Origin of the sequence: Dietzia sp. ANT_WB102, from assembly GCF_008369165.1 — a bacterium.
Classification (GTDB): Bacteria; Actinomycetota; Actinomycetes; order Mycobacteriales; family Mycobacteriaceae; genus Dietzia.
The window spans coordinates 914524-1025604 of record NZ_VOBA01000001.1 but is presented as its reverse complement, the minus strand read 5'-3'; the positions used below and the strand labels follow the sequence as shown (position 1 = coordinate 1025604).

113 protein-coding genes and 1 riboswitch (2 of these 114 cut by a window edge) are annotated in these 111081 nt (G+C 69.0%); of the genes, 54 read left to right on the top strand and 59 right to left on the bottom strand.

Annotation, left to right across the window (positions count from 1 at the left end; all coding sequences use genetic code 11):
• Together FQ137_RS04705 and FQ137_RS04700 are read right to left on the bottom strand one after the other, a co-directional pair.
• Positions 1-2941: the 5' portion of an alpha-(1->3)-arabinofuranosyltransferase gene (locus tag FQ137_RS04705; protein ID WP_149291359.1), read on the bottom strand. Its footprint begins 1592 nt before the window's first position; 2941 of the gene's 4533 nt are visible here — the first part of the coding sequence; its start codon is at positions 2939-2941; the stop codon falls past the left edge of the window.
• A gap of 35 nt (positions 2942-2976) precedes the next feature.
• The gene (locus FQ137_RS04700) at positions 2977-3165 is read right to left on the bottom strand and encodes a DUF2613 domain-containing protein (RefSeq protein ID WP_255583629.1); all 189 of its coding nucleotides are present in this window, start codon (positions 3163-3165) and stop codon (positions 2977-2979) included.
• A 153-nt stretch (positions 3166-3318) separates the two neighbouring features.
• Between FQ137_RS04700 and FQ137_RS04695 the strand changes: the two genes are divergently transcribed.
• From FQ137_RS04695 to FQ137_RS04685, 3 genes are read left to right on the top strand one after another with little or no spacing between them, the layout of a single operon-like run.
• Entirely contained in the window at positions 3319-3945 is a 627-nt protein-coding gene (locus tag FQ137_RS04695; RefSeq protein ID WP_149291358.1) for a TetR/AcrR family transcriptional regulator, read from the top strand.
• Positions 3942-5825, top strand: coding sequence for a long-chain-acyl-CoA synthetase (locus FQ137_RS04690; protein ID WP_149291357.1), 1884 nt, complete (start codon positions 3942-3944; stop codon positions 5823-5825). Before FQ137_RS04695 ends, FQ137_RS04690 begins: the two co-directional genes overlap by 4 nt.
• Before the next feature lie 45 nt (positions 5826-5870).
• Positions 5871-6884 (top strand): alpha/beta hydrolase, encoded by a 1014-nt coding sequence (locus FQ137_RS04685; protein WP_149291356.1) that lies wholly within the window; start codon positions 5871-5873, stop codon positions 6882-6884.
• A gap of 505 nt (positions 6885-7389) precedes the next feature.
• Here FQ137_RS04685 and argJ read toward each other — a convergent pair.
• Entirely contained in the window at positions 7390-8601 is a 1212-nt protein-coding gene (gene argJ / locus FQ137_RS04680) for a bifunctional glutamate N-acetyltransferase/amino-acid acetyltransferase ArgJ (protein ID WP_149291355.1), read from the bottom strand.
• A 310-nt stretch (positions 8602-8911) separates the two neighbouring features.
• Between argJ and FQ137_RS15325 the strand changes: the two genes are divergently transcribed.
• The 3 genes from FQ137_RS15325 to FQ137_RS04675 all read left to right on the top strand — a co-directional run bounded on the left by FQ137_RS15325 (position 8912) and on the right by FQ137_RS04675 (position 10191).
• Positions 8912-9067, top strand: a complete 156-nt coding sequence (locus FQ137_RS15325) for a hypothetical protein (protein WP_188064774.1) — start codon at positions 8912-8914, stop codon at positions 9065-9067.
• 357 nt (positions 9068-9424) lie between these two features.
• Positions 9425-9583: a hypothetical protein gene (locus FQ137_RS15320; RefSeq protein ID WP_188064772.1), complete on the top strand. Its 159-nt coding sequence runs from the start codon at positions 9425-9427 to the stop codon at positions 9581-9583.
• 140 nt (positions 9584-9723) lie between these two features.
• Positions 9724-10191: an SRPBCC family protein gene (locus FQ137_RS04675; RefSeq protein WP_149291354.1), complete on the top strand. Its 468-nt coding sequence runs from the start codon at positions 9724-9726 to the stop codon at positions 10189-10191.
• Positions 10192-10209: 18 nt separating this feature from the next.
• On the opposite strand, the gene FQ137_RS04670 is transcribed toward FQ137_RS04675, so the two are convergent.
• Positions 10210-11313 (bottom strand): nitronate monooxygenase family protein, encoded by a 1104-nt coding sequence (locus tag FQ137_RS04670; RefSeq protein ID WP_149291353.1) that lies wholly within the window; start codon positions 11311-11313, stop codon positions 10210-10212.
• Entirely contained in the window at positions 11310-12608 is a 1299-nt protein-coding gene (locus FQ137_RS04665; RefSeq protein ID WP_149291352.1) for an APC family permease, read from the bottom strand. Before FQ137_RS04665 ends, FQ137_RS04670 begins: the two co-directional genes overlap by 4 nt.
• A gap of 549 nt (positions 12609-13157) precedes the next feature.
• On the opposite strand from FQ137_RS04665, the gene FQ137_RS04660 reads away from it, so the two are divergent.
• Positions 13158-14480: a glycoside hydrolase family 3 N-terminal domain-containing protein gene (locus tag FQ137_RS04660; RefSeq protein ID WP_149291351.1), complete on the top strand. Its 1323-nt coding sequence runs from the start codon at positions 13158-13160 to the stop codon at positions 14478-14480.
• A gap of 10 nt (positions 14481-14490) precedes the next feature.
• On the opposite strand, the gene FQ137_RS04655 is transcribed toward FQ137_RS04660, so the two are convergent.
• From FQ137_RS04655 to FQ137_RS04635, 5 genes are read right to left on the bottom strand one after another with little or no spacing between them, the layout of a single operon-like run.
• A complete protein-coding gene (locus FQ137_RS04655; protein WP_149291350.1) occupies positions 14491-15213 on the bottom strand; it encodes a DNA-3-methyladenine glycosylase I in 723 nt (240 codons plus the stop codon).
• Positions 15214-15272: 59 nt separating this feature from the next.
• On the bottom strand, positions 15273-15968 hold the full coding sequence (locus tag FQ137_RS04650; protein ID WP_149291349.1) for a hypothetical protein: 696 nt from the start codon (positions 15966-15968) through the stop codon (positions 15273-15275).
• 9 nt (positions 15969-15977) lie between these two features.
• A complete protein-coding gene (locus FQ137_RS04645; RefSeq protein WP_149291348.1) occupies positions 15978-16751 on the bottom strand; it encodes a trimeric intracellular cation channel family protein in 774 nt (257 codons plus the stop codon).
• Positions 16752-16759: 8 nt separating this feature from the next.
• Positions 16760-17326 carry a GtrA family protein gene (locus tag FQ137_RS04640; RefSeq protein WP_149291347.1) on the bottom strand — a complete coding sequence of 189 codons (567 nt, stop codon included), beginning with the start codon at positions 17324-17326 and terminating at the stop codon, positions 16760-16762.
• Between the two features lie 30 nt (positions 17327-17356).
• Positions 17357-18427: a glutathione S-transferase family protein gene (locus FQ137_RS04635; RefSeq protein ID WP_149291346.1), complete on the bottom strand. Its 1071-nt coding sequence runs from the start codon at positions 18425-18427 to the stop codon at positions 17357-17359.
• 229 nt (positions 18428-18656) lie between these two features.
• Between FQ137_RS04635 and FQ137_RS04630 the strand changes: the two genes are divergently transcribed.
• Positions 18657-19664 carry a DUF2332 domain-containing protein gene (locus FQ137_RS04630; protein ID WP_149291345.1) on the top strand — a complete coding sequence of 336 codons (1008 nt, stop codon included), beginning with the start codon at positions 18657-18659 and terminating at the stop codon, positions 19662-19664.
• A gap of 32 nt (positions 19665-19696) precedes the next feature.
• Here the strand turns inward: FQ137_RS04630 and FQ137_RS04625 are convergent, their stop codons facing one another.
• The 4 genes from FQ137_RS04625 to ectA all read right to left on the bottom strand — a co-directional run bounded on the left by FQ137_RS04625 (position 19697) and on the right by ectA (position 23085).
• Positions 19697-20530, bottom strand: a complete 834-nt coding sequence (locus tag FQ137_RS04625) for a PIG-L family deacetylase (protein WP_149291344.1) — start codon at positions 20528-20530, stop codon at positions 19697-19699.
• A 187-nt stretch (positions 20531-20717) separates the two neighbouring features.
• Positions 20718-21140 (bottom strand): ectoine synthase, encoded by a 423-nt coding sequence (locus tag FQ137_RS04620; protein WP_149291343.1) that lies wholly within the window; start codon positions 21138-21140, stop codon positions 20718-20720.
• A gap of 37 nt (positions 21141-21177) precedes the next feature.
• Entirely contained in the window at positions 21178-22473 is a 1296-nt protein-coding gene (gene ectB, locus FQ137_RS04615; protein WP_149291342.1) for a diaminobutyrate--2-oxoglutarate transaminase, read from the bottom strand.
• Between the two features lie 69 nt (positions 22474-22542).
• Complete coding sequence (ectA, locus tag FQ137_RS04610; RefSeq protein WP_255584102.1) at positions 22543-23085, bottom strand: diaminobutyrate acetyltransferase; 543 nt, start codon at positions 23083-23085, stop codon at positions 22543-22545.
• Positions 23086-23222: 137 nt separating this feature from the next.
• Here ectA and FQ137_RS04605 point away from each other — a divergent pair, with 137 nt between their 5' ends.
• Positions 23223-23651 (top strand): pyridoxamine 5'-phosphate oxidase family protein, encoded by a 429-nt coding sequence (locus FQ137_RS04605; RefSeq protein ID WP_149291340.1) that lies wholly within the window; start codon positions 23223-23225, stop codon positions 23649-23651.
• A gap of 89 nt (positions 23652-23740) precedes the next feature.
• Here the strand turns inward: FQ137_RS04605 and FQ137_RS04600 are convergent, their stop codons facing one another.
• Complete coding sequence (locus FQ137_RS04600) at positions 23741-25255, bottom strand: SulP family inorganic anion transporter (protein WP_149291339.1); 1515 nt, start codon at positions 25253-25255, stop codon at positions 23741-23743.
• A 98-nt stretch (positions 25256-25353) separates the two neighbouring features.
• Between FQ137_RS04600 and FQ137_RS04595 the strand changes: the two genes are divergently transcribed.
• Positions 25354-25719 carry a MerR family transcriptional regulator gene (locus FQ137_RS04595; protein WP_149292652.1) on the top strand — a complete coding sequence of 122 codons (366 nt, stop codon included), beginning with the start codon at positions 25354-25356 and terminating at the stop codon, positions 25717-25719.
• An 8-nt stretch (positions 25720-25727) separates the two neighbouring features.
• Here the strand turns inward: FQ137_RS04595 and FQ137_RS04590 are convergent, their stop codons facing one another.
• Positions 25728-26906, bottom strand: a complete 1179-nt coding sequence (locus tag FQ137_RS04590) for an ArsO family NAD(P)H-dependent flavin-containing monooxygenase (protein WP_255583618.1) — start codon at positions 26904-26906, stop codon at positions 25728-25730.
• On the bottom strand, positions 26903-28060 hold the full coding sequence (locus FQ137_RS04585; protein WP_149291338.1) for an acyl-CoA dehydrogenase family protein: 1158 nt from the start codon (positions 28058-28060) through the stop codon (positions 26903-26905). The genes FQ137_RS04590 and FQ137_RS04585 overlap by 4 nt, the downstream gene beginning before the upstream one ends.
• A gap of 102 nt (positions 28061-28162) precedes the next feature.
• On the opposite strand from FQ137_RS04585, the gene FQ137_RS04580 reads away from it, so the two are divergent.
• On the top strand, positions 28163-28918 hold the full coding sequence (locus FQ137_RS04580) for a PIG-L deacetylase family protein (protein WP_149291337.1): 756 nt from the start codon (positions 28163-28165) through the stop codon (positions 28916-28918).
• A 7-nt stretch (positions 28919-28925) separates the two neighbouring features.
• Here the strand turns inward: FQ137_RS04580 and FQ137_RS04575 are convergent, their stop codons facing one another.
• The 3 genes from FQ137_RS04575 to FQ137_RS04565 are packed head-to-tail and all read right to left on the bottom strand — an operon-like array spanning position 28926 to position 31857.
• Positions 28926-29651: an alanine and proline-rich secreted protein Apa gene (locus FQ137_RS04575; protein WP_255583616.1), complete on the bottom strand. Its 726-nt coding sequence runs from the start codon at positions 29649-29651 to the stop codon at positions 28926-28928.
• Entirely contained in the window at positions 29648-30328 is a 681-nt protein-coding gene (locus FQ137_RS04570) for an alpha-ketoglutarate-dependent dioxygenase AlkB (RefSeq protein ID WP_149291336.1), read from the bottom strand. The genes FQ137_RS04575 and FQ137_RS04570 overlap by 4 nt, the downstream gene beginning before the upstream one ends.
• Positions 30325-31857 carry an MFS transporter gene (locus FQ137_RS04565; RefSeq protein ID WP_370452309.1) on the bottom strand — a complete coding sequence of 511 codons (1533 nt, stop codon included), beginning with the start codon at positions 31855-31857 and terminating at the stop codon, positions 30325-30327. The genes FQ137_RS04570 and FQ137_RS04565 overlap by 4 nt, the downstream gene beginning before the upstream one ends.
• A 98-nt stretch (positions 31858-31955) precedes the next feature.
• On the opposite strand from FQ137_RS04565, the gene FQ137_RS04560 reads away from it, so the two are divergent.
• Complete coding sequence (locus FQ137_RS04560; RefSeq protein WP_149291335.1) at positions 31956-32543, top strand: GNAT family N-acetyltransferase; 588 nt, start codon at positions 31956-31958, stop codon at positions 32541-32543.
• Here the strand turns inward: FQ137_RS04560 and FQ137_RS04555 are convergent.
• Entirely contained in the window at positions 32540-33373 is an 834-nt protein-coding gene (locus FQ137_RS04555) for an inositol monophosphatase family protein (RefSeq protein ID WP_149291334.1), read from the bottom strand. The two genes, FQ137_RS04560 and FQ137_RS04555, sit on opposite strands and share 4 nt — an antisense overlap.
• A 115-nt stretch (positions 33374-33488) precedes the next feature.
• Here FQ137_RS04555 and FQ137_RS04550 point away from each other — a divergent pair, with 115 nt between their 5' ends.
• The 5 genes from FQ137_RS04550 (at position 33489) to FQ137_RS04530 (ending at position 38083) form a co-directional block, all read left to right on the top strand.
• Complete coding sequence (locus tag FQ137_RS04550; protein ID WP_149291333.1) at positions 33489-34133, top strand: ABC transporter permease; 645 nt, start codon at positions 33489-33491, stop codon at positions 34131-34133.
• Positions 34130-35323, top strand: a complete 1194-nt coding sequence (locus FQ137_RS04545) for an ABC transporter ATP-binding protein (protein ID WP_149291332.1) — start codon at positions 34130-34132, stop codon at positions 35321-35323. Before FQ137_RS04550 ends, FQ137_RS04545 begins: the two co-directional genes overlap by 4 nt.
• Positions 35320-36123, top strand: coding sequence for an ABC transporter permease (locus FQ137_RS04540; RefSeq protein ID WP_370452308.1), 804 nt, complete (start codon positions 35320-35322; stop codon positions 36121-36123). The genes FQ137_RS04545 and FQ137_RS04540 overlap by 4 nt, the downstream gene beginning before the upstream one ends.
• Entirely contained in the window at positions 36120-37097 is a 978-nt protein-coding gene (locus FQ137_RS04535; protein ID WP_149291331.1) for a glycine betaine ABC transporter substrate-binding protein, read from the top strand. The genes FQ137_RS04540 and FQ137_RS04535 overlap by 4 nt, the downstream gene beginning before the upstream one ends.
• Positions 37098-37210: 113 nt before the next feature.
• Positions 37211-38083: an alpha/beta fold hydrolase gene (locus FQ137_RS04530; RefSeq protein ID WP_149291330.1), complete on the top strand. Its 873-nt coding sequence runs from the start codon at positions 37211-37213 to the stop codon at positions 38081-38083.
• On the opposite strand, the gene FQ137_RS04525 is transcribed toward FQ137_RS04530, so the two are convergent.
• From FQ137_RS04525 to FQ137_RS04515, 3 genes are all read right to left on the bottom strand, one after another.
• On the bottom strand, positions 38080-38385 hold the full coding sequence (locus tag FQ137_RS04525) for a hypothetical protein (protein WP_149291329.1): 306 nt from the start codon (positions 38383-38385) through the stop codon (positions 38080-38082). The genes FQ137_RS04530 and FQ137_RS04525 overlap by 4 nt on opposite strands.
• A 9-nt stretch (positions 38386-38394) precedes the next feature.
• Positions 38395-38826: an MmcQ/YjbR family DNA-binding protein gene (locus FQ137_RS04520; protein WP_149291328.1), complete on the bottom strand. Its 432-nt coding sequence runs from the start codon at positions 38824-38826 to the stop codon at positions 38395-38397.
• 69 nt (positions 38827-38895) lie between these two features.
• Positions 38896-39360, bottom strand: a complete 465-nt coding sequence (locus FQ137_RS04515; RefSeq protein WP_149291327.1) for a hypothetical protein — start codon at positions 39358-39360, stop codon at positions 38896-38898.
• Between the two features lie 143 nt (positions 39361-39503).
• Between FQ137_RS04515 and FQ137_RS04510 the strand changes: the two genes are divergently transcribed.
• Positions 39504-40499 carry a carbon-nitrogen hydrolase family protein gene (locus tag FQ137_RS04510; RefSeq protein ID WP_255583610.1) on the top strand — a complete coding sequence of 332 codons (996 nt, stop codon included), beginning with the start codon at positions 39504-39506 and terminating at the stop codon, positions 40497-40499.
• A 53-nt stretch (positions 40500-40552) separates the two neighbouring features.
• Here FQ137_RS04510 and FQ137_RS04505 read toward each other — a convergent pair whose 3' ends face one another.
• Complete coding sequence (locus FQ137_RS04505; RefSeq protein ID WP_149291326.1) at positions 40553-41443, bottom strand: cation diffusion facilitator family transporter; 891 nt, start codon at positions 41441-41443, stop codon at positions 40553-40555.
• A gap of 68 nt (positions 41444-41511) precedes the next feature.
• Between FQ137_RS04505 and FQ137_RS04500 the strand changes: the two genes are divergently transcribed.
• Genes FQ137_RS04500 through FQ137_RS04490 form a run of 3 tightly spaced genes read left to right on the top strand, consistent with a single transcriptional unit; the run spans position 41512 to position 44027 of the window.
• Positions 41512-41946, top strand: a complete 435-nt coding sequence (locus FQ137_RS04500; RefSeq protein ID WP_149291325.1) for an NfeD family protein — start codon at positions 41512-41514, stop codon at positions 41944-41946.
• Between the two features lie 52 nt (positions 41947-41998).
• Positions 41999-43324, top strand: coding sequence for an SPFH domain-containing protein (locus tag FQ137_RS04495; RefSeq protein WP_149291324.1), 1326 nt, complete (start codon positions 41999-42001; stop codon positions 43322-43324).
• A 58-nt stretch (positions 43325-43382) separates the two neighbouring features.
• Complete coding sequence (locus FQ137_RS04490) at positions 43383-44027, top strand: TetR/AcrR family transcriptional regulator (protein WP_149291323.1); 645 nt, start codon at positions 43383-43385, stop codon at positions 44025-44027.
• Positions 44028-44052: 25 nt separating this feature from the next.
• Here FQ137_RS04490 and FQ137_RS04485 read toward each other — a convergent pair whose 3' ends face one another.
• The 7 genes from FQ137_RS04485 to FQ137_RS04455 all read right to left on the bottom strand — a co-directional run bounded on the left by FQ137_RS04485 (position 44053) and on the right by FQ137_RS04455 (position 52616).
• Positions 44053-45426 (bottom strand): TIGR01777 family oxidoreductase, encoded by a 1374-nt coding sequence (locus FQ137_RS04485; protein WP_149291322.1) that lies wholly within the window; start codon positions 45424-45426, stop codon positions 44053-44055.
• 10 nt (positions 45427-45436) lie between these two features.
• Entirely contained in the window at positions 45437-46177 is a 741-nt protein-coding gene (locus tag FQ137_RS04480; RefSeq protein ID WP_149291321.1) for a lipocalin family protein, read from the bottom strand.
• Complete coding sequence (locus tag FQ137_RS04475) at positions 46174-48369, bottom strand: MMPL family transporter (protein WP_149291320.1); 2196 nt, start codon at positions 48367-48369, stop codon at positions 46174-46176. Before FQ137_RS04475 ends, FQ137_RS04480 begins: the two co-directional genes overlap by 4 nt.
• A gap of 14 nt (positions 48370-48383) precedes the next feature.
• Positions 48384-49193 carry an alpha/beta fold hydrolase gene (locus FQ137_RS04470; protein ID WP_149291319.1) on the bottom strand — a complete coding sequence of 270 codons (810 nt, stop codon included), beginning with the start codon at positions 49191-49193 and terminating at the stop codon, positions 48384-48386.
• Between the two features lie 110 nt (positions 49194-49303).
• Positions 49304-50014: a histidine phosphatase family protein gene (locus FQ137_RS04465; protein WP_149291318.1), complete on the bottom strand. Its 711-nt coding sequence runs from the start codon at positions 50012-50014 to the stop codon at positions 49304-49306.
• Positions 50014-51354 (bottom strand): phosphotransferase family protein, encoded by a 1341-nt coding sequence (locus FQ137_RS04460; protein ID WP_149291317.1) that lies wholly within the window; start codon positions 51352-51354, stop codon positions 50014-50016. Before FQ137_RS04460 ends, FQ137_RS04465 begins: the two co-directional genes overlap by 1 nt.
• Entirely contained in the window at positions 51351-52616 is a 1266-nt protein-coding gene (locus tag FQ137_RS04455; RefSeq protein ID WP_149291316.1) for an acyl-CoA dehydrogenase family protein, read from the bottom strand. Before FQ137_RS04455 ends, FQ137_RS04460 begins: the two co-directional genes overlap by 4 nt.
• A gap of 78 nt (positions 52617-52694) precedes the next feature.
• On the opposite strand from FQ137_RS04455, the gene FQ137_RS04450 reads away from it, so the two are divergent.
• On the top strand, positions 52695-53687 hold the full coding sequence (locus FQ137_RS04450) for a glucosyl-3-phosphoglycerate synthase (RefSeq protein WP_149291315.1): 993 nt from the start codon (positions 52695-52697) through the stop codon (positions 53685-53687).
• A gap of 71 nt (positions 53688-53758) precedes the next feature.
• Here FQ137_RS04450 and FQ137_RS04445 read toward each other — a convergent pair whose 3' ends face one another.
• Positions 53759-54376, bottom strand: coding sequence for a class I SAM-dependent methyltransferase (locus FQ137_RS04445; RefSeq protein ID WP_188064770.1), 618 nt, complete (start codon positions 54374-54376; stop codon positions 53759-53761).
• A gap of 66 nt (positions 54377-54442) precedes the next feature.
• Here FQ137_RS04445 and FQ137_RS04440 point away from each other — a divergent pair, with 66 nt between their 5' ends.
• Genes FQ137_RS04440 through FQ137_RS04430 form a run of 3 tightly spaced genes read left to right on the top strand, consistent with a single transcriptional unit; the run spans position 54443 to position 57176 of the window.
• Positions 54443-55126, top strand: a complete 684-nt coding sequence (locus FQ137_RS04440) for a PIG-L family deacetylase (RefSeq protein WP_149291314.1) — start codon at positions 54443-54445, stop codon at positions 55124-55126.
• A gap of 50 nt (positions 55127-55176) precedes the next feature.
• Positions 55177-55788 (top strand): bifunctional 2-polyprenyl-6-hydroxyphenol methylase/3-demethylubiquinol 3-O-methyltransferase UbiG, encoded by a 612-nt coding sequence (locus FQ137_RS04435; protein WP_149291313.1) that lies wholly within the window; start codon positions 55177-55179, stop codon positions 55786-55788.
• Complete coding sequence (locus tag FQ137_RS04430) at positions 55785-57176, top strand: MFS transporter (protein ID WP_255583600.1); 1392 nt, start codon at positions 55785-55787, stop codon at positions 57174-57176. The genes FQ137_RS04435 and FQ137_RS04430 overlap by 4 nt, the downstream gene beginning before the upstream one ends.
• On the opposite strand, the gene FQ137_RS04425 is transcribed toward FQ137_RS04430, so the two are convergent.
• Both FQ137_RS04425 and FQ137_RS04420 read right to left on the bottom strand, forming a co-directional pair.
• Positions 57136-57861 carry a nicotinamide mononucleotide transporter family protein gene (locus tag FQ137_RS04425; RefSeq protein ID WP_149291312.1) on the bottom strand — a complete coding sequence of 242 codons (726 nt, stop codon included), beginning with the start codon at positions 57859-57861 and terminating at the stop codon, positions 57136-57138. The genes FQ137_RS04430 and FQ137_RS04425 overlap by 41 nt on opposite strands.
• A gap of 100 nt (positions 57862-57961) precedes the next feature.
• Positions 57962-58156: riboswitch (FMN riboswitch) on the bottom strand.
• A 223-nt stretch (positions 58157-58379) separates the two neighbouring features.
• Positions 58380-58877 carry a Rieske (2Fe-2S) protein gene (locus tag FQ137_RS04420; protein ID WP_255583598.1) on the bottom strand — a complete coding sequence of 166 codons (498 nt, stop codon included), beginning with the start codon at positions 58875-58877 and terminating at the stop codon, positions 58380-58382.
• Positions 58878-58955: 78 nt separating this feature from the next.
• Between FQ137_RS04420 and FQ137_RS04415 the strand changes: the two genes are divergently transcribed.
• On the top strand, positions 58956-60116 hold the full coding sequence (locus tag FQ137_RS04415) for a pyridoxal phosphate-dependent aminotransferase (RefSeq protein WP_149291310.1): 1161 nt from the start codon (positions 58956-58958) through the stop codon (positions 60114-60116).
• A 7-nt stretch (positions 60117-60123) separates the two neighbouring features.
• Here FQ137_RS04415 and FQ137_RS04410 read toward each other — a convergent pair whose 3' ends face one another.
• From FQ137_RS04410 to FQ137_RS04400, 3 genes are read right to left on the bottom strand one after another with little or no spacing between them, the layout of a single operon-like run.
• Positions 60124-61089, bottom strand: a complete 966-nt coding sequence (locus tag FQ137_RS04410) for an NADPH:quinone oxidoreductase family protein (RefSeq protein WP_149291309.1) — start codon at positions 61087-61089, stop codon at positions 60124-60126.
• 40 nt (positions 61090-61129) lie between these two features.
• Positions 61130-61567, bottom strand: a complete 438-nt coding sequence (locus FQ137_RS04405) for a hypothetical protein (protein ID WP_149291308.1) — start codon at positions 61565-61567, stop codon at positions 61130-61132.
• A 22-nt stretch (positions 61568-61589) separates the two neighbouring features.
• On the bottom strand, positions 61590-62252 hold the full coding sequence (locus tag FQ137_RS04400) for an NAD(P)H-binding protein (protein WP_149291307.1): 663 nt from the start codon (positions 62250-62252) through the stop codon (positions 61590-61592).
• 233 nt (positions 62253-62485) lie between these two features.
• Here FQ137_RS04400 and FQ137_RS04395 point away from each other — a divergent pair, with 233 nt between their 5' ends.
• Entirely contained in the window at positions 62486-63748 is a 1263-nt protein-coding gene (locus FQ137_RS04395; RefSeq protein WP_149291306.1) for an Ig-like domain-containing protein, read from the top strand.
• Positions 63749-63867: 119 nt separating this feature from the next.
• Here FQ137_RS04395 and FQ137_RS04390 read toward each other — a convergent pair whose 3' ends face one another.
• Positions 63868-65343: a peptide MFS transporter gene (locus tag FQ137_RS04390; RefSeq protein WP_149291305.1), complete on the bottom strand. Its 1476-nt coding sequence runs from the start codon at positions 65341-65343 to the stop codon at positions 63868-63870.
• A gap of 227 nt (positions 65344-65570) precedes the next feature.
• On the opposite strand from FQ137_RS04390, the gene FQ137_RS04385 reads away from it, so the two are divergent.
• On the top strand, positions 65571-66932 hold the full coding sequence (locus tag FQ137_RS04385; RefSeq protein ID WP_149291304.1) for a hemolysin family protein: 1362 nt from the start codon (positions 65571-65573) through the stop codon (positions 66930-66932).
• Positions 66929-68023, top strand: coding sequence for a hemolysin family protein (locus tag FQ137_RS04380; protein ID WP_255583593.1), 1095 nt, complete (start codon positions 66929-66931; stop codon positions 68021-68023). The genes FQ137_RS04385 and FQ137_RS04380 overlap by 4 nt, the downstream gene beginning before the upstream one ends.
• Positions 68024-68072: 49 nt before the next feature.
• Here the strand turns inward: FQ137_RS04380 and FQ137_RS04375 are convergent, their stop codons facing one another.
• The gene (locus tag FQ137_RS04375; protein WP_149291303.1) at positions 68073-68570 is read right to left on the bottom strand and encodes a DUF4112 domain-containing protein; all 498 of its coding nucleotides are present in this window, start codon (positions 68568-68570) and stop codon (positions 68073-68075) included.
• Positions 68571-68631: 61 nt separating this feature from the next.
• On the opposite strand from FQ137_RS04375, the gene FQ137_RS04370 reads away from it, so the two are divergent.
• From FQ137_RS04370 to FQ137_RS04360, 3 genes are read left to right on the top strand one after another with little or no spacing between them, the layout of a single operon-like run.
• Complete coding sequence (locus FQ137_RS04370; RefSeq protein ID WP_149291302.1) at positions 68632-70536, top strand: penicillin-binding transpeptidase domain-containing protein; 1905 nt, start codon at positions 68632-68634, stop codon at positions 70534-70536.
• 17 nt (positions 70537-70553) lie between these two features.
• Positions 70554-71474, top strand: a complete 921-nt coding sequence (locus FQ137_RS04365) for an SDR family NAD(P)-dependent oxidoreductase (protein ID WP_149291301.1) — start codon at positions 70554-70556, stop codon at positions 71472-71474.
• A gap of 13 nt (positions 71475-71487) precedes the next feature.
• The gene (locus tag FQ137_RS04360) at positions 71488-73299 is read left to right on the top strand and encodes an acyl-CoA dehydrogenase (protein ID WP_149291300.1); all 1812 of its coding nucleotides are present in this window, start codon (positions 71488-71490) and stop codon (positions 73297-73299) included.
• A gap of 92 nt (positions 73300-73391) precedes the next feature.
• Here the strand turns inward: FQ137_RS04360 and FQ137_RS04355 are convergent, their stop codons facing one another.
• The gene (locus tag FQ137_RS04355) at positions 73392-74075 is read right to left on the bottom strand and encodes a fasciclin domain-containing protein (RefSeq protein WP_149291299.1); all 684 of its coding nucleotides are present in this window, start codon (positions 74073-74075) and stop codon (positions 73392-73394) included.
• Positions 74076-74205: 130 nt separating this feature from the next.
• Here FQ137_RS04355 and FQ137_RS04350 point away from each other — a divergent pair, with 130 nt between their 5' ends.
• The 3 genes from FQ137_RS04350 (at position 74206) to FQ137_RS04340 (ending at position 77314) form a co-directional block, all read left to right on the top strand.
• Positions 74206-75792 carry a molybdopterin-dependent oxidoreductase gene (locus tag FQ137_RS04350; RefSeq protein ID WP_149291298.1) on the top strand — a complete coding sequence of 529 codons (1587 nt, stop codon included), beginning with the start codon at positions 74206-74208 and terminating at the stop codon, positions 75790-75792.
• Positions 75793-75875: 83 nt separating this feature from the next.
• Complete coding sequence (sigK, locus tag FQ137_RS04345; protein WP_188064768.1) at positions 75876-76463, top strand: ECF RNA polymerase sigma factor SigK; 588 nt, start codon at positions 75876-75878, stop codon at positions 76461-76463.
• Positions 76460-77314 carry an anti-sigma factor gene (locus FQ137_RS04340; protein WP_149291296.1) on the top strand — a complete coding sequence of 285 codons (855 nt, stop codon included), beginning with the start codon at positions 76460-76462 and terminating at the stop codon, positions 77312-77314. Before sigK ends, FQ137_RS04340 begins: the two co-directional genes overlap by 4 nt.
• A gap of 109 nt (positions 77315-77423) precedes the next feature.
• Here the strand turns inward: FQ137_RS04340 and FQ137_RS04335 are convergent, their stop codons facing one another.
• The 3 genes from FQ137_RS04335 to FQ137_RS04325 all read right to left on the bottom strand — a co-directional run bounded on the left by FQ137_RS04335 (position 77424) and on the right by FQ137_RS04325 (position 81373).
• Positions 77424-78698 carry a class I SAM-dependent methyltransferase gene (locus tag FQ137_RS04335; protein ID WP_149292643.1) on the bottom strand — a complete coding sequence of 425 codons (1275 nt, stop codon included), beginning with the start codon at positions 78696-78698 and terminating at the stop codon, positions 77424-77426.
• Positions 78699-78727: 29 nt separating this feature from the next.
• A complete protein-coding gene (locus tag FQ137_RS04330; RefSeq protein WP_149291295.1) occupies positions 78728-80200 on the bottom strand; it encodes an FAD-binding protein in 1473 nt (490 codons plus the stop codon).
• 93 nt (positions 80201-80293) lie between these two features.
• Positions 80294-81373: a patatin-like phospholipase family protein gene (locus tag FQ137_RS04325; RefSeq protein WP_149291294.1), complete on the bottom strand. Its 1080-nt coding sequence runs from the start codon at positions 81371-81373 to the stop codon at positions 80294-80296.
• Between the two features lie 188 nt (positions 81374-81561).
• On the opposite strand from FQ137_RS04325, the gene FQ137_RS04320 reads away from it, so the two are divergent.
• Together FQ137_RS04320 and aroD are read left to right on the top strand one after the other, a co-directional pair.
• The gene (locus tag FQ137_RS04320) at positions 81562-82044 is read left to right on the top strand and encodes a DUF4262 domain-containing protein (protein WP_149291293.1); all 483 of its coding nucleotides are present in this window, start codon (positions 81562-81564) and stop codon (positions 82042-82044) included.
• Between the two features lie 38 nt (positions 82045-82082).
• Positions 82083-82901: a type I 3-dehydroquinate dehydratase gene (gene aroD, locus FQ137_RS04315; RefSeq protein ID WP_149291292.1), complete on the top strand. Its 819-nt coding sequence runs from the start codon at positions 82083-82085 to the stop codon at positions 82899-82901.
• Here the strand turns inward: aroD and FQ137_RS04310 are convergent.
• A complete protein-coding gene (locus FQ137_RS04310) occupies positions 82898-83338 on the bottom strand; it encodes an SRPBCC family protein (protein ID WP_149291291.1) in 441 nt (146 codons plus the stop codon). The genes aroD and FQ137_RS04310 overlap by 4 nt on opposite strands.
• A 49-nt stretch (positions 83339-83387) precedes the next feature.
• On the opposite strand from FQ137_RS04310, the gene FQ137_RS04305 reads away from it, so the two are divergent.
• From FQ137_RS04305 to FQ137_RS15520, 3 genes are all read left to right on the top strand, one after another.
• Positions 83388-83957 (top strand): DUF1697 domain-containing protein, encoded by a 570-nt coding sequence (locus FQ137_RS04305; protein ID WP_149291290.1) that lies wholly within the window; start codon positions 83388-83390, stop codon positions 83955-83957.
• A gap of 343 nt (positions 83958-84300) precedes the next feature.
• Complete coding sequence (locus tag FQ137_RS04300; RefSeq protein ID WP_149291289.1) at positions 84301-84768, top strand: DUF2599 domain-containing protein; 468 nt, start codon at positions 84301-84303, stop codon at positions 84766-84768.
• A gap of 64 nt (positions 84769-84832) precedes the next feature.
• Positions 84833-84961: a hypothetical protein gene (locus FQ137_RS15520; RefSeq protein WP_255583584.1), complete on the top strand. Its 129-nt coding sequence runs from the start codon at positions 84833-84835 to the stop codon at positions 84959-84961.
• Here the strand turns inward: FQ137_RS15520 and FQ137_RS04295 are convergent.
• Entirely contained in the window at positions 84936-85568 is a 633-nt protein-coding gene (locus FQ137_RS04295; RefSeq protein WP_149291288.1) for a YdcF family protein, read from the bottom strand. The two genes, FQ137_RS15520 and FQ137_RS04295, sit on opposite strands and share 26 nt — an antisense overlap.
• Positions 85569-85682: 114 nt before the next feature.
• Here FQ137_RS04295 and FQ137_RS04290 point away from each other — a divergent pair, with 114 nt between their 5' ends.
• The 3 genes from FQ137_RS04290 to tpx are packed head-to-tail and all read left to right on the top strand — an operon-like array spanning position 85683 to position 87706.
• A complete protein-coding gene (locus FQ137_RS04290) occupies positions 85683-86351 on the top strand; it encodes a DNA-3-methyladenine glycosylase (RefSeq protein ID WP_149291287.1) in 669 nt (222 codons plus the stop codon).
• Positions 86352-86363: 12 nt separating this feature from the next.
• Positions 86364-87167: an adenylate/guanylate cyclase domain-containing protein gene (locus FQ137_RS04285; RefSeq protein ID WP_149291286.1), complete on the top strand. Its 804-nt coding sequence runs from the start codon at positions 86364-86366 to the stop codon at positions 87165-87167.
• 41 nt (positions 87168-87208) lie between these two features.
• The gene (gene tpx, locus FQ137_RS04280; protein ID WP_149291285.1) at positions 87209-87706 is read left to right on the top strand and encodes a thiol peroxidase; all 498 of its coding nucleotides are present in this window, start codon (positions 87209-87211) and stop codon (positions 87704-87706) included.
• 101 nt (positions 87707-87807) lie between these two features.
• Here tpx and FQ137_RS04275 read toward each other — a convergent pair whose 3' ends face one another.
• A complete protein-coding gene (locus FQ137_RS04275) occupies positions 87808-88371 on the bottom strand; it encodes an NADPH-dependent FMN reductase (RefSeq protein WP_149291284.1) in 564 nt (187 codons plus the stop codon).
• 149 nt (positions 88372-88520) lie between these two features.
• Between FQ137_RS04275 and FQ137_RS04270 the strand changes: the two genes are divergently transcribed.
• On the top strand, positions 88521-89999 hold the full coding sequence (locus tag FQ137_RS04270) for a cell wall metabolism sensor histidine kinase WalK (protein ID WP_255583581.1): 1479 nt from the start codon (positions 88521-88523) through the stop codon (positions 89997-89999).
• Here FQ137_RS04270 and FQ137_RS04265 read toward each other — a convergent pair.
• Positions 89996-90685: a response regulator transcription factor gene (locus tag FQ137_RS04265; protein WP_149291282.1), complete on the bottom strand. Its 690-nt coding sequence runs from the start codon at positions 90683-90685 to the stop codon at positions 89996-89998. The two genes, FQ137_RS04270 and FQ137_RS04265, sit on opposite strands and share 4 nt — an antisense overlap.
• A 12-nt stretch (positions 90686-90697) precedes the next feature.
• Positions 90698-91537 (bottom strand): serine O-acetyltransferase EpsC, encoded by an 840-nt coding sequence (gene epsC, locus FQ137_RS04260; protein WP_149291281.1) that lies wholly within the window; start codon positions 91535-91537, stop codon positions 90698-90700.
• Positions 91538-91677: 140 nt separating this feature from the next.
• On the opposite strand from epsC, the gene FQ137_RS04255 reads away from it, so the two are divergent.
• Positions 91678-92001 (top strand): putative quinol monooxygenase, encoded by a 324-nt coding sequence (locus FQ137_RS04255; RefSeq protein ID WP_149292642.1) that lies wholly within the window; start codon positions 91678-91680, stop codon positions 91999-92001.
• A 111-nt stretch (positions 92002-92112) separates the two neighbouring features.
• On the opposite strand, the gene FQ137_RS04250 is transcribed toward FQ137_RS04255, so the two are convergent.
• Positions 92113-92931: a DUF1906 domain-containing protein gene (locus FQ137_RS04250; RefSeq protein WP_149291280.1), complete on the bottom strand. Its 819-nt coding sequence runs from the start codon at positions 92929-92931 to the stop codon at positions 92113-92115.
• Positions 92932-93084: 153 nt separating this feature from the next.
• Between FQ137_RS04250 and FQ137_RS04245 the strand changes: the two genes are divergently transcribed.
• Positions 93085-93999 carry an SDR family NAD(P)-dependent oxidoreductase gene (locus FQ137_RS04245; protein ID WP_149291279.1) on the top strand — a complete coding sequence of 305 codons (915 nt, stop codon included), beginning with the start codon at positions 93085-93087 and terminating at the stop codon, positions 93997-93999.
• 10 nt (positions 94000-94009) lie between these two features.
• On the opposite strand, the gene dapA is transcribed toward FQ137_RS04245, so the two are convergent.
• Positions 94010-94897 carry a 4-hydroxy-tetrahydrodipicolinate synthase gene (dapA, locus tag FQ137_RS04240; RefSeq protein WP_149291278.1) on the bottom strand — a complete coding sequence of 296 codons (888 nt, stop codon included), beginning with the start codon at positions 94895-94897 and terminating at the stop codon, positions 94010-94012.
• 151 nt (positions 94898-95048) lie between these two features.
• Here dapA and FQ137_RS04235 point away from each other — a divergent pair, with 151 nt between their 5' ends.
• Entirely contained in the window at positions 95049-95327 is a 279-nt protein-coding gene (locus FQ137_RS04235) for a hypothetical protein (protein WP_149291277.1), read from the top strand.
• 45 nt (positions 95328-95372) lie between these two features.
• On the opposite strand, the gene FQ137_RS15515 is transcribed toward FQ137_RS04235, so the two are convergent.
• The 5 genes from FQ137_RS15515 to FQ137_RS04215 all read right to left on the bottom strand — a co-directional run bounded on the left by FQ137_RS15515 (position 95373) and on the right by FQ137_RS04215 (position 101017).
• On the bottom strand, positions 95373-95498 hold the full coding sequence (locus FQ137_RS15515) for a hypothetical protein (protein ID WP_255583577.1): 126 nt from the start codon (positions 95496-95498) through the stop codon (positions 95373-95375).
• 395 nt (positions 95499-95893) lie between these two features.
• The gene (locus FQ137_RS04230; RefSeq protein ID WP_149291276.1) at positions 95894-97696 is read right to left on the bottom strand and encodes a BCCT family transporter; all 1803 of its coding nucleotides are present in this window, start codon (positions 97694-97696) and stop codon (positions 95894-95896) included.
• A 72-nt stretch (positions 97697-97768) separates the two neighbouring features.
• The gene (locus FQ137_RS04225) at positions 97769-98377 is read right to left on the bottom strand and encodes a CAP domain-containing protein (RefSeq protein ID WP_149291275.1); all 609 of its coding nucleotides are present in this window, start codon (positions 98375-98377) and stop codon (positions 97769-97771) included.
• A 94-nt stretch (positions 98378-98471) separates the two neighbouring features.
• Positions 98472-99425 (bottom strand): diacylglycerol kinase, encoded by a 954-nt coding sequence (locus FQ137_RS04220; RefSeq protein WP_149291274.1) that lies wholly within the window; start codon positions 99423-99425, stop codon positions 98472-98474.
• On the bottom strand, positions 99422-101017 hold the full coding sequence (locus tag FQ137_RS04215; RefSeq protein ID WP_149292641.1) for an FAD-binding oxidoreductase: 1596 nt from the start codon (positions 101015-101017) through the stop codon (positions 99422-99424). The genes FQ137_RS04220 and FQ137_RS04215 overlap by 4 nt, the downstream gene beginning before the upstream one ends.
• 150 nt (positions 101018-101167) lie before the next feature.
• Between FQ137_RS04215 and FQ137_RS04210 the strand changes: the two genes are divergently transcribed.
• On the top strand, positions 101168-101797 hold the full coding sequence (locus tag FQ137_RS04210; RefSeq protein ID WP_149291273.1) for a TetR/AcrR family transcriptional regulator: 630 nt from the start codon (positions 101168-101170) through the stop codon (positions 101795-101797).
• Positions 101794-103410: a glycerol-3-phosphate dehydrogenase/oxidase gene (locus FQ137_RS04205; protein ID WP_149291272.1), complete on the top strand. Its 1617-nt coding sequence runs from the start codon at positions 101794-101796 to the stop codon at positions 103408-103410. Before FQ137_RS04210 ends, FQ137_RS04205 begins: the two co-directional genes overlap by 4 nt.
• Before the next feature lie 19 nt (positions 103411-103429).
• Here the strand turns inward: FQ137_RS04205 and FQ137_RS04200 are convergent, their stop codons facing one another.
• The gene (locus tag FQ137_RS04200; RefSeq protein ID WP_149291271.1) at positions 103430-104206 is read right to left on the bottom strand and encodes an acetoacetate decarboxylase family protein; all 777 of its coding nucleotides are present in this window, start codon (positions 104204-104206) and stop codon (positions 103430-103432) included.
• A 23-nt stretch (positions 104207-104229) separates the two neighbouring features.
• A complete protein-coding gene (gene aspA / locus FQ137_RS04195; RefSeq protein WP_149291270.1) occupies positions 104230-105693 on the bottom strand; it encodes an aspartate ammonia-lyase in 1464 nt (487 codons plus the stop codon).
• Between the two features lie 106 nt (positions 105694-105799).
• Between aspA and FQ137_RS04190 the strand changes: the two genes are divergently transcribed.
• The 3 genes from FQ137_RS04190 (at position 105800) to FQ137_RS04180 (ending at position 107833) form a co-directional block, all read left to right on the top strand.
• On the top strand, positions 105800-106588 hold the full coding sequence (locus FQ137_RS04190) for a phosphatase PAP2 family protein (protein ID WP_149291269.1): 789 nt from the start codon (positions 105800-105802) through the stop codon (positions 106586-106588).
• The gene (locus FQ137_RS04185) at positions 106585-107127 is read left to right on the top strand and encodes an O-acetyl-ADP-ribose deacetylase (RefSeq protein WP_149291268.1); all 543 of its coding nucleotides are present in this window, start codon (positions 106585-106587) and stop codon (positions 107125-107127) included. The genes FQ137_RS04190 and FQ137_RS04185 overlap by 4 nt, the downstream gene beginning before the upstream one ends.
• A gap of 136 nt (positions 107128-107263) precedes the next feature.
• Positions 107264-107833 carry a hypothetical protein gene (locus FQ137_RS04180; RefSeq protein WP_255583572.1) on the top strand — a complete coding sequence of 190 codons (570 nt, stop codon included), beginning with the start codon at positions 107264-107266 and terminating at the stop codon, positions 107831-107833.
• Positions 107834-107923: 90 nt separating this feature from the next.
• On the opposite strand, the gene htpG is transcribed toward FQ137_RS04180, so the two are convergent.
• Positions 107924-109939 (bottom strand): molecular chaperone HtpG, encoded by a 2016-nt coding sequence (htpG, locus tag FQ137_RS04175; RefSeq protein WP_149291266.1) that lies wholly within the window; start codon positions 109937-109939, stop codon positions 107924-107926.
• A gap of 134 nt (positions 109940-110073) precedes the next feature.
• Here htpG and FQ137_RS04170 point away from each other — a divergent pair, with 134 nt between their 5' ends.
• Together FQ137_RS04170 and FQ137_RS04165 are read left to right on the top strand one after the other, a co-directional pair.
• The gene (locus FQ137_RS04170; RefSeq protein WP_149291265.1) at positions 110074-110646 is read left to right on the top strand and encodes a maleylpyruvate isomerase N-terminal domain-containing protein; all 573 of its coding nucleotides are present in this window, start codon (positions 110074-110076) and stop codon (positions 110644-110646) included.
• Positions 110647-110758: 112 nt separating this feature from the next.
• Positions 110759-111081: the 5' portion of a VOC family protein gene (locus FQ137_RS04165; RefSeq protein ID WP_149291264.1), read on the top strand. It continues 106 nt past the right edge of the window; 323 of the gene's 429 nt are visible here — the first part of the coding sequence; it begins with the start codon at positions 110759-110761; the stop codon falls past the right edge of the window.

Here is a 111081-nt window from a genome sequence, read left to right as displayed (position 1 = left end):
CCAGGTCGGGGGCGCAACGTGCAGCGCCGGTCGACTCCTCGGCCCCGGCCAGCCCCTCGACCGGGTTCCCGACGTGCACACAGTCCGAACGGCCGGCCAGTTCCTGACGCAGGAGCCAGCCTGACGGCGCGCGGTCGTCCTCGGGCCGGTCGGGAAGCGCGATGGTCCGTAGCAGCGGGATGTCCCGACCTCTGGCGGTCAACCCGATCTGGGAGATTTCGAAGTAGGTGCCGCGGCCCCCGTCGGCGAACCCGGTCGCTGTCACCCGGACCCGCTTTGTGGGGCCGGGCGGCAGCGCCACCGTCGTCTCTTCTCCGACCGTCGGGAACACCGTGGCGGTGCCGGTGTCGGTGCGCACCTGCAGGGTGCTGACCTGTGGTCCGGCCTCGGGGGGCGGGACGGTCAGCTGCAGGACTGCGCGGTCGACGGGTTCGGGCAGTTCGATCTCGATCCATTCGCCGAACGCCGAACCGTATCCGCCGGAGCGCCAGGCGGTGTCGGGGTCGCCGTCGACCGCGGCCGCGACGGAGTGCGATGGCCGCACCACGCCGGGCTGCGCCGAATCGGCGGCCGAGGACGATACCTCCACGCTGGCGTCCCACCACCGCGCCTGCGCGAGCGGCGGGTCCTCCGGCGCGACGGTGGCGGCGTAGTCGGGGACCGTGCCGCGGCTGCGCCGGGGGTTGCCCTCTGCGCGGACGGCCGACGAGTTGTGGTCGAGGCGGCCGAAGTCGGTTTCGCGGTCGGTCGGCGAGTCGGTGAGGACCGGGGCGGTGGAGTTCAGTGGCCGCGGTCGCGGGAACGGGTCTGATGCCGGGTCGACGCCGGCAGTGAGCGCGTCGGCCTCGAGCAGTCGGGTGACCCGGGGCGGTGAGCCGATCGTGTCTCGCGCCGCGAGTAGATCGTCCAGCCGGGAGAGTGCTTCGGGTCCGCCGGCGACCACCGGCAAGTCGCGGACCTCCACGGTGTACGGGGCCGTGGCCGACCGTGCCGGTCCGGGCGGCGCCGCGTCCGATCCCAGTCGGGAGTCGACCCGGTAGATCTCGATGGCCGGATAGGCCGGCCGCAGCCCGGAGTCCGGCACCACGACCACCTCGTCGTCGTCGCCGTCGACCCGGGAGCCACCCACCGGCTCGCCGAACTCCGCGACCTTCACCAGTCCGGGCGAGCCGTCGATCGACTGGTGCACCAGTGCCGGGCGCGGCGCGGCCGAGTCCTCCGACAGGTCGTTGCGTACCACGAGAAAGCCGACGCCGAGCGACGCCAGCGTCGCCGACATCCCGGGTGCGGCGCGGCCGTCGGCGAGCCGGCGCTGCACCGCGTCGAGGGCGCGGATGGCCGGGGCGGGTTGGAGCGGCACCGAGTCACGGACCGCCCACGGCGTCTCCGCCAGCGGCTGCAGGGGCTCGTCGCGGGTGACGCCCCACACCTGACGGCCGAACGACGCGCCGGGGACCACGAGGGCGCGGGTGGTCGCGGCCGGGTCGGGCTCTGCGTCCTCGCCGGGGCGGTCCACCGGCGCGTTCTCCGACAGCCACGCTGCGGCTTCTGTCCAGTGGTCGGGCAGTGACTCGTGGGCGCCGACCGGCGCGAGCCGACCCAGCCACGCCGGGGCCACCGATACCCCCCCGGCCAACATGATGATCATCGCGACCGCGACCGCGCGGTGGCGTTCGGGGTGCGCGAGCGCACTGACGAGGCCGACGCGGGTGGGCTGCCCTCCGGACCGGTCGAGGCTGCCGTCGTCGCAGGCTGCGGCGCCGTCGTCGTCGCGGTCCTCGGCGCCGACGAGAGTCGCGAGCAACTGTGACAGCAGATGCGCGGCGCCCAGCACCAGTGGCAGCCGCAGGAGCGGCTCGAACTTGTGCACGTTGCGCAGCGGCGCGGCCGGGCCGTCGAGTAGGGCGCGGAGAGTCTCGGCGAGCCCGCCACCGGCGGGTCCGACCCACGGTGCTGCCATCAACACCAGGCCGAGGGCTGCGATCGCCAGAAGCCGGCCACGAGCGGGCATCCCGCGCCACAACAACCCCACGACACCGACCGCCGCGATCACCCCGGTGGCCAGGACGAACACCGGCTCGCTTGTCAGGTCCGCGCCAGCGGTCCGGTCGGTCGACACGAACGGTACCCACGTTGCGGCGCCGCGCAGCACCTCGGTCACCGAGGACCAGCGGGTGGTGACCTCGGCCGATTCGATGTAGTCGAGGAACGGCGGCGAGACCCGCCCGAGAAGGACCAACGGCACGGCCCACCACAGGCACACCGCCGCGGACAGCGGCAGCCACCACGCGGCCAGCCGCGCCCACGTGCGGTTCGGCCGGTGCAGCGCCCACCACAGGATCGCGGGTAGGCAGGCGGCTGCGGTGGCGACGGCGTTGACCGCACCCATCAGCGCCAGTGCGAACGCGGCACCGGCCGCACCCCGGCGCGGCGACATCCGCCCCTGCAGCACCCGGATGACCGGCAGCAGCACCCAGGGTGCGAGGGCGACCGGCCAGATCTCCGACGAGATCGAACCCAGGTCGCCGAGCATGCGCGGCGCGAGTGCGTATCCGACCCCGGCGATGGCGCGGGTCCCGCGGGTGCCGATGCGCAGCGCGGCGGCGACCCGGACCACGCCCATGTAGGCCACGGTGAGCACGATCGCCCACCACAGGCGCTGGGTCACCCAGGCCGGCACCCCGACGAGGTCGAACAGCGCGAAGAAGGAGCCCTGCGGGAACAGGTAGCCGTACGCCTGGTTCTGGACCTGACCGCTGAAGGACAGTCCGGTCCACAGGTGAGTGGCCTGGGCGAGGAAACGCCCGGGGTCCACCACGAGGTCGTACTTGGTGTCCGGGACGACCAGTCCCGGGGCCTGCAGGCAGGCCAACAGGAGAAATGCAAGAAACGCGACGACCGCGTCACGCGCGCCGGCGCCGAGACGGACCCCGCGGATCACCTACGCCGGCGTAAGAGCTTGTCGGCAGCGCGGGGTCAGCGCGCGCCGTATTCGACCTGGCCGAGCAGGGCCTGGTCGGCGGGCGGCTGCGCTACCTCGGGGATGGAGTTCTCCGCCATGGCGGTGTTGAGCCCGAAGGCGACGATGCCGCCGAGGACGATTCCGCCGACTGCGCTGGCGAGCGCTCCGGTACCGAAGCTCATCGGGTTCTCCCTGCGGGTCACGTAACAGTGTCGAGCGGTAGTGCTGTGGAGCACACCGACGCCGGAAGACTAGCACCCGGCGACCGGACGGTTCGGTAGAGCGTCTCCCACAAGTCCTTACCGACGGGTAAGTTGGGTGTGGTCCATGACACCACGCCAGCCGGGAGGAGACCTGTGACGACGGGGACAAAACGCATCCCACGTGCGATCCGTGAGCAGCAGATGCTCGACTCCGCGATCAGCGTGTTCTCCGATCTCGGCTATCGGTCGGCCTCGATGGACACGATCGCCCGCCACGCGAGCATCTCCAAGCCGATGCTCTATCTCTACTACGGCTCCAAAGAGGAACTGTTCGCCGCGTGTGTGGTCCGCGAGTCCGGTCGACTCATCGACCACCTCACGGCCGCCGCGACCGGCAGTGCCGGTCCGCGGAGGCGTCTCCAGAGCGTGGTCCAGGCGTTCCTTGAATTCGTCGACGCGCATACCGATTCGTGGAACGTCGTCTACCGTCAGGCCTTCGCCGAACCCCAGTTCCGAGACGAGGTCGAGAAGACCCGGTCGGTGCTGGTGGACCTCACCGCCGACCTGCTCGCGCAGAACTCGGTTGACGAGCGCAGTCGCGAGGTGCTCGAGGTGGTCGCCACCGCCCTCGTCGGAGCGGGTGAGGCGGTCGCTGATCGTGTGGCCCACCGCTCGATCCCCACGTCGGTGGCCGCCGAAGTCGTCGTGGAGCTCGCCTGGCGTGGCCTCGCCGGCGATCCTGCCAAGTCAGTGTCCACCGCCCCAGAGGAGAAGTCGTGACCGACTCGCCCACCGCCACCGCCGCCGCCCGCCGGTCGGAAGCCGCCCGCCCCCTCACCCCGCTTGACCTTGCCAAGGGCCTGCCCTCCCTGGCCGCCGACCTGCCGTCCGTTCTCAACGGCCTCCGCATCGTCCGCACCTCGCGCAGCAGCGACAAGGTGTCCATCGGACGCCGCTTCCAGAAGCTCGCGGCGGCCCGTCCCGACGCGCCGTTCCTCAAATTCCTCGGGTCCGAGATCTCCTACGGCGAGGCGAACCGGCGCGCCAACCGCTTCGCCGAGGTACTCAGAGCGCGCGGGGTGAAGCGGGGCGACACCATCGGCATCTGCATGGTCAACCGCCCCGAGGTGCTGTTGGCGATCATGGGCGCGCTCAAGGTCGGCGCCTCGGTGGGACTGCTCAATCACCACCAGCGAGGCGAGGTGATGGACCACTCGCAGCGGATCCTCGAATCCACGGTCGTGCTGGTGGGCGCCGAGTGCGCGGAGGCCGTCCTGTCGGTGCCCCGCGAGAACTGGATGGGCGAACTCCTCGCGGTGAGCTCGCCGGTGGATCTGCCCTTCCGCGATTTCCGCGCGAACCACCGCCCAGAGGAGCTGTCCGACCTGACGTGGCTGGAGGACGAGCTCGAGGCCCTGAGCGAGGACGTCGGCGAGGTGAACCCGCCGGACGCCGACGAAACCGTCGGCGACGAGACCGCCTACTACGTCTTCACGTCGGGCACGACGGGCCTGCCCAAGGCCTCGACGATGTCCCACTACCGCTGGAACAAGGCGATGGCCGGGTTCGGACTGTCGGGCGTGCGGCTGAAGAAGGACGATGTCCTCCTCTGCCCCCTGCCGATGTACCACAACAACGCGCTCACGGTCGCCCTCGGCTGCGTGCTCGCGTCCGGGGCATGCCTGGCGATCGAGGAGCACTTCTCGGCGACCAAGTTCTGGGACCAGGCCCGCACGGCCGGGGCGACGGCGGCCATCTACATCGGCGAGATCTGCCGCTACCTGCTCAACCAGGAGCCCAGCCCGGGCGACCGCGACCACTCCATCCGCGTGATGACCGGCAACGGCCTGCGCCCTGAGATCTGGGACGAGTTCCAGGAACGCTTCGGCGTGGACCGTATCTGCGAGTTCTACGCGGCCAGCGAGTGCAACATCGCGTTCGTCAACGCTTTCAGTGTTGCCCGGACCACCGGTTACTGCCCGATGGACTTCGCGATCGTCGACTACGACCCCGAGACGGGCGAGCCCCGCCGGGGCGACGACGGCAGACTGTCCAAGGTCGGGAGGGGCGAGACCGGGCTACTCATCAGCGGAATTTCCGACTCGCAGCCCTTCGACGGGTACACCGACGCCGAGGCCACGGAGAAGAAGATCGTCCGCGACGCCTTCCGCGACGGCGACGCCTGGTTCGTTTCCGGTGACCTCATGCTCGACCAGGGGCTGGGGCACGCGTCCTTTGTCGACCGATTGGGCGACACGTTCCGCTGGAAGGGCGAGAACGTCGCCACGACCGAGGTCGAGGCCGCGATCAACTCACGCCCCGAGGTGGACCAGGCCGTCGTCTTCGGCGTGGCCGTGCCGGACGCCGACGGCAAGGCCGGCATGGCTGCAGTCCGTCTACACGACAAGTCGGATTTCGATGGCGAAGCGCTGGCCGAGCACCTACGCGGATGGCTGCCGTCGTACGCGGTTCCGCTGTTCATCCGGTTGTCCACGGAGCTCGAGCACACCTCCACCTACAAGAGCCGCAAGACCGAACTGCGCGAGCAAGCCTTCGACACCTCGAGGTTCGACGACCCCCTTTACGTGTTGTCCAAGAAGAAAGGGTACGTCCCGTTCTACGATGGGGCGGAGAACGACGTCGTCGCCGGCACCGCCTGACCCCTCGGCCGGCCGGCACCCCCCACCAGGAGGTTCAGCCGCCGCATGTCCAGCCGTCGCACGTCCGGCCGCCGCGCCCGGCCGGACTTGTCCCGCCGCGCGCTGCTGGTCGGCATGTCGGCTGGCCTAGGTGGGGCGGCGGGCTGGGCGCTGACCTGCGCGCTCAGGGTGGACGACGACGACCAGGGCGATGCGGGCCAGCGTGCAGACTCGGTAGCTTCACGCCCGTATTCCCCGCCGGAGGGCGCGGTCCCGGTGCGGGAACCCCGTCGCTTCGACTACGCCGATCCTGGCGACACCGACGGTCAGACGTTCGGCGACCTGTACCTGCCCGACTCCGCCAACCCGGCACTACCGGTGGTCGTGCTCATCCACGGCGGGGGCTGGAAGGATTCGCTCGGCCGGACCTACATGGATAACCAGGCCCGCGACCTAGCATCTTTCGATGTCGCGGTGTGGAACATCGAGTACCGGCGGGTGGACTCGGGTGGGGGGTGGCCTACCACCGTGGCAGACGCCTGCGATGCCGTGGACTATCTCGCGGAGATTTCGCCGCAGGTCGAAAACCGCCTCGACCTGCGGCGCGTGGTGGTGGCCGGGCACTCCGCCGGCGGGCACCTGGCACTGTGGGTCGCGGGGCGGGCGCGGCTGCCGTCCTCGCTTCCCGGTTCGCGACCCGCCGTGCCCGTTTCCGGCTGCGTCTCCTTGGCCGGGGTGGCGGACCTGCTCATGGCCGAGCGCGCCGGCGACCGCTATGTCCCCAGTCTTCTCGGCGGTCGACCGGATTCGCGGCGGCAGCGCTACGTCGACGCCTCTCCGGTGACGCACCTGCCCGCCGGCGTACCGGTGGTGTGCATCCACGGCCGCGATGACAAGGTGGTGCGTCCCGAGCAGTCCGAGTCGTACGTCAGGGCGGCCCGCCGCGCCGGAGACCCGGCCCGCGTCTCGCTTGTCCCCGGCGGGCACGATCCGTGGGGCGACATCACCGGCACCGTGTGGCACGACACCCGTGACACCCTGCTGACCATGGCCCGCCGCGGCCCGAGCCCCGTGGGCTAGCTCCGTCCGGGACACCGGGCCCAGCGAGTCGCGGCTCTGGGCGGTGCGCGCCCCGAGGCCCGAGCCACGCTGACCGCCGAAATCGACTGCCGCCGTGGACGGGTGGTGAAATACCATTTGCATGTGACTGTTTGTCACAGCCTATTGAACCCTTTGCTATGCCCCATTACCATATCCATACGGGCACGGAGCGATTAAGTGACCAAATTCACCTCGAACCCGTAACGAGGGCGGCGCAACCGGTGCCGCCTCTGGGGGAAGGAAAGCTCATGCTCTCAAGTTTGCTGTGGGCAATTGGCAACTCTGTCGGCGCCTTAGGTTCGTCCGGATTCGAGTGGGCAATGCATAATTTGGCGAACTACTTCTTGGCGATGGGTTCCTGAGTCGGCGAAGGCCCAGCATGCGTAACCAGACGCAACCTGGGCCCTCTCGAATGACGACAGAACCGGCTCCCGCAGTGCGGGGGCCGGTTTCCAGTGCCCAGGTCGGGCCCAAGGTCAGAGGCTCACGTCGTGTAGTCGGCGTTGATGGCGATGTACTCGCGGGTGAGGTCGCAGCCATAGACGGTGCAGGTCCCGTCGCCCATCCCGCCCCCGACACCGAGGTCGACCGAGATGGTGACCTCCTCAGCCTGCATGATCTCGGTGAGCCGTTCGAGTTCGGCCTCGCCGGGGAACGCGGGATAGGTTTCGAGGTCGCCGAACACGATGCGCACCCGCTCGGGGTCGATGTCGGTGTCGTCGTGGCACTTGCCGATCGCCATCGCGACCCGACCCCAGTTGGGATCGGCGCCGTGCACGGCAGTCTTGACCAGCGGCGAGTTGAGGATCGCCTTGGCCACGCGCTTGGCCTGGTCGCGGTCGCGCCCCCCGGTCACCTCGACGGTCAGGAGCTTGGTGGCACCCTCGCCGTCGCGGGCCAGCTGGCGGGTCAGGTCCAGACAGACCGCCTCGAACGCCTCACGGAGTTCCGCCTCTCCCACTGGGTCGCCGGACCCGCTGGCCAGGGCGATCGCGGTGTCCGAGGTCGAGGTGTCGGTGTCGACGGACAGGCAATTGAAGGTCTCGTCCACCGCGGCCCTGAACGCGGTGTCCAGCATGGTTGGCTCCACTGCAGCATCGGTGAAAAGCACGGCGATCATTGTGGCCATGTCTGGCTCGATCATTCCGACGCCCTTGGCGATGCCCACCACCTCGGCGGTGCCGCCCGTCGTCGTCGTCACCTCCATGCGCGCCGTCTTGGGATGGGTGTCGGTGGTCATCATGGCGGTGGCCAGGGCGACCGCGTCAGCGTTGAACTCCGCGCCGGCCAGCCCGTCGAGGTGCGAGCGCAGTAGATCCATCGGGTAGCGCCGACCGATGACGCCGGTGGAGGCGATGAGCATCTCCTCCGGCGTCGCCCCGACCGCATCGGCGGCGTGCTCGAGCACCTCGCGCGCATCGGCCATGCCCTGCTCCCCAGTAGCGACGTTGGCGTTCTTCGCAACCACCACGACGCCGCGGGCCCGGCCACTGGCGGCGTTGGCGCGACTGAGCACGACCGAGGGTCCGGCGAACAGGGAGCGGGTGAACACCGCCGATGAGGCGGGCGCGGGACCGTCGTTGACGACGACAAAGACGTCGTCACCCTCCCCGCGGAGCCCTGCAGCTCCGGCGTGGGCGCGAAAGCCCGGCGGCAGCGGAATCGACTCGGGAGCGTGGGTGGCGTGCGGCGTCATGCGCCCCATTCTCCCCCGACACACCCCGTCGGGGAATCCCGTCGCCGAAATCACTCGCACTGCGGTGGCCGAGCCGGCACGCTACACGAATGTGATGGGGATAACACCATAAGGGTATGGGGCACACTTAGCTGCGACAATAAGTTGTTATCCATCCGACATTGCGGGCAAAAATGCTTCTCCAAGTGACGATGTGGACCCCGTTAGTAACGTTCGGTGACGAGTTCGAGATGAACTTCACGAGTCCGTAAGCAGGACTGCACCACGCAGCGACGCACAAGGCGTCGCCACTAACGAAAGGGGTTCCCAAATGGGTTCCGTCTCCGATATCATCGCCAACATCTTCAGCATCTTCGACGGCTTCGTCTCCGCTGGCTCGACCGCCGCCGAGGGCTTCCTTACCACCGGCTCGGACGCCGCCAACAACGTCTACGACGTCATCTCGGGCTCCATCATCGGTGAGTGATTTGAGCTTCTGACCAACTAGCGGGCTAGCCCGCTGACCGGTTCTCATTGCGCCGGCATCCACCCTTCGGGGCGGGTGCCGGCGCAATGCATTTCAAGTAAACAGCCATAGCTAACGACCACCGCCAGGACCCTTGCGACGTGAGGCGTATCTCACATGAATATCATTCCTCGCTCTCAAGTGCCCAGATAAAGATTTCCGTGCCCGGTTTCTGCTTTCTTTCCGTACCTATGGATGACGTTGTCGGAACTCACCCGTAACGTCCTGTCTGGAGTTCTCGGCTGGCCCTATGGCGTGCCGAGAATTTCACTGCACCGAGCGGCGCACCCGCGCCGCCCATGACGAAAGGACCATCACATGGGTTCCATCGAAACTTTCCTCCCCGGTCTCGCCACCGGTTCCGACGCTGTTAACACCGGCTCCGACATCGTCGACGGTGGCGCGGGCCTGTTCGCCGACGTCCTCGGCTTCATCGGCGGCCTTGTCTCGAAGGTCACCGAGACCCTCGGTTCCTGAGCTGACGCGCCTGACGGCGCATCGCTCGGGTTGACCTCTGGTTGACCCGCGCACCACGCGAAACCGGCTTCCGATTCAGCGGGGGCCGGTTTCCGCATTTCCCGGGGCCGCGACATCAGCGCTGGCGGTACTCTCGGGCCATGCACCTCGACCTGTCCCTCCATGTCGCCGCCAGCCCCGACGACGTCTGGGCCGTGCTCACCGACATCCCGGAGGCGCATCGCACGCTCAGCGGGGTGCAGGCGGTCGAGATACTCACGCCCGGCCCGTACCAGCCCGGCTTGCGCTGGCGCGAAACCCGCAAGATGTTCGGGATGAAGGCCACAGAGGACATGATGGTGCTGACCTCCGAGCCGCCGCATTCCACCACTATCGTCGCCGAAAACGGCGGGACCGAGTACAAGACCGTCTTCACCATCACCCCGGACGCGGACGGTGGCTCGACCCTGCGGATGCAATTCGGCGCCGAAACCACGCACGCTCCCGCAGTGTCCCGAGTCGTAATGGCACTCTTCGGTCGCTTGGCTGAGAAGGCGACACGCAAGACGATGGAGCAGGACCTCGCGGACATCGCCACCGAGGCCGAACGGCGGGCCAGCGCCACCTGACCGCAGCCAGTTGATAACTCAGGTTGTCGTCGTCGCCGAATCCCACAACTCCGCGACGACCTCTGCCGCCGGACGATCCGCGTAGGCGTCGGCGGCCCGCCACTGCGAGCCTGCCCACAGCGGCGGAACCTCCACGTCCCCGGCCTGCGCGGCCGCCTTGCGCATCGGCCCGGTGAGCAGATGCAGGTGCGGGTAGGCCGCCGGTGCGACCGCATCGAACTCGGCGACGAACTCGTTGACCAGCGCCCGGGCATAGCGGCCGGTGTAGCACCGGGTCGGCCGGGACTCGGTGAACCGGGGGTCGGCAAGCGCGGCCCGGTGCAGAGCGCTCGTGCCCGCCTCCGGGGTGCGCAGCAGCACGGTGCCCAGTTGCACGCCGTCCGCCCCGGCGACCAGCGCCGCGGCTACGTCGTCCGGCGTCGCGATCCCGCCAGCGGCGACGAACGGCACCTGCGGCAGTGCCTCGCGGACTGCCCGCACCAACGCCACTGTGGTGATGTTGTCGGGCTCCTCCCCGACCGTCGTCGTCGACCGGTGCCCGCCCGCCTCGGCGCTCTGCACCGACAGCCAGTCCGCACCCACCTCGACCGCCCGGCGGGCGTCGGCGACACTCGCGACGGTGACGACCACCGCCGACCCCACCTCCTGCAGCGCCCGCACGACGTCGGCCCCCGGGATTCCGAAGGTGAACGAGACCACCGCGACAGGATCGGCGACCAGGGCGGCCAGTGTGGCGTCCTGATCGAAGTCGGTGAACTGCGGGTCCCGCGAGAGGTCGACCCTCAACCGCTGCGCGACCGGCCCGATCGCGGCCGCGTAGCGGGCGACCGCGTCCGGCCCACCTGCCGCAGCAAGGGCGGCATCGGAGTCGGCGCGGTCCAGCAGGAAGACGTTGACGCCGAACAGCGCGTCGGTCAACTCACGAACGCGCGCGATCTCCGCCCGGGTGCCGGCGGCGTCGAGGTAACCGGAGCCGATCATCGCGAGCCCACCCGCCTCACCGACCGCGGCAATGAGCTCCGGCGTCGTGGGCCCGCCGGCCATCGGCGCCCCGATCACGGCGCGGCGCAAGTGGGCCGGGAGCAGGCGGGGCTGGTCGGACTGGGTCTGGTGTTCGTTCATGCCTGCGACGCTACGCCCGGCTTCACCGCCCGGCGACGAGTCACGGCGTACACCGCGCCCCCAACGGCAAAGACGACGACACCATCGAACACCGACCGCCAGGGCAGGCTCCCCGCGACCACCACGCATCCGATCGCCCCGAGCACCGGCACCCACGCCGGCAGTCTCCGACGCTGACGGTCAAGGCGCAGCGCCGCGACGTTCGCGACGAGGTAGTAGATCAACACGGCGAACGAGGAGAACCCGATCGCCTGTCGCACGTCTGCGACCAGGACGATCACAGTCACCAGCACGCCCACGCAGATCTCGGCAACGACCGGCGTCCGAGTGGAGGGGTGCACGGCCGCCATTGGCTCGGGCAGGTGCCGGTCGCGGGCCATCGCCAGGGTCGTGCGCGAGACTCCGAGAACTCCGCCGAGCAACGCGCCGAGTGCGGCGATCCCGGCTGCGATCCGGACCAGTGCGGCGAGTACCCCACCGTCACCCCGCCCATCATCGATCCGTTCGGCCGCGTGGAGCACCGGTGCGGCGCTCTCGGCCACACCACCCACCCCGAGCACGTGCACCGTGGTGGCCAGCACCAAGGCGTAGACCACGATCACTACGCTGAGCGCCACGACGACCGCCCGGGGGATCGTGCGGGCGGGTTCACGCACCTCCTCGCCGAGAGTGGCAATGCGGGCGTACCCGGCAAAGGCGAAGAAGCAGAACCCGGCACCCCCGAGGATGCCGAGGAGCCGGGCGGGCACCGACTTGCCGTCGACGGGAGGCGCTACCGCCCCCGGCCCCGAGGTGACGGGCCCCGCCACCAACGCCACCACGACGAACACTGCCAGGACCGCCAAAACGATTCCGACCATCACCTTCGATGCGGTGGCGGTCCGCTGCACCCCGAGCACAGAAAGAATCGTCAGCGTGAGCACCGCCGCGGCCGCCACGAGGTTGGCGTGGTGCGGCCAGATGTAAAGGCCGGCGGTCAGCGCCATCGCGGCGCAGGATGCGGTCTTGCCCACCACGAAGCCCCACCCGGCGAGGAATCCAGGCAACGGCCCGAGGAGTTCGCGCCCGTAAACGTACGTCCCTCCCGCTGAGGGGAACTGGGCCGCCAACCGGGCCGACGACAGCGCATTGCACAAGGCCACCACCGCGGCCACCGCCAACGAGACCCACACGAGCGAGCCTGCCCGGGCCGCAGCCGGCGCGAACGCGGTGAACACACCGGCGCCGATCATCGCGCCGAGTCCCACGACGACGGCGTCGGACAGCCCCAGCCTGCGATCGAGAGTCGACGTCACTGCGTCACCATCGCAGGCCAGGATGGCCAGCAGGTGAATTGGACACCTCACCCGGTCGAAGCCCCACAACCCGTGGACACGCCCCGGCCATGAATGCACCTTGAGGACTTATGTATGACTTGGCACACCAAATTCGGCGCGAGGGGAGGAATGACCTGGCTGGATTCGGCAGCGAGATGACCGGCCGCTGACCCGCCTGGCGCTGCGGCGAACGCGCCCTCGGTAATGGAGCGGTTTCCCAGCGTCGCCTGACAGCTCGCTACGCCTTCGGTATAAAGGCCGACAGATGTTTGCACCAACACCATCAGTCCGCCATTCGAGAGGAGTTACCCGACTGTGGAGTCGCGCTGGACCGACGAAGAGTTGCTCAGTAACTACGGCTACGATCCTGAGGCTCTGATGCGAGAGGTGTACGGGTCGGTCCTCGACGCCAGTCAGACACACGTCGCCACGTAATCCACTTCCAGCCCGAGCGCGAACCGCACCGCCTACCCGCAGTTGGGACTAGCCAGAACGCTAGGGCCCACTCGGGCGGATACATTGGAGTCCGTGTCCTTCGCCCATCGATTCCGCGTGGCGGCCACCGTCCTGATCACCGGAATGGCATTGGCCGGGTGCTCGGGCGGCGAGCCAGCGGAGCAAGCCTCCTCCGCCAGCTCGGACATCATCTCCGACACCGCGGCCGGCGCACCGTCCGTAGCCGCCGCACCGGAGCCGCCACCGGCGCCGCCGTGCGAGTCGCCGCTCGATCGGCTCACCCAACGGGAGCGGATCGCGCAGCTGTTCACAGTCGGCGTGAGCTCCGTGGCCGATGCTCGCAGCGCGGTGGAGCAGTTCAAGATCGGTGGCATCTTCCTCGGCGGCGATGTCGTAGGCGAGGTCGTCTCGGGCGACGGGCTCGCACAACTTCAGCGCGACTCGCCGCTGCCGCTCCTGGTGGCGATTGATGAGGAGGGCGGGCGCGTGTCCCGCATCTCCCCCTTCGCCGGCCCGCTGCCGTCCGCGCGGGTCATGGCGGCCACGATGAGTCCCGAGGAGGTGCGGGCAGCGGCCCGCGCCCGCGGCGAGTTCCTGCGGGGGATGGGCGTGACCGTGGACTTCGCGCCGTCCCTCGACGTCTCCGAACAACCGGACAACGCGGTGATCGGTGACCGCTCCTTCTCCCCTGACCCCGCACGCGTCGTCAGTTACGCTCGCGCATTCTCGAACGGCCTGCAGGACGCAGGCATCACCCCGGTCTTCAAACACTTCCCCGGCCACGGCCGATCCTCCGGCGACAGCCATCTCCAGACGGTGACCGTGCCGCCCCTGGACCAGCTCGTGCCCTACGACCTACACCCCTTCGCGGAGCTCGCCGTGACCCCTGGCGCCGGGATGATGCTGGGCCACCAGCAGGTGCCCGGCCTCACCGGGCTGGACCGACCCGCCTCGCTCTCCCCCGCCGCGTACCGTCTGCTCCGCGACGGACGAGGCTACGGCGCGCCACCCTTCGACGGCCCGATCTTCACCGACGACCTGTCCGGCATGCGCGCGGTCACCGACGCCTTCCCGCTGCCCCAGGCTGTTGCCGAGTCGCTAGTCGCGGGGGCCGACTCGCCGCTGTGGATCACGACGGCCGGGATCAATGAGGCATTGGACGCGGTCGAGCATGCCCTGGGCGTCGGCGCACTGAGCCGGGTCGACCTCGACCGCTCGCTCGCCCGCATGGCCGCAGTGCGCGGGATCCCCGGGTGCCTGGGCGGACCCGTCACCGGGCAGGTCGACGAAGCCGGTCCCCTGGCCGCCGACCTGCCCACTCTGCCGCCCCGCGCCGATCTGCCATTTCTTCCAGCGCCGCCAGGGCTGACTGAGCTGGCCCCTGCGCCGCGCTAGCTGCCCGGGTTCAGGTCGTGCCCGTGCCCGTCCACACGCCCGAGGTCCCGCGGCGGTGCGAGTCCACCAGGTGAGTATCGATCACCCCGATGGCCTCCATCAGCGCGAAGATCGTCACCGGCCCCACAAAGCTGAAGCCCCGCCGCTTGAGCTCCTTGGCGAGCGCCTCCGACTCCGGCGATCGCGTGGGCACCTCGTCCATTATCCGCGGCTCCGGCGTGGTCTCCGGCCGGTATGACCAGATCAGCTCCGCCAGCCCGCCGTCGGAGCGCAGCGCGACCACGGCCCGGGCGTTGGTGATGGCGGCGTCGATCTTGCGGCGGTTTCGCACGATCCGCTCGTCTGCCATAAGCCGGGCGACGTCGGCTTCTGTGAAAGCGGCGACGGCGTCCGGGGAGAACCCGGCGAACACCTCCCGGAAGGCCGGGCGCTTGCGCAAAATCGTCACCCAGCTGAGCCCGGATTGGAATCCCTCGAGGACCAGCCGCTCGAACAGGCCGGCCTCGTCGTAGACGGGCATACCCCACTCGGTGTCGTAGTACTCCCGCAGTAGTGGGTCGCGAGCCGCCCACGAGGGCCGAATCAACCCGTCCTCGCACAAAACGGCGCCGCTGGGCGCGGTAGCGGTGGGTGTGGTGGCGGTGGGTGTGGTGGCGGTGGGTGTGGTGGCGGTGGGTGTGGTGGCGGTGGGCGCGGTGTCGGTGGGCGCGGTGTCGGAATTGTGAGTCTGCATGGTGTCTCCCGAGTTCGTCGGACCACCCGAGTGGTGGTCGTCGTCACCCTAAAAGCGCGCTACGACAGCACGCCGGTGAGCTGGACGACCCGCACCACTGCCAGAACCACCAGCGCCACGCCCACCACCAGCGTGAGCACCCGCCCGGCCACGCGGCCGTAGGACAGGAACCGGTCGATCCGGCGGGTGGCCGCGCCGATCCCACCCGAGCGGACCCGCGACAGCGCCACGATCAACGCGGCGCTGGGCAGGACCGCGATGATCGCGAAGAACAGGATCTGCAGCAGCTGGGACCACCACGGGGATTCGGCGAAGGATATGAGCACCATCCCGGCCGCGAACGGCGCCGACGTCCCGGACTGGATGACGCCCAGCGCGACGCCCGTGGCCATGATCCCGAACTTCTGCAGAACGTTCTGGGTGAGTGGCGCCTCGACACTGTCCTCCTTGGCCTCGGCCGGGCGGCGCAGCCCGAGGACGGTGATAACGAGGCCGACCACTCCCAGCGCGACCATCGCCCACAGGTTGTAGAACAGCCCGCGGACGAACTCCTGGTTGTTGCCGATCACCCACACGGAGATCAGCGAGAGCAGCACGATGCCGCAGAATGCGCCGCCGGTGAACCGGGCGGCCCGGGGAGCGAACGGAACACCGCGGCCGGCCGAGGTCAGCCACAGCCCCGCGATGACGGCGAAGGCCAGGAGGTTGACCGAGTCGATCGCCGCGAAGCCCAGCAGGCTGAGGTAGTACTGCACCGGGCAACCCTACCGACGCCGGTCCGGCCGGAAGCCTCGGCTGCCGCCGGGGTCGACCTCGTCTCCGGGGCCGCGGTCCTCGTCGTCGTCGAAGCCCTGCTCCCGGCGTGGACGGCCGAACACCGACCGATCCCGGCGCCGGAGCACGTCGAGGTCCCGCACCGTCCAACTGCGCACAGGAGCCGGGACACTCCACTGTCTGCTCCAGGCGACCATGCGGAAGGCGAACACGAGGCAGGGCAGCACGGTCGCCGTGACCGGCCCCCACGTGTCCGTCCCGACGGCGACGGCGGTCAACGCGGCACCGGTCGCCGCTGGGACGACGTACAGGTTGGAGCCGCTGAACACCGCGGGGATCTCGTTGGCCACCACGTCGCGCATCAACCCGCCACCGACCGCCGTGACCACCCCGAGCAGCAGCGCCGACGCGACCGGCATCCCGTGGTCCAGCGCCCGCGCCGTGCCGAAGGTGCAGAACAGCCCGAGGCCGGCGGCGTCGAGGGCCACGATCAGCGTCTGCACGCGGTGGATATGCGACCCGATCAGGTACACGACCACCGCCGCGGCCACCGGCGGGACGAGATAGACGGGCTGCGCCAGCGCCAGTGGTGTGACCCCCAGCAGGGCGTCGCGGATGATGCCGCCGCCGAGACCGGCGAGCAGCCCCAGCACCAAGCCGCCGGTGATGTCGATGTCCTTGCGCGCCGCCAGCAGATTGCCGGACAGTGCGAAGAAGAACACGCCCAACAGGTCGAACACCAGGAGCAGCGGTGAGGTCTCCACGGTTTTGCCTAGATCACTGCGTCGGCCATGGAACGTGCGTGGTGACGGTTACGCACCGCGCGGAACGTCCAGAGCTTGTTGACGACGAAGTTGATCGGCATCGTGATGAGGATCGTCAGCAGCTGGCTCCAGTACTCCCGGGAGTGGATCCCCGCGTCTTCATGCCAGAACGGTTCCTGCAGATAGAGGGGGCTGGTGGGGTTGGTGAACGCGAGCTTGATGAAGATGCCCGCGGCTGCGGCCACCGATCCCACCACGAGGAACGGCCAGAATTCCTGCCAGGCCGGCGCCTTGTGCCCCTTGCCGAACGTCCAGTGCCGGTTGAGTAGGAAGTTGTAGACGTTCGCCACGAAGAACGCCACCACCCACACGAGCGTGGTGAACCGGAAGTTGAACTCCGTCCCCGCGAGGGGAAACAGGATGTCCTGGGCGTTCTGCGTCCCGCCGTTGGCCTTGTTCATCAGGACCGTGACGATCATGTTGACGACCATGCCGGAGCCGCCGACGATGCCGAACATGATGAATTGCCGGGCACCACGACGGTAGCGGCCGAGTTCGACGGGGGCTGGGTTCACAGGCGATGAGTCTAGGCGTTAACTCGTCTGTCAGACCGCGCCATGCCCCTCGGGGACGCGTTCCGCCGGGTTGGCGATGGGCCCGGGTGCGGTTCCGTCCCCGAACGGGCAGCCGCCCAGCTCCTCGCGGTGGTGTGGCGTGAGCAGCCCGGACAGGTCCGGACCCTTGGGGACCACGCCGGTGGGGTTAACGTCCCGGTGGACGTTGTAGTAGTGCTCCTTGATCTGCGGGAAGTCGCAGGTGTCGCCGAAACCGGGGGTTTGGAACAGGTCACGCAGGTAACCCCACAGCGCCGGCATCTCGCTGATCTTGCTGCGGTTGGCCTTGAAGTGGCCGTGGTAGACCGCATCGAAGCGGACCAGCGTGGTGAACAGGCGAATGTCCGCGACAGTGATCGTGTCACCGACGAGGTAGCGGCGCGTGGACAGCCTCTCCTCGAGACGGTCCAGGGAGGCCCACAGTTCGTCGTAGGCCGTTTCGTACGCACCCTGCTCGGCGGCGAAGCCACTGCGGTAGACGCCGTTGTTGACCGTGGGGTAGACCCACGAGTCCAGCTCGTCGATCTCGTCGCGATGCTTCTCCGGGTACAGGTCCGGGGCGCCGTCGCGATGGAAGGCCGTCCACTCGTTGAGGAGGTCGAAGTTCAGCTTCTCGAAGGCGTTGGTGACAACGGACTTCGTCGGCAGGTCGACAAGCGCTGGCACCGTGATGCCGCGCGGGTAATCAGGGATCCGGTTGAAGTAGGCCTCCTGCAGGCGGTGCAGGCCGGTGACCGGGTCCTTCTCATCCGGGTCGAGGTCAAACACCCAGGAATTGACGTCGTGGGTAGGGCCCGCGAGGCCCATCGAGATGGCGTCCTCGAGCCCCATCAAGCGGCGCACGATGATCGTGCGACTAGCCCACGGGCAGGCACGGGCCGCCATGAGCCGATAACGACCGGCCTCCACCGGCCAGCGCATCTCACCTATCGTGTCCCCCACCGGGTCTGACCCGGCCGGCACCTCCGCCACCACGCGGTCGTTGATGTAGGTGGCGTCGCGGACGAATTCACCGTCGGTCGAGGCGTTCTTGGCGGGCGTGAAGTCGGAGTCGGTAGAAATGGGGGCCTCCAGGATTCGGCGTCATTTTATTGATACGTCACCAATATACCCGCTCGGGTCTGTCTCGGCCAGCCTTCAGGACGATCAGCGGCGAGAGGCAGAAACCGCGGGGTGGTGCCGTTCCCCCGTGGAGTCACTGCGGTCAGCATTGCGCCAGGTGATTTCCCCCGCCCCGATGACTGAGTGACTCCACCTACCTGCGGCCCCCGGGGTGTGCCACGCTGGGGACATGGACTCCGCGCACGTCGACGACGTCCCGACCCGCTACTCGGATTTCGCCGAGTTCGAGGTCCGTCAACGCACCCCGGTCTATCTCGCCTGGGCCCGCGGCATCGCCGACGACCCCGACACCAGCGCACTCATCGCGTCGCTGCCACGGATCAAGCGCCAACCGGCCCTGTTCTTCGCCTCCGCCAGGCACGCCGGCGCACCAGAGACCGAGGACTACACGGCCTTCCGCGAGTTCGTCCACGCCCACTGGTTGGACATCGAGCAGATCGTGCTCACCCACTCCACCCAGACCAACGAGGCCAAGCGCTGCGCAGTGCTCCTGCCGTTCCTGTCCCTACTCCCCGGGCCGCTCTCGCTGGTGGAGATGGGGGCCTCTGCCGGGCTGTGCCTGTACCCGGACCGCTACGCCTACCAGTACACGCTCGACGGCGGGAACCCCCGCGAACTACGCCCCACCGGCGCCGGTGGACTTCCCCCCGTGCTGGACTGCGACCTGCGCGACGGCGTGCCCCTGCCCCGTTCGCTTCCGGAGGTCGTCCACCGGGGTGGCGTCGACCTGTCCCCCATCGACCCCGCCGACACCAGCTCACGCGCCTGGCTGCAGAGCCTCATCTGGCCCGGGCAGCACGCCGAGCGCGGACCGCGCCTGGAGGCCGCCCTCGATATTGCCGCCGCCGACCCGCCCCAGATCATCGCCGGCGATCTGGTCGAGAACCTGGAAACTTCCGTCGCCGCCTGTCCCGCGGGATCCACGCCGGTGGTCTTCCACACCGCGGTGCTCGGCTACCTCGAGCCCCCGGCCCGCACAGAGTTCGTCCGCCGGGTCACCGAGCTGGATTGTGTGTGGATCTCGGTCGAGGGAGTGACACTCCTGCCCGACGTCGCCGAGCAGGTCCCGGCATCGATCCGTCGACACAAGGGCATCTTCGTCGTCGCCGTCAACGGTCGCCCCCTCGCCACGGCGCACGGCCACGGCGACTGGGTCCGCGCCCTCGACATGCCCTGACCTTCCGGCCTGATCGTCCTGTCCAACCGCGCTTAGCCGAACGGCCACCCACGGCGCATCGGCTCGTCCGTACCGGGGTCGATGAGGTACTCGGTGCCGAAGGACAGCGCGTACACCTCCGGCGGGAGGGCGAGCATCATGCCGATGTCGCTGGTCTGACTGGCGTGGCACTGCATCGCACTGCGCTTGAGGTCGATCACGTCCCCCGGCAGGTCGATCGCCCACGCGATCTCCGATTCCGCGACCCCGACCGGCAGGCCGTCATCGCCCGTGAGGATCATCGTGCGCAGCTGCTCGACGTCCATCGTCATCCCGCCGGCCGCGAGAGTTTCCAAGAACGCCACCGCCTCGGGGCTGTCGATCATCTCGAGTTGGGCGTCCCGGTTAGTCGTCGCCTCGAGCAGGCGGGGGCGGTGCGCGGCCAGTTCCACCGCGCGGCGCGCGATCCGATGCACCGCGATGTGGTCGGGGTGCCCGTAGTTTCCGTGGTAGTCATAACCCACGAGGACATCGGCGTTCTCGCGGTCGAGGATCCGCGCCACCCGGGCCGCGGCCTCGTCGACGTCGGCGCCGTGGAGGCACCGCGGATCATCATTTTGTTCCCACCCGGTCATCCCCGAGTCGCGGTATCCCAGCCAGTCGATCCGGGCGGCACCCAACACTGCCGCCGCTGCCCGGGCCTCCCCGCGCCGGTGCTCGACCAGGTCGCCATCCGGCCCGAGGTGATCGGGACGCTCGCCGTGATCACCGTCCGTGGCGAACACCGTCACCACACGATGGCCCTCGCGGGAGGCCAGCGCCATCATCCCCGCGGTCTGAGAAGTCTCGTCATCGGGGTGGGCGTGGAGAAACACGATCGTAGACACCTGGACATTCTGCCCCTCCCGGCGCCCGGACGCTCGTCGCAACCAAATCGGCACGACTGTCGACGCTGCCGGACAACGCACGACGCACGACTCCCCGGACGGTTTCGCTCGCACTGAACGAATCCGACCGGGGAGTGAGTGGGGATGCCCCCTTGTGCCCGCATGTGCCCGTCGGGGCACCCGGGTGTTACTTCTCGCGAACGACCGTGCCGTCGTCCTGCAGACGCAGGAGCGGGTAGATGCCGTTCTCGTCATGGTTCTCGTCGCCGACGACCGGGGGGTTGAAAACGCAGAGCATCTGCATCTCCTCCTCCACGATGACCTGGTGCTTCTCGTGCCCGTCGAGCAGATACATGGAGCCCGCCTCGAGCGGGTACTCCTTGTTGTTGGTGAGGTCACGGAGCGTGCCCTTACCGCGGGTCAGCCAGACGGCCTCGATGTGGTTGGCGTAGTGGAAGTCGTTGGTCGTGCCGGCGGCGATGGTGGTCTCGTGGAACGAGAACCCGACGCGGTCGTCGGCCAGGACGATCCGCTTGGACTCCCAGTTGCCGTTGTTGCCCTTGATGTGGCGGTCGGTGTCGGTGATCTCTGCGGTGGTGCGAACGATCATGCGGTGCCTCCTCGTCGAGGGTGTGGTGGTCTGTGGCTCAGGCGTACTGCTGGGCGAGGACGTAGTCGACGGCCTCGTAACAGATCTCGATGCCGCGGTCACGCTCGTCGTCGGTCAGGGTGAGCGGGGCGAGGAACTTGACGACCTCGTCGCTCGGCCCGGCGGTCTCGACCAGCATCTTGTTGTCGAAGCAGCGGGCCATCACCTGTCCGGCCAGCTCCGGCTTCTCGAGGAAGGCGATGCCGAACGCCATACCGCGGCCACGGAGCTCGAGCTTGTCCTCGTACTTGTAGACCAGCGGGGAGAAGCGCTCGCGCAGGATGCGGCCGTTCTCCAGGGTCCTGTTCTGCAACTCGTCGTCCGACCAGTACTTGCGCAGCGCCAGCTCGGCGGTGACGAACGCCATGTTGTTGCCGCGGAAGGTGCCGTTGTGCTCGCCCGGCGTCCACTCGTCGAGCTCACGGTTGAACAGGGTGACCGCCAGCGGCAAGCCGTAGCCGCCGATCGACTTGGACAGGGTGACGATATCCGGCTTGATACCCGCGAACTCGAACGAGAAGAACTCGCCCGTGCGGCCGCAGCCCATCTGGACGTCGTCAACGATCAACAGAATCTCGTGGCGCTTGCACAGCTCGTCGAGAGCCTGGAGCCACTCGGCGCGAGCAGCGTTGATGCCGCCCTCACCCTGGACGCACTCGACGATGACGGCCGCGGGGCGGTTCATGCCCGAGCCGGAGTCCACGAGCACGCGCTCCATCCACTGGAAGTCCTCGGTGACGCCGCCGAAGTAGTTGTCGTACGGCATCGGCGTGGCGTGGACGAGCGGGATTCCGGCGCCGGCGCGCTTCATCGAGTTACCCGTCACCGAGAGCGACCCCAGGGTCATGCCGTGGAACGAGTTGGTGAAGTTGATGATCGCCTCGCGGCCGGTGACCTTGCGGGCCAGCTTGAGCGCGGACTCGACAGCGTTGGTACCGGTCGGCCCGGGGAACATCACCTTGTAGTCCAGTCCGCGCGGCTCGAGGATCGTCGAACTGAAGGTCTCCAGGAAGGCGCGCTTGGCGACCGTGTACTTGTCGAGCGAATGGGTGACGCCGTCGCGCTGGATGTACTCCAGCAGGGCGGCCTTCATGTCATCGTCGTTGTGGCCGTAGTTCAGCGCGCCCGCGCCGCCGAAGAAGTCGAGGTACTCGTCCCCATCGACGGTCTTGAGCGTCGTGCCCTTGGCGGTGTCGAATACCACCGGCCAGTTTCGCGAGTAGCTACGCACCTCCGACTCGCGGTCGGAAAAGATGTCCGTGTTGGTGCTGGTGTCGTGCGTGGACTCGGTCATGGTCTCAGATCACTCCATTTGTAAAGAGGCGGGCGTCGGTGGCGGGCCGGGCGGCCCGCGCGCCCTTATCTAGGAAATCGTGTAGAGGTCTTCTTGCTCGTGACCTTCTCCGAGTAGCTCGGAGCTCAGGTAGTCCTCGTTGGACAGTGTCATTCCGCGGTCGCGGGCCACGGCACCGAAGGTGCGCTGCGAGGCCTCATTGTCCGGGCTGATGGTGGTCCGTAGACGCACCACTCCGCGCTCGGCGAGCCTGTCCATGAGGTGGTGCAGCAGTCGCGCCGCCAATCCCTTGCCGCGTTGGTCGGCGTCTACGCCGACCTGCCATACGAAGATCGTGTCCGGCTCGGACGGGCGGATGAATCCGGTGACGAAGCCTACGACGCGGCCCTCGACTTCCACGACGACGGAGCTCTCTGAGAACTCCGCCCCCCACAGCACATAGGCGTAGGAGGAGTTGAGGTCGAGAACGCCACTGTCACGGGCGATCTCCCACATGCGCGTTCCGTCGGCCGCCGTGGGCACCCGGAATACCGCGTCGGACGAATCAGGGTTACGGGGTACTTCTCGTTCTCCTGGGGTCATAGTCGGTGTCCACCGTAGTGACGTCCTCAGATTGTTGCATCCACCTTCTCCACTTCGTTACCTGATTTCCTGATGAGTGTGCAGGTGGCCGATAGGGAGTGAGGTCGGTCACTGAGGATGTCCCGCCATCGGTTCCAAAGGTGGTCGCGCCGTGCCAGTATTGATCCATGGACGCGAACCCGATCACGAGTTTCGACGAGGCTCGCAGCCTTGAGCTTCTCGGAACGGTCTCTTTGGGGCGCCTGGTCACCGTCTCCGACGGCCGGGCAGAGATCTTCCCCGTCAACTACGCCTTGTCCCCGGAAGGCACGCTGTTCTTCCGCACTGCGGAAGGCACCAAGTTGGCCGGGATCACCGTCCATCCGGACGTTGTGTTCCAGGTCGACCACATCGAGAACGACAACGCATGGTCGATCGTCGTCCGCGGCACGGCGCGACGACTCGACAGATTCGACGAGATCAACCGCGCCGAGGAGCTCGATCTCAAGCCCTGGGTCCCGACCTTGAAGTACAACTTCGTCGAGATCACACCGGAGGAGATCTCCGGTCGAGGCTTTACATTCGGAGACGAACCGAAACGCTACACAGGCTACTGATCCACGCCGATCGCCCGCCGCGGAGCGGGCCCTCGGGATCACGCACCCTGTCCGAGCCTCTCGGGATCACACAGCAGACGGCCAGCCGGTCAGAATCCCCCGCCGAGGTTTCCTGACAGTTTGTCGAGCCGCTCTTGGCTCGCGCCGTCCAGTCCAATTACCGACAGGGTCTTGCCCTTGGCCGAGTACTTCTGCTGCACGGCGTCCAACGTCGCGACGGTGGAGGCGTCCCAGATGTCGGCGTCGGTGAGGTCCAGGATCACGTTCTGGGGATCCCCGGAGTAGTCGAATTGGTATACGAGGTCGTTGCTGGAGGCCCAGAAAAGTTCGCCCGTGACCCGGTAGGTGCGGGTGTCCACCTCGCCGTCGTGGTCGGTATCGAGCTCCGCCACCTTCTCCACGGTGGTCATTCGCGCGACACGACGCGCGAACATCACCATCGCGGTGAGCACGCCCGCCACGACGCCGATCGCCAAGTTGCTCGTCCACACGGTCGCCGCGACGGTGACCAGCATGACGAGTGTCTCCGACAGCGGCATGAGGCGCAGTGTGCGTGGGTGGATCGAATGCCAGTCCAGCGTGCCGACGGAGACCATGATCATCACCGCGACCAGCGCGGCCATGGGGATGAGGCCGACGACATCGCCCAGGACGACGACGAGGACGAGCAGGAACACTCCGGCGAGCAAGGTGGACAGCCGCGTCCGCGCGCGGGACTGCTTGACGTTGATCATCGTCTGCCCGATCATCGCGCAGCCGCCCATCCCGCCGAAGAAGCCGGTGACGAGGTTGGCCACACCCTGCCCCAGGCCCTCGCGGGTCTTATCGGAGTGGGTCTCGGTGATGTCGTCGACGAGCTTCGCCGTCATCAGGGACTCCATCAGTCCGACAAGCGCCATCGCCAGCGCGTAGGGGGCGATGATCTGGAGTGTCTCCAGCGTCAGGGGGACGTCGGGGAACAGCAACGACGGCAAGGAGGTCGGTAGCTCGCCCTGTTCGGATACGTCGGGAACTGACCAGCCCACCATCAGGACGACGGCCGTGATCGCGACGATGGCAATGAGCGGCGCCGGGACCACGGTCGTGAGGCGCGGGAAGCCCACCATGATGACGATTCCTGCCGCAACCAGCGGATACACCAGCCATGGCACGCCCACCAGGTGCGGGATCTGCGCCATGAAGATGAGGATGGCCAGAGCGTTGACGAAGCCGATCATGACCGAGCGGGGGATGAAGCGCATCAGCTTGGCGACGCCGAGCAGACTGAGCAGGATCTGCAGCACTCCGCCGAGCAGCACGGTGGCGATGAGGTAGTCGAGACCGTGGTCGGCGACGACCGGTGCGATCACCAGGGCGATGGCGCCCGTGGCGGCAGAGATCATGGCGGGACGACCGCCGGAGAACGCGATGGTCACGGCCATCGTCACCGAGGCGAACAGCCCGACGCGGGGATCGACCCCGGCCAGGATGGAGAACGAGATCGCCTCCGGGATCAACGCGAGCGCGACCACGAGACCGGCCAGCACCTCGGTGCGCAACCTCGCCGGGGAGGAGAACGCGGCCCGGAAGGACTCCAGTACGCCGATCGGGAACTGCTCGCTCATCGTCACCTACAGTCGTCGTCAGACCCTCACGTCGCGTGAGGAACAAAAGCTACCGTAACGGGAGAGTTGTGACCGGGCCAAGCCGGGGCGAGCGGACCATGAAGATCGGCGAGGTCGCCGAGCGCACCGAACTGTCGATCCGCAGCCTGCGGCACTGGGACGAGGTCGGACTGGTGAGTCCGTCCGCCCACTCCCCCGGAGGTTTTCGGCTCTACACCGAGACCGACGTCGAACGGATCCTGCTCATCCGGCGGATGAAACCGCTGGGTTTCAGCCTGGAGCGGATGCGGGAGTTCTGCCGGGCACTCGACGATCGTGCAGCGTCGCGTCCCACCCCGTCAGGTCCCGCCGCGTCCGACGTCATCGCCGAGGTCCGCGCCGAGGCCACCGAGCGTCTCGAGCGGCTCCGCACACATCTGGCGTACGCGGAGGAGTTCGTGGAGATCGTGGAACGGCTGCGCTGAGGCCCCACTCAGGTCGGCGCCGCGGCCAGAGCCGCGGTCACCGCCGCCTTCGCCCACTGCCCCACCCCGACGAGTGTCGCCGACGCCGCACCGCACCAGTTTCCGTAACCGACGAGGAACAGTCCCGGGACATCGGGCACCACGGGGCCACGGGTGACGACCCGCCCACCGCGCCGCGTGAGCAACCCCCGCAGGTGCCCCAACTCCGCGCGGAAACCCGTGCACCAGACCACCGCATCGGCGGTTGCGCACCGGCCGTCGGACCACTCCACCCCGTCGGTGGTGAACCGCTCGAACATCGGCGTCGCCGTCAACAACCCCGCGTCGCGGGCCGCGCGGACCGGCGGCACCGCGACGATGTCCCCCAGGTCAGCAATACCGCCGACGGAGTCACCTACCCCCCGGATAGCGGCGTTGGCGACTCGGAAGAGTTCGCGGCCGTCGACGTCGTCCGGCAGGTAGCGGGGCGGAGCGATGGTGCACCAGGTCAGCTCACCGCCCGAGTATGCGAGAGGCACGGCCAGGTCAGCGGCGATCTGCGCACCCGAGTTCGCCCCGCCCACGACAACGACGCGCTGGCCCTCGAAGTCCGACGGCCCGCGGTAGTCGGCACTGTGCAACTGCCGACCCCGGAAATCGGCGACTCCCGGGTAGGTGGGGACGAACGGGCGCGAGTAGGTGCCGGTCGCGCTGATCACTGCCCGAGCTCGCCACTCACGACCGTCGGTGTCGCGGACGAGAAAGCCCTCGTCGTCGTGATCCTCGCCACCGACCCCACCACCGGCGTCGCCGCCGCCCGCGCGCTCCGACCCCGGGTGCTCCGGTCCCGCGCGCTCCACCGAGACGACCCGCACCCCACGTCGCACGGGCAGCTCGTAGTACTCCTCGTAGCTGCGCAGGTAGTCCACGACGTGTGCGGTGTCCGGGTTGGCGCCGTCCGCGGTCGGAGACATTCGGCGGCCGGGCAGCGACGAGAACTCGGCGGGCGAGAAGAGACGTAGCGACGGCCACGTGTGCGGCCACGCACCGCCGGGGCCGTCGGCCGCGTCGAGAATCTCGAAGTCCGCCCCCGCGCGCCGGAGATAGAAACCGGCGGCGAGGCCGGACTGGCCGCCGCCGATCACCACGACGTCGCGGCGTGTGACGTTGCTGCGGGTCACGTCTCGCTGCGTCACGGGTCTGCTCACAGCGACCGGCCGATGACCTCCTTCATGATCTCGTTGGTGCCGCCGTAGATCCGCATGACGCGGGCGCCGGCGAACTTCTGCGCGATGGGGTACTCCATCATGTAGCCGTAGCCGCCGAACAGCTGGAGGCACCGGTCGACCACGTCGTCGAGCATGTCGGTGGCCTGCAGCTTGGCCATCGATGCGGTGACGGCGTCGAGCTCCCCGGCGATCTCGCGGGAGATGCAGTGGTCGACAAACGTGCGGGTGGCCATGACCTGGGTCTTACAATGCGCCAGCTCGAAACGAGTGTTCTGAAAGTCCAGGATTGGCTTGCCGAACGCCTGCCGCTCCCGGGTGTATTCGAGGGTCTCCACGACGGCGGCCTCGGCCATCGCCAGTGCGTCCACGGCGATGGCGAGGCGCTCGCGCGGCAGCTGGTTCATGAGCTGGTAGAAGCCCTGGCCCTCCTCGCCGCCGAGGAGGTTGGCGGCGGGAACGCGCATGTCGTTGAAGAACAGTTCGGCGGTGTCGGCGCCGTGGCGGCCCATTTTCTCCAGGACGCGGCCACGATTGAAGCCGGGGGTGTCGGCCTCCACGGCGAACAGGGCCATGCCCTTGTGGCCGGCGTCGATGTCGGTCTTGGCCACGACCACCACGAAGTCGGCGGAGCCGCCGTTGGAGATGAAGGTCTTGGAGCCGTTGATGACGTACTCGTCACCGTCACGCTTGGCAGTGGTGCGTACGCCCTGCAGGTCGGAGCCGGCACCGGGCTCGGTCATCGCGATGGCGGAGATCCATTCGCCCGAGCAGAGCTTCGGCAGCCACTCGCGCTTCTGCTCGTCGGCGGCGTAGTTCGCGATGTAGTGCGGGGTGATGGTGGAGCCGACGCCCATGCCGAACGCGGTGTCACCCGAGTAGACCAGTTCCTCAGTGACGAGGTACTCCATGCCAGGGTCGCCACCCTGGCCACCGAACTCCTCGGGCACGTCGAGGCAGATCAGGCCGGCCTCGCCGGTACGCAGCCAGGTCTCGCGGTCGACGTGCTTCTGCGCGGCCCACTTCTCCTGGTTGGGCGTCATCTCCTTGGCGAAGAACGCGCGGGCGTGTTCCCGCAGGAGACGGTGGTCGTCGGTCTCCCAGTCGGGGCGGTAGTCGGGGAACAGTGCGGACACGAGGGGCCTCCAGGGGACGACGACGAGATCGCCGCCAGTTTACGTCCGCAGGTCTCGGGCAAGGCCCCGCGCGCTCGACACCGAAAGGGCCATACTCACGGTATGAGCGAATCCCCGGACCAGCCCGAGAATGCAGCCCTGCCCGACACGCCGGCCCTGCCCGAGTCGTTCCCCACCGACTGGACCCGCTGCCTGGTCCTGGTGGCGCATCCCGATGACCCCGAGTACGGCATGTCCGCGGCAGTGGCCCGCTGGACGGCCGAGGGGCGCAGCGTCGTCTACGTGCTGGCCTCCAGCGGCGAGGCGGGCATCGAGGGGATGGAACCAGCGACCGCCGGGCCGATACGCGAGGAGGAGCAGCGTCGCTCGGCGGCGATAGTCGGAGTGGACACGGTGGAGTTCCTCGGCTTCCCAGACAGTCGGATCGTCAACAACGCCGAACTGCGCGACGCGGTCGCCGACTCGATCCGGCGGCATCGCCCGGACATCGTGGTGTCGTTGTTCTCGGGTCCCGAGTTCGGCCCGGACATGCCCAACCAGAGCGACCACATGGAATTCGGTGAGGCCGTCGGGGTGGCGTACGACGATCTGGTAGCCGCGGTGGGCGTCGACTCGGCCGAGGGACGACCGCAGATGTGGTTCGAGTCAGCGCCCGAGCCCACCCATTACGTGGATGTCGAGGGCTTCGTCGAACCCGCGGTGAAGGCGTTGGCAGAGCACTCCGAGTACTTGTCGGTGCTCGACCCACAGACCCCGGTACTCGACCAATCCCGGGCCCAGGTCGAACGGATGGTCGCCCCCGTCGAGGGACTGGCCGGCGGCCACCCGGTGGTGGGTTTTCGACGAATGCGCCCCTGAGACCGGTTCAGGCCGGCTCGCCCACCGGGTCGAGCGGCGAGGATGAGGCCTCGGACGGCCGCAGACGCGTGACGATCTCGTCCGCCCACTCCGCGTGGGGTGAGTCCATAGCGCCGTCGGCCGGGGAGCCGACATAGGTGAGCCAGAACCGCGCGTCCCCCTCGCCGACCACGGCGGTGTAGACCAGCCCACCGGCCGGAGTCCCTGCGCCCAGCGCCGGGTCCGCCACCACCCGGTACGACAGCGCCCAACCGTCGCCCACGTCGGTGGAGATCTCGTCCATCCGGTGGTCGACCTGCTGGCCGGGGATCGGCAGGAACAACTCCCCCATCCCGATGATCAGGGCGACCGCCGCCCGCTGGTTGTCCGCCTCCTGGGAGGCGACGAAGTCCGGGGTCAGCGCGCCGACGAGCACGATCCCGCCGAGACGGCCCGCGGAGTCGGTCTTGTCCTCGGCGGACTCCGGGACCAGCACGGTGCTGCCGAAGATCACGTCGCCGGACTCGACGCGCCACCCCTCAGGCACCCGCACGATGAGCCCGGCGTCGGGATCGACGTGGTCTACTCCGGCCGCGACCTGGGTCTTGGGCGACAGCGTGCGGATACCCGGGGAGTAGGTCGCCGAGGAGACAATGACCGTCACGACCGCGGCGACCACCGCGAGAACGGCCACCAACGCCACCAGCAGCAGGGCCCGGGTCTTGCCGGCGGACGGGTTCTGGCCTGACATCATCCGTCCAGCGTAGGCGGACGGGACTCGCGCAGCGTGATGTTGACCCTCCCCGGCTCAGCGCCGAGCACCTCGCGACACCACGCCGGAGCGGTGCCGTCGAACACCTTCGGGACACCGTGGAACGCCATCCGCGACGGGCCGCCAAACACCACCAAGTCGCCGGACTCGAGACGCACGTCGGTGTACGGGCGCCCCCGATGCTCGGGCGTGCCGAATCGAAACGTGCACGCATCGCCCAGGCTCAGCGAGACGACGGGCGCCGAACTGGCCTCGTCGCGGTCCTGGTGTAGTCCCATCGTGGATCCACGCCCGTAGAGGTTTACGAGGGCGGTATCCGGGGTATAGGTGATGCCGGGCGTCGCGACCGACGGCTCCACTGCCGCGGCAGCCTCCAGCCCGTTTCGCGCCGCCCGCACCAGCCACTCCGGGACCTGCAGGACCTCCTCGTCGTCGTCGTACCGGTATGGCACCCAGTGCCGCCCCAGGCTGAACGTCCGTACCGACATCCGGCCGCCGCCGGGCAGCACAATCGACCGCGGCGCGCGCACCGCAGCCCAATCCACGCACGCCCGGAGGAGGAATTCTTGCTGCTCTCGGCTCATCCAGTCGGGTACGTGGACGGCACCCGGGCCCAGAACTGTGGGCTCGCGATCGACGCCGAAGAGCGGCTCGGTCACCTCTCGTCGCTCCCCTCTGCAGGCGTCTGGGCGGGGGCCTCCGCCGTCATGGGCGGAGCGATGTCCTCGAGCGACTCGCCCTCCGCATCCACACCGAGGAAGATTTCGGCGATCCCGCCCATCGCCATGATGCCGGCCGCGAGCAGAAAGCCCAGTCCCACCAGGCCGCGGTCGCCACTCTCGATGAAGTTACCGAACAGCAGCGGGCCGATCATGCCACCGACGCCGGTGCCGATCGCGTAGAAGAACGCGATCGCCAGCGCTCGGGTCTCCATGGGAAAGATCTCCGACACCGTGAGGTAGGCGGCCGAGGCCCCCGCGGTGGCGATGAAGAAGGTCAGTGACAGCAGCGCCACGAAGCCCCACAGACCACCGGTCTCACTGATGAATACGAAGTACAGCGGCACGGACACCAGGGCCGCACCCAGGTAGGTACCGGAGATCATCTTCCTGCGTCCGACCTTGTCGAACAGCGGCCCGAGGATCAGTGCACCGAGGAAGTTGACGACCGCGAACAACGCCAGCAGGAGCGGGGCGCGGCCGGCGTCTATCCCGTAGTAACTCTGGTAGAGCGTGCCCAAGTTGAAGGTGATGCCGTTGTAGAGGAATGCCTGGCCGATGAACAGTGCGAGGCACAAGACGGCCCGCTTGGGGTACTTGCCGAAGGCCGTTTTCGCGATTTCGGTAAACGGGATGCTGGCCCGCTGGTGGATGGTGATCTGGTCGTCGCGGCCGACCTCCTCCAACGACTCGTCCTTCTCCTCCTCGACCCCTTCCTCGATGTCGGAGACGATCTCGTCAGCCTCACCCTCGCGGCCGTGAATGAACAGCCACCGGGGACTCTCCGGCACGTGTCGGCGGACAAAGATGATCACCACCCCGAGCACCGCCCCCACGCCCAGCGCGAAGCGCCAGCCCAGGTTCTCGGCGAACATGGCGGAGTTGAGGAAGAAAAGCGAATAGAACGAGCCGAACGTGGCGCCCAGCCAGTAGGTGCCGTTGATGAGGATGTCGACGCGGCCCCGGTAGTTGGCGGGGATCAGTTCGTCGACGGCGGAATTGACCGCGGCGTACTCGCCGCCGATCCCCGCGCCGGTGAAGAATCTGCAGATGAAGAACATCCACGGCGCGATCGACAGCGCGGTGGCGAGCGTGGCGATGCAATACACCACGAGAGTGATGAGGAACAGTTTCTTGCGTCCCCATTTGTCGGTGAGGCGCCCGAAGAACAACGCGCCCAGGCAGGCGCCGAGAATGTAGATCGAGGCGGCCAGACCGATCTGGCTCTCCGTGATGGCCAGGCCACTGCCCGGTTCGACCAGCCGCGCGGCCAGGGACCCGATGAGGGTGACCTCGAGGCCGTCGAGGATCCACACCGTGCCCAGACCGATGATGACCTTCCAGTGGAAACCTGCCCAGGGCAGGCGGTCCATCCGGGCGGGAACTGCCGTGGTGATGGTCCCGAGCTTGCGCTTACCGGACCCGGACGTGGTGTCGGGGGACGCCTCACCCCGGGATCGATGCTCCATGGATCGGTTCTAGCCGAATGTGATACACGTCGCATCCGGTCCGACTCTCGCCAAGTGCGCCCCGCCGGGGCCGATAACGTGCTCGGGGTGATCGACCTATGACCCCCTGTCCCCGTCTCGCGGACGCCGATGCCCTGCCCCTCGCGGCCGACACACTCGCGGCCGCGTTCGCCGACTACCCCTGGACCCGGTACGTCATCCCCGACGACGACTACGCTGAACGCCTACGTGCGCTCCAGTACCTGTACCTGCGGCACGCGCACCAGCACGGGATCGTCGGCGTCACCGATTCCGCAGACGGGGTGATCGCGCTGCTCCCGCCGGACGCCCCCGAGCCCGACGCCGAGACGGTCCGGCAGATCATCGCGCTCCACGGCGACCGGCTGGACCGGCTCGGACAGGGCGAGAGCGGACCACCGGCCGAGGAATCCGAACCCGGGCGGCCCGGGACGTGGCGCCTCGAGACCCTCGGCGTGCACCCGACCCGGCAGGGCAGCGGACTCGGCGGAGCGCTCGTGACGTTCGGGCTCGACACCGCAGCGCAGCGGGGTGCCCGCAACGTCGTGTTGGAGACCTCTGATCCCCGTAACGTACAGCTCTACCAGCGGTACGGGTTCTCGACTGTCGCCTGCTCCGAACGTCCCGACGGACCGAGCGTGTGGAGCATGCGCGCGGTCACCTCTTAGGGCCGCAGCACCGCCCACGCCTGCTCTGCCAACTCCCGGGTCGCGGCCGCCACCACGGTGCCGCCCTCGAGCGGCTGGCCCCCGTCCGTGCCGGTGATCACACCGCCGGCGGCCTCGATGATTGGGATCAGCGCCACGATGTCGTACGAGTTCAGGTCGGCCTCCACGACCAGATCGATGCGCCCCGCGGCGAGCATGCAATAGGCGTAGCAGTCACCGCCGAAGCGCTGCAGTCGAACTCGGCGACCGAGCTCGTCGTAGCGGCGGCGCACCTCGCCGTCGTCCCCGAACATCGACGGGTGCGTGGTGTACAGGATGGCGTCACTCAGCTCCGTGCACCCGGAGGCGTGCAGCTCGATGGCCGCCGGGCCGTCGGCGCGCCGTCGCACGGTGGCGCGCCCGTGGATCGCGGTGAAGGTCTCTCCCAGGATCGGCTGGTCCATCCACCCGGCCACGGCCCGGCCGTTCTCCACCACGCCGATCAGGGTCCCCCACCCCGCCATACCGGTGAGGAACGCCTTGGTGCCGTCGATCGGGTCCAGGTACCAGGTGCGCGCGGCGTCGGCCGGGCCGGTCTCGCCGTTCTCCTCCCCCACCACCCGGTCCCCGGAGGCCATCGACGAGATGCCCGCACGCAGCAGTTCCTCAATGGCGCGGTCGGCCTCGGTGACCGGGTCGTAACCCCTGTCACCGATTCCCTTGTCCGCGGCAGCGAGCGCCTCGAGGTCACCGTAGAAGTGTCGGCGGGCGATGCGGCCAGTGGCGGCCAGAAGCTCGTCGATCCGTTCAGTCAGGTCGGGGTCCAGGGGGCGTTCAGGCCGTGACGTCATACCCCCATGGTGCATCACGGCCCCTCGCTGTCCTGCCGGATCGCGCGTGTCCGCCCTCTACACCCACCGATAAGGTTACGGTGAGCACACCCCACACGGACGGAGCCGAGATGCGATGACCGGTCTGATGGACTTCATATCCACCCGCAGGGTCCAGCTCGCCACGGACTCCTGGCAACACGTCAGCGCCACCGTCCAAGCGGTGCTAATCGCAACACTGCTGTCCGTCGCGCTCGGGGTGGCCGTGTACCGCAGCAGGTCCGGATCCGCGATCGCGACGGGACTGGCCGCCACGGCATTGACCGTGCCCTCGTTCGCCCTGCTCGGTCTCCTCATCCCGATTTTGGGACTGGGCGTACTGCCCACCATGACCGCGCTCGTGATCTACGCGGTGTTGCCGATCCTGCGCAACACCATCGTCGGGCTGGACGCGGTACCCGCCGCCACCGTCGATGCCGCCCGCGGGGTGGGAATGAGCCGGATCGGCGTGCTGGGCCGGGTCGAGATCCCGCTGGCGTGGCCGTCCATCCTCGCCGGGATCCGCATCTCCACCCAGATGTCGATGGGGATCCTCGCGATCGCCGCTTACGCCAAGGGTCCGGGGCTGGGCAACCTCATCTTCGCGGCATTGTCGCGGGTCGGAACGCCCACCGCGCTGCCGATGGCCCTCACCGCGACCGTGCTCATCGTCGTCCTCGCGCTCGTCCTCGACGTACTCCTCATCCTGCTCGGCCGTCTCACCATCAGGGGGAACCAGTGACCACGCCCACCGGACGCAGCAACGGCACGGTCTCCGGAGTGCCGATCGTGCTGGACGACGTCACCAAGGTCTACCCCGGCCAGGAGCGCCCCTCCGTCGATCACGTCTCACTGGAACTGCCCGCGGGCCAGACCACCGTGCTCGTCGGTCCGTCCGGCTGCGGCAAGACCACCACGATGCGGATGATCAACCGACTCATCGAACCCACCTCCGGCACCATCACGATCGACGGCGAGGACAACCGGAAGCTCGACCCCGACACCCTGCGCCGCAGCATCGGATACGCCATCCAGGCCTCCGGGCTGTTCCCGCACATGACGGTCGCGCAGAACGTCGGCACCGTGCCGCGACTGCTCAAGTGGAAGAAGTCAAGGGTCCGTGACCGCGTGGACGAGATGCTCGAACTCGTGGGCCTGGACCCGTCGGACTACCGCGACCGCTACCCCGCGCAACTCTCCGGCGGACAGCAGCAGCGCGTCGGGGTCGCGCGGGCGCTGGCCGCGGACCCGCCGGTGCTGCTCATGGACGAGCCGTTCGGTGCGGTCGACCCCATCACCCGCGCGTCGCTCCAAGACGAGCTGGTGCGGCTGCAGTCCGAGCTGCACAAGACCATCGTCTTTGTCACCCACGACTTCTCCGAGGCGGTCAAGCTCGGGGACCGGATCGCAGTGCTCGGCCCCGGGTCGTCGGTGCTGCAGTTCGACACCCCGGAGGCCATCCTCACCAACCCCGCTGACGAGACGGTGCGCGGGTTCATCGGCGACGACGCCGCACTCAAGACCCTCACCCTGCGGCGCGTGGGGGACGTGAAACTGCACGAGGGGATGACGGCGAGAGCCTCCGAGAGCCCGAGCGATTTCGCGGCCCGGTTGCGTGGGACCAGCGACGAGTGGGCCGTGGTTCTCGATGATGCGGGTCGCCCCCTGCGCTGGGTGCGCGGGGACCGGGTCGCACAGATGCGGGACCTGCACTCGGGCGGACTTCCGGTGTCCGGCACCGTCACCGTCGATTCGTCCCTGCAGGAGGCGCTGGACGGACTGCTGTCCACGGCCAGCGCCACCACCGTGGTCGTGGACCGAGACGGCGGGTACCGGGGCACGATCGGGATCGACGACCTGGTGGACGAATTGCGACGTATCCACCACCGGCACAACGACGACGACGCCTCCGACCGGGAGGTGGCGCCGTGAGCGCTCCCGCAGCCACCACCTCTTCTCCCGGCGTCTCTGCTCGCGAGGGTACGTCCCGCGGGGGTGCCGCCCTCCAGGACTCCGCCCGGCTGTTCGTGCAGCCGCTCCTCATCGTGGCCGCGGCCGTGGGGGTGCTGTGGTGGGCGTTCTCCGGCGACCTGAACGAGACGCAGAAGGCTTCTCTCAACGCCGCCTCCATCACCCAGCGCACGGTCGAGCACGTGCAGATCACCGTGACAGTCGTGGCCATCGTCGTGGCGGTGGGCGTGCCGCTGGGAATCCTGCTCACCCGGCGCCGGACGCGGTTCCTCGCCCCGGTGGCGGTGGGGATCGCCAACATCGGGCAGGCCGCTCCGGCCATCGGTTTGATCGTGCTGCTCTTCCTGGCCACCAATCGGACCGGGTTCTGGATCGGCGTGTTGCCGGTGGCGCTCTACTCCCTGCTGCCGGTGCTGCGGAACACGATCGTGGGGATCCGCAACGTCGACCCAGCACTCATTGACGCCGCGCGCGGGCAGGGGATGTCCGCCGTTCGGGTCCTGCGCAGTATCGAACTACCGTTGGCGGTGCCGTTCATCCTGGCCGGCCTGCGAACCACCCTCGTACTGGCGGTGGGCACGGCCACACTGAGTTTCCTGGTGGACGCCGGCGGGCTCGGTATCTTCATCGACACCGGGTACCGGCTGCAGGACTACACCACGCTCGTGGTCGGCTCGGTCCTGGCAGTCTGCCTGGCCCTGTTCGTGGACTGGCTCGGCGGGGTCGGCGAGGCCCTGTTCAATCCGAAGGGGTTGCGATGACACGCACCAGGCGCCTGATCGCCGCCCTCCTGACCCTCGCGATGGTGGCAACCGGGTGCGGGCTCAACAACGGTGGCTCTGTCCCGTTGTCCGTAGGACCCGGCCCCGAGGGCACCGTCCCAGAACTGAAGGGTGTGAGCATCACGGTCGGAGGCAAGGACTTCACCGAGGGTGTGATCGGCAGCTACCTCGTGGAGTTCCTCCTGGCGGCCGCCGGGATGGACGTGTCCGACATGTCGTCGCTGGCCGGGTCCAACAGTTTCCGCCAGGCGTTGGTGACCGGGCAGGTCGACATCGGTATGGAATACACCGGCACCGCCTGGATGAGCTACCTGGGCAACTCCGAGCCCATCCGCGACCCGCAGGCTCAGTGGGAGGCCGTGCGCGACGCCGACCTCGCCGAGCACGACCTGCGCTGGCTCGCCCCGACCACGGTGGACAACACCTACTCTTTCGCGATGAGCCGCGCCACCGCCGAGGAGACGGGAGTGCGCACCTTCTCCGAGTACGCCGAGTTGACCCGGACCGATCCCCGGTCGGCCACGAGCTGCTTGGAGACCGAGTTCTCGGTCCGTCGCGACGGCTGGCCCGGGCTGGCGGACGCCTACGGGTTCGACGCGGCGGCCGTGCCCACGCCGATCATGCAGCCCGGAATCATCTATCAGGCCACCGCAGTCGGCCGCGAGTGCCGGTTCGGCGAGGTGTACACCACGGACGGCCGCATCAGGGGCCTGGACCTGCTGGTGTTGGAGGACGATCGACGCTTCTTCCCCGTGTACAACCTCGCAACCGTGGTCCGCGGCGACATGCTCGATGCGCATCCGGAGATCGAGGCGGTCCTCGCGCCGCTGGTGGACATCCTCAACAACGACGTGATGGTGGAGATGAACATGCGCGTGGACGTCGATGGCGAGGACCCCGCGCTGGTGGCGAGGGATTTCCTCGTGGATCGCGGGCTGGTGACCGCCGGCTGAGACTGGGGCGGATTCTGCACTGGGCGCCTGTGTGACAGACAATCAGTGACACGCCTCCGGTGACGAGTCGCCGGCGGCCTGTCTCCGGCGAGACTCCTACGAGGAGGAACCCCATGCCCACCAACCCGCTCACCGCGCTACCCCGCGCCGCGTGGCGGTTGCCGCGGATGGCCCCGGACATGTCGAAACTTCCGACCGGCCGGATCGTCACGCTCGACGACGACGTGGTGACCCGGCTGTACGACACCGGCGAGGAGCATCTGCAACCGGTGATCCTGCTGCACGGGATGGTCGCCACCGGGATGCTCAACTGGTATCAGACCTTTCAGCGCCTGCGCGGCGAGTACCGCCTGATCACCTATGACCAGCGTCATCACGGGATGGGCCACACCGGCCCCTTCGGGTTCCAGTCCCTGAGCGAGGACGTGCTCCGGGTCGCCGACCACCTCGAGTTGGAGGCGCCGATCGTGGGCGGCTACTCGATGGGCGGGATCGTCGCCCAGCTCGCCGCACGCCCGGACCCGTCGCGCCTGGGAGGTCTCGTCCTGGCGGCCACGGGCACCGGCGCCGAGCGGAATGCTCTGGAGAAGCTCACCCTGGGAAGCCTCTCGCGGACCAGCCCGCTACTCAACGCCGTGCCGGACAAGGTGGCCCGCGAGATCGGCGAGGAGATTCCGCGTCCGCACGCCTGGGCACTGCGGGAGTTGTCGTCGGTTTCCATGGCCACGCATCGCACCGTCATCAGTGAGGTCGGCCGCTTCAACTCCACCTCATGGCTTCCCGATCTGGACCTGCCCGTGGCGATCGTCAAGACCACTCGCGACATCGCATTCCCGCAGCGGATCCAGGACGAGATGGCCGACCTGCTCCCGCACAGCGCGGTGTTCCCGATCCACGCCGGCCACGCCGTCTGCGCCACTCATCCCGGCGCCTTCGCGCGCCGTATGCGCACGGCGATCGGCTGGGCGGTGTCGAACGCGCGCTAGAGCGCCGAGTACCGCACCGCAGTCACCACGAACACCACCAGCGCTATTGCGCCCAGCACCACGCCCGCCAGTGCGCGACGCGGGTTCGCATCGTCGTTGGTGAGCCAGCCGGTGGGCCAGCGAGCGAGCAGGCCGAACGCGATGGCCATCAGGGCCGCGAGGAACGCGATGATGTTGAGTACCGGCACCCACGAGATCACCAGGGCACCGACGCCCAGCACCAGCGCCCGGGTCCCCAGGTCCATGCCGTCGGACGAGCGCCTGCGTGGCGAGGCGGCGTCGGAGCGGGGGCGCAGCGGCATGAAGCCAGCCTAGTCGCGGGGGCGTCCCCGCTGGTCGTCCAGACGAGCGACCCGCCGGCCCCCGGCGGTCTGCCGGTACGAGGATTCGACGAGTTCGGCCACCTCATCCCAGTCCGGTCCACGGCCGCCACCGTCCACCCCACCGGCCAGCGGCAATGCCAGCCAGCCGGCCGGCCCGTAGTACGCCGGGACGTGGACTCGTTCGTCCTGCTCCAGCGCCGCGCGCTCCCCCGGATCCGGCAGGAACAGCAGTGCCCGCGCCAGGAGGGGATCCGAGTGGTCCCCCTTGACCGAGCCGCCATACACCGCGAACACCTTGGTCGTGTACCAGGTGGGCCGGCCGTGCGAGATCTTCTCGCCGACGTCCGGCAGCGCGAGGCACACTTCCCGCAGACGCGTCAGCAGCGGATCCGCGGCGTCGAACATGATCGGATGGCCCACACGGCCGAGACTACGACCGCCGACCGCATCATCCTGAGCGAACGGCCGGGAAATCCGCCGCGGGCCGGCTCAACCCCCGAACTGCCCCGCGACGAACCCCGCCAGCAGCACCGCGAACCCGCCCATCTCGCCGACGATGAGGGCCACCATGCCGACGTGCAATGCCGAGGAGGGGTGCTCGAACTGATTGGTCGTGTCCTTCAGCGCACCGTGGACGATGTAGCTTCCGATCGCTGCCAGGAAGAAGATCACGAGCACTCCCGCCGCGGTCAGGTTCACCCAGGTCGGCCAGCTGCTCAGCTCGACGAACGCGGCGATGAGCAGCGTCGCGAACGAGTACAGCAGCGAAGCCCGGTGTGCGATGTCGACGTATGGGTGCGCGAAGTGGCTCTCGCTGGTCGCCATCTGGCGGTACTTCCACACCCCCAGCCCCAATGCCAGCAGGAAGATGAGGCCCGCGGCGAGCAGGGTGAGGCGCGTGTCGATGCCGAGTTCAACGGTCGCGGCGACGACGGGCGTGGGGGTCGTATCCATGAGTCCTTTTCCGAAATTTGCTTGACATCAGGGCACTATTTGTATGCTCACGAGACTAGGGCACCGCAGTCACCTGCGCGCTCGTTCACGCTCGATCGACACGGGCTCGATCGACACGGGCGAAATTAACTCGGGGAGGTCTCATGACCGCGCATGTGGTGCACGCTGCGGCCGTGCAGCTGGAGGGCGTGCCGGGACGAGTCGACCTCACGCTGGGCCGACTGGAGCAGATGATCGTCGAGGCGGCCGAGCGGGGGGCGCGACTGATCGCCGTGCCGGAGTTCTGCACGTCACCGGTGCCGATGCGCCCTGAAGTCCATGACGCGGTCCTGCCGCGCGAGAACGTGGCGGTCGAGATGTTCCGTCGTCTCGCCGCGCGTCACCACGTCACCATCGGCGGGTCGATGCTGGTCACCGAGGACGGCGAGGTCTACAACCGCTACCACCTCGTCGAACCCGACGGTCGCGTGCACACCCATGACAAGGACCTCCCGACGATGTGGGAGAACTGCTTCTACACGGGTGGCAGTGACGACGGGGTGTTCGAGACCGGGCTCGGCGGGGTGGGTGCGGCGAGTTGCTGGGAGCTGATCCGCACCCAGACCGTCCGCAGGCTCCGGGGCCGCGTCGGGGTCGCTGTCACCGGTACCCACTGGTGGACGGTCCCGCACAATTGGGGCGGGCTCACCGAGCGCGCTCTCGGGCCGCTCTCGCAGTACAACCGGTACCTGTCGGAGAACGCGCCGGCGGAGTTCGCCCGCCGGTTGGGTGCACCGGTGCTGCAGGCCTCGCACTGCGGGACGCTGCGGACAGACTTCCTGCTGGTGCCGGGATCAGGTGCGTCGGTCCCGTACGACACGGAGTTCGTGGGGGCCACCCAGATCGTCGACGCCTCGGGGACGGTCCTGGCCACCCGGCGCGTCGACGAGGGGCCCGGAATCGTCTACGCGGACGTGACCATCGAGGCCACGGACCCAGTCGCGCCGCTGGAGGACCGGTTCTGGATCCCCGAACTGCCGCTGCTGCTGCGCGGGTACTGGCACCAGCAGAATATCGCGGGCAGGAGTTACTACCGCCGGCGTGGCCGGTCGGCAGGTGTGCGCGCGGCGGGGATCCACGCGATGGCCGCCACCCCGTAGGCCCCGACCGTCACGGAGTGGCTTTCAGGCTGGTGCACTGCGCAGGCCTCCACTCACAGGTGCACGTCGTTGTAGGCGCGTTCGTCCTCGATCGGTTCGAGGTGGGAGGTGATGTGCGAGTTCGGCAGCGCGGCGTGGATCTCCTGCTCCACCGCCTCGACCAGGTCGTGTCCACGTTCGACGCTCCATTGCCCCGGCACGAGTGCGTGGAACTCGACGAAACGCCACTTTCCCGCCCCCCGGCTCCGCAGCTCGTGGAAGTCGACCTGGCCGGGTATGCGGTGGCGTTCGAGCACCTCCTCGATCGCCCGGTTGTCCACGTCGGACAGGGTGGCGTCCATCAGACCCATGCCCGAGTCGTGCACCAGGCGATAGCCGATGAACAGGATGTTCAACCCCACGCCGATCGCCACGATCGGGTCGAGTACCTGCCAGCCGGTGACCCATGCCAGCGCCAGTCCGACGACGACGCCGACCGAGGTGATGACGTCCGTGATGAGGTGCTTGCCGTCGGCCTTCAGGGTGGGTGACCGGTGACGGGTCCCCGCCCGCACCAGCGCCACCCCCACCACGCCGTTGATGACGGCTGCGACCACCGAGATGGCCAGGCCCAGGCCGAGTGCCTCCAGCGGTGCGGGGTTGATCAGCCGCTCGACGCTGACCACCAGGATGAACGCCGCGGCCACGAAGATCATCGCGCCCTCGACCCCTGCGGAGAAGTACTCCGCCTTGGAGTGCCCGTACTGGTGGTCGTCGTCGGCCGGGCGCTCCGCGACGGTCACGGCGCCGACCGCGATCACCGCCGCCACGAGGTTGACCACGGACTCCGCTGCGTCGGAGAGCAGACCGACCGAGCCGGTGACCCACCAGGACGCGACCTTGATGACGATCGTCACGATTGCAGTCGCCACGGACAGCCACGCGAACTTTTTCAGAGTCGACACGTCTCGTAAGACTAGTCCGCCCTTCGTAGTTCCCCTGCCTGTCGCCCGTTGTCGGTAGTGTCGGAGCTATGCATGTGGGACTGATCTGGCTCGGGGCAGCAGTGTTGCTCGCCGCCGGAGAGGCGGCCGGGGGCGAGTTGTTCATGCTCATGCTCGCCGCTGGTGCCCTCGGCGGGTCGGGCGCCGCCTTCCTCGGCGCACCGATCTGGGGCCAGGCCCTCGCATTCGCCCTCGTCTCTCTCTTCCTCATCGTCGGGGTCCGCCCCGTCGCCCGTCGGCGTCTGCTCGCCGCGATGCCGGAGCACGACACCAACACCGCCGCGCTCACCGGACGCAACGGCACCGTGGTCGAGGCGATCGGCGCGGCGGGCGGACTCGTCGAGATCGCCGGCGACACCTGGACCGCGCGTCCGCTCATCGATGGAGAAACGTTCGAGACCGGGGACAGGGTCCTCGTGCACCAGATCGAGGGCGCGACGGCCATCGTTGTGCGCGGTCTCTGAGTAACAGCCGACACGCACGACACACGTACGCACGACACAACCGGAGGAAACCATGGGTGGATTAATCTTCCTGGCCGTCATCGTCGTCTTGATCGTCTCGGTGGTGATGAGTTCGGTCAAACTCATCCCCCAGGCGGAGGCCGCGGTCATCGAGCGACTCGGCCGCTACCAGCGCACGGTGAGCGGCCAGCTCGCGCTCATCATCCCCTTCATCGACCGCGTGCGCGCCAAGGTCGATCTGCGTGAGCGGGTTGTGACCTTCCCCCCGCAGTCGATGATCACCGAGGACAACCTCACCCTGAGCATCGACACGGTGGTCTACTTCCAGGTCACCGACCCGAAGTCGGCGGTCTACGAGATCAACAACTACATCATCGCGGTCGAACAGCTCGCCACCACGACACTGCGCAACGTGGTCGGCGGACTCACTCTCGAGCAGACCCTGACCAGTCGCGACATGATCAACAAGCAGCTGCGCGGCGTCCTCGACTCCGAGACGGGTCGCTGGGGCCTGCGTGTCGCACGGGTCGAACTGCGGTCGATCGATCCGCCGCCCTCCATCCAGGAGTCGATGGAGAAGCAGATGAAGGCGGACCGCGAGAAGCGAGCCACCATCCTCACCGCAGAGGGGCACCGCGAGGCGGCGATCACCACCGCGCAGGGCGCCAAGCAGGCCGCGATCCTCGACGCCGAGGGCAACAAGCAGGCCTCGATCCTCAACGCCGAGGCCGACCGGCAGTCGCGCATGCTGCGCGCCCAGGGTGAGCGGGCCGCCCGCTACCTGGTGGCCGAGGGGCAGGCCGCCGCGATCGCCCGAGTCAACGCCGCCATCAAGTCGTCCAAACCCACGCCCGAGATGCTGGCCTACCAGTACGTGCAGAACCTGCCGGAAATGGCGAAGGGCGACGCAGCCACGATGTGGATGATCCCCTCTCAGTTCGGCGATTCGCTGGAGACCTTCGCGAAGGCCGTCGCCAAGAAGGACGACGACGGAGTGTTCCGGTACGAGCCGGCCGAAACCGAATTCGATGCGGAACTGCCCTCGGCCCCGGAACATTGGTTCGACACTTCCACCGACCCGGAGATCGCACGATCTGTGGCCGCGGCCGAGGCGGCGGCCAAGGGCGCGTCCTCGATATCGGACGAGGAGCCACGCAAGTCCGAGCCCAAGCCCGATGTGTTCGACATGGTGCCGGCGTCGGAGGGCGGTATAGCCCCCGACAACCCCTCGCAGGACGTGCAGGGCCGGGATACCCCCGCGATCGGTGGGGTGCAGGCCCCCGCGCCCGGCCAGCCGGCCGGGTTCGATCAGGGCGCCGACCAGCGGTCGGGCCAGGGCGCCTACCCCGTCGACGGTGACGGCCAGCCCCAGCGGTAACCCCCGGACCGGTGCCGTTCCGGGCCGCCGCCTCGACCAATCGCCGTAACATGCAGGCGTGACTCGTAACAGTGGCCGTGGTGGCGACCGTACGCCCGACGCCGAAGACGTGCGGTTGATCGAGACGGCGTCGGCGGTGCTCTCCAAGCGGGGCATCAAGGGCACGAGTACCGACGACATCGCCCGAGCGGCCGGTGTCACGCGGGTGACGCTCTACCGTCGGCTCGGGCCGCGTGACGACATCCTGCGCGCGATCTACGGCCACGAGACGCAGCGGCTGATGCGGACTGTCAACGCGAGGTACACACCGTTCGAATCCCTACAGTGGGACCCGGTGAAGCACATCGAGGACCTGCTGGTCGGCACCGTGTTCGACATCCGGCAGAGTGAGCTTTTACGTCGGTTCATTGAGGACGACAAAGTCGAGGCCATGGCGCTGCTCGCGGGTCAGTCCGACACCGTCCTGGACCCGATCACGGAAATGCTCGCGCAGTTCGTCCGCAGCACGTGGAACGCGGACGTGCACACGCGGCAGATGGACAACGATGAGTGCGACATCTTGTCCCGCGAGGTCGCCAGTGTCGTCGGCCGCTTCCTGCACTCCCTGGTCGTTATGCCGGACGGTCCGCCCGTGGTGGACACGGAGGAGCGGATTCGCGCGCTGGCCCGTCGGGTGCTCGTGCCGATGATCCTGCAGCGCTGACCCTTCGGCGCGGAACCCGGACCGGTTACAGGGCCGCGGGCAATTCCTCGGCGCCGAGTTCGTGGGCCAGCGCGGTCCCGAGGTCGGGGAGACGGAAACTGTGGGACGCGTCGGTGAGCGCCCTCGGCAGGATCCGCTGGTCCGCCAGGGCGAGCTCGTCGGAGCCCCTCCCGCCCAGCACGAGCGCCGGCGCCCACCCGGGGACGGGGACGACCGTCGGGCGTCGGAGGACCGACCCGAGGACACGGGTGAATTCCGAATTGGTGACCGGTTCCGGGGCGGTGGCGTTGACCGGTCCCGACAACGCGGGGTCCACGATCGCCCGGAGGTAGATGTCGGTGAGGTCGTCCAGCGAGATCCACGACATCCACTGCTGGCCAGAGCCGAGTCGTCCGCCGAGCCCGGTTCGGGTGATGGCGGCCAACGGGGGGAGCATCCCTCCGGCTCCGGACAACACGATTCCGGTGCGGACGGTCACCACCCGGGCCCCGGCGAGCCGGGCGGGTTCGCAGTCACGTTCCCAGTCGGCGACGATATCGGCGACCGGCCCGGTGCCGGGGTCGGAGTCCTCCACCAGGTGCTCGTCACCGCGATCAGCGCCGTAATAGCCGATCGCCGAAGCGGACACGAGGGTGGTGGCGCCGTCCCGCGCAGCGACGAGTTCGGCGAGACGGCGGGTGGGGCCCACGCGGCTGTCGCGGACGAGCGCGAGGTGCCGGTCGGTGAAGCGACCCGCAATGGGGGCGCCCGCGAGGTGCACCAGGACGTCGACGCCCTCGAGCAGATCGGCAGCTGGCTCGGAGGTATCCCAGTGGCGCTCATCGGGGCCGCGAGCGTCGCCGCGGACGAGCCGGATGACCCGGTGTCCGGCGATCCCGAGCAGCGCGGTGAGGGCGGTGCCGACCAGGCCTGACGCGCCGGTGACGGCGACGGTCAGGGGCTGGCTGCCGTAACGGGCGACGCTGTCGAGGTCGGCGGCCATCTGCCGATACCGGTAGGCGAACACCGGCGCGAGCAGTCGGCCGGGCACCCGGGCGTCGACCCGGTCGCCGAGCAGGGCGTTGCCGTCGGGACCGGCTGTCACCGTGTGGGTGTGAACCCAGCCGGTCGCCGCGGCGTACGGCTGAGACACGCAGCGGTCGACGAACCGCTCCCCCTCGACGAATCCGGCGGGGTCGTGCTGCGCACGCCAGCGGGGACCGAACCGCACCCCCAGGGGCCCGGGCAGCGCGGTCCGTGGTTCGAGGACCGCGACTCCGTCACGCAGCGAGTCCGCCTCGGCGACCGGCCGCAGCGGCATGAACGGCGGGGAGAGCCGGAGGAAAGCCCCCGGTGAGGCGAAGTATTGCCACGCCTCGCCGGGGGTCGCCGGGATCCTGCAGCTGAGATCGATACTCATCGGGTCCTCATCACGGGAGTAGGCAGAGCGGGGTGACGTCTGTGCGGCCACCTGCCATCGGGACGGTCAGGAAAGCGCACGACCACCATCCGCGGTTCTCGATCACGCTGCGCACGGTGGCCCAGCGCTCGGCATCGAGCGCGGGCTCCCGGCTGAGTACGAACCCGGAGGATCGCGCGGGGTCACCGACAATGGCCAGCGAGTAGTCGTCGGCCAGGTAGGTGATCCGGTAGTTGGTGGGGCCGTTCTCGTCCTGGAACGGCACCATCGGGAAATTGACCCGCAACGAGGCGTTGGTGGCGGAGTCGCGGACCTTGGCCTCGCCCTCGATCGTCGAGTCCGAACTGATGGCGGAACCACACGTGTTGCGCACCGAGACGGTGCCGGGCGCCGTGATCGCGTACTCGGCTGTGGTGTCGTTGGTGCACTGCAGCGTGTACGGCTGCGGGATCGCGGCGACCTGGAACCACTTGCCCGAGTACTTTCCCAGGTTGACGGATTCGACCTGGGTCAGCTCGGGTCCCCCGAGGGAGCCCACGGCGACGCCGGCGGGCAGGAGCTGCGATGAGCCGCCTCCGAGACGGCCCCCGTCGGTGAGGTCCTGCGCGCTGGCCACGGGGGCCGCGCCCAAGCCTGCAGCAATGAGCGGTGCGATGGACAGGGCGGTCACTAGGCCCCGCAGCCGGGTGCGGGAGTGGCCGGGGCGGGGGCGTGTGCCGAGCCTTCGGCCGGGGCGGGCGGGGGTACTCATGCGTGGGTCTCCTCGGTGATGGCGGCGACGCCGCGGCTGGTCTTGTTGCGCGGGTTGCCCGGCCACCACACCTTGTCCCCCACGAGGGTGAACAGGGCGGGTACGACCAGCGTGCGCACGATGAAGGTGTCAAGCAGGACGCCCAGGGCGACGATCACGCCGACCTGGGTGAGGACGATGAGCGGCAGGACGCCGAGCACCACGAACACGGCGGCGAGCACGATGCCGGCGGAGGTGATGACGCCGCCCGTCAGCGCGACGGCCCGGACCATCGCCTCCCGGGTGGCGTGGGTGGCGGCCTCCTCCCGGGCTCGGATGGTGAGGAAGATCGAGTAGTCCACGCCCAGCGCCACGAGGAACAGGAAGCTGTACAGCGGCACGGACACGTCCAGTCCCGGGAAGCCCAGGATGTGGGTGGTGACGAAGGTGCCGAGCCCGAGCGCCGCCAGCGATGACAGCACGGTCGCCGTTATCACCAGCAGTGGGGCGACGATCGCCCGCAGGACCAGTACCAGCACGACGAACACCACGAGCAGGATGAGCGGCGCGATGAGGGTGAGGTCACGAAGGTTGCCTTCGGACGTGTCGACGGTCTCGGCCACCGGCCCGCCGACGATCGCCTCGCCCCCGGGGACCGCGTGGACGACATCGCGTAGTGCGCGCACGCTGTCCTCGGACCTGTTCGTCGCGGGGGCGGCGTCGAGGACCACGGTGACGCGGCTCCAGCCGGTGCCGGAGTCGCCGGCCGGCTGGGCTGAGACGACGCCCTCGACGTCCTTGACAGCGTCGACGACCTCCGCTTCGGTGCCGGTGCGGGTGAGCACGATGACCGGGTCGGTGACGCCGGCCGGGTAGTGCTCGGCGGCGGTCTCCAGCCCGGCTGCCGCCTCGGACGCGGTACGGAACTGCTCGGTCTGGCTCAGCCCGATGCGGGTGCCGATGAGGCCGAGTGAGAGCACGGCCAGGAGTAGGACACACGAGACGAGGATCGTTACGGGACGTTTGACGACACGAGCGGCGATGCGGCCCCACACGCCCGGCGGAACATCCTCGTCGAAACCCTCGGGGGTCGCGGGCGCGGACCCGTCGGCGTGCGTGCCAGCACCCTCATCCGGGCGCGGGACGAACGGCCAGAACAGGCCGCGCCCGCACACGGCCAGCGCTGCAGGGAGGGCCACGAGCGCGTAAACCAGTGCGACGAGCAGTCCCACCGCCGCGGAGGCGCCGAGTGAGCGATAGCTGGGCAGGGTCGCCAGCAGCAGGGTGAGCAGTGCGAGGACGACTGTGACGTTACTGGCGAGGATTGCCGGAACGGCCCCCCTGTAAGCGGCACGCAGGGCTGAGCGGCGGTCTGGGGTCTTGCGCAGTTCTTCGCGGTATCGGGAGACCAACAGCAGGGCGTAGTTGGTACCGGCGCCAAAGACGAGGACGGAAACGATGCCGGAGGTGGAGGCGTCGACGGTGATGCCGAAGACCTCGCCGACCCGGGAGACGAGCAGCGCCGCGACGCGGTCTGCGACGCCGATGGTGATGAGAGGCACGAGCCACAGCACTGGCGAACGGTAGGTGATGATGAGCAGCACAGCGACGACCAGGGCCGTAGCTGCCAGCAGACGGAAGTCGGCGCCCTCGAACGCGGCGGCGGTGTCGGCCGCGAACCCCGGCCCACCGGTGAGCTGGGCGGTCACGCCGTCATCGAGACCGTCCGCGACGGCGACGCGCATGCCCTCGACGAGGTCGCGTCCCGCGCCGCCGGAGAGGAGCTGGGCGTCGACGGGCACCAGCATGAGGGCGGCGGCGCCGTCCTCGGACGGGATCGGGCCCTGGGCCGGGGCGCCGACGACTTCGGACATGCGCTCGCCTGCGCCGATGGCCGCGGCGATACCGGCGGGGCCCAGCTCGCCGCCGTCCGCGCGGGACACGACGAGGACTGCCGGGACCGAACCGGAATCGGGGAACTCGCGCTGGATCTGGGAGACGAGCGCGGCCTCGGAGTCGTCGGGGAGCGTCTGCGGCCCCTCCGACGAGCTCTCCGACGAGGCGAAGGCGAACACCGCGCCACTCACGAGGACGACGACCGCGAGCATCAGCCACGCGGAGAGCTTGCCGGTGAGGATGCCCACCCACCCGTTGGCCAGCCCGGGCGCGCCCGGCGCCTCTGATTTACCTGCGGCTAAGCGCTCATCCGTCATCGACTGCCCTGTCTTCACACCGTGTATTCGGAGAGGAACGCCTCGAGGATTGCATTGACCTCGTCAGGCCGTTCCATGGACGACGAGTGCCCCGCACCATCGATCTCGTGGAGCCTCGAACCTGCGATCAACTCGGTGATCCGGTGGGATTTGGCCGGGGGTGTGGCGGCGTCCTCCGCACCCACCACGACCAGGGTCGGGGCGATGATGCGGATGGCCTCGTCCTCACAGGGGTCGCGGTCGGCGACAGACTCGATCGCCTTGACCAGGCCCGCGCGATCGGTGCGCTCGAGGATGTCCATCCACTCCTGCACCCACGGGGCGTCCACGTTGCGCTCGGCGAGCATGATGGGCGCCACCCGGGCGCGTAGGGGCTTGATGCCGGCCACTCGGTACACCTTGGCCAGGGTCTTGTACTTGCTGCGATTGGCAGGCTCCTCCGCGGAGACAGCGGTGTCCATGAGCGTGAGGGTGTGGACGATTTCCGGGTTACGGGCCGCGAGGCGAATGCCCACGAACCCGCCCATGGACAGGCCCACAAAGTTCACGACCGGGATCTGCAGATGTCGCAGCAGTTCAGAGACGTCCACCGTGAGGGTGTCCATGTCGTACCCACCCAGGGCCCGCGGGGAGTTTCCCTGGCCACGGAAGTCGATCGTCACGCAGCGGTACCGGTCTCGCAGGTGGGCGATCTGATGCTGGAACATCCAGCCCGAGAACAGCAGTCCGTGGGCGAAGAGCACCACCGGGGCGTCCTCCCGTCCCGCGGGGGCGCCGGTGTCCGTGTAGGCGATCGTCGTATGACCGCGCTGGAAGGTGGGCATCGTGGCGTACTCCTGACGTGATCTCCCGGCCTGGACCGGCCTCTACGGTCGTACGATACGACGCCCGCGCGGGACCTCGAGCCGATCCGACGTTCTCGTTCGCAACATCCTCACCTGAGGGTGACCAGTCGACGCGGGTCGTCGGGTCCGGCCGCGCGCTCGAGGTGCTGGTGCTCGTTGACCGCGATGCACGTCATCCCGCCCCGTCCCACCACGACCCGGGCCGTCCCGGTGTTGACGGTCACGCGCTGCAGCCGGGTCCACAATCCGACGACCCCGTCGGGGTCGGCCAGCAGCCCGGCGACCGCCAGGGAGATCGTGCCGGCGGACGAGACGATGACCGTGGTCCGGCCGCTCCCGGACCGGGCTGCGGCGTCGGTCAGGGCGGTGTTGACGTCGCGGCGGTAGTCGGCGAACGCGTCGAGGCCCGCCCAATGTCCGAGTGCGGCGTCGAGTTGACGCTGGAACGCCTGTTTGGCCTCGTCGGAGGACCCCGCGGAATCGAGGGTGTCGTGCCCGGCGGCCAAGCCGGCCACGCGGGCGGCGTCGAGCACGGCGTCGGCGTCGTACTCGGCCCAGCGCTCGTCGACCTCCAACGCCACGTCCCGGTCGGCGTGGGCGCGCAAGCCGGTGAGCAGGCCCTCGGCCGTCTCGCGCTGCCGGCGCAGGCCGCCGTGGATGATCACGTCGGGGCGCAGTCCGCGGGCGGCCATGTCCTCTCCCGCCAGGCGCGACTGCAGATGGCCGGTCTCTGACAACCGGTCGTAGTCACCGCTGCCGAACGACGCCTGCCCGTGGCGCACGAGGTGGATCGCGCCCATCAGCGACCACCGTCCGATTTGCCGGCCGACCGGCCGCCGATCAGCGGCAGATTGTCGAGCAACGGCAGTGCGCCCAGCATGTCCGTGACCTTGCCACGGGCGTCGTGGACGCCACCAGCGAGCAACGGCAGCACGACCCGGGGAACACCGAGCAACTCGGGCACCACGTCGCGTGGGGAGATCCGGGTGGGTGTGAGGCGGCCTTCGCCCGTGCGGATGATGCGCAGGCACCGCTGCTCGAGGAACGCCACGCCGGGCCGGAACGCGCGGAACGCCGGATTGGTGGTCTGTCCGTGGTAGTAGCGGTGGTTGATCTGCTGGGCGATCACCGCCAGCCGGAACAGACCGAACACCTCATAGAAGCGCCACTGCTCCTCGGTGATCTCGAGGCCGGCACCATGGGCGTACCGTTCGACGACCTGCTGACGGGTGAGCATCCCCGGAGCGTGGGTGGGCTGGCGACGGAACGCCTTGAACAGCGGGCCGTCGTCTTCCTGGACCCAGTAGGCCAGTGCGCCGCCCAGATCCATGAGCGGGTCGCCGACGGTCGCCATCTCCCAGTCCAGGACGCCGATGACGTGGGTGACGTCCTCGGGGTCCAGCACGAGGTTGTCAAAGCGGAAGTCGTTGTGCACCAGGCAGTGCCCGACGTCCTCGGGCTGGTGGGCGGCTAGCCACTTCATCACCGGCGCGAAGTCGGGCACGTCCGGGGTCCGGGCGCGGCGGTAGCGGGCGGACCAGCCCTCCACCTGGCGTCGTACGTAGCCCTCGCCGCGGTCGAGGTCGCCCAGTCCGGCGGCCTCGATGTCCACCGAGTGGAGGTCGACGAGCGCGTCGACGGCCGCCTCGGCCAGGCGCCGGGTCGTGACCCGGTCCATCCGCAGCTCTCGGGGAAGCTCCTTGCGCAGGATGGTGCCCTGCATCCGCTCCATCACGTAGAACTCCGAGCCGATCACCGAATGGTCACCACAGAATCCGACCATGCGCGGGACCAGCGGGTACACAGGCCGCAACGCCGACTGGACGCGGTGCTCGCGCTTCATGTCGTGGGCCCCGCGGGCCTTGGTCCCGGTCGGCGGGCGACGCAGCACCAGGTCCGCGCCCGGGTACCGCAGCAGGTACGTGAGGTTGGATGCGCCACCGGTGTACTGCCGCACCTCCGGGATGACCGGGTCGTCGTCGTCACCGAGGTCCACGCCCGCCAGCACGGTCGGGTCGTCCGGCGAGATCGACCGCAGCCACGCGGCTACCGCCTCGACGTCGAACGCGTCCTCGTCGCGCACCGTGTCGGTGCCGGGCACGCGGCGCCGCAGGGCAGCGTCTCCGTCCCGCGCGCTCATCGGGTCGCCCCGGCAGCATCGCGGTACGGAGCGAGCATCGCGCGGGCGACGACGCCGAGGTGGACCTCGTCCGGGCCGTCGGCCAGTCGTAGCGACCGCGCAGTGGCGTACGCCCCGGCCAGCGGGAAATCGTCGCTCATGCCGCCACCGCCGTGCAACTGCAGGGCCATGTCGATGACCTGCTGCGCCATCTTCGGAACGGCGGCCTTGATGGCGCTGACCTCCACGGCTGCCTGCCCCTCGGTGTCCAGCTTCCAGGCGGCGTGCTGCACCAGCAGGCGAGCCTGGTCGATCGCGATCCGTGCCTCGGCCAGGCGCTCACGGTTACCGCCGAGGTTGACGATGGGTTTGCCGAACGCGACGCGACCCGAGGCGCGGCGACAGGCCAGGTCCAGCGCCATCTCAGACAATCCGATCAGGCGCATGCAGTGGTGGATGCGTCCCGGCCCGAGCCGGCCCTGAGCGATCTCGGCCGCTCGACCCGGTCCGGCGATGATGTTGGACACCGGAAGCCGCACGCCGGAGAGCGAGACCTCGCCGTGGCCGAGGGGCTCGTCGTAGACGCCCTGGGCGGTGAGCATGCGCTCGACGCGGACACCGGGGGCGTCCATGGGCACCAGAACCATCGAATGCCTCAGGTACCGGTGCGCGTCCGGGTCGGTCACGCCCATGAAGATGCCCACCTCGCAGTCCGGGTGGCCGACGCCCGTCGACCACCACTTGCGGCCATCGAGCACCACCTCGTCGCCGGAGATCCGGGCGCTGGCGGCCATATTTGAGGCATCCGAGGAAGCCACGTCCGGTTCCGTCATGAGGAAGGCGCTGCGGATCTTCCCGTCGAGCAACGGGTCCAGCCAGCGGTCCTTCTGCTCCTGCGAGCCGTACTTGAGCAGGACCTCCATGTTCCCGGTGTCCGGAGCGTTGCAGTTGAACACCAGCGGCGCCAGGAACGAGCGCCCCATCTCCTCCGCGACCGGCGCGTAATCGGTGTTACTCAGGCCGGTCCCGCCGCGGGTGCCGTAGCGCTCGGCGTAGGGACCCTCGTGTCCGGCTGGGAGGAAGAGGTTCCACAGTCCCTGCTCGCGGGCGCGGGCCTGGAGTTCCGTCACCCGCGGGTCGACCGCCCACGGGTCCTCCCCGGCCAGACGACGCCGGGCGATACCGGCGTGGATCTCCGGCTCCACCGGGGCGATGTGCGTGTCGATGAACTCGCGGACCGCCGCGGTGAGCTCGGCGGCACGGGGCGATGGGGAGAAGTCCATATGTGCATCGTGGCACACCCGGGTGGGCCAGTTCTCCCGTCGCGACCGCTTTGCCCCGGCTCTGGCAGGATCGCGGACGTGACAAAGGACTCGCGCACGACGCTCGCGGACCGGCTCGACCCGGTCCGTGCCTGGTCTGCGCGACGGACCTACCGCGCAACCGACTTCCGCCCCGTCGACCTCGTCGCGGCCAAGGCGGGCCGCCGCGTCTCGGTGGTGCTGCCCGCCCGCAACGAGCAGTCGACCGTCGGCGCGATCGTCGCCGCCCTGCACACCGAGCTGGTGGACCGGGTGGCGCTGATCGACGAGCTCGTCGTCGTCGACTCCCACAGCACCGACGACACCGCGCGGGTGGCGCGGTCCGCCGGCGCGCGCGTCGTGGCCCAGGGTGACATCCTGCCCGCGCTGGGCGACGTCCCCGGCAAGGGCGAGGCGCTGTGGAAGTCCTTGGCCGCCACCGACGGCGACATCGTGGCGTTCCTCGACTCCGACCTGCGCGACTTCGATCCGTCCTTCGCGACGGGCCTACTGGGGCCGCTGCTCACGGAGCCGGACGTCGTGTTCAGCAAGGGCGCCTACGAGCGGCCCCTCGACGACGGCCGCACCGTCTTGCCCGCCGGCGGGGGCCGGGTGACCGAACTCGTCGCGCGCCCCCTGCTGGCCGCGCACTGGCCCGCCCTGGGCGGGTTCGTCCAACCGCTGGCCGGGGAGTACGCCGGGACTCGCGAGGCGCTCGAGTCGATCCCCTTCGCCGGCGCGTACGGGGTGGACATCGGCATCCTCATCGACCTGGTCGAGTCGTACGGGCTCGACGCGCTCGCCCAAGTGGACCTCGGCCGTCGCACCCACCGCAACTCCCCCGACTCCGCGCTGTCCGTGATGGCGATGCACCAGCACCTGGCCGTCCTCAGTCGGCTTCGGCGGCACGGACGCGTCGTCGGCGCCGACACCCCCGGCCAGACGCTGACCCTGCACCGCCGCGACCCGATCAGCGGCGGATTCCGATCCGAGACCATCGAGGTGGCCCCTGGCGAACGCCCGCCGATGCGCGACGTGCGGGCGGGACTGTAGCGCCGCCAGGGGCTAGATCTTCGACGGGACCCGGGGCGGCCGGGCCGGACCGGCGGGGGGAGGTCCGGAGGTCACGCTCGCCGGGCGGAACCGGTCATCATCGGCATCACGGGCACCAGCGGCGGGAACGGACGGGTGCGCAGGTTCCCGGTGTCGAATCCGGCCGCCGCAACGAGGGCCTTCGTGTCCTGGTTCGGCCGGCAGCCGCCCCCGAAATGGCCCCACAGCGGCGCGATCCGATCAGCCGCCCGACCCAGTGCGCCCGGCGCGCGGACGTGCTCGAGCAGCCGCAATTCGCCACCCGCCGCGAGCACTCGTCGGGCCTCGGACAGGGCGGCCGGAACATCCGGCACAGTGCACAGCACCAGTCCGTAGACCACGGCGTCCGCCTCACCATCCCCCAGCGGAAGAGCTTCGGCGACGCCGGCGACGACCTCCACGGGAACCGCCGCCCGGGCCGCACGTCGGCCGGCATGGGCACGCAGGAGGGGGTCGGGCTCGACAGCCACGACGCGAGTCACTTCCGGCGGGTAGTGCTCGAAGGTCACGCCGGTACCGGCCCCGACCTCCACCACCGTCCCGCGCAGTCCCGCCACCAGACGCCGACGGGAGTCGGCGAGACCGACCCGTTCGAGCAGCGGGCTCAGCACTGTCACCCAACTGCGCGAGAACAGCGGCTTCTCAGACATGTCCACCCCCGGGGATCGGAAGCATCATCTCACGCCGGCGGGCCCTCGTCCGATACCCTTGCGGGTATGGCTGATGCGACATCAAAGCCCGGTGCGCTGCCGGGGTGGGGCCGGGTCCTCGCCGTGGTCGCGCACCCCGACGACGAGTCCTTCGGCCTGGGCGCCGTCCTGTCGACCTTCGCCGCCGCAGGTGCCGCGGTCGACGTGCTGTGCCTGACCAGAGGAGAGGCGTCGACCCTGCGCGGGGTCGAGGGTGACCTGACCCGGATCCGCGAACACGAACTCAGGTCCGCCGCGGACGACCTCGGCATCCGCGGCGTGGACCTGCGGGCCCTCCCCGACGGCGGACTGTCCGATCTGGATGAGCACACCTTGGACGGGGAGATCGACCCCGCGGTGGTCGCCACCCGGCCCGATGGGCTCGTCACCTTCGACACCACCGGCATCAGCGGTCACCCGGACCACGTGGCCGCCACTGACGCCGCCATCCGCGCGGCCGGAAGGCACCAACTGCCGGTACTCGCCTGGACCCTCCCCGATGACATCTGCGCCACCCTGGCCGCCGAGGGCTTCGCCGGATTCCTCGGCCGGCCGCCCGCCGAGATCGACCTCGAACTCACCGTCGACCGCACCGCCCAGCGCCACGCGATCCGCCGCCACGCCAGCCAGGCCGTCCCGGACAGCGTGCTGTGGAGGAGACTGGAACTCCAAGGCGACACCGACCACCTTCGCTGGCTCCGTCGCCCTTGACCGCGCCGCCCCTGACCGCGCAGCCCGCCACACCGAAAGGACCATCGCCCGTGGACGCCTCTGCATGGAACGCCCGCTACCTCGCGCAGCCCGACGCGTGGGGTACGACCCCCGCCGCCCGGATCGTCGCCGAGGTGACGGCCGCCGAGGACGCGGGACTGGCGGTGGGCAACGCCGTCGACCTGGCCTGCGGCGACGGTCGGCACGCGCGCTGGCTCGCCGCACACGGATGGCAGGTACAGGCGGTGGACTTCTCCGAGGTCGCCATCGAGCAGGCCCGGTCCAAGGACTCCGACGAGGGCCGCAGCGGCAGCGTCGACTGGGTGGTCGGCGACGCCACCACCTGGGCTCCGGGCGAGGCCGTTGACCTCGTCGTCGTCGGGTTCCTCCACCTCGACCTCCCCGACCTCACCGCCGTCCTGCGCCGCGCCGGCAGCTGGCTCCGGCCCGGCGGCCACCTCGTGTACCTCGGCCACGCCGCCGAGAACCTCCGCCGCGGCGTGGGCGGACCCCAGGATCCCACCGTGCTCCCCGGCATCACCGACCTCGCCCGCGGCGCCGAGGGACTCGAGGTGGTCTCCCTGCGGCACGACCTCCGGCCGGCCGGCAAGGCCATCGCCGTCGACGTGCTCCTGCACGCCCGGGCCTGGAGCGCGGCGTGACGGCAGCGCAGAGCCCGGCGGCAGCACAGGGCTCGGCGGCAGCGCAGGGCGCAATCCAGAGGCGAATCCTCACCGTTCTCATCCTCGGGCAGCTACTCGCCGGCGCCGGACTCGCCGCAGGCGTCACCGTGGGCGCACTGCTCGCGGAAGACCTGCTCGGCGGCCCCGGACTGTCCGGCCTGCCCTCAGCGTTGTTCACCGGCGGCTCCGCCATCGCCGCGATCGCGGTGGGCAAGCTCTCGCAGGCCCGCGGCCGCCGGCCGGGCCTGGCCACCGGATTCGCGTTCGGCGCCCTCGGCGCGGTCGGCATCGTCGCAGCCACCGCCCTGGAGTCGCTCCCCCTACTGTTCGCCGCGTTCGTCATCTACGGCTCCGGCACGGCCACCAACCTGCAGGCCCGCTACGCCGGCGCCGACCTCGCGACAGATGCCAACCGCGCCCGATCACTGTCCTATGTACTGCTCGGCACCACCGCCGGTGCCGTCGCCGGACCCAACCTCGTCGGACCCACCGGCGCGGTCGCCGAAGCCTGGGGCCTCGCCCCACTGTCAGGCCCCTTCCTCCTCGCTGCCGTTGCGTACGGCGGCGCGGCGCTGGTCATCTTCCTGCTGCTACGCCCCGATCCCCTGCTCGAAGCGCGGAAGTGGGAAACCGAGAGCGCGGGCGTCGCGGCGGCGTCGTCACCCGACTCCCCGACCGATTCTCCCGTCGACGCCGACGCCGCCCCCCGACCCCACGCGGTGGTCGATCCCGCGCCGGCACGCGTGTGGACGGCCGACGTCATCTCCGGTGTCGCTGTGATGGCGCTGACCCAGTTCGTCATGGTCGGACTCATGACCATGACCCCGGTGCACATGCGCGCCCACGACCACACCGTGACCGTGGTCGGTGTGGTGATCTCCCTGCACATCGCTGCGATGTTTTTGCCTGCACCCCTGTCGGGCCTGCTCGTGGACAAGTTCGGCACCCGGGCCGTGGCCGTGTCCGCGGGCGTGGTTCTACTCTTCTCCGGCGTCCTGGCCGCCGTGGCCCCACCCCAGTCGACACTGCTGGTCACCGTCGCGCTGATTCTGCTGGGACTGGGATGGAGCCTGGGACTGGTATCCGGCACGACCGTGCTGACGGCATCCGTGCCGACCACCGTGCGCGCCACCGTCCAGGGCCAGGCCGACGTGGCCGTGGCACTGTCCGGCGCTGCTGGCGGGCTGGTGTCGGGACTCGTCTTCGCGTGGATCGACTTCCGCGGGCTCGGGTTCACGCTCGCCGCCCTGTCGCTCGTCGTCGTGGCTGCGGTGCGGCCCCGACGCGCGCGGGCGGCGAGCGGGGCGGACTCGGCGGAGGGCGCGACTACACGGCCTGCGGCTGCCGGTCCCCCGCCCGGTCGCTAGGGCCGGCCGCGGCCGCCCGCTCGGACAGGTCCACGCGCCACCACACCACGAAGCCCCAGATGACGAACGCCGCGTACACCAAGTACAGCGCCGCCGACGGGTAGTAACCGGCCTTGAGCAGCAGCGGCACGCCCACGACGTCGACCCCGATCCACAGCAACCAGAACTCCGTCCACCCGCGCGCCATCCCGTACGTGGCCAGGATCGAGCCGGTGAAGATCCACGCATCGGCCCACGGACCCCACGAGCCGAGCTCGGTGAAGATCCACCCGAAGACCAGGGTGCCGGCCACCATGCCGACGACGAGCCCGGCCCGTTGCTGCCCCGTGGCCCAGTGCGGGTGGACCGCAACCGCGTCGACGGCCGCGCCGCCGGGCAGCGTCGCGTTCACCCGCTTGTCCCGCGACCAGCGCCACCATCCGTAGACGCCGACCGCGAGGAACATGACCTGCCGACCGGCCTGACCGTAGAGGTCCACGTCCTGCGGGGTATGGAAGACGCCACCGAGGAAGACGGTCAGCAGGGTGAGGTTGCCGACGATCCCCACCGGCCAGGCCCACACCACGCGGCGCATGCCTCCGACAGCTGCCGCCAGGCCGAAAACGTTTCCGACGATCTCACGCCACAGGATCGGAACTCCGCCGATCACCAACTGCGCGTCGAGGAATGAGACGAGAAGGCTCATCGTGTGCCCCTTTCACGGGCTCTACACAGACGGCCCAGGGCTTGTGACACGACCCCCGTCCGACCACGGTCGGCATCGACCGAGGCCGCGTCGGGTGACGCGAGGTTCTCTTCCATCCGGACTATGACCGTCGGCCCCGGGATCACACCGGGTCTGCTGACCCCCACTCGTCTGGTGGGGCCGGATCTACTGTCTGGCCGCACCGCGCGTGCGGGGCGCTCGCGGGCTCGTCGCCGGTCATGGGACCGATGACATCACCGCCGGTGGGGAGTTTCACCCCGCCCTGAGAACGTGTTTCCATCTTTACTCTGCGGCGCAGCAGGTCGCAACTTCAGGGGGCTGGCCTCGCCCGCGGCGGGGTTCGCGGCGAGGCGCGGCGAGGCGCGCGGTACGCGGAGTCACTCAGTCATCGTTCTCGCGAGGCGCACCTGGGAAAACACTGCGCGCAGCGACTCCACGCGGCGCGGCGGTCGGGCGGAGGCCACGCGGCGCGAGTGGGGCGCGGTGCGGGTGGGGCGTCAGCCGAGGGTGAGCTGGCCGCCGGACTCGCTCACCGAGATCGCGTCGAGCGGGCGCGGGGCCGGGGCGAGGGTGTTGCGGCCGTCGGTGGCGTCGTACTCGGCGCCGTGGAGCGGGCAGCGCAGGGTCATGCCCTTCACCACCTGGACCACTCCGCCCTGGTGGGTGCAGCGGGCCGAGTAGGCGACGAACTTGCCCTCGACGGGCTGCGCGACGATCACCGTGGACTCGCCGTCCTTGAACTGCTTCGCCGTGCCCGGCGGGATCTCCGCGGCCGGAATCGTGATCGCGGGAACCGTGGTGGTCTGCTGCACCGTCGACGCGGGTTGCGGCGGCTCGGTCATGCCACACGCTGAGGCGATGCCCGGCAGCAGGAAGATTCCGGGTAGCGCTGCCAGCACGGCGCGACGCTGGGTACACGGCCCGACCGTGGTGGCCGGGCCGTCGGCGGCGGCTCCACCGATCGAGGCGGACGTGGCGGCGAGGGGCTCGGTCATGGCCACCATGGTATCGGCTGGCGCGGCCTCGGCCGCCGGCCCCGCGCCACATCCGGCGAGTCCACCTAGGCTGCCCGCATGACGGTCCGCAGACTCCGACCCCACGCTACGACGATCTTCTCGGAGGTCACCCGGCTGGCCGCGCGGTTCGACGCCATCAACCTGGGCCAGGGTTTCCCCGACACCGACGGCCCGGAGGCGATGATCGAGGCGGCGACGCGCGCCATGCGCGAGGGCCATAACCAGTACCCGCCCGGCATCGGTACCCCCGAACTGCGGCAGGCTGCCGCCGATCACGAGACCGCTCACACCGGCCTGGTCCACGACCCCGACACCGAGGTGTTGGTGACGGTCGGCGCGACCGAGGCCATCGCCGCCTCCGTGATGGGACTGGTGGAGCACGACGACGAGGTAGTCGTGATCGAACCGTATTACGACTCCTACGCCGCCACGGTGGCGATGGCTGGCGCCACCCGTCGCGCCGCGAGAATGGTCCGCTCGGGCGGCACTGTCCGACTCGATGTGGACTCGCTGCGGGATGCGTTCTCTCCTCGCACTCGGGCAGTGCTGGTGAATACGCCTCACAATCCCACCGGGGCCGTCCTGCCCCGCGAGGATCTCGAGCAGATCGCCGCGCTGTGCCACGAATTCGACGCGATCGCCATCTCCGACGAGGTGTACGCGCACCTCACCTACGACGGGGTGGAGCACGTGTCGATCGCAACGCTGCCCGGGATGGCGGAGCGGACCCTGCGCATCTCCAGCGCCGGCAAGTTGCTCAACTGCACCGGCTGGAAGATCGGGTGGCTCACCGGTCCGGCGGACCTCGTGGCGGGCGCGCGCACCGCGAGGCAGTACATGAGCTTCACTGTCGCCTCGCCGTTACAGCTGGGCGTGGCGCACGCGCTGCGTCACGAGCAGGGCTGGATCTCCGGTCTGCGACAGGACATGCAGACTCGGCGGGACCAGCTGGCGGAGACCCTGACCGGGGTCGGGTTCGACCTCGTCGTCGCGCAGGGTACGTACTTCCTCACCGCCGACCCGCGCCCCCTCGGGGTGACGAACGCGGCGGCCTGGTGCCTGGAACTACCCGAACAGATCGGGGTGGCGGCGGTGCCGTTCGCGCCGTTCACCGACGTGTTCTCCAGCGACTGGTCCCACCTGGTGCGGTTCGCGTTCTGCAAGCGTCCCGTGGTGCTCGATGAGGCCGGTCGGCGGCTGCGGACGCTGCAGGACTAGTCAGTGGTCAGCGGCCGGTGGTCAGCACGATCTTGCCGACCGCGCCCCGGCCGTCCATGAGTTGCAGCGCCTCCGCGGCCCGCTCGAGGGGGAACTCGGCGCCTACGAGCGGGTCGAGCTTGCCCGCGGCCAGCAGCGGCTCGACCTCGGCCCACTGCTTCTGCAGGTAGCCGGGGTTGGACATCCAGTACTCACCCCAGCCCACACCGACGGCGCTCTTGTTGCCCAGCAGCAGGCGGTTGACCTTGACGGTGGGGATCTCGCCGCCGGTGAACCCGATGATGAGGATGCGACCCTCCTGACCGAGAGCGCGGATGGAGTCGGTGAACCGGTCCCCGCCCACGGGGTCGACGACGATGTCGACGCCCTTCCCATCCGTGAGCTCCTTCGCGGCGTCCTTGAAGCCCTCCGGAGCGATGGCGTCGGTCGCACCTGCCCGCAGTGCCAGGTCCCGCTTCTCGTGCGTCGACGCCACTGCGATGACGCGGGCGCCCATCGCGGTCGCGAACTGTGTGGCCGCGATGCCGATACCGCCGCCCGCGCCGTGGACCAGCACCGTCTCGCCGGCCTGTAGCCGCCCCCGGTGGGCCAGCGCGAAGTGGACGGTGAGCACGTTCATGGGGATCGAGGCGCCCTGCGCGAAGCTCAGGCTGTCGGGCAGGCGGAACACCTGACCGGGGTCGGTGGAGACCACCTCGGCGAAGCCGCCCAGACCGGGGAACGCGCACACGCGGTCACCGGCGACGAAGCCCGAGCTCTCGGGTGCCGAACGCACAACGCCCGCGACCTCCGAACCGGGGACGAACGGAAGCGGCGGCGAGATCTGGTACTTCCCGCGGGTTTGCAGCACCTCCGGGAAGGTCACCCCCGCGGCGTGGACGTCGATGAGCACGGCGCCCGCCTCGGGTTCGGGAACGTCGACGACCTCGAGAGCAGTGGGGCCGTCATGACTGGAGATGTGAATGGCACGCATGCGGTCCATAGTGTCAGCCCGTCAGTGGGGTGTCAGTCGGTCAGCGTGCGCGAGCGCCCTCCGCCTCACGCTGGTGGCGTCGGCGCCGCAGCAGGTGCATGGCCAGCCCCAACGCGACGATCACCTGGCCGATCTGGAACGCCAGTGCCATGACGATGAACTCGAGACCGAACGTGACGGGCAAGATCAGCAGCGCGGCGCAGATCCCCAGCATCACGACCGTGATCAGTTGCCCGCCCGCGAGGAACCGCCGAGGGTTCGTGGTGAGTTGTCGGCGGATCGCCATCAGCAGCGAGTTGAGTGCCACGAGCAGGCACACCGGCACACCGATCTGGGACGGAAACAGGAACAGCACCACGAACAGCGGGTGGGCACTGAGTGCGACCGTGCCGTCGAGCAGGTATTGGGGCACGCTCCACAGCGCGGTGAGCAGCGCGCAGATCACAGTGATCCACGAACCACCCACGAGGATCCTCACGCGACGAGGGTAACCCCGCGGGTCATTCCCTCGTCAGCGCCTCACCGATCGGCATCTCACCGTCCGAGAACTCGATGGTGCGGTGGACGGTGTCGGGGCGACGCAATACGGCGGCGATGACAGCTGCGACGGCGTCGCGACTGGTCGCACGGTCCTCACGCTTGCCCGGCCCCACACCGATCGTCTCACCGCCCGGTTCGTCGGTCAGCGCGCCCGGACCCAGGATCGTCCACCCCAGATCCGAGTCGCGGAGGTGGCTGTCGGCGGCGGCCTTCGCCTCCGCATATGGGAAGAACGAGTTGTCCTCCGGGACACCGTGTTCGGGGCCCGCGCCATCGTAGGAAACCATGACGTAGCGCTCGACGCCCTCGGCGACACTTGCGTCCATCGAGCGGATCGCGGCGTCGCGGTCCACCGCGTAGGTGCGGTCGGGATTTCCGCCGCCTGCGCCGGCGGACCAGACCACCGAACCGCTGCCGCGCACGACCTCGCGCAGCCCCTCGACGTCGAGGGCCTCGACGTCTGCGACGACAGGGATCGCCCCCGCCGCACGAATGTCGTCGGCCTGGTCGGGATTGCGGATCACCGAGAACACCTCGTCCCCCGCCTCGGACAGGATCTTGGCCGCACGGAGCGCGATCTTTCCGTGCCCGCCGATGATGGTCACTGGTTTGTCGATACTCATGACTTCCGTTGTACGCGTCTGCGGTGGGGAGCGCGCGCGAGTGCCCGTCTGCCGGGCCTTTGCGACGCAAATCACCGAATTTCCACGCTGAGTGTTCGACTGCGGTCACAACTCCACAACGACCCGAACTCCCCGCGCCCGGCGATTGGCTCCGTGTCGGACCCGGAGTGCATCATGTGGACATAAGCCGGGATTCACCGGTGCCCCCCCCTTTTTTTGCTTCGGAGTCACGCATGTCCTTGTCCAGGTCTGGAACCCGGTCTCGCCCGTCGGTACTGGTCCCCCTCGCCCTGATCGCCGGACTCCTCGCGCTGATACTCGCCGCCGCGGGGTGCACGATCGCCCTGCCCACCGGCTCCGCCGGAGAGACGACCCCGACTACGCCGGCCTCCCAGGCACCCGCCCCCGCCACCGTGAAGGTGACCCCGCCCGACGGCGCCACGGAAGTCGCCGTGGTGGACGGTGTCCGGGCCACCGTCGAGAACGGCACTATCACGAACGCCGTGCTGACCAACGACGCCGGCAAGGAGATCGAGGGCGAGCTCGCACGCGACGGATCGCAGTGGGAACCTGCGGTCACGCTCGGATACGGGCGCACCTACACGCTCGAGATCACCTACGAGGGCGCGGTCGGCGGCAGCAAGACGGACACTCGCACGTTCACCATGGCCAACCCGCAGGCAATCGTCACGCCCAGCCTCGTCACCTCCGGTGGGGCCGCTCTCGAGTCCGATCGCGAGTACGGCGTCGGGATGATCATCGCAGCCAGGTTCGACCAGCCGATCGCGGACCGCGACGAGGCGGAGAAGCACATGATCGTCACGACGACCCCCGCGGTCGAGGGCAACTGGTTCTGGCTCAACGACTCGACTGCCCACTGGCGGCCTCGTGACTATTACGAGCCCGGCACCCGGGTACAGGTCGAACTGGACGTCGAGGGTCGCGAGCTCGGCGGCGGCCAATGGGGCGGCGAGAACACCGAGGCCGACTTCACGATCGGTGAGCGCCGGGTCACGATCGCCGACGACGCCACCAAAACCGTCTCCGTGTTCCACAACCGGGAGCTGGTCAAGACCATGCCGACCTCCATGGGCAAGGGCGGCTGGGCAACCTACGGCAACGTGACCATGCACTTCTGGACCCAGCCGGGCAAATACACCGTGCTCGACAAGTCCAGCTCCGTGGAGATGGACTCCACCACGTACGGGCTTCCGCTGTCCGCCGGCTACCGGGTGACCGTCGACCACGGCGTGCGTCTGACCAACGACGGCATCTATTTCCACGCGCTCGAGTCGTCGATGTGGGCGCAGGGCAACACCAACACCTCGCACGGCTGCCTCAACCTGGCTCCGACCAACGCGAAGTGGTACTTCGATCAGGCCGTGACCGGCGATGTCGTGGAGGTCAGGGGCACGGGCGGGCCGGAGCTCGGCGTCTGGCAGAACGGTGACTGGTCGGTCCCGTGGGAGGTCTGGCAGACCGGATCAGCCGCCTGATCCGGCGGATTCTCCCCGGCTGACCCGCAAGTTCTCCCCGGCTGACCCGCAAGTCAGCCCTGAAATGACCGCGACCACCGAGCGATTCGCTCGGTGGTCGCTGCCACATCGTGGGGGCGTCAGCGTACGCCCATCATCTTCTTCTTGATCCACGGCGACAGCGCGGCCATGATCCCCGCCAGGACGATCGACGCGACACCCAACACCAGGAAGTAGCTGCGCTCGGCCCCGGCGTCGTTCGGGTCGTAGTATCCGGCGAGGACACCGGACAGGGCACTACCGATCGAGACGCTGAGGAAGAACAGCGCCACCATCTGCGTCTTGAACGCCCCCGGTGCGAGCTTGGTCGACAGTGACTGCCCGACTGGCGAGAGCAGCAGCTCCGCCATCGTGAACAGGAACAGGATCCCGACGAGGCCCAGGAGCGGGGTCGCGGTACTGCCGACGAAGAACAGGAACACCAGGTACGCGATGCCCATGATGAGATTTGCCAGGGCGAACTTGATCGGGCTCGAGGGCTGACGACTACCGAGCTTGACCCACAACGCGGCGAACACGGCGGCGAAGATGATGATGAACAGCGGGTTGATCGATTGCACCCAGCTCGCCGGCATCTCCCAGCCGCCCAAATTTCGGTCCAGGCGCTGGTCCGAATAGATCGCGATCACCGTGAACTGCTGCTGGAACAGGGCCCAGAACGCCACCGAAGCCACGAACATCGGGATGAAGGCGATCACCCGGCTGCGCTCCTCCGGCTCGGTCTTCGGGCTGCTGATGAGGAGCCCGAACAAGGCGATCGCACCCACCACCGCAATGGCGGTGACGATGTTGGCCAGCGATTCCAACGGCACCAGACCCGTAGCCAATGCCACCACGACGAGCACCACCACGACCGCGCCGATCCCCAGGGAGCGCACGCGCTGCGCCCGCGGGAGTGGGTCGGGGACGGTCGCGCCGACACCCTTGAGGGTGGCGCCTCGCATCGCAACATACTGGATGAGCCCTACTGCCATTCCCGCGGCCGCGGCACCGAAGCCCCAGTGGAACCCGTGGGTTTTCCACAGCGCCCCGGTGATCAGCGGGCCGGCCAGGCCGCCGATGTTCACCGCCATGTAGTAGATGGAGAAGGCGGCGTCGCGTCGGTCGTCGTCACGGCGATACATGTCGCCGACCACCGTCGAGGTCGTGGCCTTGAGGGTGCCCGCCCCGACACCCACGAACACCAGGCCGATCCCCAGTCCGATGGGGCCGGGTACGAGAGCCAGCGACAAGTGGCCGAGCATGATGAAGACGGCCGCGCCGAAGAGGGTCCGTTCCGCACCGAACAGGCGATCGGAGATCCAGCCGCCCAGGATCGCGGACGCGTACACCAGACCGCCGTACGCACCGACGATCGAAGCCGCGATCTGCTCGGAGTAGCCGAGACCGCCGTCACCGACCGCGTAATAGATGTAGTAGGCCAGCAGTCCCTGCATGCCGTAGAAGCTGAACCGCTCCCACAGCTCGATGCCCGACAGGTTCGCCAATCCGAGTGGATGGCCGAAGAACCTGTGGTCCGAATCGGCGAGAGCCACCTCGGCATTCCGAGTTGTCATTGAATCAGTGTCACCCCTGGTATTCGGAGGCTCCAAACTCGCGCCCCAGGGTTACCCCGTCAGGCGGGAGTCGACAATCGGTGTTCCGCACGGGAGAATCGGCAAGATCAGTCCCGGGCGATCGGTCCCGGGCGCAACCCGATAAGCGCAGGAGCACCTCCAGTGAGCCGAGCCGACACCCCGGCCCGATCTATCAGCCCCCTTCACGGAAGGGGGCACACCGGATGATGAGCATCTTGCTCTCACTGCTGGGTGGCGTGATCGTCATTCTGGCAATCACCGCACTCACGGGCTATTTCGTCGCGCAGGAATTCGCCTTCATGGCCGTCGACCGGTCACGGATGGGCGCCGCCGCCGAAAAGGGCGACCCCGTGGCGGACCGCGTTCTCGGCGTCACGAGGCGGACCTCGTTCATGCTGTCGGGCGCACAACTGGGCATCACCGTCACCACCCTCGTCGTCGGCTACGTGGCTGAACCGCTCGTCGGCCGGGCACTGGGTGAACTGCTGGGCTTGGCCTCCGTGCCGCAAGCCGTCGGCGTGTCCGTCGGCACGGTCCTGGCCCTGCTGTTCTCGACCGTCGTGCAAATGCTCTTCGGTGAGCTCGTTCCCAAGAACCTTGCGATCGCCAAACCCGAACCGGTCGCGCGCTGGCTGGCCCGGTCCACGACCATCTACCTGGCGCTGTTCGGCTGGATCATCGGGATCTTCGACAAGGCGGCCGAGTTCCTGCTCAAGGCCGTCGGAATCGAGCCGGTGCACGACAAGGAACACTCCGCGACCGCCCGCGATCTCGAGCACATCGTCGCGGAGTCCGGTGAGAACGGTGAGTTGTCGCCCGAGCTCAGCCGACTGCTGGACCGGATGCTCGACTTCCCCGGGCAGCCGGCAGAGCACGCGATGATCCCGCGCTCCCGCACCGACGTGGTGCGCGGGGAGGATTCCGTGCCCTACGTGCTGTCGAAGATGGCCACCGGTCACACCCGCTATCCGGTCGTCGGCGAGGACTCGGACGACGTCATCGGCATCGTCGACCTCCACGATCTGCTGGTGATCTGCGACGACGAGCGGGATACCTCTCTGACCGAGGTGTCGGAGGTCATGCGGGCCCCGATCGTCGTGCCCACGTCGCTGCCCCTGCCCGAGGTGGCCGCCCGACTGAGCGGGCAGAAGGCCGAGATGGCTGTGGTCGTGGACGAGTACGGCGGGTTCGCCGGCGTGGTGACCATGGAGGACATGGCCGAGGAGATCGTCGGGGAGATCTCCGACGAACACGACCCGCAGGCCGTCGCCGACGCCCCCGTCAGCGAGGGTCTGGGGTGGGTGCTGGGCGGCGACACCCACCTCGACGAGGTCGAACGGTTACTGGACATCAGCCTGCCCGAGGTCGACGCCGAGACTCTGGGTGGGCTGGTCGTCGAGACCCTCGGCGACCTGCCGGACGTCGGCGACCGTGTCGACATTCCCCTACCGGACACCGACATCCTGGAGAACATGTCCGCCGACCGCGTCCTGCGGACCGAAGTCCGCCGGATCGAGCGCCGTGTCCCCGCGGAGTTGCACGTCGTGGTCGAGGAGGCCGCACGATGACCACCACCATGCTCGCCGAGGCCCAGTCTGGACTCATCAGCAACCCCTGGGTGGTGCTGGCCGCGACCGTCCTGCTCATCACCGCTTCCGCCTTCTTCGTGGCCGTCGAGTTCTCGCTCATCTCGGCGCGACGCCACCGCCTGGAAGACGACGCCGCCACCAGCCGGGCGGCGCGGGCGGCCCTGCGCAACGCCTCCGAACTCACCCTCCTGCTGGCGGGCGCGCAGCTGGGAATCACCCTCTGCGCGCTGGCGCTCGGCTCGATCACCAAGCCCGCCCTGCACCACTGGCTGACGCCCGTGTTCACCAACTGGGGCCTGCCCTTGTGGACGGCCGACGTCATCGCGTTCGTCCTCGCGCTGCTCATCGTGACGTTCCTGCACCTGGTGGTAGGCGAGATGGCCCCCAAGTCGTGGTCGATCACGCATCCCGAGTATTCGGCCACGCTGCTGGCACTGCCGATGCGCGGCTTCCTCTGGCTCACCCGTCCAGTGCTGCTCGCCCTCAACGCCATGGCCAATCACATTTTGCACCGGCTGGGTGTCGAGTCGAGGGACGAGGTGTCCGCCGGGCAGGACGCCGATTCGCTCCGCGAGCTCGTCCGGCACTCCGGCGAGGCGGGGACACTGGACGACACCCACCAGCGCCAGCTGCTCAGTGCCCTCGAACTCCAGGAGCTCACCGTGGGCGACCTGCTGGGTGAGCGCGGGGTCGACACGCCGGCGTCGCCGGCCGAGATGTCCGCGGTCGGAGTGGACGCGACCCCGGAGGAGATCCGCGACACCGCCCGCCGCACGGGCCACCTGCGGCTGCTGGTCCTCGAGGGCGACACGGCAGTCGGCGTGGTGCACGCGCGGGACGCCATCAACGTCGAGGGGCGGGCCACCGCCCGCGAACTCATGCGGTCGAGCCTGTCCCTCGAGCACGATCTGACCGTCGCGGAAGCGTTCCGCCGGATGCGTGACGCACGAGCCCACCTCGTCGTCGTCGAACAATCCGGCGGACACCCGGGCACCCACACCTCCGAGGTCCGCGGCGTCCTCACCCTCGACGACGTGGTGCGACGCCTCCTCCCGGTGGCGCGCACCTGACCCGTTGGTCAGCTCGAGCAGCCGGGCACTCCGGGGTGACCGCAGCCGGTCAGAGCAGACCGATGAGTCGTAAGAACCCCCACACGGCCAACCCGACCGCGCCGAGCAGGACGACCAGCATCAGGGCAACGGCCCCGACCGCACGGACCACGTAGCCGCGGACGTCGGTGTCGACCCTGCGGCCCTCGGCGATCGTGCGGTTCACCAGCCGGAGGTTCTTCGAGGTGGCCTTGTGTGCCGCGTCGGCGACGTCCCCGACGAACGGGATCAGCCCCAGCGCCACGTCGACCAGATAGTTCCAGCCCATCCGGAACAGGATCCGCACGGGAACCCGGTTGCGCACCGCCTCGGCGAACACCGCCGCCGCGAACACCGTGCCCACCGCGTCGCCGACGACCGGGACCAGCCCGAGCACCGGGTCCAGACCCACGCGGTACCGGGTGCCAGGGATGCGGACCAGGTCGTCGAGGACGCGAGCGAGCCCGGTGGTTATCGGCGACGCGCCCGTGCGATCAGTCGGCACCGGGGCGGGAAGATTATCGGTCATCACCGCCGAGAGTACGGCGACCCCGCGGGCACGGCCGCCCGGGATCTGGTTTCGTGGAGAGATGACGCCCACGCCCGTCCGCCCGTCGCTTCAGCTCCCGTCGTGCACCGACCGCGATCTCGGCGCGTCCCGGCGCCGGCCGGGTCGCGCCGGAGGCCTCGTGGCGGCCGCCCTCGCCGTCGTCGTCGGGGTAGCGGGGTGCGCCGCACTGTCCGGCGACACCGGCGCCGACGAGATGGACCAGTTCCTGTCCGCGCTCGAGGCCGGCGACGTCGCCGGCGCGGCCGAACTGACCTCCGACCCGGTCGTCGCGCAGGCGTCCCTCACCGCGAGCGTGGAGGGGATGGGGTGGCCGGCGATCTCCGCGACGGCCACCGGTGAGGGCCGCCCCGACCGCGACCCGGTAGCGGTGGAGATCACGTGGGACATGGCCGCGCAGGACGGTGCGGCTGACGCCGGGCCGCGCAGTGTGACCACCCGCGGCGAGGTGCGGACGACCAAGGTGGATGACGAGTGGAAGGTGCAATGGGCGCCGACGGTGCTCGACACCCGGCTGGCGGAGGGGGGTCGGCTGACGTTCGCCGAGGACCTCGACTGGGACACGGACATCGTCGACCGGACAGGCGACCCGCTCATGCAGTGGACGCCCGTCACGGCGGTGACGCTCGCGCCTCAGGCGGCGGACTCCGCGGATGCGGTCGCGTCGCTGGTGAGCGGGGCCGCGCCGACGATCACCGGGCAGTCGATCCGCGACGGGATGGCCGAGGCCGGTGACCAGACGTATCAGGTGGTGGCGCTGCGGCCAGAGGACATCGAGCCGATCCGCGAGCAGCTCGCCGCGATCCCGGGAGTGAGCCTTCCGGAGCAGGGTCAGCTCATCCGCAGTGACCGTGAGCTGGACTCCCCGGCCCTCGACGGCCTGCCCGACGCCTGGACACAGGCACTGCGGCAGGAGGGCGGGTGGTCGGCGCAGATCGTCAACCCCGGTGCCGAACCGATCGACCTCGGCGGCGCCCCTGCCGGGCAGGTCGACGACCTGGTCTCCACGCTGCAGGTCTCGATGCAGCGGCAGGCCCAACGCGCGGTCGACGCCTCCGGCCTGGCCGCGTCGATCGTCGCGATTCAACCCTCGACCGGTGGCGTGTTGGCGGTGGCGCAGAACGACGCGGCGGATCAGCAGGGGCCGGTATCGATGCAGGGTCGGTTCCCGCCGGGGTCGACATTCAAGATCGTCACCACGGCAGCCGCGCTCGAATCCGGAGTCGTGGGACCGGACGAGATCGTGCCGTGCCCGTCCTCGATCACAGTGTCCGGCCGGACGATCCCCAACGACGACGACTTCGAACTCGGCCCCGTGCCCCTGGAGACGGCCTTCGCCCGCTCGTGCAACACCAGCCAGGCCGTGATCAGCGACCGCCTCGCACCCGAGGCGATGAAGGACACCGCCGCCACGCTGGGGCTGGGCGTGGGGTTCGTCGCCCCCGGGCTGGGCGCCGACCTCTACACCGGCTCGGTGCCCGTCACCGAGCGCGGTCCGGGACGGGTGGAGGCCTCGATCGGGCAGGGCGAGGTCCTGGCCAGCCCGTTCGGCATGGCGGTGATGACCGCCTCGCTCGCGAACGGGGGCCGGATGATCCTGCCGCACGTCATCGACGGAATGCCTGCGGTCGCCAACGACGCCCCGGAGCCCCTGTCTCCGAACGTCGTGGACACCCTGCGTCGCTACATGGTGCAGACAGTGCAGTCCGGCACCGCGACGGCCGCGAACTCGGTCCCCGGGCTCGGCGGCAAGACCGGGACGGCCGAGGTCGGCAGCGGCGCCTCGCACGGCTGGTTCGTGGGGTCGACCGGAGACATCGCGGTTGCAGTGCTCATCGAGCGCGCCGACTCCTCAGTCCCGGCCGTGGCCATGGCCGCCGACTTCCTCAGCGCCGCCGGGCAACCCGAGGGGCTCGCGACGCGGTGAACCGGTAGTTTCGGATCATGCGCCTACCCAGGGTCTCCCTGTCCGAACTTCCCCTGCCCGGCCTGAACCGGCTGCCCTTCTCGTCGTCGTCCCCATCCCCCGCCGACACCAACCGCCGGGTCCTGGTCACCGGCGGCGCCTCCGGTCTCGGGCTGGCACTGGCCACGGCGTTCCTCGAGCGTGGCGACCGGGTGATCGTCGCCGACCTTGCCCCGACCGCCGAGCGCCCCGACTCGGTCCCCTCCGACGCGCGTTATCTGCGGCTCGACGTGCGCTCGGAGGATGAGTGGCAGGCCGCCCGCACCGAAGTCGAGAAAATCTGGGGCGGGCTGGACGTGCTGGTCAACAACGCCGGGATAGCCCAGGGCGGGCGAATCGACTACCTCACCGAGGAAGACTGGCGACAGATCGTCGACATCAACCTGCTGGGTGTGGCCCGGGGATGCCGGACCTTTGTGCCGATGCTCAAGGCACAGGGCCACGGTCACCTGGTGAACACCGCCTCGCTAGCCGGTCTCGTCCACCCGCCCACCATGTCCTCGTATACCGCGGTCAAGGCGGCGGTCGTCGCGATCTCCGAGAGCCTGCGGTGGGAACTGCAGCCGTTCGGCGTGGACGTGTCGGTACTGTGCCCGTCGTTCTTCCGCACCAATCTGGCCTCCAGTCTGAACTCCTCCGATCCCGCCGCCAGCGGGTTCGCGAGCAAACTCATCGACCGCTCGGAGCGGGGGGCCGAGGCCATCGCCGCCGAAGTGATGACGGGTCTCGCCGCCAAGGAGTTCCTCATCCTCCCGGACCCCGATGCGAGGAAGTCGTACCGGGCCAAGAGGTTCCTTCCCGCCGCGTACGCCCGGACCATGCAGGGCATGGGCCAGAAGTTCGCCCGGGCCACCGGCGGGCCCGCGGGTCGAGACAGCGCGTCGCACGCCACCCGCTAGTACCCTGCGGGCCATGACCCCCTCGCACCTGCTCTCCCGCGCCGATCTCGACTTTCTCCTACACGATTGGCTCCGCGTGGCCGACCTGTGCGAGCGGGAGCGGTACTCAGAGCACTCGCGCGAGACGATCGACTCGGTGGTGGACCTGTCGGCCGAGCTGGCCGAGAAGTACTTCGCTCCCCACTTCCGCAAGGCCGACCTCACCGAACCCCGGCTGGTCGGCGAGGAGGTGGAGCTCATCCCGGAAATCGGGGAGGCACTGGCCAAGTTCGCCGAGGCCGACCTGGTCGGCGCCGCCATGGACGAACGAGTCGGCGGCATGCAACTGCCGTACACCGTCTACCTAGCGTGCATGGCCTGGTTCTATGCCGCCAACATCTCCACCGCCGCCTACCCGCTGCTGACCACCGGCAACGCCAACCTGCTCATCGAGCACGGCTCGGACGAGCAGATCGAGCGCTACGTCAAGCCCATGATCGAGGGGCGTTTCACCGGCACGATGTGCCTGTCCGAGCCGCAAGCCGGGTCCAATCTCGCCGACATCACCACCCGAGCCGAGCCGCAGCCCGACGGCACCTACCGGCTGTTCGGGCAGAAGATGTGGATCTCCGGCGGCGAGCACCAGATGGCCGAGAACATCGTGCACTTGGTGTTGGCCAAGGTCCCCGGCTCCCCGGCCGGGACGCGCGGCATCAGCCTGTTCGTGGTGCCGAAGTTCCTGGTCGAGCCCGATGGCACGATCGGGGAACGAAACGACATCGTGATCACGGGCCTCAACCACAAGATGGGCTTCCGGGGCACGGTCAACACGATGCCGACGCTCGGCCAGGGCATGCACACCCCCGGCGGGCGGTCGGGAGCGGTCGGCTATCTCGTGGGCGAGGAGAACACCGGCCTCAAGAAGATGTTCACCATGATGAACGAGGCCCGCCTCGGCGTGGGCTTGGGCGCCACGGCCATCGGATACACCGGTTACCTCAAGTCGCTGGACTACGCCCGCACCCGGCCCCAGGGCCGACCGGTCGGGGCGGACCCGTCATCACCGCAGGTGATGCTCACCGGGCACGCAGACGTGCGCCGGATGCTGCTGGCCCAGAAGTCGTACGTGGAGGGCGCGCTGGCGCTGAGCTTGTACTGCGCGCGGCTGGTCGACGACGAGAAGACCGGGTCACCGGAGGAGTCGGTGGCCGCGAAGATGCTGCTCGACGTCCTCACTCCAATCGCCAAGTCGTGGCCCTCGCAGTGGTGCCTCAAGGCCAACGAGCTGGCGCTGCAGGTGCTCGGCGGGGCCGGGTACACCATCGACTACGACGTGGAGCAGCACTACCGCGACAACCGGCTCAACGCGATCCACGAAGGCACCCATGGCATCCAGGGACAGGACCTACTGGGTCGCAAGGTCATGGCCGGCGGCGGGGCCGGGTTGGGCGCGCTCACCGGGCGGGTCGCCTCGACGTGTGACCGGGCCGTCGAGGCGGGCGGGGCCGCGGCCGAGCTGGCCGCGCTGCTGCGTCCGCGCGTCACCCGCCTCATCGAGATCACCACGGCGCTGGCGGAGGTGGGCGCCACCGATCCGGAGGCGTTCCTGGCCGACGCCTCCGAGTACCTCGAGGCCGCAGGGCACGTGGTGATCGCGTGGATGTGGGTCGAGCAGGTTCTCGCACTGGGCGCACGCACCGAGGATCCGGACGACGCCTTCGGCGCGGGCAAGCTCTCGGCGGCGCAGTATTTCCTACGCCGCGAACTGCCGACCGTCGACGCCCGGTTCGACCTGCTGGCCGCGGGAGACCGCACGACGCTGGATATGCGGGACGCCTGGTTCTGACTCCTCGGGCGGAGATCGCGGCCATCGTGCACGCCACGGAGCCCGGGCGGTCGTGATCTTGCCCGCCCGGGCTCTGTCGGCGTTGCTGGGTCTTACATCTTCGGCATGAGGACCGAGTCCACGAGGTAGACAGTCGCGTTGGCGGTCTGGACGCCGCCGCAGACGACGCCGGTCTCGCCGACCATGAGGTTGTCGCCGGAGCCGGTGACCTCGATCTCGTCACCGGCCAGCGTCATGTGCTTGCCGTCGATCTTGTCCGGGTTGATCCGCCCCTCGACCACGTGATGGGTGAGGACGGTCGTGAGCAGGTCGGCGTCGGTGGACAGCTTGTCCATCGTGGCCTGGTCGACCTTCGCGAAGGCGTCGTCGGTCGGGGCGAAGACCGTGTACTCACCGTTGTTGAGGGTGTCGACCAGGTTGACGTCGGGATTCACCTGGCCCGACACGGCCTTGGTCAGGGTGGTGAGCAGCGGGTTGTTGGAGGCCGCAGTGGCCACGGGCTCCTGCGCCATACCGTTCACGGAGCCGGCACCGTCGGGGTTGGCCTTGGCGTAGTCCGCGCAGCCCGGACCCACCAGCATCGCCGCGGGGTCGGCCATCATGTCGGAGGACGCTGTGGTCGGCGACGACATCATCGAGGAGGATGAGGTCATCGGGGAGGTGGTCGACTCGGCGTCGGTCGCGCCATCATTGCTGGAACAGCCTGCCAGGACGAGCCCGGTAGTGGCGGCTGCCGCCGCGATCGTCGCCATGCGTCGAGAAATCGTGATACCCATTGTCGGGTCCTTTCGGTAAAGCCTTGCGTTCAGGGTCACCGGTGCTTCGACACAGTGTCCGGAGTGGATGGGTCTCTGCGGGACTTTTCTTTCGGGCCGTCCAGCGGCCGCTCTGCTCCGAAGACCTCACATGGACACAGACCCGCCCCGCACCCCGGTCACCGGCCGGCTAGTCGCTGGGATTCTCGCCACCGGCGTCGCCGTCGCCGTCGGCCACGCGCTCGCGGCTGCCGTCGACCCCGGGGCGTCGCCGTACCTCGCGGTGGCGGACTCGGTGGTCGACCGTGCCCCCGCGGCGGTGCGCGAGGCGACCATCGACGCGCTCGGCACGGCGGACAAGCCGGCACTGCTGGCGGGGCTCGCGGTGATCCTGCTGGTCCTGGGGGCGGTCGCCGGACTCCTCGAGCGACGTCGACGTCCTGTGGGGTCGGCGCTCATCGTGGCACTCGGGGTGGTCGGCGCGCTCGCCGCGCTCGCACAGGCGTCCGCCGGACCGGTGTGGGCACTGCCCAGCCTGATCGGTGCCGCGGCGGGTGTGGTGACCCTCAGGCTGCTGATCGGCTCGCTCGACCGCAGGCCGGCCGGCGAGGACACGAGACGCAGCGGCTCCTTCGCGTCCGATCCCCAGGCATCGACCGGTGGCCCGGATCGTCGCCGCTTCCTCATGCTGGCCGGCTCGGCCGTCGCAGTGATCGCTGCAGCGGGCGTCGCCGGAGTCGCGATCGGCCGTCGGGCCGCGGACGTGGTGGCCGAACGCACCGGGCTCCGGCTTCCCCGCGTCCTGGCCCGCAACGTCGCAGCCCCGGTACCCGACGGGGTCGTCCCCGACGCCCCGGGCGTCACGTCGTTCCTCACCCGCAACGACGAGTTCTACCGAATCGACACAGCACTTCGGGTGCCGGCCCTCGCCGCCGCAGACTGGCGACTCCGTATTCACGGGATGGTGGAGCGCGAGATCGAACTCGACTGGCAGGATCTCGTCGACCGCGAGGCCCTGGAGCGGATCGTCACCCTCACCTGCGTGTCGAACGAGGTGGGCGGAGGCCTCGCCGGGACCGCGTCCTGGACTGGCTTCCCGATCGCCGACCTCCTGGCCGAAGCCGGGGTCTCGCCGGAGGCGGACATGCTCTTGTCCACCTCCATCGACGGATGGACCGCGGGCACTCCACTGGATGCGCTCGTCGACGGGCGGGACGCGCTCCTCGCCGTCGGGATGAACGGCGAACCCCTCCCCCTCGAGCACGGGTACCCGGTCCGTCAGGTCGTTCCCGGCCTGTACGGCTACGTCTCCGCCACGAAATGGGTAGTGGATTGGGAGGTGACACGGTTCGATCGCGCAACCGCCTATTGGACCGACCGCGGCTGGGGGGAAAAGGGACCGATCCGCACCGCCAGCCGCATCGACCGCCCCGCACCGCTGGCCCGATTGTCGCCCGGCCCGGTCGTGATCGCAGGGACAGCGTGGGCACAGCACCGCGGGATCGACCGGGTGGAAGTACGGGTCGATGACGGGCCGTGGCAAGAGGCCCGGTTGGCAAACGAATACTCGATGGACACCTGGCGCATGTGGTCGTGGACCTGGGACGCCCAGCCGGGACTGCATACCCTGCACGTGCGGGCCACCGACCGAATCGGTGAGGTTCAGACGGAGGAACGCAGACCGACGGTCCCGGACGGGGCCACGGGCTGGCACAGCCGAACCTTCCGGGTGGAGTGATGGCTATCCACACCCTCGGCCATCCCGCCGCTGCGTCATCCGTCATGGCGGTGCCTACGACGAGGCCGTGTCGCACTAGACTCATGTCCGTGCCCGAGCCTGCCGCCCCTTTCCTCGCCGACCCAGGGCGACTGCTGGAGTTGTCGGCCGGCGGTGACCTGATCGCGTTCGGACGTTTCTACGACCTCATGGCGCCGCGCGCGTACGGGCTCGCCCTCAGGATCCTGCGCGACCCGGGTTACGCGGAGGAGACGGTTCAGGAAGTGTTCCTGCAGGTGTGGAAGCAGGCGTCGGGGTACCGCCCGTCTCTTGGTTCGGCCCAGTCCTGGGTGTTGACCATCACGCACCGCCGGGCCGTCGACCGGGTGCGGTCGGAGAGTTCCGCCACACGCCGAGACGAAGCGGACGCGGCCGCCGGGGTCACCCGTACCGACGACGTCGCCGAGCAGGTCACCGACCAGATCGCTCGCGATCAGGACGCTGCGGACGTGCGCAGATGCCTGGGGACCCTCACGGATAACCAGCGTGAGTCCATCGAGATGGCCTACTTCTCCGGGCTGACCTACCGCGAGGTCGCCGATCGGCTCGGCATCGCACTACCCACAATCAAATCGAGAATCCGCGACGGACTCCGTCGCCTCAAGAACTGCTTGGGAGGTGAGCTGGCATGAGCACTCGACACCACGATATTCCGTCGTCCACGGGCAGCGTCCGCCCCGAGGACCTCGATCTCTACGCGCTGGACGCCCTGGACGAGAATGAGGCCGACTCCGTCGAGACGGCGTTGATCAGCGCGTCGCCGGACGAGAAGGCGTCGATGCTGGCGCACATCGCCTCGACCCGCGAGGTCGTCGCCGGCATCGTGGCCTCCGCGGACCTCGACACCGCACCCCCGCCGCAGTTGCGGGGGCGGGTGATGGAGATCGCCGCAACCACCACCCCGCGGGTCCCGGCCCGACCCGCAGACACCGTGAACGCCGACCGGGATGAGGCCCGCGGAGGCGCCGACGTCGTCGACCTGAGCCGCGAGCGCGAGCGGAGGCGGCCCGGCCCACTGTCGTTCTTGGCCGTCGCGGCGGCCGCGGTGGTGCTGGTGGCGGGCGGCGTCGTCGTCGGCCGCGTCACCGACCGCGCGGGGAGCGAGAGTTCGCTGCCCGTCGCGGCGCCGTCGATGCCCGGGAAGGTCACCTCACTGTTGGCCGCAGAGGACCTCTCGGTGGTCCGCGGCCAGGTCGGCGGGACGGGGACCGCCACCGTCCTGGCGTCCAAGACCGCGGACATGGCCGTCATCTCGATGACGGGACTGCCCGAGCCGGCCGAGGGGCGCGCCTACCAGTTGTGGCTGATGGGCGCCCATGAGCCGATCTCGGCGGGGACGATGGAGGCTGGCGAGGTGGGCACGTCCCCCTCGGCGCAGATCGACGGCATCCGGGACTCCGAGCAGATCGGCATCACCGAGGAACCCGCGGGGGGTTCTCCGGCGCCGACCGGCCAGGTACTGCTGGCGCTCGACATCGACTGACCAGGTCAGGGGGTGACGAGAACCTTACGTGCCTCGCAGGCGTCCCTCGACGGGGACGCCTCCGGGCGCGTACAGGAGGGTTGCTCGCATGCGACCCACGGTACGGCGGTCAGGCCTGCCACCACTGCCGGAGCGGAATGTCCCAGGTCATGGAGTCGTTCAGCCGTACGGCGAGGATCTGGTGCAGCTGGATCTTGTTGTGTTCGAACCCGTACTGGCAGGCACCCATATACAGTCCCCACAGCTTGGCCATGGGCTCCCCGACCTCGCCGACTGCGGAGTCCCAGTGCTCGACCAGGTTCGCGCACCAATCCCGCAACGTGATGGCGTAGTGCTGGCGCAGGTTCTCCTCGTGGACCACCTCGAACCCGGCGTTCTCGGCTTCCAGATGGACCGTCCCCGCACCGGCAAGCTCGCCGTCGGGGAAGACGTACCGGTCGATGAACTGACCGGCCTTGACTGTGCGACTGTTGTCGGGCCGAGTGATGCAGTGGTTGAGCAGTCGTCCGCCCGGCTTGAGGTAACCGTGGAGCCGGGCGAAATAGTCGGCATAGTTCTTGCGACCGATGTGCTCGGTGATCCCGATGGAGCTGACTGCGTCGAAATCGCGCTCGGGTACGTCCCGATAGTCCTGGAGGCGGACCTCCGCCATGTCCCCCAACCCGTCGGCCGCGATCGCGGCCTGTGCCCACTCGACCTGCTCCTTGGAGAGAGTCACGCCGATCACGTGCACGCCCCGCGAGGCGGCGTAGCGGACCATCCCGCCCCACCCGCAGCCCACGTCGAGTAGCCGGTCGCCAGCCTGGAGACCGAGCTTGTCGAACACCAGCCGGTACTTGTTCTCCTGCGCCACTTCGAGCGACGTGTCTGGGTCCGTGTAGCACGCGCACGTGTAGGTCATGGACGGGCCGAGAACCCAGGAGTAGAAGAGGTTCGACACGTCGTAGTGGTAGCTGACAGCCTCGGAGTCCCGCTCCTTGGAGTGCCGCCGCATCCCGGACAGGACCCGCTTCCACGCGGGCTTCACCTCCATCGGCGGGGTCGGTAGGACTCTGATGCTCTCCGTGCCCACGGAGCGGGCGATCCGCACCAGAGTCCGTGAATCAGGCGTGCGGGTCATGTGCTTGCGGAACACCTCGAGCGCGCCGAACACGTCGCGAGGAGCGCCCGGGTGCACGCCCTCGACCTCGATCTCGCCCATGAGGTAGGCCCGGGCCAGCCCGAGGTCGCCGGGGGCGGTGACGATGTATTGCAGCGCCTTCTCGCTCTTGAGGCGGAGGACGAGCCCACTGTCGGCGCGGCCGATGGCGGAGCCGTCGTACGCCTCGATCCGCAGGGGTGGCTTACCGGTCGCGAAAGCGCCGATGATCTCCGCGATCGTCATCTTTCCCCTGGTCGTCGCCCGTATCGTGGTCACCGTGCCCCCACCGCCTTGTCATAGAGGGTCGCGAACCGGCCCTCGGGATCGAATTCCGACTTGAGCCTGCCGGCGTGATCACCGCCGTACAGTTGGGCGAATTCCTCGCGGGAGTAGAAGACCTCCGAGTAGAGCGATTTGTGACCGTCGAGACGCGAGACCTCCTCCTCGATCCGCCGGTTCCACGCCCCCTCGGCCATACCGGGTGTGATGGGCGCCGAGGACCAGAAGCCGATATTGACGTAGGTGGTCTCCGGGGCCAGCGGGTACAGCGGCCACGGCCGGTCGGAGCCGGGGCCACCGCCCACGCCAGGCGACGGGCTGGACTCGCGCAGTCGCAGCGGGCAGATCCACAGCGGTTCGATGGGCACCTCGCGCAGGAACCAGTCGAGGAAGTCGGCGGTGTGGTCGATGGTGACCTCGACGTCCTGCACCACGCGTTCGCGGGGGCCCTCGCCCTTGAGCGCCCCGATCTTGTTGCCCAGGTCGTACCTGTGGTCCAGCCCGATGATCTTCCAGTAGGCCGACGATCGCAGCAGATGCTGCGGCCAGAACCTCCGGATGCGCGGGTTTTGCACCCCGAATGCGCGCGAGCACCAGAACCAGTCGGTGTCCCAGCGCCACAGGTAGTCGCGGATGGTCAGGCGGTCGCGCACGACCGAACCGGCGGGACCGCCGTGCTGGATGGAGCGGTAATAGATCGCCTGTTTATCGGTCGCACCCGTGTAGTCGGACACCGGCCCTGACTCGTCGGTCCGCCGCCCCAAACACAGGTACGCTTCGTCGGCCGAGAACACGACCCCGTCGAGGAAGTCGACCTCTTCGCCGTCGTAGATCTTCTCTTCGCTGATCCGCGTCAACGCAGACTCGAGCGCGGTGAGGGAATCGAACCGCACGTGGCGCAGTTCCACGAAGCGCTTCACCGGTTCGAGCGCGATGCGCAGCCGCACCGCGTAGCCGAGCGAACCGTAGGAGTTGGGGAACCCACGGAACAGTGCGCGTTCGCGGGGGGAGCCGTCGGGACGGGCGGTGACGATCTCGCCGGTGCCGGTGAGCACGTCCATCTCCAGGACGGACTCGTGCGGCAGACCCAGGCGGAACGAGGTGGATTCGATGCCCAGTCCGGTGACCGCGCCGCCGAGGGTGATGGTCTTGAGCTGCGGTACCACGTACGGCATCAGCCCGTACGGCAGGGTCGCGTCGACCAGGTCCTCATAGGTGCACATGCCCTGGACGTCGGCGGTGCGGGCATCCGGGTCGACGGAGACGACGCGCGTGAGACCGGTGGTGTCGAGACCGGGCGACGACGACGAGGCGCGTGGACGGAACAGATTGGAAGTTTTCTTGGCCAACCGAACCGGCTCACCGGCGGGGACAGCTCGGAAACTTGCGACGAGCCGCCGCACCCCGTCCTCGTGCCGATCGGTTCCCACAATGAGAGGGTCGGCGAGATTCGCGGCAATTCCCATGCGCACCACCCTAGTGATGGCCGGGGGCACCCGTGGGTGATCGGGGGGTAGCTGCTGTCGACTGTGACGTCGCCAGCAGCGATGCCGGCGCGGTCAGACCCCGGCGCGGTCCAGCGCCTCGGCGGTGAGCCTGCGGCCGAGTGCGATCAACTCGTCCGCCCGGTGGAAATCGAACGTCGAGCACGCGTCCGACGGGACCTCGACCAGAACGTCGGGACGATTGCCGGCCATGCGGTAGCCGGTGACGATGCTCTCCATCGCCTCGATCGTGTGGGTGACCACATCGAAGATTCCCAGAGCCCCGGGGAGCGCCTCCTCACCGCCGGAGGCCACCTCCTGCTCCCCCTCCTTGACGACCTCCCCGACCCCGTCCGAGGGCTGATCGTGTGCGGGGTCGCCAGACGGGGCAACAGCCTCCGAACCTGCCGGATCCTGACCGAACCGGGCGGCGATCAGACGTACTAGTTCGGCGTCGCGCACGTCCGCCGCCGCGGTCCGTATCCGGCCCGTCAGTGTGCCCGCCGGCTTCGCCGCGCCTGGGCCACCCTTCCGGGCGGTCCTCGACTCGCCGTCCGCGGACACCTCGTCCGGGTCCGAGCTCTCGTGGAGCGTCGACCCGCGGATACCGGACCGACGACCCGTCAGTGACACCGCGAGGAGCAGGTCGCTGCTCATGGACGCCAGTGGCTCCAGTGGAACGGGGTTGGTGACGCCACCGTCGACGATCAGTCGCCCGCCGACCAACGCCGGGGTGATGACGCTGGGGATCGCGAACGATGCCCGCACCGCCACGTCCGCGGGCCCGCGGGTGAACCACACTTCGCGGCGGGCCCGCAGATCGGTGGCGACGGCCGTGAACGGGATCTCGAGGTCCTCGATGCGGACGTCGCCCAGCATCGCCCCGATGACGGCCATGATCCTGTTCGCCCGGATGGCGCCGCCGCCGGCAAAGGAGACGTCGAGCAGGCGCAGGACGTCGCGCTGGGTCAGTCCGCGGACCCATTCCTCGAAGTCGTCCAGCTTGCCGGCCGCATACAGAGCGCCCACGACAGCGCCCATCGACGCCCCGGAGACACCGATCACCTCGTGTCCGCGGGCCTGGAGCTCGCTGATCACGCCTATGTGGGTGTACCCGCGCGCCCCGCCCGCGCCCAGTGCCAACGCGATCCTCATCGGCGCCCTCCCCGTCGAGTCCGGCCACTCGCCCTCGGCGTGGCCCGCACCCAGTGTGCCGGAACCGGCCCGGCCGCACTCACCATCGCCGCTCTCGGTGTCGTAGGTGCGTTCTACCTTCAGAGCCGCGTCGATTACGTGTTCGACGTGGAGTACGAGTATCGATCACAACGCACCGAGGAGATCCCATGTCCCACACCGTCATCCCGCACCGCATCGGATCCACCCATGCCCCCGCCGTCGCGCGCGACATGTCCGCTGTCGCCGCGAACATCGGTCGATACGGGATGCACGTCGTGCATGTCGGCCAGGGATGCGACTGCGAAGACTGCGCCGCCACACCGTTACCTCCCGACCAGATGTTCGGCTACACCATCGGCTTGACCGACCTCGGTCAGCCGGAACTACTGGTCCGGGGTCTGACCGGCCGTGAGACCGCCGCGGTGCTGGCCCGGTGGGGCGACACAGTCCTTGCCGGCCAGGTCTTCGACGCAGGGCACTTGCTGTGTGAGGGATCCGGGGGCCCGACCTGGGAACTCGTGCCCGTGCGGCGTCCGTCCCGCACCCTGCGCTGGGCAGACAGGTATTACGGCACCACCGGCACCGGCGAACTGTCCGCGCTGGAATTGATCCCGGCCCGCAGGCGGTGCCCCTGCCAGCTGTGTAGCTGACAGTCCGGGCCAGACCGGGGTCGTCGTAGGGTCTATCCATGCCCCGTCATCAGCTGCACCTGGATGCGAACTCGCCGTCGATCATCGTGCCACTCACTGCGAGCGATCTCGCGCAGCTGCAACGGCAGGCGGGCGCATTGGCCGATAATCCCGTGATCGATCTGGTCGAGTGGCGAGTCGATCTCTACGAGCCGTTCCTCACCGGGGCCACGTCGACCTCCGCCGCGGCCGGGAAAGATCCCGGCCCGGCGGTGGCCGCGCTCGAGGCACTGACCGGGTTGCTGCCAGACGTCCCGGTCCTAGCCACGTTTCGCACCCCGGCCGAGGGCGGCAGTGCGGAAATTTCAGGGCGCGACTACGTCGCGTTGATCAACGCGCTCACGGCGACCGGGCTGGCTGCGGCCGTGGACGTCGAGTACCTCCACCCGTGGGCGGCACACGCCATCGAGGCCGCCCACGCCCATGGCGTTGCGGTTGTGGCGTCGAATCACGACTTCGAGGCGACCCCGCCGATGGAGGAAATCGTCGCGCGGCTGGAGGCGATGGAGGTCGCCGGGGCGGAAGTGGCCAAGATCGCCGTCATGCCCCGGTCCGCGGCTGACGTGGTGACGCTCATCGCAGCCACCGAGAGCCGCCACCGCACCGCGGGGATCCCGCTGATCACAATGTCGATGGGGGCGCTCGGCGCGGTGACTCGCCTCGGCGGTGGCACGTTCGGATCGGCGGCGACCTTCGCCACCGTCGGCGAGGCCTCGGCGCCCGGGCAGTTGCCGGCGGCCGCGGTGCGCACAGTGCTCGATCTCCTGGACTCCGGCTCGGGTGGCCCGAGTGGACGGGTCGACACGGCCGGACGTTAGCCGTAGCGCCGGAGGACCTCGTCGCGGAGCCCGGAGGTGGCCACGTCGGCGATATGCTTCTGGGCCTTCTTCAGCACCATGCCGGGCAGCCTGATCTTGAGGTCCACTTCGAGGTCGAAAACTACCCTGGTGGTGCCGTCACCGTTGTCGGTCAGGTCGTAGCGCGCGTTCTGCACGTTCAGGGTGCGACTCTCGACGAGCGACCAGCTCACCTCGCCGTCGTACCATTCGTAGCGCACGACCATCTCCTCGGTCATGCCGAACTGCGAGATCTTCTCCCACACGACGATCGGCCAACCCTCATCATCGGCTTCGCGGACCTCGACCGCACGGTGGGCGTCTGACCAGTCGACGAGGGACTCGACGTCTGCCAGAACCGCCATAATCTCGGGGATCCCCGCCTCGATCGTGGTCACGGACTGCACTGACACTGCCATAGACCGAAAGTTACCCTCGCGGGTCCGATCGTGGTGCGAGGATCAGAACATGAACGCCACAGCCGTCCCCGGCGGGGCGAGCAAAGACCGCAAAATCGCGTTGTTGCGTGGGATCAACGTGGGCAGATCGGCCAGGATCGCCATGGCCGACCTGCGGTCCTGCACCGAATCCGCGGGGTGCGGAGAGGTGCGAACCGTTCTGGCCACCGGGAACGTGGTGTTCACCGACCCGCGGCCCGCCGACGAGGTGAGGACGACGCTCGAAGCCGCATACACCGAAAGGTTCGAGTACAACGCCGCGGTTCAGGTGTTCACCCGCGATGCCGTCGAGGCCGCGGTGGCGGCGTACCCGTTCGAGTCACTGGACGAGCACCACGACTACGTCGTGTTCTCCGACGACCCAGAGGTGACCGGGACTGTCGCCGATACGATGGGCGCGGCGATCGACCCCAGCAGTACCGAGTCGGTGGCTGCGGGACCGGGGTGCATCTACTGGCGGGTCCCGAAAGGGGCGACGCTGAGCTCGGAGGCCGCCAAGGCCCTCGCAAATCGGGCCCATCAACGTCACTTGACCAGCAGGAACATCAGGACACTCCGCAAGATCCTCGCCGGGGTCTGAGCCCCTCGGTGCAGCAGCGTGGTGCACTCCACCCGGTGCGTCCTGGCCGGAGCGTTGCCGCCGGGCCGCCCCCTGCCGGCGGCGCCCCGGCGGGGACCGTCAGGGTGCCTGGACGGACGCGCCGAGCGTGTCGACCGAGGCAGCGAGGGGCCCGAAGATCGCGGGAAAGATCCCGTCCCACATGGCCTGAAGCTGGGAGAGGTCGAACGGGGGCATTCAGTCACGCTCCTTCTGCGGGAGGGGCGGCGTGCGGGCTCTCCGACGGCACCGGATTCCTCCGCTAGACAGGATCCTCCGCGCACGCGCTCGGACGCAACCCCTGGGCCGTGGCAGACTTCGTGCGATGCCCCGCCACCCGACCATCGCTGTCACCTCTGTCGCGCTGGTGACGGCTCTGGCGGCGGGCGGGTGTTCGCAGGACGGCCAGGACTCGACGGGTCCGGCGGGAGTGGACGCGACGATGTCCTCGCCCGACGGGCCGGCTGAGCCCCGCACGCCGCCCGCACCACCATTCATCGCGAGCTCGACCTGGGGCGATTCCGACTATGGCGTGACGCTGAAGGTGGCCCCGTCCCCCGCCGGCCGCACCGCGTCGGGCCCCTTCGACGCGCAGATGGCCTGGCAGGAGGTACTCCAGCTCTCCCCCGACGCCAAGACCCCGGGGATGTGGGAACAATTCGAATGCCACTGGTCCTGGGCGCGGATCCTCGAGCCCGCCAAGGCCACCTGGAACCTCGAGCCGTGGCGGCCGGTCGTATCACCCGACCGCATGCTGGCCGAGGGCTGTAACCCGGGAGGACCGGAGGTGTGAGTTCGAGGGGAGGTGCCGTCAGACCTACGGCGGCGACCCGCCCGGGGCTCAGAACAATGGGGCCATGCGCGAACTACAGCGGACCATCATCGACACGCTCGGCGCGAAGCCCCACCTCGACCCCGGCGCCGAGGTGGAACGAGCTCACGCGAACGGCGAGGACTCGATCAGCCCCGCGCGACCACACCGGTGACCGGGATCCGTCCGTTCACGGCCTGGCGGAAGTTGAGCACCGCGCGCTTGACGTGATCGCCGGTGGTCACCACGACCGCGCCGGTGGTACCGCGTTCACGGAAGATCTGATCGGTGAATTGCGCGTTCTGCACCGTCGAGTTCGAGTTGCCCTCTTCAGTAATCCTGTGCGGCGCGATCCCGGCACCCCGCAGCCAGTCACCCATGGCACGCGCCTCGGTGCGCCCGTTCTGCGGGACGCCGCCGGTGACGATGATGCGGGCGGTCGGGTACGCCTGCGCCAACCGGAATCCGGTGCGCAGGCGCTCATCGAGCACCGGGCGAATGCCGCCGTCGGGGAACAGTCCGGCACCCAGGATGACGATGTCGGTGGTGAACGGGTTGACGGTGAGCACCGCGGGATCGTCCGAGGTGAGCACCTCGAAGTCGCCGCACATCGGCAGCAGCGACTGGTCGACGTTCTGACATCCGAGCATCGTCAGCCCGCCGTACAGCGCGACGCCCGAAGGCATCTCGGCTGACCCGGCGGTGGCGGTGCCCGCTCCGGCTCCCAACGCGAGCGCCGCGGTGGCGGCGACGGCGGCGAGACGCCTCTGAGTTCTACGCACGATGAGCGGTCCTCTCCCGACAAGTTTCGTGACCCGATGGTTATCGCTCGCGCCCAGTGGGGCGTTACCCGTAGCTACGGGGAGGTCGCGCTCGACCCGCGTACCGTTCACGACATGTCGAAAGGATACGACAAGGTAACGGCCGTGCGATACCTTCAGGTGGCCGATCCGCAGCTACGCGCGCATATCGACGCTGTCGGCCCGTGCACACTCACCCCGACGCCGGACACCGGCCCGCACACCCTCTTCGACCGGCTGGCCTCGTCGATCATGTCCCAGCAGCTGTCGGTCAAGGCAGCCGCGACGATCGCCGGTCGGCTGCGCGAGCGCGCGATGAGCGACACCCAACTCGACCCCGATCGGGTGGCCGCGCTATCCGACGAGGAGCTGCGCGCGTGTGGCATCTCGCGGCCGAAGGTTGCCGCCCTGCGCGACCTCGCCGATGCGGTGCGAGTCGGGAGAATCCCCACACTGGCCGAATTGAGGGACTACGACGACGACGAGGTGATCACCTCCTTGACGACCGTCCGCGGAATCGGCCGATGGACCGCGGAGATGCTGCTGATCTTCCTGTTGGACAGACCCGACGTGTTCCCCGTGGCCGATGTCGGGGTGCGGCGGGGTTTCGAACGGGTGCTGGGCCTGGATACCACGGCCTCCCCCGCGATGATGCTCGAACGCTCGGCGAGCTGGGCTCCGTACCGGTCGGTGGCGTCCTGGTACCTGTGGCGGGCGGTGGACCAGACGGGAGAGTCGGCCCCTGCCCCCACCTCCTCGACCTAGGCTCTGGAGGTCATGGCGAACCTCAACTGGGATCGGGTGCGATCGGCGGCGGCCCGCGCCGCGTCGGGTGCCCGCGACGTCAACCGTCATCCCACGTCGGTCGAGTTCCTGCGGCGGGCCCGGCGGGCGCTGCCGGGTGACGCCGGATTCGGCGATCCGCTCTCCGCCGCTGGCCGCGACAGCGCGGGGACGATCGCCCGGGTGGCCGGCCTACTGTTCGACGAGCAGCCGACCGCGTCCCGCGAGGTGACGCTCGGCGGACTGCAGGTGTGGCACGCCCTGCTGGAGCGCGCGGGGCGCGCTGGCGGCGGGAGCGAGGTCACCATCGTCTTCACCGACATCGTCGGGTTCTCCGACTGGGCGATGCGCGCCGGCGACGAGAAGTCGCTACAACTCCTGCGGCGGGTGGCCTCGGCCACCGAGCCAGCGGTGCTCGCGCACCGTGGCACTGTCGTCAAACGTCTCGGCGACGGTCTCATGGCAGTGTTCCCGTCACCGCAATTGGCGCTCGACGCGATGACCGCCTGTCTGGACGGGGTTGCCACCGTGGAGGTGGCCGGCTGGTGTCCGCGGCTGCGGATCGGCGTCCACACCGGGCGACCACGCCGAATCGGGGACGACTTCCTCGGCATGGATGTCAACATCGCCGCCCGCCTCGCGGAGAAGGCCGGCGCAGGCGAGATCCTCATCAGCGAGTCCACCCGCGCCGGACTGGATCCAGACCGGGTGTCGACCCGCCCCAAGCGGACTTTCAGGTGGGGCGGAGTCAAGGGCGTGCCGGACCAGATCACCGTCCACGTGGCGACCCCGCGCTGACCGCCCACCCGCCGACAGCCGACGTCCGGTAGAACGGACACATGGCAACCACCGCATTCAAGGGCAATCCCGTCACCACCTCCGGCGAGCTCCCCGCCGTCGGGTCGACCGCTCCGGCGTTCGAGCTGGTCGGCACCGACCTGGCTCCCGTGACCTCCGAGTCGCTGGCCGGCAAGAAGCTCATCCTCAACATCTTCCCCAGCGTCGACACGGGCGTATGCGCCCAGTCGGTGCGCACCTTCCACGAGAAGGCCTCCAGCCTGGAGGACACCGAGGTTGTCAACATCTCTGCCGACCTGCCGTTCGCGCACAAGCGCTTCTGCGGCGCCGAGGGGATCGAGAACGCCACCGCGGGCTCGACCTTCCGCAGCGACTTCGCCTCCGATTACGGCGTCAAGATGACCGACGGCCCGATGGCCGGCCTGCTGGCCCGCTCGGTCGTCGTGGTCGACGCCGAGGGCAAGGTCGTCTACACCCAGCTCGTCGACGAGATCACCACCGAGCCGGATTACGACGCCGCGCTCGCCGCCGTGAACTGAGAGCTCACTGCACGTAGGAGACCACACGCAGATCGAGCCGACGACGAAGCCCGCCCCGTTTCTCCGGGGCGGGCTTTGTCGTTGACTGACGACTCCGAGTCTCAGGCGTCTGCGTGCGCCAGCGAAAAGCGCCGGGTGGCCTGCTCGAGCTGGCCGAACATCGTGGCCAGCTCCTCGGGTCGGCGCTCGGACGGCCGCACGCCCTCGGGGCCGAACTCGCTGAACAGGCTCAGCGATATCTGCTGACGCACGCCGAACATGTGGAAATTGGCCACTATCTGCCGCCAATGCTCGACGGCACGCACACCACCCTCGGCTCCGTAGGAGACAAACGCGACGGGCTTGTGGGACCACTCGCTGCCCAGCGAGTCGAAGGCATTCTTCAGCCCGCCCGGGACACTGTGGTTGTACTCGGGAGTGACAAAGACAAACGCGTCAAAGGAGTCGATGACGTGGCTCCACCTGGCGACCCGGTCGTCGTCGTACTTCTTCTTCGCTGCCCCCGGCACGGTGGCCGAGGTGAGCAGCGGGACATCGAAGGACTTGAGGTCGATCAGCTCATAGGTGGCGTCCTGCCGAGTCTGCGCCTGCTCCGCGACCCACTCGGCCACGGACTTGCCGGAGCGCTCCTCGCGGATGCTGCCCAGAATGATGCCGATCTTCACTCGTGGTCCCCTCTCGTTCAACGACCTGCTCTCTGACACCCCCAACCTTACTTTACTGACATGACATCAAACTAACGGCGGCGGCAGACTGGCGGCGTCAAAAAGATGGGCCTTCAGTCCAGATGCGGGCGAGACCGCACAATGGAATCGTGCGACCGAACCGCGTGCCCCTGAACCGCGACGCCCTCACGGCCCCCCGTCGCTGGCCCATCCGTGTCGCCACGACCGTGGTCGCCACCGCCGTTGTCATCCTGGTGTTGGCGGCGGCGGCCGGCGGCGCGTGGCTGCTTCTCCGCTCGGCAGTCCATGGGGCGATCGATTCCGCCGACCGGGGCCGGGCGGTCGACGTCGCGGACGCGTTGGCCACCCAGGGCCCGCAGGCTTCCATCGAGTTGGTCTCCGAGCCGCTGTCCGGGGTGGACCTGGTCCGAGTCGTCACTCCGGACGGCAGCATCCTCGCCGGGCAGGTCACCCACGGACTCGAGGACGTACCCGCACTGCCCGCGCCGGAGCCTGGACAGGTCGTCCAACGCGAACTCGACGCACCGAACGGAGCCGACCTGCGCGTCACGTCAGTCGGCGTGGACGTCCGTGGGGTGACCCTGACCGTGGACGTGGCCACTGACAGCAATCGCTACGACACCGTCCTCGCCGCTGGCGCCATCCTGTTCCTGTCGTTCGTGCCCGTCGCCGGCCTGGCCACGGCGGTGTTCGTGTACGTCGCCATGGGCCGGGTGCTGCGGCCGGTCGAGTCGATCCGGTCCCGCGTCGCCGAGATCTCCGCCTCCGGCCGCGGCGAGCGGGTTCCGGTCCCCGAGGCAGAGGACGAGATCGCCCGACTGGCCCGCACCATGAACGCCATGCTGGCCCGCCTCGACGCCGCACGCACCGCCCAGGTCGCCTTTGTCGGCGACGCCTCCCACGAGTTGCGCAGTCCGCTGTCCACGCTGTCGACGATGCTCGAACTGTCGTCCACCTCGGGCACACCGGTGGACGTGGAGACAGTCGACGAGCTTCTCCTGCCCGAGGTGCAGCGTATGCGGACGATGGTCGAGGACCTGCTCCTGCTGGCCAAGAACGACGAACGCGGGCGCCCGTTGCGCCGCGAGGACGTGGACCTTGACGACATCGTGCTCTCGGAGGCCGCCCGCCTCCGCGGACTGGAGGGGGGCGGAATGGACGGGCACGGCATCGAGGTCGCGGCCTCGGTGGAGCCCGCGCGCCTGGTCGGCGATCCGGACGCCCTGCAGCGCGTGGTACGCAATCTGGCCGACAATGCGCGCCGCCACGCGCGCGGTCGGATTGCGCTGCGACTCGCCGTTGACCGGGCGGCGCCCTCAGCGCCACGCGCAGTGATCTGTGTCGACGACGACGGCGAGGGCGTGCCCCCCGAACAGAGGGATTCGGTGTTCGATCGCTTCGCCCGACTCGACGCGGACCGCGCGCGGGGCAAGGGCGGATCGGGACTGGGCCTGGCGATCGTCGCCGAAATCACGCGCTCCCACGGCGGCACGGTGCGGGTGGCGGATGCGCCCGGCGGTGGCGCGAGGTTCGTCATCGAACTACCGGTCCAGAGTGTCGAGGATGATCCTGACGACGCGGGCGGTCCGCCGATCGACTCGGGCTAAACGCGGATGGTCGCCGTGCTGTCCACGAGCCGGTAGCCCTGCCCACGCACGGTTTCGATCGCGTGGGAACCGAACGGTGCGTCGATCTTGCGGCGCAGGTAGCCGACGTACACCTCGACGATGTTGTCGTCACCGTCGTAGGCGGCATCCCACACGGCCCGCATGATCTGGGTCTTGGAGACCACCTGATTGCGGTTGCGGATGAGGTACTCGAGCACGGCGTATTCCCGGGCGGTCACGCTGATCCGCGTCTCACCACGGCGGACGTCCCGCGCGGCCGGGTCCACCACCAGGTCGCCGGCCTCGAACGTCGTCGGGCGTTCCGGTGCACCCCGCCGCACGAGCGCCCGTAGCCGTGCCTCCAGGACGACGAACGAGAAGGGTTTGACGAGGTAGTCGTCGGCGCCCAGGTCAAAGGCGTCAGCCTCGTCGTATTCGCCGTCTTTGGCGGTGAGCATGAGAACCGGGGTCCACACCTCGCGGCGGCGCATCTCGCGGACCACCTCGTATCCGCTCCGGCGCGGCATCATGATGTCCAGTACGACCACGTCGAACTCGTCGTCGCAGGCCATCTCGAGCCCGGCTTCACCATCGGCAGCGGTCTCGACGGCCCACCCGCCCGTGACGAGTCCTCGGCGCAGACTCTCCCTCAGCGCCGGCTCATCGTCGACTACCAGGACCCGCATCAGTAGGCCGCCCTAACCCTCGAGGTCGATTTCCTGGTCCATCCGCTCGGCGGGGACCAGTGAATCGGCGTGCCGCCGGACCACCTTCGCGGGAACCCCGGCAACGGTGGTGTGGGGCGGAACCTCATGCAGGACCACCGACCCGGCGGCCACCTTGGAACAGTCACCCACGCGGACGTTACCGAGCACTATCGACCCGGCGGACAGCAGGACACCCGAGCCGATCTTGGGATGACGGTCGCCGTCCTCGTTCCCGGTCCCGCCGAGGGTGACGCCTTGCAGGATCGATACCCCGTCACCAATTACGCAGGTTTCACCCACGACGATCCCCGTGGCGTGATCGACGAGGATGCCCGAGCCGACGCGGGCGGCAGGGTGGATGTCCATCGCGAACACCTCGGAGATGCGACTCTGCAAAAACGAGGCCGCCATGACCCGGCCGGCATTCCACATCTCGTGGGCCACCCTGTGCACCTGTAGGCCGAGGAACCCCTTGGCGAAGAGATAGGGCACCAGGTAGTTGGGATACGCCGGGTTGCGCTCGTAGCTCACCACGAGGTCGGCTGCGACAGCCTCCAGGACGTGGGGATGCTCCGCCAGGACCGCCCGGATCTCCTTCTCCAGCACGTGCCGGCCGATCTCAGGGGTCGCGATCCTGGAGGCGGCTAGACGTGCGAGGGACTCGCCGAGGTCATCGCACCCGTCAATGAGATCCAGGACGAGTCCTGCGATCAGCGGCTCGTTCCTGCTCGAGCTCGCGTCCACCGACAGTCGGTCCCATACGGCGCGGACGGAGGAGTCGGCCTCCGCCTGTGGGACACAGGGGTTCTCGATGCTCAGCTCGATGGTCACCTGATACAGCGTAGGCCCGCCCCCGTGATCGGGGCGAGTCGCACCAATTCTCTCGCGTGCGGAATCCTCGGCACGTGCTCTGCGACGCCGCCCACGGCAGCTCGCTCGACGGACTGCGCGGGGCGCGGCAGGATGGGGTCATGATCCTCATCAACGTGCGTTTCGACGTCAAACCCGAGTTCGCCGATTCCTGGCTCGAGATCACCCGCGATTTCACCGAAGCCACCCGCGCAGAGCAGGGCAACCTGTGGTTTGACTGGTACCGCTCGCCGGAGTCCCCGTCCACCTTCCTGCTGTGCGAGGCCTTCCGGGAGGGCGAGGCCCCGGTCGAGCACGTGAACTCCGCCCACTTCAAGGAGTTCACCGGTTCTGCCGCCCAGTACCTCGAACGGACCCCGAGGATCATCAACACCACCGCCGACGGTGAGGAGTGGGGAACGATGGGCGAGATCACGGTCGAGTAGGTCCCGTCGGAACGGCACGACCCTGCCTGAGATGACATGAGACGGCAGCGGCCGGTCGGGGATCACCCGGCCGGCCGCTGCCATTATCCGCGATCAGATCGCGCTACCCGATCAGATCGAACTGCCGAGAGCCGACTGTGCGAGAGCGATCGGGTCGATCGGCCACCACTGGCCGTAGTCGAGCGCGTAGACACGGTTCAGATCGGACACAATTCCACCGACGGTGACCTGCTGGTTGACCGGAAGCTGGTGGATGGTGGCGGCCGGATTCAGTCGCCCGCCGGAGCCCCAGTCATGCTGCCAGAAGTACTGCCCGAGGCCGACCTGACGGCACCAGTCGATAGTGGGGGCATTGGCGTACACCCCGAGCTTCATCCCCGCACCGCGGAGGTGGTCACGCCAGCGCTCGAGGTACGGGCGGATCTGGTTGTCGAACTGCCAGCGGGTGGGGTTGTCGTCGATCGCCACGTACATCGGGACACCCGAAGGGCCCCCGGCAGAGCGATGAATTCCGATGCCGATCGGGGCGTGACGGTTGCCGCCTGCGGCCCCTTCCTTCCAGTCTGCGGTCTCCGCACGCCCGAACTGGTAGCAGGAGACCATGTTGAGCCCGTGGGCTCGGAAGTCGTCGACCTCACGGCGCAGCAGCGGCTTGCCGGTCATCCACCGGGCGTCCGGCCGACGGTTGGAGCAGTAGCGCACGGAGCCCAGATGTCCGGCCGCGCGGACCGACGCCGCCGACGGCGGGCCGGACGCGTAGTCGAGCAGGGTGCCTATCGGGACCCCGGCGCCGGCCCCCGGCAGTGCCCCGAGCTCGGCGGGGATCGAGGACTGGGCACCCGCCGCAGGGGTGAGTCCCGCGGCGAGGGCGCCTGCCCCGGCAGCGCCGAGGCCGGCGCGGCGAAGGAAGGTTCGGCGGTCGAACGTCATGAAGCTACTCCGGGGTCTCGAGGTCTCGTGGCTCGTGGGAACGTCTCACGCGCGCACCCGACGAGTGTGTCACAAGAACATCGCAGATGATATCCCGGCGTTACCACACGGATGCGCCACCACAGGGCAGGCGCGGCTGGTTCACTGACCCTCATGAACCGATCGCACAGATGGTCCGCTGCCGACATCCCCGACCAGGCAGGCCGGACCTTCGTGGTCACGGGCGCCAATGGCGGGATCGGCCTGGCGATCACGGCGGCGCTCACGGCTCGGGGCGCCCGGGTCATCATGGCCTGCAGAAATGTGGACAAGGCGGAGGCGGCTCGCGCGACGCTCCCCGCCGAGACACGCGGGCTCGCAGAGGTGCGCCTGGTCGACATGGCGGACCTGGACTCGGTCGACGAGTTCGTGGCGGCCACAGCGGCGGCGGGCGGACAGGTCGACGTCTTGGTCAACAACGCCGGGCTGATGAACATCCCCCACGCTCGCACCGCCCAAGGCCACGAGATGCAATTCGGGGTCAACGTGCTCGCCCACCATGCGCTCACCCGCGGGCTGGAGCCAATGCTGACAGACCGGGTCGTCTGGCTCGGCTCGCTCGCCCACCTGCGCGGACGGCTCGACACGGACGACCTCAACATGGACGCGCGCGGGTACGGCCCAATGGCGGCGTACGCGAACTCCAAGCTGGCGTGCATCATGCTGGCCTACGAATGGCAGCGCCACTTCGACCGGGGCGGCAATGGGCTGAAGTCCCTCGCCGCGCACCCCGGTTACACCGCGACCGAGCTCATTCGCCAGAGCGGGAAGCCGCTGGCCGACCGCTTCTTCGAGCTCGGCAACTCCATGACGTGGGCGGGACTGACGCCGGAGATGGGGGCGCTGTCCGTCCTGTTCGCTGCGACGATGCCCGGCCTCGCCGGCGGTGAGTTCGTCGGCCCCGATCGTCTCGGAGGTCTGCGTGGGCACCCGGAGGTCACCACGTCCAGTCGACGTTCGTACGACCAGTCCGTGTCCGCCGCGCTGTGGGAGCGGTGCACGGAGATGACCGAGTTCCAGCGGGCGTAGCCGCGACGGGTCAGCCGAGTCCTGACGCGGCCAGCCCGTCTCGCAGCTTGGCCACATGCTCAGGCGGACCCTGGAGGAGGGGCATGCGCAGGCGATCCGAGCCGATGAGGCCGGCCAGCTTCAGCGCGGCCTTCACCTGGATGGCCCCCTGCGAGGTGTGCATGATCGCGTCCACCGCCGGGATGAGACGGGTGTGGATCTCGCGGGCGCGGGGCAGGTCCCCGGCGTCAACGGCCTGGATCATCGCGCGGTAGTCGTCGCCGGCGACATGGCCGACCACCGAGACGATGCCCGTGGCACCGAGGGCGAGGAAGGCCAGGTTGAGCACGTCGTCACCGGAGAACCAGAGCAGGTCGGTCTCGGCGATGAGCCGGCTGGCTTCGAACAGGTCGCCCTTGGCGTCCTTGACGGCCCGCACCTGGGGAATCTCGCCCAACCGTCGGATCGTGTCCGTCGCCAGAGCGGTACCGGTGCGGCCCGGGATGTCATAGGCCATGATCGGACGGTCCGCGGCCTCGGCGATCATCCGGAAGTGCTCGACGATTCCGTGCTGGGTGGGCTTGTTGTAATACGGGGTCACCACGAGCAGGGCGTCAGCGCCGCGCGCGACCATCTCTCGGGCCGCGCGCATTGAGTGCTCCGTGTCGTTGGTCCCGCACCCGGCCATGACCTGCACGCGATCGCCGACCGCCTCGACGACGGCGGCCACACAGTCGTAGTCCTCATCGTCGGTGGTCGTCGCGGACTCACCGGTCGTGCCGTTGACCAGCAGTCCGTCGTGACCATGGTCTGCGAGGTGAACTGCGAGCCGCTGCAGGCCATCGAAGTCGATCGAGCCGTCATCGTGCATGGGGGTCACCATCGCGGTGATGACCCGACCGAAGGGATTGTCCGACATGCGCACAAGACTAAGCCACCGCGGCGCGGCGGCGGGATTCCGCTGGCGGCACAGGTGCGGGATTCCGACGGGGCCGGGCTGACGGGACTACTGTCATCACTACCCCGGCGCCGGGCGACCGGCGCTCACCCCGAGGACCGCGGAGGCACCCGTGACCGACTCGCCCCGACCCGAGGACACCGCCCACATCCCGGAGGTGTCTCCCGACGAACTCGGGAACACTATCGATGGCTCCGTCGCCGGAGACGGAGCCATCACCCGCCGTACGGACGAGGCCGACTCGGAGGCAGAAGCAACGGGCTCCACGGCGGCGACCGGGACGGACGGAGGAAACGCCGCCCGGCGCGAGGAGCAGAAGAAGGTGTATCGGAGCCCCGAGCAACCGGACCGCGCGGTCGGAGGCTCGGACGGCACGACCGACGGTCAGTAGCCGCCTACAACGCGCGGAGGAGCACGGCGGAGCGGCCGGTCGCGGTCACCGGACTTTGTTGGGGTTGGTGTCGAGAACCCGGCCGAGGGTGTTATCCACGACGATCTGCGCCACCCCGCTGTAGGTGGCCACGCCTACCCGCAACGTTGCTACCAGCGCGTTCTGCAACATCGGAATACCTCCTCACATCGTGTGACATACGTCACCGTACTTGTGTCGGCGCCCTTCTGCTGACAGATAGACAAACTTTCTGGACGACCGTATTGAACGGCCGCCTCGGAAGGCAATTTCGCCGCCTGGAAGGCGCCAGCCCCACACCAGCAGGGTGCTGTCAGGGTCGCTAGTCCACCAGGACTCCGAGGGCCACGGCGGGATCATCTACGTCCAGATGTGATTCGTCGCCGACGAGTCAAGAGGGGATCCCGGGTACGAACAGGTGGAGATCGACCCGTCGGAACTCGAGAACCAGTTCGCCGTCGTCGCCGGGGGCTACCCACCTACTCCGACTTCGATGCTCGACGTGCGCGGCCACTGACCGCACCGCCAAGGCCCGGTGGTGGTGGTGGTTACGGCGTGCCGGTAGAAGCTTCCTTGTCGCCGACGGCGTTCTCGTCTCCGGTGGCCTCCCCACCTTCGTCCGCCTGCATATCGCAGACGGTCTCGTCGCACCCGGCCGTCGCCGAGCCTCCGGCGTCTCGCTCCCCCTCTTCCGGGATGCGGTACAGCGGATGCACCGGCTCTGGAGAGGGTGCCTCCTCGTGCTTCTCGAGCGCCTCGGGCGAATAGGTGCGCTGCCACTGGCGGGTGACCGTGGGCGGCCGCTCCCCCATGTCGTTACTGAGCCCTCGGACGAGGCTGTACATCATCACGAAGCCCATGATGAAGAAGGGCAGGCCGATGACGGTGATGACCTCCTGCAGCGCGGTCAGGCCGCCCTCGCCCGTGCCTGCCAACAGGGTCGCGGCGACAGCGCCCATGAGTACGCCCCAGATGACGCGCTGATGGGTCGGCGAGGCCTGAACCTCGTCATCCGTTCCGGAGGCCATCATGTCGACGACCATCGACGCCGAGTCGACGGACGTGGTGAAGAAGATGACGACGAGGAGGACCGCAATGCCGGAGACAAGGGTCGCCAACGGGTAGTTCGAGAGGAACGCGAACAGTGCGCCCGGAATATCGCCGTCCTCAACCACCGCGTTGGCCAGACCGCCGGAGCCGAACAGTTCGATGTGGAACGAGGCCATCCCGAAGACCCCGAACCACAGCACCGAGAACGCCACCGGCAGTCCGAGGACGCCAAAGACGAACTGACGGATCGTGCGGCCACGGCTGATGCGGGCGATGAAGATTCCCACGAACGGTGACCACGTGATGGTCCACGCCCAGTAGAAGACGGTCCACGTGTTCTGCCACGAGGCGAGGTCATCGCTGGCCGGGAACACGTTGTTCCACAGGGCCAACTCCGGCAGGGTCGCCAGGTAGATGCCGAGCGACTCGACCGTGCCCTTGAGCAGGAACAGGGTCGGCCCGGTCACCACGACGAAGATCAGCAGGGCGATCGCGACCACGATGTTGAAGTTCGACAGCCGCTTGATGCCCTTTTCCAGGCCCAGCGCCACAGAGATGCAAGCGATGGTGGTGACGACCGCGATGACGAGAACCTGCACCACCGGCGAGATGGCGATTCCGAACAGCTCGTTCAGGCCTGCGTTGATCTGCAGCGTCCCGAGCCCGACCGACGTCGCCACACCGAACACGGTGCCGACCAGCGCCACGATGTCGATCGTCTTGCCGATAGGGCCGAAGACCTTGTCGCCCAGCAGGGGCGCGAAGATCGAGCTGACCCGGGGCGGCATCTTCCGCTTGTAGATGAAGTAGGCGAACGCGAGGGCCGGCAAGGCAAAGATCGTCCACGTGTGCAGACCGAAGTGGTAGAGCGTGAACGCTATGGCTTCATTAGCCGCATCCGTGGTACCCGGTTCGACGTTCCCGCGGGGCGGGGTGGCGAAGTGAGAGATGGGTTCGGCAACACCCCAGAACATGAGGATAGTGCCGATACCGGCGGCGAACAGCATCCCGAACCAGCTCAGGGTGGAGTGCTCCGGCATCTCTCCGTCGCCACCCAAGCGGACGTGGCCGAACCGGCTCAGCGCGATCCAGATGAGGAAGCCGAGGAACGCGGTGACACCGAAGATGTAGAACCAGCCGAGGTCGGTCATGATCCAGCCCGACGCGGCCCCGAAGACCTTGCCCACCCAGTCGCCGGCGAAGAAGGTGACGACGACGAAGGCGAGGATGACCCCGACAGTCGTGAAGAACACCCCGGGGTCGGTCTTGAGCCTCAGCGCTCGCAGTATCCGTTCGGACATGTTCCTCCCCGTCGTCTCGGCGCGATGGGAGCGCCGCTGCCGGACCGTGTGACTCAGTCAGAGTTCGTGTTTTTAGTACGCGAAATTGTGTACCACGAAAACTTTTCCGTTGCCGGAGTGGGCGATGCCCATCCCGGCAGAGCGGTACCCCGGATCGAGGAGATTCTCGTTGTGCCCGGGCGAGTTCTTCCACAGGTCAACCAGGCACACTGCGCCACAGTGGATCCCGGCGGCGACGATGTTCTCCCCGTAGCCGCGGCCGAGCAGCGCTGTGTTGTGGACCACCTCATCGCGGGCGGCCAGGCGGTCGGCCCACGCCTGGGCCTCGCGGTCGAGTTCCGGGTTCGGGGCCAGAGCGCCACGGCCGTTGGCGATGCGATAGGAGTCAATCTCGCGGATGATGCCCTCGCGCAACCCGCCGGCGACAGCCCGGCCGGCTACGTCCTGGTAGGCCATCTCGCTCGACCCGACCCCCGCCCACACCTCCGGGGGCAATGCTGCGCGCACCTGGGAGACCAGTCCGTCCACCTGGGGGACCAGATGGGCGGGGATCAGGTGCTGCGGAATGAACGACGGCAGTGGCTGTGCCGCCGCCACCCCGGCCCCACCCAGAAGGGTGACGGAGGTGACGGCGATGGTCGCGAGTGACGTGGTGAGCCTGTTGCGCATGATGGTGATCATGCCCCCTCGGCGGGATCGACGCGAACCGATTGGCCCATGAGGTGACGAGGTGGGCGCACCGCAGGGCCAAGCCTGTGACCAGCGAGTATTACCGTTACCGATGTGACTGATGTGACTCGCCGGGGACCAAGAACAGGCCCGCCCCCGGCAATACCTCGACGGTTACCGGCAGGGGCGCCACGGCGTCGCCGTCGGCGAACGCCTCGACGTCCGCCGCCTCCAGTCGCACCGTCCGACAACGCCGGGTCTTCAACCCCCGCATCCCGATATGCGTGCCCGAGTAGATCCTGGGGAAGTGCAACGCCAGTCGCGCTGCAGAGATCTTCTCGAGGTACACCACGTCGAACAGCCCGTCGGAGCGGTCCGCGTCCGGCGCGATCTTCATGTTTCCGCCGTAGCTGCGGGTAATAGCGAATGCACTGAGCATCACGTCGGTCTCGACGATGTCCGCGGGCGTCTCACCGCCGTCGAAGACCATTCGGAACCGGCGGGGCCGGTAGGTGGGCAGTTCCCACGCCGCCGCCAGCACGTAGCGGAGCGATCCGCCCAGAATCGTCATCTCGTTGACCCGACGGTTGACCGCCGAATCCAGTCCCGCACACAGGATCGACGCGAACACCTGCGCCTCGCCGCCGTCCGGGGTCACCCGGCCCAGATCCACACGTTCGACGAGCCCATCGGCAATGATGTCGGCGGCCACCTCCGGACGGTTCAGGGGGATGCCGTACTCACGAGCCAGGTCATTGCCTGTACCCGCAGGAATGATGCCAATGGGCACCCCTGAGGAAACCTGGGCCTGCACCGCGAGCGAGATCATGCCGTCGCCGCCGCACACCGCCAGTGCGTCCACCCCACTGGCGACCGCTTCGCGGGCCAACTCGAGCGACTGCTCGGCACTGTCCCCGCAGAGGAGGCGGACCTCGAGCCCGCGTGCTCGGAGCCGGTCCACCGCCCGGGCGGCGATCCGCTCGCCGCGACCCCCGCCGGCGGCGGGATTGACCAGTATCGCGACCACGTTCACCCGACGCTCCGAGAGCTGCGCGCTCATGGGATCAGCGTCCCCGGGTTACACACGCCGTGCGGGTCGACCGCGTTCTTGACAGCGCGGAGCATCCGCACACCCACCTCGCCGACCTCGTCGGCGAGGTACGGACGATGATCCACGCCCACCGCGTGGTGGTGCGTGATGGTCCCGCCGGCGGCGACGATCGCCTCGGACGCCGCCCGTTTGGCGGTGTACCACTGCTCGATCGGGTCCTCGCCGCGTTGCCCGGCCACCACCGTAAAGTACAGCGAGGCGCCAGTCGGGTAGACGTGACTGATGTGGCACATGACCAACGCCGGGGTACCGCTCTCCTCGAGCGAGGTGGTCAGCGCCTGCGACACGGCGTCGCGCAGCGCGGGAATGTTGGACCAGTCGGTGGCCGTCTCCAGCGTCTCGACCAGTGCGCCGTTGTCCAGCAGCGAATCGCGCAGAACCGGGGCGCCGAAGCGGCCGTGCTCCCACGACTCGGCCGGCCCCGCACCCAGTGACGTGGCGCCGTGCGCCAAGAGCACCGCGCGAGTCTCCGCGTGACGTGATTCCGCGTGGTCGGCCGTACCCTCGAACAGACACAGACACAGACAGCCGCCGGACCCGGCGTCGTCCGACGTCTTACCGATCTCCTCCGTCGCGGTGGCGAGATTGATCGCCGTCTCCGACTCGTCCGACAACCGGATGACCGTGGGGCCCGCGCCCTGCTGTTCGACCGCCCGCAATGCCGCCGCACCCGCGGCGAAGTCGGGAAACCGGAACGCCTCGTGGCGGACGGTCTCCGGAACGGGATGCACCCGCACCCGCACCCTGGTACACACACCGAACGCCCCCTCGGATCCCAGGAGCCACTGGCGCAAATCCGGTCCGGCCGCCGACGCCGGGGCGCGTCCGGCGTCGATCACACCGACCGGCGTGACCACCGTCAGTCCGCGCACCATCTCGTCAAACCGTCCGTACCCGGCCGAACTCTGTCCCGACGACCGGGTCATGGCGTACCCGCCGATCGTGGCGTACGGGAAGGACTGCGGGAAGTGCCCGAGAGAGAACCCGTGCTCGGCCAGCAGTTCCTCCGCGCGCGGCCCGGTCAGACCCGCCCCGAGAACAGCCTCGCCCGATTCCGGATCGATCGATTCGAGCTGGTCGAACCGCACCAGGTCGAGAGAGAGCACGGCCCTGAGCCCACCGCTATCCGGCATCAGCCCACCCACGACGGAGGTGCCACCGCCAAAGGGGACCACCGCGACCCCCTCGCGTCCGCACCACTCCAGGAGGGCGGCAACCTCGTCGTCGTTCCCCGGTGCAACCACCGCGTCGGGACAGTCCACGGCCGGTCGCAACCTCCAGGACAACAGGTCCGGCGTCGACTTTCCCCGGGCTCGCGGTAGCCGCTGGGCGTCATCGATGGAGACATTGCCAGCCCCCACGATGTCAGCGAGCGCGGCGAGATCGCTCCCCGCAAGTCGCGACGGCGAGGCGGACACGGCGGCCGGGTCGAAGTGCGCCCCACTCTCCGCGGTAACCCCAAGGACGTCACGCAGCAGGCCGCGAATGTCGTCGTTCAGCTCTTTTGCCTCGGCGTCCGTGCCCCAACGGGACAGTGCCATCGGGGGCAGCGGCAGGTCGGACCCGGCGGAACCGGGATTGTCAGCTGGGTGAAGATCGCTCATACTGGAACAGTAGAACAGAATCTGTTCCGTTTGCCAGCGGAATGGCGCTTGCCCGATCCAGACTGGCCCGATAAAGGAGGAGGTCCTGTGTCCACGACCGCCTCGTCCTCCCCACCGCGCCCGACCCCCCTCCCCGGCCGCGCCCGTGATACCCGCGATCGGGCACTCACCGCCGCCCGCGACCTGATCCTCGAAGTCGGCGCCACCCGCACAACCATGGTCGAGGTCTCTCGCAGATCCGGAGTCGGCCGCACAACGCTCTACCGCCACTGGCCGGACATCAACACGCTGCTCGTCGACCTGCTCACCCGTGAGCTCACCGGGGTCATCGCGCGCGTTGACCCCGGCCTGCCCGGAACCGCACCCCTGGACGCCGACGGACTCGCCCACCTGTTGTGCACCCTGGCCGACGAGGTCCGCACCGACCCGTTGCTCCACGCACTACGCCTCCACGAGTCACACCTGCTCACCGAGTACCTCCTCCACCGCCTCGGTACGTCGCAGCGCCGACTCATCGACGCCCTGCACTCCCTCCTCGCGCACACCATCGCCGCGGACCCACGACTCGCCGGCCGCGATGTCGACGCCACCGCGTCCATGCTCTACATCGCCGTCCAGGGCGCGGTCCTGTCCGCGCCACTCGCCGACCCGCCACTCGACCCGGACACCTGGCGGGCCGAACTCCACCGACTCATCAGGGGGTACCTCCTACCATGACCAGCCACACCACAGCGCTATCCGCCGCCCGCCGCTCGCACGAACTCGCCGCCCTGCGCGAGCGCGACACCCCGGTCGACCTCATCGTCATCGGGGGCGGCATCACCGGCGCGGGAATCGCGCTCGACGCCGCCTCCCGCGGTCTCGAGACCGTGTTGCTGGAGGCCCACGACCTGGCGTTCGGCACCAGCCGCTGGTCGTCAAAACTCGCGCACGGCGGGCTGCGCTACCTCGCCACCGGAAACGTCGGGATCGCCCGCCGCTCAGCCGTCGAACGCGGAATCCTGCTCGAGCGCACCGCCCCGCACCTCGTGCGCCCCCTCGCCCAGGTCGTGCCGGTGTTCCGCGACACCACGCCGCTCTCCGCCGTCCTCCCAGGCCTGGGGTTCGTGGCGGGAACCCTGCTGTCGCGTCTCGCGGGGACCAGCGCAGACCGGCTGCGCGGGGCGCGCGTCCTGGGCGCCCGTCGCGTCGCCGAGTACGTGCCCGGCGTACGCCGCGAGGGTCTGCGCTTCGGTCACCTCAACTGGGACTGCCAACTCGTCGACGACGCCCGCCTGGTCACCGCCGTCGCGCGCACCGCGGCCGGTCACGGCGCCCGGGTGATCACCCGGGCGCGCGTCCTCGAGGCGAGTGGCACGCAGGTCACTGTGCGTGACGAGTGGCCCGGGGGTGACGACGACGAGTTCACCCTCTCCGCGCGAGCCGTCGTGTCGGCGACCGGAGTGTGGGCCGGCGAGACCACTCCGGGTGTGAGTGTCCGTCCGTCGCGAGGCACCCACCTGGTGATCAGTGCGGCCGCGCTGGGCTATCCCGTCGGCGCGCTCACCGTGCCCGTACCGGGTGAGACCAACCGCTTCTGCTTTGCCATCCCGGCTGAATTCGGGCGCCTTCACGTGGGCCTCACCGACGTCGACGCGCCGGGCCCGGTGCCGGACGTACCGGAGGCGACCGAGGAGGAGATCGACTTCCTGCTCGATGTGGTCAATCGTGCGCTCGAGACCCGGCTGACCCGCGACGACGTGCTGGGCACGTTCGCGGGGCTGCGGCCGCTCGTCGATTCCGGTGACGGAAACACCGCGGACCTCTCTCGGGACCATGCCCTACTCACCTCGGATAACGGGCTCGTCACGATCACCGGCGGCAAGCTCACCGAGTACCGGCTCATGGCCGAGCAGGCGGTCGACCTCGTCGTGAGGCGCACCGGGATCCCCGCCGGGCCGTGCCGCACCGCCGACCTGCCGCTGGTGGGAGCGCCGGGCCATCCCGCGGCAACCGGGCCCGCCGCGGGCGACCGGACTTCCCTAGCCGCCGGGACTGCCCGGCCCCGGGCCGCCGACGGCTACCTCCCCGCCTCCCTGGTCGCGCGGTACGGGCAGGAGGCCGGCGACGTGGTGAGCGCGAGCCTGCTGGACCGGCCGCTCGAGTCGGTCGCCGGGGGCCTCGACGTGACCCGCGCCGAGTTCTCCTACGCGGTCACCCACGAGGGGGCGCTCACCGTCGACGACGTGCTGGACCGGCGCAGTCGCGTGGGCCTCGTGCCCGCCGACCGGGCCGCCGCCGAACCGGCGGCCCGTGAGGCGCTCGCCGCCGCCGGAATCGCGGAACAGTAGTCGATCAGCGGACAGGCGCTCAGCGGATCGGGGTCGGCGCCTGGAATTCGGCGCCGAACTTCTCGTAGGAGAACGTCGCCAGGGCGCGACCTCGGTCCAGCCCGAGCTCGCGGACGGCCTCGGCGAACCGCGCGACATCGGAATTGCCGTCGTCGGCCCCCGCTGCGATCGAGACGCGCGCCCCGCCAGCCGGCCGCATCCGTCCGCCGGTCGCTTCGGCGTCAGCCCTGACCAGCACGGGCTGACCGTCGAGGACCTGCACGCATTTCACCGCGAGCGATTGCCGGCCGGGGATTGGAACGCCGACGCGGGTATCCAGCCTGACGTCGACCCCGCCCGCGCCCGCCGACCCGGCAGCCCCGAGGCGGGCATCGTCGAACGCGCCGCCGGCCGTGCCGACCATGTCGCCCTTCCACTTGGGAAATCCCCACAGTTCGTTGCCTGCCGCGAGGGTGAAATCCTGGTCCACCGGAAGTTCGTGGATGTGCACGAGCGTCCCCGCCCCGGGCACTGTGAGCTGGAAGGCCAAGCCCATCTCGTGGTACGTGCCGAGCACGTTGCCGGGGACGTCGTGGTACCGCACGTGGAGCACGATCGCCGGGGTGCGACCGCCCGGTAACGAGACCGGTTCGGCGCCCGCGGAGTCGAGGACGGCGGACTGGGATCCACGCGCGATGAGCCGGCGGACGACAGCCGTCCGGGTGAGAAACGCCGCGCCGGAGACCGAGGCGGACACGACCGGGACCGGGAAGGTGATCTCGCGCCCTGCGACGACGCGGGATGTGGGAGAGGCCATAGTGTGACGGTAGCGGTCGGACTTCAACTCGTGGGACCAATCACGTCCTGTCCGGGCTGGGCCATACCTTGCTTGTTGGATTGCCCCTTGTACTTCGGTCGCAGCAGGTTGGAGGGCGACAGAATGTCGTCGAGCGCCTCCGCCGACAGCAGCCCCATCTCCAACACCACCTCGCGGACCCCACGGCCGGAGCGGGCGCACTCGCGGCCGACCAGGTCCCCGTTGTGGTGGCCGATTATCGGGTTGAGGTAGGTGACGATCCCGATGGAGTTCATTACGTTCCGGCGGGCGATCTCGACATTCGCGGTGATCCCCTGCACGCACTTCTCGGTCAGCGTCTCGATGGCATTGGTCATCAGGGAGATCGACTCGAACATCGCCTGCGCGATGACCGGCTCCATGACGTTGAGCTGCAGCTGACCGGCCTCGGCGGCCATCGTCACGGTGACGTCGTTACCGATCACCTTGAAACACACCTGGTTGACGACCTCGGGGATGACCGGGTTGACCTTCGCGGGCATGATCGACGACCCGGCCTGCAGCTCCGGAAGATTGAGCTCGTTGAGACCGGCCCGCGGCCCCGAGGACAGCAGGCGGAGGTCGTTACAGATCTTGGAGACCTTGACCGCGGTGCGCTTGAGGGCGGCGTGGACGTTGACGTAGTCGCCGGTGTCGCTGGTGGCCTCGATGAGATTCATCGCACCGGTGACGGGAAGACCGGTGACCGCCCGCAGGTGCTTGACGACGGCCCGACGGTAGTCGGGCGGAGTGTTGACACCGGTGCCGATCGCGGTCGCACCGAGGTTGACGTCCAGCAGCATCCGTGCCGCCGCACCGAGGACGTGGAGCTCCTCGTCGAGCGTCACGGCGAAGCCTCCGAACTCCTGCCCCATCGACATCGGGACGGCGTCCTGCAACTGGGTTCGGCCCATCTTGAGGACCTCGCGGAATTCCTCAGATTTGTCGTAGCAGGCCTCCCGCAGTGCGACGATCGCCGGCTCGAGCCGTTCGAGCGCGTGCCACAGCGCGATGCGGAAGCCGGTGGGGTAGGCGTCGTTCGTGGACTGCGAGCGGTTGACGTCGTCGTTGGGGCTGACGATGTCGTACGCGCCCTTGGGATGACCGAGGCGCTCCAGCGCGAGGTTGGCCACCACTTCGTTGGTGTTCATGTTGACCGAGGTCCCGGCGCCCCCCTGGAACACACAGGAGGGGAATTGGTCCACGCAGCGGCCATCGACCAGGATTTCGTCGCAGGCGCCGACGATCGCGTTCGCCACCGTCTCATCGAGGACGCCCATCTCGAGGTTCGCCAGCGCTGCGGCCTTCTTGACCATGACCATGCCGCGGACGAAGTCGGGGATGTCACTGATGGTGGTCGCGGCGATCGGGAAATTCTCCACGGCCCGGACCGTGTGGATCCCGTAGTAGGCCTCCGCCGGGACCTCCTTGGTGCCGAGCAGGTCTTGTTCCACACGGGTCTGGCTCATTCGTCCTCCGCCTCTCGGGTCGACACGGCCCTACACTAACCGCGTCGGGCGAGGCCTCGTCGCGATCCGCGGACGAGGAGGCCGCCGCACTGCCTAGTGTGGGGGCATGTCGCGCACGACAACCCCCCGTCGCTTCCGGTCGCTGAGTTCTGGGCGGGACGTGCTGCGTCAGCTCTACCCGTCGGACGGGGTGATGGGCAGCATCGTGGGCCGGCGCGAGATGCCCTTGCCCCGCGGAACCTGGACGATCTTCGGGGTGGCGTTCGTCGGGTTCGCGACGCCCGTGATCGGGTTCGTCGAGCTGGCCGAACGCATCCGCGGTGACGCCGGCCTGCCCTTCGACCGTCCCGTCATGCTGTGGCTGCAACGACGCCACTCGCCCCGGACCACGCGCGTCGTCCGAGCCGTCACCGAACTGGGCGGGGTGACCGCCGTGCCGCTGTTCGCGCTGGCCGCCTCCGCATATCTGGTGACCGTCCGGGGAAGCCGTCGACCCGCAGCGCTGTTGACGGTGACCCTGGTGGGCTCCACGATCATCAACTCCGTGCTCAAGGTGCTGTATCGGCGGGGGCGGCCCACGTTCTTCGCCCACATCGTGGAGGAGAAGAGCTACTCGTTCCCCAGCGGGCACGCCATGGCGAGCGCGGCGCTGGCCGGCTGCGCGTGCGTCCTGGCGTGGCCGACGCGGTGGCGCTACGGGGTGATCGCCGGTTCGGCTGCGTACGTGCCGGCGATCGGCGTGACCCGCATGTACCTGGGTGTCCATTTTCCCAGCGACATCCTGGCGGGCTGGTGCGTGAGTCTGGCGTGGGTGGGTGAGGTCGCGACCATCATGTGGTTGATGGACCGCCTCGAGCACCCGGCGGCGGAGCCGAACGGAAGGGTGATGATATGACGACGACGAGACGCGCCCGGATCGAACTGGGCCACGGCGACATCACCACGATGGACGTCGACGCGGTGGTCAACGCGGCGAACAATTCGCTACTCGGAGGCGGTGGCGTGGACGGGGCGATCCATCGCGCGGGCGGGCCGACGATCCTGGCCGAATGCCGGGAGCTGAGGTCGGGACGCCTGCGCGGCGGATTGCCGACGGGTCAGGCCGTGGCGACCGGCGCCGGGAACCTGCCCGCCCGCTGGGTCATCCACACGGTCGGCCCGATCTACGGGCGGGACACCGGCGCGGGCGCGGGCGCGGACGGCAGCGAACGGCTTGCCGACTGTTACCGCAACTGCCTGGCGGTGGCCGATGAACTCGGCGCCCGCACGGTGGCGTTCCCGCTCATCTCCGCCGGGGCCTACGGCTGGCCACGCGAAGACGCGATCCGCACCGCACTCGACACGATCGCCCATACCGGCACCGGCGTCGAGACGGCCACGCTGGTGTTGTTCGACTCGGACACCCTGCGCCTGGCCGAGTCGCTCCTCCCCTGACCTGGGCTCGGCAACGTTCCCGGCAGGATTCGCTAGTCTCCCCCGCGTATCCGCTCTCCGAAATACGAGTGGCGGAGACGACGACGGAGGAGCGGAATTGTTGGGGGCGTGGATGGCAGCTGCGACGAGACGGCCCGTGACCCCGGAGAAACTCCTCACCGAACTGTGCGCGCCATGGGTGGTGCTCACCGTCGGGTCGGTTCATCTCGGGCGTCGGGTGGGCTCGACCGGGTGGGGGCTGGCGACCGCGACGGGCCTAGGCGTGGTTCCGCAGGCCGCGATCGCGCGGCGGGTCCGGCGCAAGGCGCTGTCCGACCATCACGTCACCCGGCGAGAGGAACGTCCACTGGTGATCGTAGGAATCGCCGGATCGGTGGCGCTAGTCATGGCAGCCCAGCAGCAGCGCGGCGCCCCGGACGAGTTGCGTCGGATGACGCGGTCCGCACTGGTCGCGTTGGGGGTCGCCGGCGCCGCCACCCTGAGGATCAAAGTCTCGTTCCACACCGCCGTGATGGCCGGGATGATCGCGGTACTGGCCCGCGAACTCTCCCCCCGGTACTGGCGACTGCTGTCGCTGGTCCCGCCAGTGGCGTGGGCGCGCGTGCAGATGAGCCACCACACCCCGACCGAGACCGCGCTCGGTGCGGTGCTCGGACTGGCCTGCGGCTACCTGGGCAGCGGTCGGGTGGCCACGACCGAGACCTGAGCCAGGACCAGGACCGCCGCCCCGCAGGGGCCCGGTCGGGGCTCGTGCGGGGCGGCGGCTCGGCCATTTCCCGGGTCGGCGGGACCAGCGTCAGATGCGGTCGACCAGCAGCTTGGCGAAGGCGGCCGGATCAGTCAGCGTGCCCCCCTCGGCGAGGACGGCCGCTCCCGCGAGCAGGCGGGCCGTGTCTGCAAGGCCGGGCGCCGACGGATCCTCCGAGTGCTGCTCACGCAGACGCGTGACCAGTGGGTGCGTCGGGTTGAGCTCGAGGATCCGCTTGCTCACCGGCATCTCCATGCCCGAGGCGCGGTACATGGCTTCGAGCTGCGGGGTCATGTCGAACTCGTCGCCCACCATGCAGGCCGCCGATTCGGTGAGCCGGTGCGACAGGCGCACCTGCTTGACCTCCTCGGACAGCTCCTCGCCCAGCCAGGTGAGCAGGTCCGCGAACTCGGCGGCGTCGGGCTCGTCCTTCGTCTCCTCGCTCTCCGCGCCGATGCCGGACAGGTCCACGTCACCCTTGGCCACCGAGCGCAGGCGCTTGCCGTCCACCTCGCCGACCGCGTCCACCCACACCTCGTCGACAGGGTCGGTGAGGATGAGGACCTCCACACCACGGGCACGGAACGCCTCGAGATGCGGGGAGTTCTCCACCGCCGCGCGGGACGTACCGGTGAGGTAGTAGATGTCCTCCTGCCCGTCGGCCATCCGGGAGATGTACTCGGCGACGGTGGTGCCCACCTCGTCGTCGCTGTCCTCCGGTGCACCCTCCGCGGCGGCCCGGGTGGACGCGAATGTGCTCACCGCGAGCAGCTGATCGCGGGCGTCCGCATCGGAGATCAGTCCCTCCTTGAGGACGGCGCCGAAGTTGGCCCAGAAGCTGCGGAACTCCTCCGGGCGGTCCGTCTTGATCTGCTCGATGGTCTGCAGCACGCGCTTGACCAGGCGCTTGCGGATGGCCCGGATCTGGCGGTCCTGCTGCAGGATCTCCCGCGACACGTTGAGCGACAGGTCCTGGGCGTCGACGATGCCCTTGACGAAGCGCAGGAACGGCGGGACCAGCTCCTCGCAATCGTCCATGATGAACACCCGACGGACGTACAACTGCACCCCGCGCTTGGTGTCCGGGGAGAAAAGGTCGAACGGCACCTGCGTGGGCAGGAACAGCAGCGCCTGGTATTCGAACGTGCCCTCGGCCTTGAGGGTGATGGTCTCCAACGGCTCATCCCACGCGTGCGAGACGTGACGGTAGAACTCCGCGTACTCCTCGTCGGTGACCTCCGAGCGCGGACGTGTCCACAGCGCCTTCTGGGAGTTGAGGGTCACGGTCTCCGTGACGGTGCCCTCTCCCCCGGTGCCCGCAGCGTCGTCTGCGGCCTCGTCGTCGTCCCCCTCCGGCTCTGGCGCCGGGCGCTCGACGTCCATGCGGATCGGCCAGGCGATGAAGTCCGAATAGGTGCGCACCACCCGGCGCAGCGTGTGCTCCTCTGCGTAGTCCGGGAGCGCCGCGTCGCCGCCGGCGGCCTTGAGGTGCAGAACCACCGACGTCCCCTGCGGGGCGTCCGGGGCCTCCTCGATCGTGTAGGTGTCCTCCCCGCTCGACGTCCAGCGGGTCCCGACGCTCTCGCCGGCCTTGCGGGTGATCAGCGTGACCGTGTCGGCGACCATGAACGTCGAGTAGAACCCGATCCCGAACTGACCGATGAGGTCCGCGGTGGCCTGCTCGGAGACCTCACCCGACTCCTGCGCCGCCCGCGCCGCGGACAGTGCCTCCCGCATCTGGCCGGTACCCGACTTGGCGAGGGTGCCGATGAGGTCCACCACCTCGTCGCGGGACATGCCGATGCCGTTGTCGCGGATCGTCAACGTCCGGGCGGAGGCATCGGGGATCAGTTCGATGTGCAGATCCGAGGTGTCCACGCCGAGCGAAGAATCCTGCAGCGCGGCCAGCCGGAGCTTGTCCAGCGCGTCAGAGGAGTTGGAGATGACCTCACGCAGGAAGGTGTCCGGATTCGAATAGATCGAGTGGATCATCAGGTCCAGCAGTTGCCGGGTCTCGGCCTGGAACTCCCGGGTCTCGGCTGCGCTGGAGGTCTGCGGGCTCATGGCGGGTAACGGTCCTTTCGAGAGAAGTCACGTCTGGTGCAGGTCACGTGACATGCGCATGGCGTGTTCGAACTGTTCACGCCGTCACAGTCAACCTAGTGTGAAGCCCAGACATTCCTTCAGGTGAGGTGCTCGTGACCCCGACCCCGCTCAGCCCGGAAGACCTCGCAGTTCTCGACCGGGCCACGACCCTGTTCGGTCGCGCGCTCGCTGGCGGGCTCGACGGCGACTGCGAGGCTTGCCCGGGCTGGACCCGCCGGGACTGTGCCAACCATGTGCTCGGCGGCGGGTTGCGCTACGCCGCCTACTTCTCGCGGCTGCCGGAGTCCGAGATCGGCTGGACCCGCACCACCGACCACGCCGGGGACAACCCTGTCCCCTCGCTGCATCGAACGTCCGCCGGCCTGCGTAAGGAACTCGCCCGGGCCCGCGACGCCTCCGCTCTGGTTCCGCACCGCCTGGCCGAAATCCCGGTGCGTGACCTGCTCGCACTGCGGATCTTCGAACTGCTCGTCCACGCGCACGATCTCGACCCGCGGTCGTGGGAGTCCGACGAGGCGGAAGATCTGGCCGTCTGGGCTCTCGAGCACTCCCGAAACGTGGTGGAATTGATGCGGTCGTTCGACGTGCTCGGCGAGGCGCGGGCCGTCCCGATCGGGGCGGACGCCCGCGTACGGCTGCTCGCGCTGTCCGGTCGGCATACCTAGCGCGACCGCCCACGCCAAAATTCACGTGACTCACGCCACCCGCACGACTAGCGTTGCGGGCAGGACGGCGTCGTCGGCGCTGACCGGACCACCTGCGGCGAGAGGACCCGTGATGGCACTGCGCCACAGCCCCTACATTTCCTTCCCTGGCAATGCCGCCGACGCGTTCACGTACTACCAGGACCTGTTCGGCGGGCAACTACAGGTGATGACGTACGACCAGTTCCCGTCGATGGAGGGTTTCCCGTTCACCCCGCCGCCCGGTGCAGTGGCGCACGCGACGATGGAAGCGCCCGGCATCACTCTCACCGGCGGCGACGGCATGGGCGACAGCTTGCCGCCCCTCCACAGCGACGTCTACTCGTTCCTGCTGGCCTTTGACACCACCGGGGAGGCGGAGGAGTTCATCGGCAAGGTCACCTCGACCGGCGGCGA

Excerpts from the sequence above, each read along its gene's own strand:
- FQ137_RS04595 (WP_149292652.1), top strand. The coding sequence starts at position 25,354 with ATGAAGATCGGCGAGGTCGCCGAGCGCACCGAACTGTCGATCCGCAGC.
- tpx (WP_149291285.1), top strand. The coding sequence starts at position 87,209 with ATGGCAACCACCGCATTCAAGGGCAATCCCGTCACCACCTCCGGCGAG.
- FQ137_RS04285 (WP_149291286.1), top strand. The coding sequence starts at position 86,364 with ATGGCGAACCTCAACTGGGATCGGGTGCGATCGGCGGCGGCCCGCGCC.
- FQ137_RS04500 (WP_149291325.1), top strand. The coding sequence starts at position 41,512 with ATGCATGTGGGACTGATCTGGCTCGGGGCAGCAGTGTTGCTCGCCGCC.
- FQ137_RS04550 (WP_149291333.1), top strand. The coding sequence starts at position 33,489 with ATGACCGGTCTGATGGACTTCATATCCACCCGCAGGGTCCAGCTCGCC.
- FQ137_RS04630 (WP_149291345.1), top strand. The coding sequence starts at position 18,657 with ATGGACTCCGCGCACGTCGACGACGTCCCGACCCGCTACTCGGATTTC.
- FQ137_RS04325 (WP_149291294.1), bottom strand. The coding sequence starts at position 81,373 with ATGAGGATCGCGTTGGCACTGGGCGCGGGCGGGGCGCGCGGGTACACC.
- FQ137_RS04485 (WP_149291322.1), bottom strand. The coding sequence starts at position 45,426 with ATGAGTATCGATCTCAGCTGCAGGATCCCGGCGACCCCCGGCGAGGCG.
- FQ137_RS04385 (WP_149291304.1), top strand. The coding sequence starts at position 65,571 with ATGAGCATCTTGCTCTCACTGCTGGGTGGCGTGATCGTCATTCTGGCA.
- FQ137_RS04320 (WP_149291293.1), top strand. The coding sequence starts at position 81,562 with ATGTCCCACACCGTCATCCCGCACCGCATCGGATCCACCCATGCCCCC.
- sigK (WP_188064768.1), top strand. The coding sequence starts at position 75,876 with ATGTCCGTGCCCGAGCCTGCCGCCCCTTTCCTCGCCGACCCAGGGCGA.
- FQ137_RS15515 (WP_255583577.1), bottom strand. The coding sequence starts at position 95,498 with ATGTTGCAGAACGCGCTGGTAGCAACGTTGCGGGTAGGCGTGGCCACC.
- FQ137_RS04220 (WP_149291274.1), bottom strand. The coding sequence starts at position 99,425 with ATGAGCGCGCAGCTCTCGGAGCGTCGGGTGAACGTGGTCGCGATACTG.
- FQ137_RS04290 (WP_149291287.1), top strand. The coding sequence starts at position 85,683 with ATGTCGAAAGGATACGACAAGGTAACGGCCGTGCGATACCTTCAGGTG.
- FQ137_RS04215 (WP_149292641.1), bottom strand. The coding sequence starts at position 101,017 with ATGGCACTGTCCCGTTGGGGCACGGACGCCGAGGCAAAAGAGCTGAAC.
- FQ137_RS04365 (WP_149291301.1), top strand. The coding sequence starts at position 70,554 with ATGCGCCTACCCAGGGTCTCCCTGTCCGAACTTCCCCTGCCCGGCCTG.
- FQ137_RS04515 (WP_149291327.1), bottom strand. The coding sequence starts at position 39,360 with ATGGATACGACCCCCACGCCCGTCGTCGCCGCGACCGTTGAACTCGGC.
- FQ137_RS04530 (WP_149291330.1), top strand. The coding sequence starts at position 37,211 with ATGCCCACCAACCCGCTCACCGCGCTACCCCGCGCCGCGTGGCGGTTG.
- FQ137_RS04375 (WP_149291303.1), bottom strand. The coding sequence starts at position 68,570 with ATGACCGATAATCTTCCCGCCCCGGTGCCGACTGATCGCACGGGCGCG.
- ectB (WP_149291342.1), bottom strand. The coding sequence starts at position 22,473 with ATGACCGAGTCCACGCACGACACCAGCACCAACACGGACATCTTTTCC.
- FQ137_RS04415 (WP_149291310.1), top strand. The coding sequence starts at position 58,956 with ATGACGGTCCGCAGACTCCGACCCCACGCTACGACGATCTTCTCGGAG.
- FQ137_RS04265 (WP_149291282.1), bottom strand. The coding sequence starts at position 90,685 with ATGCGGGTCCTGGTAGTCGACGATGAGCCGGCGCTGAGGGAGAGTCTG.
- FQ137_RS04255 (WP_149292642.1), top strand. The coding sequence starts at position 91,678 with ATGATCCTCATCAACGTGCGTTTCGACGTCAAACCCGAGTTCGCCGAT.
- FQ137_RS04250 (WP_149291280.1), bottom strand. The coding sequence starts at position 92,931 with ATGACGTTCGACCGCCGAACCTTCCTTCGCCGCGCCGGCCTCGGCGCT.
- FQ137_RS04355 (WP_149291299.1), bottom strand. The coding sequence starts at position 74,075 with ATGGGTATCACGATTTCTCGACGCATGGCGACGATCGCGGCGGCAGCC.
- FQ137_RS15325 (WP_188064774.1), top strand. The coding sequence starts at position 8,912 with ATGGGTTCCGTCTCCGATATCATCGCCAACATCTTCAGCATCTTCGAC.
- htpG (WP_149291266.1), bottom strand. The coding sequence starts at position 109,939 with ATGAGCCCGCAGACCTCCAGCGCAGCCGAGACCCGGGAGTTCCAGGCC.
- FQ137_RS04305 (WP_149291290.1), top strand. The coding sequence starts at position 83,388 with ATGAACGCCACAGCCGTCCCCGGCGGGGCGAGCAAAGACCGCAAAATC.
- FQ137_RS04310 (WP_149291291.1), bottom strand. The coding sequence starts at position 83,338 with ATGGCAGTGTCAGTGCAGTCCGTGACCACGATCGAGGCGGGGATCCCC.
- FQ137_RS04200 (WP_149291271.1), bottom strand. The coding sequence starts at position 104,206 with ATGGCCTCTCCCACATCCCGCGTCGTCGCAGGGCGCGAGATCACCTTC.
- FQ137_RS04465 (WP_149291318.1), bottom strand. The coding sequence starts at position 50,014 with ATGGGCGCGATCCACCTCGTGCGCCACGGGCAGGCGTCGTTCGGCAGC.
- FQ137_RS04445 (WP_188064770.1), bottom strand. The coding sequence starts at position 54,376 with ATGTCTGAGAAGCCGCTGTTCTCGCGCAGTTGGGTGACAGTGCTGAGC.
- FQ137_RS04525 (WP_149291329.1), bottom strand. The coding sequence starts at position 38,385 with ATGCCGCTGCGCCCCCGCTCCGACGCCGCCTCGCCACGCAGGCGCTCG.
- FQ137_RS04685 (WP_149291356.1), top strand. The coding sequence starts at position 5,871 with ATGTCCAGCCGTCGCACGTCCGGCCGCCGCGCCCGGCCGGACTTGTCC.
- FQ137_RS04620 (WP_149291343.1), bottom strand. The coding sequence starts at position 21,140 with ATGATCGTTCGCACCACCGCAGAGATCACCGACACCGACCGCCACATC.
- FQ137_RS04535 (WP_149291331.1), top strand. The coding sequence starts at position 36,120 with ATGACACGCACCAGGCGCCTGATCGCCGCCCTCCTGACCCTCGCGATG.
- FQ137_RS04480 (WP_149291321.1), bottom strand. The coding sequence starts at position 46,177 with ATGAGTACCCCCGCCCGCCCCGGCCGAAGGCTCGGCACACGCCCCCGC.
- FQ137_RS04600 (WP_149291339.1), bottom strand. The coding sequence starts at position 25,255 with ATGAGCGAGCAGTTCCCGATCGGCGTACTGGAGTCCTTCCGGGCCGCG.
- FQ137_RS04380 (WP_255583593.1), top strand. The coding sequence starts at position 66,929 with ATGACCACCACCATGCTCGCCGAGGCCCAGTCTGGACTCATCAGCAAC.
- FQ137_RS04400 (WP_149291307.1), bottom strand. The coding sequence starts at position 62,252 with ATGAGTATCGACAAACCAGTGACCATCATCGGCGGGCACGGAAAGATC.
- FQ137_RS04335 (WP_149292643.1), bottom strand. The coding sequence starts at position 78,698 with ATGACGATCGCGGAGATCATCGGCGCTTTCGCGACCGGTAAGCCACCC.
- FQ137_RS04470 (WP_149291319.1), bottom strand. The coding sequence starts at position 49,193 with ATGCCCACCTTCCAGCGCGGTCATACGACGATCGCCTACACGGACACC.
- FQ137_RS04370 (WP_149291302.1), top strand. The coding sequence starts at position 68,632 with ATGACGCCCACGCCCGTCCGCCCGTCGCTTCAGCTCCCGTCGTGCACC.
- FQ137_RS04495 (WP_149291324.1), top strand. The coding sequence starts at position 41,999 with ATGGGTGGATTAATCTTCCTGGCCGTCATCGTCGTCTTGATCGTCTCG.
- FQ137_RS04425 (WP_149291312.1), bottom strand. The coding sequence starts at position 57,861 with ATGAGCCTTCTCGTCTCATTCCTCGACGCGCAGTTGGTGATCGGCGGA.
- FQ137_RS04565 (WP_370452309.1), bottom strand. The coding sequence starts at position 31,857 with ATGGAGCATCGATCCCGGGGTGAGGCGTCCCCCGACACCACGTCCGGG.
- FQ137_RS04670 (WP_149291353.1), bottom strand. The coding sequence starts at position 11,313 with ATGAACGAACACCAGACCCAGTCCGACCAGCCCCGCCTGCTCCCGGCC.
- FQ137_RS04350 (WP_149291298.1), top strand. The coding sequence starts at position 74,206 with ATGGACACAGACCCGCCCCGCACCCCGGTCACCGGCCGGCTAGTCGCT.
- FQ137_RS04575 (WP_255583616.1), bottom strand. The coding sequence starts at position 29,651 with ATGATGTCAGGCCAGAACCCGTCCGCCGGCAAGACCCGGGCCCTGCTG.
- FQ137_RS04330 (WP_149291295.1), bottom strand. The coding sequence starts at position 80,200 with ATGGGAATTGCCGCGAATCTCGCCGACCCTCTCATTGTGGGAACCGAT.
- FQ137_RS04605 (WP_149291340.1), top strand. The coding sequence starts at position 23,223 with ATGGACGCGAACCCGATCACGAGTTTCGACGAGGCTCGCAGCCTTGAG.
- argJ (WP_149291355.1), bottom strand. The coding sequence starts at position 8,601 with ATGACGCCGCACGCCACCCACGCTCCCGAGTCGATTCCGCTGCCGCCG.
- FQ137_RS04510 (WP_255583610.1), top strand. The coding sequence starts at position 39,504 with ATGACCGCGCATGTGGTGCACGCTGCGGCCGTGCAGCTGGAGGGCGTG.
- FQ137_RS04555 (WP_149291334.1), bottom strand. The coding sequence starts at position 33,373 with ATGACGTCACGGCCTGAACGCCCCCTGGACCCCGACCTGACTGAACGG.
- dapA (WP_149291278.1), bottom strand. The coding sequence starts at position 94,897 with ATGTCGGACAATCCCTTCGGTCGGGTCATCACCGCGATGGTGACCCCC.
- FQ137_RS04225 (WP_149291275.1), bottom strand. The coding sequence starts at position 98,377 with ATGATCACCATCATGCGCAACAGGCTCACCACGTCACTCGCGACCATC.
- FQ137_RS04675 (WP_149291354.1), top strand. The coding sequence starts at position 9,724 with ATGCACCTCGACCTGTCCCTCCATGTCGCCGCCAGCCCCGACGACGTC.
- FQ137_RS04360 (WP_149291300.1), top strand. The coding sequence starts at position 71,488 with ATGACCCCCTCGCACCTGCTCTCCCGCGCCGATCTCGACTTTCTCCTA.
- FQ137_RS04205 (WP_149291272.1), top strand. The coding sequence starts at position 101,794 with ATGACCAGCCACACCACAGCGCTATCCGCCGCCCGCCGCTCGCACGAA.
- FQ137_RS04440 (WP_149291314.1), top strand. The coding sequence starts at position 54,443 with ATGGCTGATGCGACATCAAAGCCCGGTGCGCTGCCGGGGTGGGGCCGG.
- FQ137_RS04300 (WP_149291289.1), top strand. The coding sequence starts at position 84,301 with ATGCCCCGCCACCCGACCATCGCTGTCACCTCTGTCGCGCTGGTGACG.
- FQ137_RS04580 (WP_149291337.1), top strand. The coding sequence starts at position 28,163 with ATGAGCGAATCCCCGGACCAGCCCGAGAATGCAGCCCTGCCCGACACG.
- FQ137_RS04410 (WP_149291309.1), bottom strand. The coding sequence starts at position 61,089 with ATGCGTGCCATTCACATCTCCAGTCATGACGGCCCCACTGCTCTCGAG.
- FQ137_RS04245 (WP_149291279.1), top strand. The coding sequence starts at position 93,085 with ATGAACCGATCGCACAGATGGTCCGCTGCCGACATCCCCGACCAGGCA.
- FQ137_RS04340 (WP_149291296.1), top strand. The coding sequence starts at position 76,460 with ATGAGCACTCGACACCACGATATTCCGTCGTCCACGGGCAGCGTCCGC.
- FQ137_RS04455 (WP_149291316.1), bottom strand. The coding sequence starts at position 52,616 with ATGGACTTCTCCCCATCGCCCCGTGCCGCCGAGCTCACCGCGGCGGTC.
- FQ137_RS04560 (WP_149291335.1), top strand. The coding sequence starts at position 31,956 with ATGACCCCCTGTCCCCGTCTCGCGGACGCCGATGCCCTGCCCCTCGCG.
- FQ137_RS04475 (WP_149291320.1), bottom strand. The coding sequence starts at position 48,369 with ATGACGGATGAGCGCTTAGCCGCAGGTAAATCAGAGGCGCCGGGCGCG.
- FQ137_RS04395 (WP_149291306.1), top strand. The coding sequence starts at position 62,486 with ATGTCCTTGTCCAGGTCTGGAACCCGGTCTCGCCCGTCGGTACTGGTC.
- FQ137_RS04190 (WP_149291269.1), top strand. The coding sequence starts at position 105,800 with ATGTCGCGCACGACAACCCCCCGTCGCTTCCGGTCGCTGAGTTCTGGG.
- FQ137_RS04185 (WP_149291268.1), top strand. The coding sequence starts at position 106,585 with ATGACGACGACGAGACGCGCCCGGATCGAACTGGGCCACGGCGACATC.
- FQ137_RS04390 (WP_149291305.1), bottom strand. The coding sequence starts at position 65,343 with ATGACAACTCGGAATGCCGAGGTGGCTCTCGCCGATTCGGACCACAGG.
- FQ137_RS04460 (WP_149291317.1), bottom strand. The coding sequence starts at position 51,354 with ATGAGCGCGCGGGACGGAGACGCTGCCCTGCGGCGCCGCGTGCCCGGC.
- FQ137_RS04230 (WP_149291276.1), bottom strand. The coding sequence starts at position 97,696 with ATGTCCGAACGGATACTGCGAGCGCTGAGGCTCAAGACCGACCCCGGG.
- FQ137_RS04655 (WP_149291350.1), bottom strand. The coding sequence starts at position 15,213 with ATGCAGACTCACAATTCCGACACCGCGCCCACCGACACCGCGCCCACC.
- aspA (WP_149291270.1), bottom strand. The coding sequence starts at position 105,693 with ATGAGCCAGACCCGTGTGGAACAAGACCTGCTCGGCACCAAGGAGGTC.
- FQ137_RS15520 (WP_255583584.1), top strand. The coding sequence starts at position 84,833 with ATGCGCGAACTACAGCGGACCATCATCGACACGCTCGGCGCGAAGCCC.
- aroD (WP_149291292.1), top strand. The coding sequence starts at position 82,083 with ATGCCCCGTCATCAGCTGCACCTGGATGCGAACTCGCCGTCGATCATC.
- FQ137_RS04420 (WP_255583598.1), bottom strand. The coding sequence starts at position 58,877 with ATGACCGAGCCCCTCGCCGCCACGTCCGCCTCGATCGGTGGAGCCGCC.
- FQ137_RS15320 (WP_188064772.1), top strand. The coding sequence starts at position 9,425 with ATGGGTTCCATCGAAACTTTCCTCCCCGGTCTCGCCACCGGTTCCGAC.